Raw genomic sequence first — 112790 nt, 5'->3', positions numbered from 1 at the left:
GGTGCCGATCTCCTTGAGCGTCGAGATAGCGAGATCGACGTCCTGGCCGAGCGCAATCGACACGCGCACCGCCGCGTTGCCGATGCCGCGATTCGTGTTGTTCACCGTCGTCACCGAGCTGAACGGCACCGTGTAGAGCGAACCGTCGCCGCCGCGCAGCCGCACCGTGCGAATCGACAGATACTCGACCGTGCCCGACACGCCCGCGACTGTCACCCAGTCACCGACCTGCATCGCGTTTTCCATCAACAAAAAGATGCCGGTGATGAAGTCCTGCACGAGCTTTTGCGAGCCGAAGCCGAGCGCGACGCCGAAGATGCTCGCGCTGGCGAGCAGCGGCGCCGTATTCACGCCGATCTCCGACAAGCCCGTCAGCACGACCACCATCCCGATGACGACGAGCAGCGCGGTACGCATCATCGGCAAGAGCGTGCGCAGGCGCGCGGCGCGCACGCGGTCGCCCGTGGTGTTCCATTCTTCCAGACGGCGCTCGACCATCACGTTGGCCGTCTCCCAGACGAGCACCGCGAACACCGCGGCGACGGCGATCGTGAGGAGTGCGGACGCGAGCCGGTTGCCCACGCCGCCCGACGTAAAAAAGCGCACGACATGCACGCCCCACACTTCGAGCAGCGCGATGAGCGTCGCCACGCCGATGACCGTCTGCGCGATGCGCCGCAGCAGCGGGTAATAGCGATACGCATGGCGATGCGCGATCGATCGGCTCGCGAAGTCCTCGTCCTCGTTGTCGCGGAAAAGCCTGCCGAGCGCGCCGAACGCGACGATCGCCGCGACGCGCGAGCCGACCAGCACCAGCAGCGACACGCCGCCGAGATGGAACAGTGTTGCGTATCCGTTCTGCACGCCGAGCGCCCACACGAACCACAGCGCCATCACGAAGAAAATCGCGACGCCGGCCCAGACATCGGCCACCCAGCCGCCGACGAGCGCGACCGAGCGATACCCCGTCATGCGCTGGCGAATGCTCTCGCCGACGCTTCGCCGCGATTCGAAGATCACCCACGCGATCATCAGATGCACGACGAGCGTGACGATCTTGAGAATCGCGATGTGCGCCGCGTCCGAAAGGCCGAGCGGCTCGCATGCATTGGCGAGCGCGATGCCCGCCCCGCCGACGATCACGATGCGCCGCAGCCAGCGATGCGTGTAAGCCGTGTACTGATCGCGCATCTGGATGAGCCGAAGCCCGCGCGCATGCGGCGCGAAGAAGAAGCCGAACGCGATCATCACGAGGCGGCACACGAGATACACGTCGATCAGCGCGCCGGCGACGTGCGCTTCGGTCGTGTTGTCGTCGATGAGCACGGACATCAGAACCGTCGCCGCGCCGATGAACACGCCAAGTGGAATCAGATTCAACACGAGATGCAGCAGCGCGTTCGGAAGACGGCGCAGCAAGGTCCAGTGCCGCGCCGCGTGGCGCTTGCCGCGCGCGGCGTCGGCCTTGCGTTCGGCAACGTGCTTCTGCGCGTCGTCGCCATAGCGTTGCGCCGTGTCCTCCGCATGTTCCGCCGCGCGTTCTTCCTGCACGAGTTGCGGATCGCTCACTTCGGCATCCGCGACGCCGCGTGCCGCGATCTTCTCGCAGGGCTTCCGGAGCAGCCGCGCCGCGAAGTATTCGATCACGAGCGCCGGCAACAGCGACAACAGCACCGCCCACGCGACATGCGCGATCATCGCGCGCTCCTGCTCGCTGTCGAGCCGGTCGCGCCACCAGTAGACCACCGAGCGGATGTTCAGCAGCGCGGCCACGGAATGCCGCAGACCCGAGCCGAAATGGACGAGCCAGTTGCCTGCCTGACGCGATATCTGCGAGGCGAGGCCGTTGGCCTTCAGCGAGTTGGCAAGCACGCCGGATGCGCCGGAGGCCGGCGCCGCCGCCGATGCGCCTTGCGCGCCGCTCGCGGGCGCCGCGAGCGCACCGGCAGCGGCAACCGCGCGCAGCGTATCGGAGAGTTGCGCGCGGCGCTGCGGGTCGTTCAGGACCGAGAGCGCATCGCGCGCCTGCTGCGGCGTAAGGGCGACCGCCGGTTGCGAAGCGGACTGCGCGGGCGCGGCGGCATCGGCGGATTGGGAAACGATCGAGAGCAGGCTCGATACGGCGAGGAAATAGACGACGATGAGTAGTTTGCGCATGGGTCGGATGAAGATCGCGAAATTTCGGGGACTCGATGCGGACGACGCGCACGACTTGCGTCAACGCGATGCCCTTCGTGCGATGCGGCCTTATTTGGCATGATCCTGCCCGCATCGCGTACGAAGTCTGCTAACGCGCTGAAATTGGAACGGCTTTCAAGAACCAATGATCGATCATTCGCACTGCCGGAGTAAGCAACGGTGATTGAGAGCAGGTTTGTCGGTGTAGCACTTGGCGCTCCCGCTCCGCGTTTTGCGGCACGAGGCGCGATGCGGGCAATGCGGATGATGCGGGGAAATGGCCGCGATTCAGGCCGCCGCAGCCGGCTCGCGCGCTTTACGTGCGACGTCCGGCTCGAAGAACACCCAGCGCACTTGAGGAAAGGCGCGCTGCAAATCGTCTTCGATCACGTTGATTGCGTCGATCATGGCGCGGCCGCTCGCGTAATCGATCATCTCGGCCTGCACTGCGACCACGATGTGCTTGCCCCATTGCAGCGTGATGAGACTCATGATGCGCGTGACTTCGGGCCTGCCGCGCAGATATGCGTCGATGGCCTTGCGCACTTCGGGACTTGCGGATTCGCCGACGATCATCGACTTCACTTCGCGCGCGACCAGAAACGCGATCACCATGAGCAGCACGCCCACGCCGATGGATCCGGCTGCGTCGAACGCGGGATTGCCGGTGATCATCGTGAGCAGCACCGCCGAGAACGCGATGGCCAGGCCCGCGAGCGCCGCCACGTCCTCGCCCGCGACGACGAGCAATTCCGATTCGCGCGTCTCGCGGAACCATCGCCACAAGGATTTGTTCGGCGTGGTCTTGCGAATCTCGCGCATGGCGCCCGCCAGCGAGAACGCTTCGAGCACGACGGATACGCCCAGAATCACGAGCGCGACGATGGGATTGGTCAACGGTTCACGCTGCATGAGCCGATGCGCGCCCTCGTACACGGAGAACGCCCCACCCACGAAAAACAGCAGCAGCGCGACGACGAGCGCATAAAAATAGACTTCGCGCCCCGAGCCGAGCGGATGCAGCGCATTGGCCGGCGCCTGCGAGCGCTTGAGGCCGAGAAGCAGCAGCAGTTGATTGCCGCAGTCGGCGGTGGAATGAATGGCTTCGGCGAACATCGCGCCCGAGCCGGTGAACGCAGCCGCGCCGAACTTGCAGACGGCGATGCCCAGGTTCGCGGCGAGCGCGTAGAAGATAGCTTTCGGCGATTCTTCCTTCATGTCCACCTGCTGATCGTTGTGAATGGAAGCGGCGTTATCGCACCTCGACGCGGCCCGCGCCATTCGTCATCTCGCCGATGACCGCTGCCTCGCCGAAGCCGTCGGCGCGGAAGATCGCGAGCACGTCGTCGACCGCTTGCGGCGCGCACGACACGAGCAGGCCGCCCGATGTCTGCGGATCGGTGAGCAAGGCGCGGGCCGCTTCGATTGAAACGTCGAGCGAGTCACTGAGCGAATCGCTGAGGAAAACATCCGCGCCGTAGGCCGCCCAGTTGCGCCCCGATGCGCCCGTGAAAGTGCCCGCGCGCACGAAGTCCTGAACCTGCGGCAGCCACGGCAGGTCCGCATAGCGGATGCGCGCCGTGAGGCCCGCGCCGCGCGCGAGTTCGAGCGTGTGACCGAGCAGGCCGAAGCCGGTGACATCGGTCAGCGCATGCACGCCGTCGAGTTGCGCGAGGTCCGCGCCGGGGCGGTTCAGCTTGGTCGTCGCGGCGATCATCGCGGCATAGCCGGCGGCGTCGAGCTTGTCTTTCTTGAGTGCCGCCGACAGCACGCCAACGCCGAGCGGCTTGCCGAGAATCAGCACGTCGCCCGCGCGCGCGGCGGCGTTACGCTTCACGCGCGAAGGATGCACGATGCCGAGCGCCGCGAGCCCGTAAATCGGCTCGACGGAGTCGATGGAATGCCCGCCCGCGACCGGAATGCCCGCCTCCGCGCACACCGATTCGCCGCCCTTCAGCACCTCTGCGATCACTTCGTGCGGCAGCACGTTGATCGGCATGCCGACGAGCGCGAGCGCGAGGATCGGCTTGCCGCCCATCGCATAGACATCGGAGAGCGCGTTGGTCGCGGCGATGCGGCCGAAATCGAAGGGATCGTCGACGATCGGCATGAAAAAGTCCGTCGTCGCGACGATGGCCTGCTCATCGTTGAGCTTGTAGACGGCAGCATCGTCGGCGGTGTCGTTGCCGACGAGAAGATTCGGGAACGCCGGCAGCGGCGCGCTGCGCTTAAGCAGGTCGGCGAGCAGGCCAGGCGCGATCTTGCAGCCGCAGCCGCCGCCGTGCGAGAGGCTCGTGAGGCGCGGCGCGTGTGCCGGGTCGTTCTTGAATGCGGAGTCGGTCATCGTTGGAACCATGCGAAAAAAGTCGGTCGATGAACGGCATTATCGCCGCTTCGCGCCGCGCGCGCCTTTACGCGATCCGCTTGAAGAGGCCGGGATAATCGACGACGAGGCCGTCCTGATCGACCGTTATCTCCGCGCTGAAACCCGTGTCGAGGCCTTCGAAACGGTAGCGGCCATCCGCATCGAGACACGTATAGGCCTGCTCGACGGCGCGCACGTTCATCGCCGGAACGTGTACATAGACGACGCGGATCACGCGGCGTTCGCCCGGCTGCAATTGCAGGCGGCGTATGGGCAGCGTGTTGGTGAAAGGCGTCGCGCTGATGTCCACGTCGATGCAGCCGCGCAAGCCTTCCTGCGGCGCGCCGCTCGCGTCGGTCCATGCGTGCGCCGCGCCGTTGTCGCCGTCCTTGCGCGTCAGGTCGATGGCCGCGCCGCCCGCGAGTTTCACGGCAAGGCGCGTGACCTGCCAGCGCGCATCGCATTCGATGCGATACATCGCGCCGAACGCGTCGGCTTCGCTCTCGCCGACGATCGTGCTCTCGATCACGACGGCATCGGGCCGCGCATCGAGCGCGACATATTCGAGCCCCGCCCCGTCTCTCTGCGACCATCGCACTCGCTTCATGATGACCTCGGCCAAAGGCTGCCGGCATCTCCGCCGATCGGCATAAAGAATACAACGCGCGGCAAGTGCTTTCGATCTGCATTCAAAATGCAATGCGCTGGACGCGAAAAAATCTCGCACGGTATACTTCGCGCCTATCTCGAAAAGAGGCGCGCGCTCTTCACGGTTCGGTCAAGCACTCGCCTTCGTCCCGCGCCTGGCGATGCGCGCCCTTCGTTCTTCTCGTTCCTGCCGCCATCGACACCGCATGAAATTCCTGTTCGCTCCTGCGCTTGCCGCGCTTTTACTCTCGGCGTCGCTCTTTCAGTTTGCCGAGGCTCAAGAGACGCCCGATCCCGCCGAAGACTATTCGTATCTCACGCGCCTCCATGTTCCCGACACCGTCGTGCAATGCGTCGCCGCATTCGATCGCTGGGTCGAGGACGCGCCCAAGTACGACACGCTGATCGTCCCGGACCGCCGCGTGCTCTCCGCGAAGATCGACGACGACGCGCCGGTGCTCAGCGCGACGAACCCGATTCCGGTCGACAAGGTCATCGTGATGCGTGCCTTCGCGAAGGCGCGCGGCAAGGCGCAATGGACGCGCGTCGATAGCCGGTGCGGCGTGCGCGACGGACAAGTGGTCGGCGTATCGCTCACGCCGAATCTGAAGCCGAAGATCGTGCGCTGAGCATGGTCGACGCCTTTCGCGTTGCGGATTGTTTCGTAAGCCGGTGTTGTGAATATTTCAGGCAACACTTTTGCTTACAAAGGAACACGGCTTGTCATTTTGCTAACGGCTAAATTGGTTTCCACGGATTCACTCGGAGAAACCCATGAAGAAGTTAGCGATTCTCGCGGTACTGAGCGTGTTGCTGGGTAGCACGCTTTCGGGCTGCATCATCGTGCCCGGTGATGGCGGTTATCACCATCATCACGACTATTACCGCTAGAACGGTCACGCCGAAGAAACGCCGCACGAACGCGCGGGCATCCACAAAAACTCGAAGGAGCAAAACCATGCTGAACATTACGAAGAAGAGCGTCCTGATCGCTTCTATCGCCGCATCGCTGGGCTTAGGTCTCGCGAACGTGGCATCCGCCGAAGTCCATCACATGTCCCATCATGCGGTGAAGGTGGGCTGGCACGGCGACCGTTACTGGGACGGCCATCGCTACTGGCAGCGTGCCGAATGGGAGCGTCACCACTCGCACGCGGGCGCGCATCGTTATTGATCGCCTGTCGACCCATGAAAAAGCCGCAGCGCGTTTCGTCGCTGCGGCTTTTTCCGTTCTGGCGCGGTGAATCACCAGTTCTTCGGATCGCCGCCGAGTTCCTTGCAGGTGTCGTAGGCAATCGCCTGCAGCTTCGCCTCGCCGATCTGTCCCGAGAGCGCATAGCCCACGCTGTTGTATGCCCAGTAGTAAGTCGTGCGCGGGCCGTCGCGCAGCATTCTGATTTTCGCGTCGTTGCGCGCGACTGTCGTCATGTAGAGCGTGAGGCGCTCGCCCGCGGCGTTTTGATACATGAACTGCGCGGCCGGTCCTTCCTCGCCGGGCAGCAAGCGCCCGCCCACGAGCTGAAAACCGTATTCGCTAAGCGACGGAATCGTGAGCGTGCGGTTCAGCCGCTTCGATAGCCAGTTCACCAGATGATCCTGCTGCGATGCCGCGACCTCCACCGCATGCCGCTCTTCCGGCGCATAGACGGCATAGGCGATGTCGGCGCGTTCGGCGAAGCGCGCGCGCGGCTCGCCTAACGTCGGCAAGAGCATGTGGAGCAGAAACCCGCACGCGAGCCCGACGGCGAGCCAGCACGCCGCAAGCAGATACCGCTGCCGCGCGCGTGGCCGCATGACGATGACCTGAGGCTCCGCCTGACCTTGCGCGAAGAGCGCGCGCAATGCGTTGTCCTGCGCCCGATATGCGTCGACGGTAGCCTGCGACGCGGGATCGCTCTCGATGCGCTGTCCAATCGCCTCGCGCTCGTCGCGCGGGAGTTCGTCGTCGATATAGGCGGACAGCGCCTGCATATCGCGCGCGTGATCGTGGTCGTGGTCGTGATCGTTGTCGGCGCGGGGCGGGTCTTCACGCGTCATGACCGCCTCACCACTTTCAGCGACGACGCGCGGCGCCCGTCTTCTTCTCCCAGCAGCACGCGCATATGCTCGCGCGCCCGCGACAGCCGCGACATGACCGTTCCGGCCGGCACGTTCAACACCTGCGACGCCTCCTGATAGCTCATCTCTTCCACGCAAACGAGCAGCATCACTTCGCGTTGCTCGATCGGCAGACAGTACAGCGCACGCTGGACGTCGCGCAGCACGAGGCCGTCCACTTCGCCGCGCGGCGCGGCCATCTGTCGCCAGGGCGCGGTTTCGTCGTCCACGGCGATGTCGCGCCGTCCGCGCAGTTGATCGATATAGAGATTGCGCATGATCGTGAAAAGCCACGCGCGCAGGTTCGTGCCCGCGCGAAAGCCGCTCGCGCGATTGAGCGCGCGCTCGGTCGCGTCCTGCACGAGATCGTCGGCCCATGCACGATCGCCCGTCAGTGCGCGCGCGTAACGGCGCAACTGCGGCAAATGCGCGAGAAGATCCGTTTCGAAGCTCAAGGGCGTGAATGCGCAAAAAGCCGGCGATCCCGCGCGGGGCGGAACACGCTCAGGGTTTGACGACGTGCCAGACGTTGCGGAAGTTGTCGCCATTCTTGTCGCCGGGCTTCGTGTCCTTCGAGAAGCGGTAGACGCGCTTGCCGTCGTAGGCCCACTGCTTGCCGTTATCGGCGGATTCGGTCGTCCACTTGCCGCCCGGCTGGTCGGAGTCGGTCGCCATCGCGGCGGGCCACGCCTGCGCGCAGCCGCCCGTGCAGGCGCTCGGGCTGCCCTTGGTGTCCTTGTCGAAGGTGTAGAGCGTCATGCCGTTTTCGTCGACGAACATGCCGTTCGATTCCTTCGGCGCGGCGGCGTTGGCCGACGAAGCGAGGCACGCGAGCGCGCCGGCAGCGGTGAGGCCCATCAGGATGTGCTTCTTCATTTCATCTTCCCTTTCGTTGAGTCGCGTTGAGTCGCGTGAACCAAGTCGCGTAAAGATACGCAGAAGTATCCGAGGAACGGCCCGCAGCGCGGCGCTATTCCACGGACGATGAAATAAATCGATGCAGCAATGCCCTTCTCATGGCCTGTTCGTATTCGTGATGCGCCGATGCCCCGCGCTTCAGGCGCCCGCAGCCGCCGCGTCGCGCCAGCGCCGCGTGTCGCGCAGCGGCGGCGCGCCGAAGAGCCGGCTGTACTCGCGGCTGAACTGCGACGCGCTCTCATAACCCACGCGATGGGCGGCGGTCGCGGCATCGGCGATATCGAGCAGCATCAGCCGCCGCGCTTCCTGCAGACGCAGTTGCTTCTGATATTGCAGCGGACTCATGGCCGTCACCGCCTTGAAGTGATGATGCAGCGACGACACGCTCATGTGTACGTCCTTCGCGATGTCCTCCACGCGCAGCGGCTGATCGAAGTTCTGGCGCAGGAGCTTGATGGCTTTCGCGATGCGCTGCGTCTGACTGTCGTGCAGCGCGATCTGGCGCAGGCGCGCGCCGGAGCCGTTCGTCAGCAGCCGATAAAGGATTTCGCGCTTGACGAGCGGCGCGACGATCGGCACGTCTTCCGGCGTGTCGATGAGGCGCAAAAGGCGCAGCACCGCGTCGAGCATCGAGGTGCCGAGCCGGTTGACGAAAAGCCCGCGCGAGGCGTCGGTCTGCGTCGCGGGCGGAAGGTTCTCGTCCTGAATCAGCGACGTGATTTCCTCGACGTCGAGTTCCAGCCGCATGCCGAGATACGGCTCGGTTTCGCTCGCGACCGTCACCTGGCCGATCACCGGCAGATCGACGGACGAAACGAGATAGTGCATCGGGTCGTAGACATAGACGTCCTCCCCGACGATCACGCGCTTCGAGCCTTGCGCGATGAGCGCGAGCGCGGGCGTCTGAATGCCGGGTTTCGGACCGCCGGGATTCATGACGCGATGCAGAAAGACGCCCGGCACCGGCGTTTCCACCGAGCCTTCGGCGCCTGCGGTGAAACGGTCGAGCAGCGCGACGAGATCGAGCCGCGCCTGATCGAGCGCGGGATCGAGCGCACGCGGGAAGTGATCGTGTACCTCTTTGCCGGCGATGCCGGGCGTGTCGTTCAGCGCCATGATTTCCGTAAGGGATTCGAGCGTGGAAGGAGTCGGCATAGCTTACTCGCGCGAGCGCGATCGTGCGCGCGCCGCGTCACCGCGTTTGCAGGAAAAGGCAAGGATTCGGCAGGATCAGGCTATGAACGGCGCGCGTTGCCGGACGATACTGCATTGCACAGCGCGTGGCGCCGCCGCGTTTCTCCCGCAGCCGCGTCACGTCCATCCGTTCACTTTGGAGCCAAGCATGCGCTACAAGAAATTCGGCAACACCGGCCTTTTCGTCTCGGAACTGTGCCTCGGCACGATGACCTTCGGAGGCGGTGGCGGCGGCATCTGGGACAACATCGGGCAGCTTCAGCAAGCCGATGCGGACAAGCTCGTCGGCCGCGCGCTCGACGCGGGCATCAATTTCATCGATACCGCCGATGTCTACGCCGATGGCCAGTCGGAAATCATCACCGGGCAAGCGCTCAAGAATCTCAAGGTGCCGCGCGAGAACGTCGTCGTGGCGACGAAGATTCTCGGGGAAGCGGGCACGAAGAGCGTCAATTCGCGCGGCGCGTCGCGGTTTCACATCATCGACGGCGTGAAGGCGAGTTTGTCGCGCCTGCAGCTCGATCACGTCGATCTGTACCAGATTCACGGCTTCGATCCAGCCACGCCGATCGAGGAAACGCTGCGCGCGCTGGATACGCTCGTGCAGCACGGACACGTGCGCTATATCGGCGTGTCGAACTGGGCGGCGTGGCAGATCATGAAGGCGCTCGGCATCTCGGAACGGCTCGGCCTCGCGCGCTTCGAATCGCTGCAGGCGTATTACACGATCGCCGGCCGCGACCTGGAACGCGAACTCGTGCCGCTATTGCAGAGCGAGAACGTCGGGCTGATGGTCTGGAGTCCGCTCGCGGGCGGCCTGCTGTCGGGCAAGTTCACGCGCGAAGGCGGCAAGGAAGAAGGCAGCCGCCGCACGAAGTTCGATTTCCCGCCCGTGAACGTGGAGCGCGCCTACGATTGCATCGACGCGATGCGCCGCATGGCCGATGCCAAGGGCGTGTCGGTTGCGCAGATCGCGCTCGCGTGGCTGCTGCACCAGAAAGCCGTGACGAGCGTGATCGTCGGGGCGAAGCGCATTGAGCAACTCGACGACAACATCGCGGCGACCAACGTGAAGCTCAATGCCGACGAACTTGCCGCGCTCGACGAAGTGAGCCAGTTGCCGTCGGAATATCCCGGCTGGATGCTCACGCGCCAAGGCGAATACCGCCGCAACCAGTTAAAGGAAGCGGCGGGCGAGTAAGCGGCTCGTGAGTTTGCGGCGGGCCGGTCAGATGATCGGCTTGCCGCCCGTCACCGCGATGGTCGCGCCCGAGATGTAGCTGCCTTCGTCGGAAGCCAGCAGCACGTACGCGGGCGCGAGTTCGGCGGGCTGGCCGGGGCGCTTCATCGGCACTTGCGTACCGAAGTTCTTCACCTTTTCAGCGGGCATCGTCGACGGGATCAGCGGCGTCCAGATCGGCCCCGGCGCGACGCAGTTCACGCGGATGCCGCGCTCGGCGACGAGTTGCGCGAGACCGCCCGTGAAGTTCTGGATCGCGCCCTTCGTGCTCGCGTAGGCGATCAGGCCGGGATTCGGCGAGTCCGCGTTCACGGATGTCGTGTTCACGATCGCGCCGCCTGCCTTCATGTGTTCAAGCGCTGCCTTCGTGATGCGGAACATCGCGCCGATGTTGGTCGAATAGGTCTTGTCCCATTCGTCGTCGCTGATTTCCTCGAGGCTGTCGTAGGTCATCTGATACGCGGCATTGTTCACGAGCACGTCGAGGCGCCCGAACGCGTCCACCGTCTTCGCGACGAGATCGCGGCAATGCTGGCGATCCGTGATGTCGCCCGGCAAAAGCAGCGCCTTACGGCCCGCCTCTTCCACCCAGCGCGCGGTTTCCTTCGCGTCGTCGTGTTCGTCCAGATACGCGATGGCGACGTCCGCCCCTTCGCGCGCATAAGCGATCGCCACCGCACGCCCGATGCCGCTGTCCGCGCCCGTAATCAGCGCCGCCTTTCCAGCGAGTCTGCCGCTGCCCTTGTAAGTCTGCTCGCCGTGATCGGGCTTCGGGTTCATCGGCTCGGTGAGCCCCGGCGTGCGGTCCTGCTGCTGGTCGGCGAAAGGGGGCCGGGGATAAGCGCTTGCGTTCATGTCGTTGTCCTCGCGGTTGAGTCGGGATAACCCCTCATTCAGCAAGCACCGGACCCGATTTTGGCGGTTTTTCGGGCCTTTATCTCGAAAAGCGATAGGCCTTATCCGCCGTATCGCGTTGCGGCATATCGCCGCGATGCCGACACTGTACGCACAACATCACGACGCAACGGAGACAAGCATGCGTACTCAAGTCGGCATCATCGGCGCGGGCCCGGCGGGGCTTCTTCTTTCCCATCTGCTGCATCGGCGCGGCATCGAATCGGTCGTGCTCGAAGTGCGCAGCCAGCACGACATCGAATCGACGATTCGCGCGGGCGTGCTCGAACAAGGCACGATGGACCTCCTCAACGAAGCGGGCCTCGGCGCGCGCATGCAGGCCGAAGGCGCGCTGCATCACGGCTTCGAACTGGCATTCGAAGGACAGCGCAGGCGCATTGCGCTCACCGAACTGACCGGCCATTCGATCACGGTCTACGCGCAGCACGAAGTCATCAAGGACCTCGTGGCGGCGCGCGTCGCGGCGAACGGCGCGCTCAAGTTCAACGTGTCCGATGTTTCGCTGCACGACTACGCGGAGACGAGCGACCGCAAGCCGCGCATCAAGTATCGCCACGAAGGCCGCGACGAGGAACTGGAGTGCGATTACATCGTCGGCTGCGACGGCTCGCAGGGCGTCTCGCGCCAGTGCATCCCCGAGGCCGTGCGGCAGGATTATCAGCGCGTCTATCCGTTCGGCTGGTTCGGCATTCTGGTGGAAGCGCCGCCCTCTTCCGACGAACTCATCTACGCGCGGCACGATCGCGGCTTCGCGCTCATCAGCACGCGATCGCCCGGCGTGCAGCGCATGTACTTCCAGTGCGATCCGAAAGATTCCGCCGATGCCTGGTCCGACGACCGCATCTGGGCGGAACTGCACGCGCGCGTCGATACCGCCGACGGCTGGCAGATCACCGAGGGCCGTATCTTCCAGAAGAATATCGTCGGCATGCGCAGCTTCGTGTCCACGCCGATGCAGTCGGGCAAGCTCTTCCTCGCCGGCGACGCCGCTCACATCGTGCCGCCGACCGGCGCGAAGGGGCTCAATCTCGCGGTATCGGACGTGCGCGTGCTGACGGCGGCGCTCGTCGACTTCTACAAGGAAGGCGCCGTCGACAGGCTCGCGCGCTACACCGAGACGGCGCTCAAACGCGTGTGGCGCGCCGAGCATTTCTCATGGTGGATGACGCGCATGCTGCACAAGCTCGACGATACGTCGCCATTCGAGCAGCGCTTGCAAGTGGCGGAACTGGAGCACGTCACGACCTCGCGTGCCGCAGCCACGGCGCTCGCCGAGAACTACGTCGGCAGCGTCGCCGTCTGACGCGCCCGGCAGGTTCGCGGCGCTTCGTTGCCAGAGCGCCGCGCACCTTCAGAGCACGGCGACGACTCGCGCATCGCCCTCCACCGACGGCACCACTTGCCCGCCCACGCGCCGGAACGTGATGGTGACGTTTCTGTCGCCCATGCGCAGATCGCCGATCTCCAGCCAGTCGATGCCTTCGGGCAACTGCGGCCGGTCGACGCGGATTTCGTCGTTCGCGGCGTCGATGGACACGCCGAGACACGCTTCGAGAATCATGAAAGGCGCGCCCGCAGCCCAGGCCTGCGGCAAGCACGCGACCGGATACGCAATGGGCCGCTCACCGCGCTGGCGCGTGAATCCGCAAAAAAGCTCCGGCAGGCGCATGTCGAACGTGACGGCTGCTTCGAAGAGCGACTGCAACAGGCCGACCGCCGCGCTGCGCTCGCCGTAGCGCGCCAGTCCCCGCGCGCAGATGGCCGTATCGTGCGGCCACACGGACCCGTTGTGATAGGACATCGGATTGAAGCGCGGCTGGCCCGCCGCGAGCGTCCGGACGCCCCAGCCAGTATGAAAGAGCGCCGATTCCAGTTGCCGCGCGACGGCCTCGCCGCGCCTGCGTTCGACGAGATCGAACGCAAGCAGATGCCCCGCGTTCGACGAAAGCACGCGGCACAGTTCGCTGCGCCCGTCGAGCGCGATGCCATAGAAGTCCATTTCCGGCATCCAGAATAGCGCTTCGACGCGTTCCCGTATGTGCTCCGCGCGCCGCTCGAATTCGACGGCGCGCTCGTTCTCGCCGCGCTCGCGGGCAAGCCGCGCCATCGTGGAGAACGCCTTCGACGCATATCCCTGCACTTCCACGAGCGAAATCGGCCCGATGGGAAACTGGCCGTCCGCGTGAAACACCGAATCGTGGCTGTCCTTCCAGCCCTGATTGGCGAGGCCGTATTCCGTGGCCCGTTGATACTGCAACAGGCCGTGCGGATTCTTGTCGCAATGGCGCGCGACCCAGTCCGCCGCGAGTTGCAGCGCGGGCCAGATTTCGTCGATGAGCGCGCGGTCGCCGGTGCGTTCCGCATACGCGCCCGCCAGCACGATGAAAAGCGGCGTGCTGTCCACTCCACCATAGTAGAGGGCGAACGGCACTTCGCCTGTGGCGGCCATTTCGCTCTTGCGCGTCTCGTGCATGATCTTGCCGATTTCGGCGTCGCGGAAGGCCGAGTCCTCGCGCGCCTGATGCGCCGCGAGAAAGCGCAGCACGCCGCGCGCGAGCGTCGGATGCAGCCACAGCATCTGCAGCGACGTGATGATCGCGTCGCGTCCGAACGGCGTCGAGAACCACGGGATGCCGGCATACGGATACGGACCGGTTTCGAGATCGGTCGTGAGCAGGCCGAGATCCGCGAGCGACCGGTCGATCCACTCGCTGAAAAGCGGATTGCTCGACCTGACGCGAGCGCTCGCACGACGCTTGTCGCGCATGCGGCGGTGCGCGTCGACGAGCGCCTCGCGGATGGCCGGCCGCCCGGATTCCGGCGCGCATTCCGCGGCTTCCGCGGCGTTGCGCTTGCTTTCCTCGCTCGCGTCGTTGAGCGCGCGCGTGACCGCCGTCACCGACAGATAGATGGAGATGGCCGTTTCCGACTGGATGTGCAGCGCATAGTCGGCGCGCGTGGGCGAGAGCGCGTCGGGAGCGGGCGTGAACTGGATGCGCGCGGTGCGCTCCACTTCGTCCAGACCGATATAGCGCAGCACGACTTCGCCGTCCTCCACGGCGGGCGGGCGCAGCGTGCCGCGCTTCGGGCGGATGGTGCCGCGCACCTCGAACATGTCGAGGAAATCGGCAGCGAACGAGATCGAGAGTGGCACCGTGGACGGCTCGGTGCCGTAGTTCGTCAGCACGATGCTTTCGTGCAGCACGTGCCCGGACAGCACACGCTTGCGCTCGACGTGAATGACGCCCTCCGGCGTGCGCGCCCCGCCGATGGGCGGCAGCGGCTTGTTCGTCAGATGCGCGGTGAACACCGCGTTGTCGCTGGAAACGCTGCCCGACAGCAAGGAAGGCGCGCGGCCGCCGAAAGACAGCACGAGTTCGGACAGCACGCGGGTATCGTTGACGAAGAGGCCGTCGTCGCCGCCGCGTATGTCGCCGTTGGCGTCATAGACGGCGAAGGTATTGCCGGACTTCAGGACGAACTGGCGTTCGCTCGGCGTGCTGGCGTGCTCGGTCGGAATGAACGCCTCGTCCGCCGCCGGGAACTGCTGCTGTTGTTGTTGCTGCGTCGGGTCCTGCGTCTGTTGCTTCGTATCCATTGCACCTTCCTGAAAGTAACGTGAAAGGGCGCCGACTGGCGCTCGATCGCAAACGTTGCACTTCGCGTCCTGCCTCTCGCCCACGCCGATGGCCGGCTGGCCACGGCTCCTCGTGCAGCAGGTGGATCACTTACCGGCTATCATCGACGGTTTTTCGACTCGACCACGCCCGACCGGTTCTCACCCGCGCATGTCATTTCCGCACATCGACCTACTTTATTCCGCCTCCGGGCTCGGGGTCGGCTTCCTCGTCGGCCTGACGGGGGTGGGCGGCGGCTCGCTCATGACCCCGCTTCTCGTGCTGCTGTTCGGCATCCATCCGGCGACGGCCGTCGGCACCGACCTCCTTTATGCCGCCGCAACGAAAAGCGCGGGAACGCTGGTGCACGGCCTGAAAGGATCGGTCGACTGGCGCGTCACAGGCCGACTCGCGGCAGGCAGCGTGCCCGCCGCCGCCATCACGCTCTACTTTCTGCATCAGAACGGCGTCACGTCCGCCGGCACGGCGCGGCTCATTCAGTCGATACTCGGCACGGCGCTGCTCATCACCGCCGTTTCGCTCGTCTTCCGCCCGCAGCTCGCGCGATTTGCCTACAGCAAGGGACGCAGCCGGCCCGAAAACCCCGCGCGCACGGCCGCCTGGACGGTTCTGACCGGCGCCGTTCTCGGCGTGCTGGTTTCGATCACCTCCGTGGGTGCGGGCGCAATCGGCGTGACCGTACTTCTGCTGCTTTATCCGCGCCTCGCGACGGTGCGCATCGTCGGCTCCGACGTGGCGCACGCGGTGCCCCTCACGCTGATTGCCGGCGCCGGACACTGGATGATCGGCTCCGTCGACTGGGGCCTGCTGCTTTCGCTGCTAGTGGGGTCCATTCCGGGCATCGTCATCGGCAGCGCGCTTTCGTCGAAGGCGCCCGAAGCGCTGCTGCGCCATGTGCTCGCCGCGACGCTCGTTCTCGTCGGAATAAAGCTCGTGTTGAGTTGATGTTAGTCACGCCGCCCGGCGGTTTCCAGTCGGCCAAATCGCATAGGCAAATTCGCATGCTGATGTAAATTTCGCCTATGCCGTTCGGCCAGGTTTTCGCGGGCGGGCCGATACGGCATCATGCGCTGTCAGTTCACCGGGACGCAGCGTATAGCGGGCGTCATCTTCCGGCGCCGATAGCCTTAGCTCGTCGGCGCATGCGCTTCACTTCGGAGTCACGCGATGAAAGAGAACGAAGAACTGCATCACGAGCTTCCCGCCAGCAGTGACGCGCCCGCCGATCCCGCGCGGCGCCGGCTGCTCGCGGCGGGCGTCGGACTTGCCGGTCTGTCGTTCGGCGGCTGCAATCTGTTCGACCACAAGCCCGCGACGCCGAAGACCGCAGCCGACATCGCGCTCGACCGCACGCTCGCGGCGAAGGTGCGGCAGATCGTCGTGATTTATGCGGAGAACCGCAGCTTCACCAATCTCTACGGCAACTATCCGGGCGTGCAGTATCCGCTTTCGGCGGCGCCGGCCTCGCAGTACACACAGCTCGATCGCGATGGCGTCACGCCGATGCCTACCTTGCCCAAAATCTGGGGCGGCCTCGTGCCGCAGGCGCAGGACGTGGACGGCAAGCGCTACGCGATTGCGGAGCAACAGATCGAACGACTTGCGAACGGGCCATTTCGCCTCATGGACGCGCACGGCGAACCGCTGCCGAACAGCGTCATCACGCGCGATCTCGTGCATCGGTTCTACCAGAATCAGATGCAGATCAACGCGGGGCGCAACAACCAGTTCGCAGCGTGGGGCGACTCGGGCGGTCTGGTAATGGGCCATTACCGGAATTCGGCGGATACGCTCAAACTATGGGGCCTCGCGCAGCAATACACGCTGTGCGACAACTTTTTCATGTCCGCATTCGGCGGTTCCTGGCTGAACCACATCTTTCTGATCTCGGCTCAGGCGCCCTACTATCCCGACGCTCATAACGGGCCGGCCGCAAAGCTGCTGGCCGTCGTCGAGGGCGACGATCCCGCCGGCTCGCGCCTGAAGCTCGCGCCGGATTCGCCGCGATCCGCTCTGGACGGCCCACCGAAGTTCGTCCGCGACGGCGCGCTGACCGCCGACGGCTATGCCGTCAACACCATGTTCCCGCCGTATCAGCCGAGCAACGTGAAGGCCGCGCCCGGCGGCGACCCGCGTCTCGCCGATACGTCGAACGCGCTCGTGCTGCCCCCGCAGTCCTACGCGACCATCGGCGACCGCCTGTCGGAAAAAAGCGTCGACTGGGCGTGGTACAGCGGCGCGTGGCAATACGCGCTGGATCATCGCGATACGGGCGCGGTGCCCGACTTCCAGTATCACCACCAGCCGTTCAACTACTTCCGCAATTTCGCGCCGGGCACGGCCGCGCGCGAGCGGCATCTGCGCGATGCGGGCCTCGGCGACGATCCTTCCACGAACAGGCTGCTCGCGGACATCGACGCCGGCCGTCTGCCGCCCGTCACGTTCTACAAGCCGCAGGGCAATCTCAACATGCACGCGGGCTACGCGGACGTCGCCTCGGGCGACCGCCACATCGCGAACGTCATCGACCATATCCGGCGCGGACCGCAGTGGGAGAACACGGTCGTGATCGTCACCGTCGACGAAAACGGCGGCTGGTGGGACCACGTCGCGCCTCCGAAGGGCGACCGCTGGGGCCCCGGCTCGCGCATTCCGGCGCTCGTCGTTTCGCCGTTGGCGAAGAAGGGCCACGTCGATCACACGGTGTACGACACCAATTCGATCCTGCGCTTCATCTCGCGCGTGCACGGCCTCGCACCGCTCGACGGCGTCGCCGCGCGGGACCGGGCGTTCGCGGCGAACGGCGAAGCGCCGCTCGGCGATCTGACGAGCTCGCTGGATCTGGCCTAACCGCGCTGCGCCGGCTCTCGTTCAACCCACGCGCGCGCCGATATTTCGAGCAGATAGCCGTAGTGCAGCGCGCCGACGGGCACGACGGCGCGCGCCGGCTTCCACGCGCCGAAGTGCCGCGCGTAGATGTCGTTGAACGCCTTCCAGTGCTCGACGCCAGCGAGATAAACCGTCACTTCGATGCAGTCGGCGAAGCTCGCGCCCGCCGCTTCGAGCACGGTGCGCAAGTTGGTCAGCGTCTGTTCGGCCTGCTCTTCGAACGGGAGGTCGCCGGTGTGCGTGCCGTCCGCGCGTATCGGCAACTGCCCCGACACGCAGACGAGATTGCCCGCGCGCGTCGCGTGACTGTAATGGCCGGCCGGGATCGGCAGGCCGGGAGCGTTGATGGCTTCGATGGATGGCATCGTCGGGTCCGTTTGGGTGGAAAGATGCGGGCGCGGTCCGCGTCAAAGCGCGAGCCTGCTCGCGAGAAAGTCGAGGAATGCGCGGGTGCGCGCGGCCATCGATTCGCTCTGGTAGAACACCGCGCTGATCGGCTGGCGCACGTCTTCCAGCGCGTCGTCGAGAATCGGGCGCAGGCGTCCTGCTTCGATGTCGGCGGCGGTCATGAATTCCGCGAGACACGCAATGCCGCCGCCGTCGAGCGCGAGCTGCCGGATCGTCTCGCCGCTCGATGCGCGGACAGCCGGCTCGATCGTGACGAACGGCGAGCGGCCGCGACGCAGCGGCCAGTCATTGAGACTCTCCGGCGCCGTGAAGCCGATCAGCCGTGCGCGCATCAGTTCGTCGGTATCGCGCGGCTCGCCGTGTTCCGCAAGGTAAGCCGGGCTCGCGAGCACGCGCAAGCGGCTGCTGCCGAGCGTACGCGCGTGCAGCGTGGAATCCTGCAGCGCGCCGATGCGTATGGCGATATCGACGCGCTGCTCCAGCAAGTCGACGATGCGCTCGTTGCTCGTCAGTTCGAGCGAGATGTCAGGATAAAGCGACGCGAACGCCCTCACCTGCGGCACGACGCAATGGAGCATGAACGGCGAAGCCGCATCCACGCGCAGCCGCCCGGCCGGGCGCTCGCGGCGGCGCGAGATGGCTTCTTCGGCGTCGTCCATCGCGGCGAGAATCGCACGGGCGCGCGCGAGAAAAAGTTCGCCCTCGTCGGTCAGTTGCAGGCGGCGCGTCGTGCGGCGAACGAGCGTCGCGTCGAGTTTCTTTTCGAGGCGCGTGAGCGTCCGGCTCACGCCCGAGACGGTCTGCTGGAGCGCTTCGGCCGCCGCCGTCATCGAACCGCTGTCGATTACGGTGACAAAAACAAGCAGTTCGTCGGTATTTGTCTTCATGGCCGCGCGGCGATTGTTGATTTGGAGTCAAGGCTTATTTGAGACTACCACCGTTTATGCGAAAGTCTAAGCGAGCCATACTCTGCCCACCTCATTCTCTTGGAGCAGGACGATGAATGTTTTCGTGACAGGCGCGGGCGGTTTTATCGGCGGCTCGATTGCGGCGGGGCTCGTGCGCGACGGACATCGCGTGCGCGGACTCATCCGCCGCGCGGAGCAGGAAGAAGCGCTGAAGCGTGCGGGCATCGAACCGGTCGTCGGCAGCCTGGACGACGCCGCGCTTCTCGCCACCGAAGCGCGCGCCGCGGACGCGGTCATCAACGCGGCGAGCAGCGATCATCGCGGCGCGGTCGAAGCGTTGATTGCCGCGCTCGAGGGCTCGAACAAGCCCTTCCTGCATACGAGCGGGTCGAGCATCGTCGGCGATGCGTCGGGCGGCGAAGCGTCGGACTCCGTCTATACCGAGGACAATCTCCCCGAACCGACCGCCGACAAGGCGCCGCGCGTCGCCATCGACAATCTCGTGCTCGAAGCCGCGAAACGCGGCGTGCGCTCCGCCGTGCTCTGCAACACGCTCATCTACGGTCACGGCGCGATTCCGCAGACGGCCAGCGTGCAGTTGCCGCGGCTCGAGCGTCAGGCGAAGAAAAGCGGCGTCGTGCGGCATGTGGGGCGCGGGATGAACATTTGGTCGAACGTGCATATCGACGACGTCGTCGATGCCTACCGCCGCGCGCTCGAGAAGACGCCGGCGGGCACGTTCTATTTCATCGAGAGCGGCGAGGCGCAGTTCCGCGACATGACCACCGCGATGGCGCAGGCGCTCGGCCTGCGTGGGCCGGAAGACTGGCCGCTGGACGAAGCGATCAAGGAATGGGGCTACGAAATGGCGTCCTACGGTCTCGGCTCGAACAGCCGCGTGCGCGGCGAGCGCGCCCGCACGCTGCTCGGCTGGCAGCCGAAGCGCGATTCGGTCATCGAATGGATCGAAAAAGAGATGGTTCGGTGACGTGGACGCGGCTCGGCGCGGCGAGATTGGCTTGACCAATTCGCCGCCCCCGCCGCGCCCGACGCGCTTACTTCAGCGCGTCGGCGAAAGGCACGATCTCGGCCTCCGTCATGCCCGACTTCTGCGCGGATTCGCGAATCTGCTTCCACGTGGTCGGGTCGATCGGCACGCCGTTCGCGCCGCGTTCCGCGCGTCGCGCTTCTTCCGGCTCGCCGGGCGCGTGGATCGCATCGACGCCTTCCGCGCGCGGCGAAGCCTTCATCCATTCGAGGAATGCTTCCGCTTCGGCTTGCGCGGCGGGCGCATCGAACGCGTTGGGATCGAGGATCACCGAAGTCATGCAGTTGAAGATCGCGCTCGACTTCTCGAGCGTGCTTTCGTGCGTCGTGTAGCCGCCCGAGAGCGCACCGCCGAAAATCTCGCACAGCGCGGCGAGACCCGAGCCTTTGTGCAGCCCGAACGCCGTGAGCGATCCGAACGGCTCCTCGTGCATCACCTTCGGCTCGACGGTCGGGCGGCCTTCGTGGTCGAGCAGCATGCCCGGCGCGACCTGCACGCCCTTGTTGTACGCAACGCGCGTCTTGCCGTAAGCGATGCCCGCCGTCGCGAAATCGAGTACCAGCGGGCGCTTGCCGTCGCGCGGATACGCGGCGCAGAACGGGTTCGTGCCAAAACGCCGGTCGATGCCGCCGAACGGCGCGACGAGCGGATCGCCCGCGACGTTCACGAAGTGGAACGACACGAGGCCCGCGTCCGCGCACTGCTCCGCCCAATGGCCGATGCGCCCGATGTGATGCGCATTGCGCAGGCCGACCGCCGCGACGCCGAATTTCTTCGCGCGCTCGATGCCGAATTCCATCGCCTCGTAAGCGACGACCTGCCCGAAGCCCTTGCGTCCATCGACGGTCAGCACCGCGCCCGCGTCGCGGACGATTTCGGCGTGCGTGTTGAGCGTGAGCTGGCCGTCCGCCAGCGACGCCACGTAGCGCGGAATCATGCCGACGCCGTGCGAATCGTGGCCCGACAGATTCGCCATCACGAGGTGATTCGCGACCAGTTCGGCTTCGCGCGGGGTGCTGCCGGCATGTTCCCAGATCGCGCGGACATAGGCGTTCAGCGTGTCGGCGTTGATGCGCAGCTCGGGTTTGCTGATTTGGTTCATTGCGACTCTCGTCTCCTAGGTCGATGGCTGGCGCGTTCCCTTATTCGAGAAGCATGAAAAACGTGAGAAACGCGCGCGGGCTTAACACTTTACAGACGATCAACTGGCCTTACCAGTTGGTTTTCGAGAAAAGGCTGCGGACGGGCAAAGAAAACGCCCGCGAGAGCGGGCGTAAGCAGGAACTTCGACGAAGCCAGAAACCGCTCAGGGCGCCGCCGCGATGACCTCCGCCACCGCCGCCGTCAGCTTGCGCGCATACGGCACATGCAGGAATTCATTCGGTCCGTGCGCGTTCGACTTGGGGCCGAGCACGCCGCACACCATGAACTGCGAGCGCGGAAAGCCTTCTTTCAGCGTGTTCATGAGTGGAATCGTGCCGCCCTGCCCGATGTATGCGACGTCGGCGCCGAAATGACGGCGCGACGCGTCGTTGAGCGAAGAGCCGAGCCAGGGCGCAAGCTCCGGCGCGCTCCATCCGGTCGCCGCGCCCGCTTCGGGCTTGAACGTCACCTTCGCGTTGTAAGGCGGATCGAATTCGAGCAGCGACTTGAGCTGCGCGACCGCCTCCGTCGCTTCGACGAGCGGCGGCAGACGCAGCGACAGCTTGAACGCGGTGCGCGGCGCGAGCACGTTGCCGGCATCCGCGAGCGCCGGCAGGCCCGACGCGCCCGTCACCGTCAGCGAAGGGCGCCACGTCGAATTGAGCAGCGCTTCCTTGGGATCGGTCGTGGTCGGCAGGACGCTGCCGCCGTCCTGACCGCAGCTCCACGGCAGCTTTTTCCAGACATCGTCGCCGAGAATGTGCGCCGTTGCTTCGGCTTCGCGCAGGCGTTGCGCGGGAATCGTGCAATGGAAGTCCTTCGGCAGCAGATTGCCGGTCGCGGCGTCTTCGAGGCGCTCGAACAGTTGCCGCATGATGCGAAACGTGGACGGCGCGATGCCGCCGTAGCCGCCCGAATGCAGCCCTTCTTCGAGCACCTGCACTTCGAGGTCGCCCGCGACGAGGCCGCGCAGCGACGTGGTGAGCCACAGTTGATCGTAGTTGCCCGCGCCCGAATCGAGGCAGATGACGAGGCCGACATCGCCCAGGCGCTCGCGCAGCGCGTCGATGTACGGCAGCAAGTCGTAGCTGCCCGACTCCTCGCAGGTCTCGATGATGCCGACGCAGCGGGGCCGCTCGACGCCCTGCGCATCCAGTGCCGCGAGCGCGGTGATGCTGGCGTAGGTGGCGTAGCCGTCGTCGGCGCCGCCGCGTCCGTAGAGCTTGCCGTCTTCGAGCTTGGGCGTCCACGGGCCGAGGTCGCTGCGCCAGCCTTCGAACTCCGGCTGCTTGTCCAGATGGCCGTACAGCACGACGGTTTCGGCGCTGCCCGAGCGCGTCGCGGGCGCTTCGAAGAAGATCACCGGCGTGCGGCCCGTGAGCCGCACGATTTCAACCTTCAGGCCCTTGACCGGCTGCGCCTTGACCCAGTCGACGGCGTCCGTCACCACGCGCTCGATGAAGCCGTGCCGTGCCCAGTCCGCGTCGAACATGGGGCTTTTCGCGGGCACCGCGATGTAGTCGGTGAGCGCGGGAACGATTTCGTCGTTCCATTTGCGGTCGACGAATTCCTGCAGCGCGGCGGAATCGAGCCGTACCGCTTCTTCGTGTTGAGTGCTGTCGCCAGTAGTCATGAGAGGGTTCCGTGCGGGCAAACCTCCATCATAGACGGCTTTTTTTACTTCGCCCGACGCTGCGCCGCCTTCAGACTTTTTTTGCGCGCACGCGGATTTTCGTCAGCGCGCGCCGGTGACGACGACGCGCGTCATGGCCGGATCGGCGTCGATTGCTTCGTCGGTGAACGGAAAGCGCTGCCAGCGCTTGGCGGCGAAGAGACGCGTCGCGTCGCCGGAATGCGGCGAGGCGGGATCGTCGGATTCGGACGGCGCGAGCATCGTGTCCGCCTCCACGCCCTGAGCGCCCTGAGCGCCCTCTGCGTTCCCCGCGAACGTGACGACCTGCATGTAACTGTCGCCCTCGCCGCTCGCGTCCATCGGGTAGCCCTTCGCGTCGAGCGGCCGTCCCGCGCAGACGACCGTGAAATAACCCGCCTCGTCGCAGCCGCCGAAAAGCGGCACGCGCGCGCCGTTGCGCGTCGTGTAAAGCAGGTCGCCGCGCCGCGAATCGAGCGCGAAGCCGTTCAATCGCAGCGAAAGCGCCGCGCCGCTCAGCGCCTGCCGCATGTCCTGCACGACGGCTGGATCGGACACCTTCAGGCCGCTCGGCGTCGCCAGCGGGCGCGACGGATCGAACGGTGTCGCAAAAAGACGCTGCGGCGGGATGCGCGCGAGGCGCCGCCACAGCTCGTCCCATAGATTCGCGCCGCGCGCGTCGATCTCGGCGGTGCCGTGCCATTTGCGCAGCACGTCGCAGGCATCGTTGAGCGTGCTCGCCATATCGCCCGGTGTGCAAACCGCGTCGAGGAGCGGCTGGCGGTACAACTCTTCCGACATGGAACGCGATTCCAGCACCGCCGATTCCACCGCCTCGCGCGTGATGCCGCCGCGCTCGCGCTGCAGCCGCGCGGCGAGCAGATGCCCGTAACGCGTGCGCAAGGACTGCTCTTCGCGCGTCGCGCCGAGAATGCGCGGGTAACCCGCGAGCGGCACGTTCGCGTTCGTGAGCCAAAAGCTGTCGTTGAAATTGCCGACGTAATCGCCGCGCAGCAGGCTCGGCAACCGGTCGACGGGCAGCGTGCCCGGCGTCACGCTTCCCGCCGACGTGCGCCAGACGCACGCGCTCTTCGAGCCGTCGAGGAACGGCACGCCCGGCATGCGGCCCGCGACCGCGCGTCCCGTCTGCGTCGTGCAGGCATCGGCGAGCGCGTCGGGCACGCCCGGAATCGGGCCGATGTCCGCGAACCACACGCGCGCGTCGCCACGGCCTATCGCGAAGGTGTTCGCCCACGGAATCGCCGCGTAGCGCTTCTGAATCGCGATGAAATCGTCCAGCGAGCGCGCCTGATTCCACGCGAAGAAGTTCTCGAAGCTGCGCACGTTGTCCGCGTTCACGTCGGCGAGCGCGTAGGCACGCTGCGCGTTCCAGCCGAGCGTGCGGTTCATCGCGGACAAGTCGACGACCGGCCCGAAGCGCGTGCGGTACAGCGTGCGCGACACGGAGTCGAGCGCGCCGTCCGCGCGGCGCACGCGCACGGTGAGCGGCACGGGCGTCATCGGCTGGCTTGCGCCGTCGAACATATAGCGCGTCGGGTCAGCGGGATCGAGTGTTATCTCGTAGATGCCGAAACGCCGCCCGGTGGACACCGTATGCGTCCACGCAATGTTCTCGTTGAAGCCGAGCACGACGAGCGGCACGCCGAGAAACGACACGCCCGCCACGTCGAGCCGGCCGGGAATCGTGAGTTGCGCCTGATAGAAGCGGTCCGGGCCGCGCCAGAACCAGTGCGGATTGCCGAACAGGATGCTGCGCTTGTCGCGCGTGATGGGCGCGCCGAACGCGAGCGCGTTGCTGCCGATGCCCGCGACATCGCCGACGCCGTGCCGGAGGTCATTCGAATCGAGCGATGCGGCGCTCGCCGCCTTCGGTGGATGCGCCGCCGCGATTGCCTGCACGAAGCGCGCCGAACCGCCCGCGAGATTCGCCGCGATCAGCCGGCGATAGATGTCGTCCGGGCCGATGTCGCCGATCCACGGCGCGCCGCGGCATGACGCGTGCGCGCCGGGAGAGCCGCCGGCCTTGAGGTCCGCGACGTAGCGGTTATAGCCGCTCGCGAAACCGTCGATGAGTTCGCGCAAGTCCGGTGGCTGCGCGGCGCGGTAGCGGGCGACGGCGGCATCGTCGTCGACGAGGCGGAAGAAAAAGTCGGCATCGAGATTGCGCGGCTCACCGAAAATCGACGGACTCGACGCGCGCGCGTCCGCGCCGAAATACGCTGAGCGCTCGCCGCGATAGGTGACGAAGCCATCGGCGAGCGTGCAGAGATTGTCCTCCGCCTGCGCGTAGCCGTATCCGAAGCCGAGACTGCCCCAGTCGGCTGCGCGGACGTGCGGAATGCCCGATTGCGTGCGGCGGATTTCCGCGCTGTACGGCGTCTGGTTGCCCGGCGCGTTCGCTTCGGGGCGTGAGGCGCAGCCAGCGAGGATGGCGGCGAAGAGCCCGCCGAGAATCGCGAGCCTGACGGTGTGGTTCATCGAGCAAGTTCCTCAAGTCCGGGCGGGTTTGATGGCTTCTTGATGCCTTGAAGCACCGGCGGCTTCTCGCGCAGTATCGCATCGCGCGTTTTGCGCGCCCCGCCAAAACTTAGTCGCATGCAGGTGGCCGAGCGCGCGTGACGGCCAGACGGTTCGTCCAGTCTCAGGCTACGCTTGTCTCATGACCCATCCCGACGACAGCGCGGACGATCCGCGCCCCACTCCGCCCGAGCGTCCATCGCCGGACGATTGCTGCCGATCCGGCTGCGATCCCTGCGTGTTCGATCTCTATCACGAAGCGCTGGAACGCTACGAGCGCGCATTGCGCGAATGGCAAGCGCGGCATGCGCGCGACCGTGACTAACGCTCGCCGGCTGCCATTCGAGCGCACCCTTCTGCGCGGCGCTATGCTTGTCGGCCCTGTCGCTGAGACCGCGCTTTCGCACAGGCTTCCGGCGGCGGCAGTCCATACAATCTCAAGGAGCGCAAGACCATGTCCATCTCGATGTATCGCGCGTCGATTCCCGTGTTTATCCGCGGGCTGGAAGTCTGTTCGTCACTGCTGGAGAAAGGCGCCGCCTTCGCCGATGAAAAAGGCATCGCTCACGCCGATGTCATCGCCGCGCGCCTTGCGCCCGACATGCTGCCGCTCGCCGCGCAGATTCAGCGCGCAAGCGACACGGCGAAGCTCTCCGCGCAGCGTCTTTCAGACGTGGAAGCGCCGCGTTTCGAGGACAACGAAGACACGTTCGACGCGTTGCAGACGCGGATCGCGAACACGATCGCGTATTTGAAGAGCATTCCAGAAGCGACGCTTGCGGGCAGCGAAACGCGCACCGTCACGCTCAAGTTTCCGGAATTTTCGCCGTCGTTCTCGGGCGCGGATTATCTGTTCGGATTCGGGCTGCCGAACTTCTACTTCCATGTGGCGACGACGCACGACATCCTGCGTCACTTGGGCGCGCCGATCGGCAAGCGCGATTATCTCGGGCCGCTCAAGTGAGAGCGGGATCGGCGCTGACTGTCGCAGCCGCTCACGCGCCCTGCCGCGCCGCGATCTGCCTGCGCCAGCCCGCCAGAATGCGGCGCGCGAGCGCGTCGTAATCGCCGCCGAAGTGGTGATCGCCCGGCAGCTTCACCACTTCGATGCCCGTTTTCGTGAGCGCCGGGCAGAGCGTGTCTTCCTCGTTTTCGCCGTAGATGCACTGAACCATCGCGGGCGGCAGTTTCGCGAGTTCGGGCTTGACGTTGAGCGCCTTTTCGCTCGCCTTCATGCCGAGCCAGCCCGTCACGCGAATCTGGAAATCCGCGTCGGGCGCGAAGCCCATCAGCGAGACATACGACACCTGCGCGCGCACCGCGTCGGGCAGGCGGTTGTAGGCGAACGGCATCACGTCCGCGCCGAACGAGTAGCCGACGAGCGCGACGTGGCTCGTATGCCAGCGCGCGTTATACGTGCGGATCACGCGCGCGATGTCCGATGCCGTCTGCTGCGGCGACTTCTCGCTCCAGAAATAGCGCAGCGAGTCGATGCCGACGACCGATACGCCGTCGCGTTGGAGCGCGAGCGCCATCGTCTTGTCGAGATCGCGCCAGCCGCCGTCGCCGGAAATGACGATGGCGAGCAGATCCGTCGGCTGCGCCGCGCGCAATTCGATGAGCGGCAGATCGGACACATCGCCTTCGAGGGCAGACGCGCTCTTCTTCGGTTGCGATGCCGCCGTCGCCGTGGCCGCCGTTTCCGGCTTCTTCAGATGCGGCGCGGTCATCCCGACGATCGCATCGGCCTTCGTGCGGCCCGCTTCGAGCACGGCGGTGTATTCGAAGAAACCCGGCAGGCCCTTCGCGTGGATGATGGTCGTATCCGGTGCGCACGGATTGAAACGCGCGTCGAGCATCGGGTCCGCGCCGAGCGACACCGCACCCGCGACGGTATTGTCGGGCGCCTGCTTGAGCGAGCTTTCCGCGACGATCGCACCCTGCCCCGTGCCGATCAAAATCGGCGCGAAGTAGTGATCGGACTGCACGGTGCGCTCGAGTTGATGGCTCATGTTCTCCGCGTCGCCAACCAGGTTGTGACATTCCTTCTCGGACTTGTCGGCCTTGAGACGCTTCGCGTACTGCATCGTGTCGACGCCGATCACCATCGCACCTTTGGCGGCGAGCGCGTCGGCGGCCTGCTGATCGGCTGCGTTCCAGCCGCTCTTCTCCGAAAACAGCACGACGAAGCCGGTCATGTCGCCCGAGGGCTTCACGAGCGTGACTTGTCCGTAGCGGCCGCCGGGAATGGTGCTGGCGTGCGCCGCGCCAAAGAAGGAGACGCCGCAGACGGCGGCCGCCGCGAGTTTCTTGCCGAAAGAGATCATGAACGCCAGCCTCCCGCCAGCAGCGAGAGATCCGCCAAAGTGAAAAACACGCCGACCGAACCGGACGCCGCCAGATAACGCGGCTCCCAATGCGGCTGGAACTTGCTCTTGAATCCGCGCAGGCCGCGGAAGTTGTAGAAGCGCCCGCCGAAGCGCCAGATAAGACCGGCGAACCGATGCCAGTGCGACGCAAGCGGCGTCGGCTCCATCCCCGACAGCGGCGCGATGCCGAGCGAGAGCGACCTGAAACCCGCGTCCTTCAGATGCAGCGCGAGTTTCGTGAAGAGGTATTCCATCGCATACGACGACGCACTCGCGACATGGCGCATCACGCCGACGGTCGCTTCGGTGTTGAGATCCGTCGTCATGAAGGTGACAAACGCGACGGGCGCGCCCGCCTGACGCACGAGCAGCACCGACTGCGCCGCCAGATATTCCTCGTTGAAGGCCGCGACCGAGAAGCTCTTCTCCCGCGCGGAGCGGCTATCGAGCCAGTCGTCCGAGATTTCGCGCAGCATCGGCATGCTTTCGGCGATGCGCTCCGGCCCGATCAGTTCCGTGTCGAAACCGTCGCGTTCGCCGCGCTTCAACGCATAGCGCAGATGCGCGCGATGCGAGCCCTTGAGATCGAAGTCCGACAGCGCGACGTGCGCCTCTTCGCCGAGCTTTCTCAGCGTGAGACCGGCGTCGAGATAGAGCGGCAGCGCGTCGGCGCGGACCTGATAGAACGCGGCGCGGCCGTTGTGCGAATGCGCGAGTTCGACGAAGCGGCGAATCAGCCCCGGCCACTCGCTGCGCGGGCCGACCGGATCGTGCAGCGCGGCCCACGTCCGGCCGTGCTTGGCATACATCAGGAACGCCTCGCGCGACTCGGAGAAGAGGAAGCTCTTGTCGCCCATCATCGCGAGGCCGGCGTCGCTGCGCTCCTGCGCGCGGAAGATGCGCGCGGCATCGGCGAGATCCTGCGGCGCGGGCTTCTCGAAGCGGCCCGCAGCGGGACGCAGCAGTTGCCAGACGGCGAACGCACACGCGAACACGCCCGCTGCGAGCGTCGCGCGCAGCGCACGCGGGGCGCGCTCGTCGAACGCGAACTGCCACCAGAGATCCGTGTTGTACGGAACGTCGCGAAACGCGAAGAACATGATCCAAACGGCGACGGCCATCACCATGCCGACCGAAAACAGCCACGTCGCCGTGAAGCGCTCGGCAAAGAGCGACGCGCGGCGGCTGAAGCGATCGCGCGTCAGCACGAGCAGCCCGATGAGAAACGCGAGCACGCCCGCTTCGACGAACGCGAGACCCTTCGCGAGCGACAGCGCGAAGTTCGCCACCGCGAGCACCAGCGCAACCCACCACGCGGCATCGAGCCGGCGCATCAGGCCGCGCGCGACGAAAAGCAGCATCACGCCGAGCACGCTGCCGAGCAGTTGCGAGCTTTCGAGCACCCAAAGCGGGATGACCGTCTGCAACAGCGCGATACGCATCTTGAACGCGGGTGTCGCGCCGGAAATGACGAGCATCGAGCCGGCCGCGAACGCGACGATCGCGAGAAAGAGCGGCGCGAGCTGCGAGACGCGCTGCGGGCTCAGAAACGCGAACCGGCCCTTGAGCGCGCGGCCTTCGAACGCGGCCATCACGGCGGCGGAAAGAATCAGCGGCAGGCCGAAGTAGATCGCGCGATACGCGAGCAGCGCGGCGAGCACGTCGGGCGTCGCGACGTTGCCGCCGAGCGCGAAGACCATCGCCGCTTCGAACACGCCGACGCCGCCCGGCGTGTGGCCGATCATGCCGAGCAGCATCGCCGTCGAGAAGACCGTCATGAATTCGCCGAAGCCGACGTGCGCGCCGGGCAGCATCGCCCAGAGCGCGAGGCCCGCGCCGAATACGTCGACCACCGCGAGCGCCGTCTGCGCGATGAAGTCGCGGCGCGACGGCACGGTGAACGCGAGCCATGTCACGCGTGCGCGCAACGTGCGCTGCTCGCGTCCGCAAAAGAGGAGCATCGCGGCGAACGCGATGAGCAGCGCCGCGCCGATCGCGCGCAGTGCCACCGGCGAAAGATGCAGCATGCCGGCGAGCGTGCCCGCCGAGGCGACCGTGCCGAGCGCGGCCATGAATGCGAGCGACAGCGCGAGCGTCACGCCTGTGAAAATGGACAGGCGGCCGACCTGCGTCGGCGTGACGTCGGCGGCGCCGTAGACGCGGCAGCGCACGGCGCCGCCCGTCAGCGCGCCGAAGCCCGTCACGTTGCCGAGCGCCGAGCCGACCGTCGCGCCGACCCACAGCAGCGAGCGCGGCACGCTCGCGCCGATATGCCGCAGCCCGACGGCATCGCGCCCGACGAGCGCCGCGAAGGAGAGCGCCGTCGCGAAGAGCGCCGCGCCCCACGCGCCGGGCGTGAGCATCCGCAGCGAGCGGACGACCGACTTGTAGTCGACCGCATGCGACAAATGCTGGAACACCACGAGCAGCAGCGCGCCCACGATGACCGTGAGCACGGGCGCGGCGAACCGCTGGAAATCGAAGGAAGCGCCAGACGAACGTCCGGGCAATGGAATGGCGCGAAGCCAGGCGAACAACTTTCTGCGAGACATGCGTTTTCTGAACTTGCTCGCGCTGCCGCTGGCGGTGAGACTGCCGGTTGCAGCGCTAATCGTTGTTATCGGGGGCCGCGCATGATGCACAGTGGGCGCGCGGCTTCGGCTTTCGCTGGCTGCGCTCGCGCCGTAGGAGACTTCTCAGTGCAAGAAACGCCTGTATAACGGCGGCGGTTGACCCGACTTGACTGTTAATCGGCGATAACCTCGGGCGATAACCCTCGGGCGCAATGGCCGCGCGGGCCGGGCGCGATCGCTGCTGTCAGTCAATGGAATCCACGCAACAGCGCGTGCAAGACTAAGCGGATACCTGGACCAAGGGCATCGGAAAGATGAGAAAAATCGTTGCAACCCTGATGGCGGCGTGTTTTACCGTGGCGCTCACCGGCTGCGTCTCGACCGACGACGCACTTCTCAAGACCGTGCCGATCGGCTCGGGCACATCCACGCTCGCGACCTTCGAGTTCATCAAGTGCGTGAAAGCGAAGTGGATGCCGCTCGGCGCGCGCGTGCGGGAATATGGCCTCGGCGCGGATTCGGAAGCGGTGTCGGTGCCGGGACGCGGCGGCGCATCGACGGTACTGACCGTCGCGCAACCGTCCGCGCAGGGCACGGGCTACACGATCTACGGCGACATCGCGGCGGCGAGCCGCTACGTGACGGCCACGCACGCCTGCGACTGAGCGCTTACGACGGCTTGCCGCTGCGCATGTCGACGCCCGCGAGATGCGTGCCGACGACGCGCCCGATCAAATAGCCGTCCGAGGCGCACGCGTTCGCGCGCTCCTTGCCGTTCCACTCGATCTTGTATTGGTCGTCCTGCGAGTGGATCGCGGAGGGATCGAACTTGGCGAGCTTCGTTTTGGCGGGCTTGCCGCCGCTCGCCCGCGCCTCTTCGCCGACGAGCCGGTTCCACGTCAGCGCATAGCCGTAGCGCACGCCATCGGCGAAAGCGGTGTTGTCGCAGACTTGCGCGGGCGGCGTAGTCGTCACGGTGACGCGAAATCCGCTCGCCCCGCCGACAACGATGCGCTGCTCCGTCGGCCCCGGTGCGGGCGCGGCGGCCTTCGCTGCGGCTGCGGCAGACGCGGCCTGCGCCGCCGATGCAGCGGACGCGGCGGCGGCGGCATCGGCCGCGCTTTGTTGCTGGGGAAGCGGCGCGCATGCCGCGAGTACGAACGCCGTTGCGGACGCGATCAACGTCCCGGCGCCTTTCATTCTGATTAACATCGACCTGCTGTTCACCTGCGCGTTTCCCGTCTCGAAATAAACGGGCTCTACCTTACCATCTCGGCGGAAATCGTCAGAATTTTGAGAATTTCGTGAGAAACGAGGAAAGTGTCGAACGGCCGCTTAGGACGCCGACGACGCATTCCCCATCGGCATCTCGATTCCTCGCCGCGCCATTTCGACGATCAGAAACGTCCGGCGCGTGACGTGAAAGCGCGCAAGCAGATCGCTCGAATATTCCTTGGCGGTGTTTTCGCTGATGTTCATCTTGCGCGCGATGGCCTTGTTCGACAGCCCTTGCAGCAGATAGCGCAGCGTCTCGGTGAGACGCGGCGGCAAATCGAGCGACTCGACGGTGACGCCCGCGTGCGTCGAAACCGGCTTCGGACTGTGGCCGCCCTTGCCGAGCACGGTGTTGGGCAGATAGACGCGCCCGTTGAGAATGGTCTTCAGCGCTTCGCGGAACACGCTCGCGCCCTGCTCGCTGCCCTTCGAGATGAAACCGCACGCGCCATTTCTGATGCATTCGAGCACGGTGTCCGCGGTCGTCCTGCGCGGACAGCATGATGGTCTGCACCTCGCGCTCTTCCTCGCGTATCCAGTTGAGCAGGTCCATGCCGGTGGCCTGTCCGCGCAGGTGATAGTCGAGGAACATCAGATCGTATGATCCGGCGGCGAGCTTCGCTTTCGCCTGTTCGACGCCGTCGGCTTCGTCGATCTCGAGCAACGGCTCGTTCGCGAGGATCAGGCTTTTCATCGCGCTCCGCGTGAGCCCTTCGTCCTCTACCAGCAATACTGTTTTGAAGTAGCCGTTTTCCATTGCAAGCCCCCGAGAACGCCTTCGATGTTACGCGCGGCGCGCATGCCATCCATCCCTCCATTGGCAGGGATAGGTTCAGCGGTCCCCGAAAATTCCCCCGCGTCCCCACGCGCGCCGGGTTCAGGACACGGCACGAAGCGCCGACACTGGCCGCATTCGAATCGACACGCGATCCGCTCACGACGAGGAGGACGACATGGCGAGCCGTCTCACGGACAACGAGCGCGAGTTCGCGCTGTGGCGCATCAAGCGGGCGCGCGCGGGCGATTGCGCGCGCCGCGTGTTGATCGCGCACAAGGACAAGTCCATCGGCGATACGCTCGCCATGCAGCTTCGTCTGAAGGGCTTGCAGGTCATCCATTCGCAGGACCTGAAGTCGGTGCGCGCGCTCGTGCTTGCGTGGCAGCCGCAGGCGCTCGTCCTCGATACGTGTCTCGACAGCGAATCGGGTTATGTCTTTCTGCGCACGCTGCGCATGGATGCGGACGCGACGGGCCGCCTGCTCGTCGCGATGAGCAACGTATGGCCCGCCGATCCGGTGCAGACGCTCAAGGATGCCGGCTTCGACGCGCACTGCAGGCGTCCCTGCTCGACGTGGCGCATCGTCGATCTGATCGATGCGTTCTTCTTCGCGCCCGTCGCCCGCTGATACGCCGGGCGCGTCACGCGCCTCAGACGCCGGCCGTCACCGTCATCGCGAGCGACGCCGCGATTTCGCCACCCGCCGGCACGACGACGACGCCCGTTCCCCGGATGCCTTGCGCATCGAGATTGAAGCCGTCGCTCACATGCGAGACCGGCTCGACGCAGAGATACGCGCCACCCGCGGGGCAATGCACGATCGCATGGCCGAGCGCGGCATCGGCGGTCAGCGCGAGCGTGCGGCCGTTCGCGTAGGAAAGCGTCGCACGCCCGACCCAGCCGCTCAGATAACGCGTATAGCCGCCCGATTCCTTGACATGGCGGCGCGGCGGCGCATCGTCGGACGGTCCGAGCGCGATTTCCGCTTCGTGCCGCCAGAGCGTGGACGCGTCGAGTTCGGCGCGCTCCGCCGCGAAGTACGGATGAAAGCCGAAGCCCGCGGGCATCGGCTGCGACGACCGGTTGACGACGCGCATCGACATGTGCGCGCCTTCGGCGGTCGCGCGAATCGTCTGGATGGCGTCGAACGCCCACGGCCAGCCATGCTCGCTCGCGCGATGGACATAGCGCATCTCGATGCAATCCGCGTCGTGACGCTCGACGCTCCACGGCGCGTACTGGCCGAAGCCGTGCAGCGCGTGCGCCATGCCGGGAAACGTCGCCAGTTCGATGCGCGCGCCGTCGGGCGCGGGAAACCGCGCGTCGCGCACGCGGTTGGAGAACGGCACCAGCGGATAGCTGCCGCCCTTCGGCCACGCATCGCACGGCCAGTTCGAGGCCGTGATCGGCACGAGCCAGTCATGCACGCCACGATCGTCTCGCGTCGAGAAGCGCGTGATGCGCCCGCCAGCCGCCGGCGCGAGTTCCAGCACATGCGCGCCGCTCGCGATGCGCAACAGCGGCTCGGCCTTCAGATCGATCACCGCGCGCATCACTGACGCTGCTCCTTCACGCGCGAAACGAGCTGCGTCGGACTCACGAACTGCAGCGCGATCAGCACCCAGACGAGCGTGATGGCCATGTAGATCATCGCCATGGCGTCGATCGATTGCGGCGCGCGCACGCCCGTCGAAAACACGGCGTAGTACAGCGCGACGACGAGCGTCTGCGTGGTCGGCCCGGCGGTGAAGAACGTCAGCTCGAACATGCCGATGGTCCGCACCAGCACGAGCAGCCCCGCCGCGAGCATGCCCGGCACGAGCAGCGGCAGCAGCACGTAGCGGAAATAGCGCGCCGTGTTCGCCCCGAAAATCCGCGCGGCGGATTCGAGATTCGGATCGATCTGCTCGATGAACGGCGTCATCACCAGAATCACGAACGGCAGCGCCGGCACGAGGTTCGCGAGGATCACGCCGGTCAGCGTGCCGGCCAGATGGAACTTGTACATGACGGTGGCCATCGGGATGCCGTAGGTCACGGGCGGCACCATCAAGGGCAGCAGAAAGACGAGCATCGCGAAACGCTTGCCCGGAAACTGCACGCGCGCGAGCGCATACGCGGCCGGCACGCCGAGCAGAATGGACAGCAGCACCACCGCGCCCACCACTTCGAGCGTGACGAGCAGCACGCTCGACAACTGGAAGTCGCTCCACGCCTGCGCGTACCAGTGCAGCGTGAAGCCTTGCGGCAACAGCGTGCCGAACCAGCGCGTCGCGACGGAGTTGACCGCGACCGTCGCGATGAGCAGCAGCACGTTGACGAGGAAAAAGCCCATCGTGATCCAGACGAACGTCTTCCACAGCCTGTCGCGCAGGCTCGCTTGCTGTTTCATTTTCTTGCCGGAGCGTTGAGTCGGCGCTTCTGCCTGCCAGCTCGACGCGGCTCGGTTGTCGGTAGTCATCAGCCTTTGCCTCCCGTCACCGGGCCGGTGTAGAAGAAGCGGCGCGCGCCCAGCATGCCGCCCACGACCAGCAGTTGCACGAAGCCCATCACGATGGCGATCGTCGAGGCGAGCGAGTAATCGTAGCTCTCGAACGCGGCCTCCGATGCGGCGATCGAAATGACGCGCGTGGGGCCGGCCGGCGCGCCGAGCAGCACCGCCGACGGAAACACCGAGAACGCCTGCACGAACGAAAGGCACGCGGTCATCGTGAGGCCGGGCAGAAGCAGCGGCAGATAGATCTGGCGGAACTGCTGCCACGGACTCGCGCCGAGCGTCGCGGCGGCGCGGGCGAGCGTCGGATCGATGCCCGTCACATACGAGAGCGTGAGCAGGAACGCGAACGGAAAGCCCGACACGATCAGCGAGATCAGCACGCCCCAGTAGTTATGCGTGAGCCGCACTTCGTCGCCGTACAGATGCAGCGCCTGAATCGCCTGCGGAAACCAGCCGTTCGGACTGAAGTACGTGAGCATGCCGTCGGCGATCAGCACGGTGCCGAGCGTCACCGGAATGACGAGCAGCGTCGTCGCGAACTTCTGATACGGCGACGAGCGCCGGAGCGCGAACGCGACCGGCACCGACACGCCGACGTTGATGATCGTCGCGGGCACGGCGAGCTTCAGCGTGACGATGATCGTCGGCCACATCGACGTGTCGGTGAAGAACGTTACGTAGTTCGCCCATGCGCCGCCGCCGTTCATCGGATTGAACGAGAGCATGAGCCCGTAGGCAAACGGATAAATGAAGAGCGCGATGATGAAAACGAGCGCCGGCGCGACGAGCCAGCCCTTCGCGTCGCGCTGCGCGGGAAGCGCGATCATTTCTCTTCTCCGCGTTCTTGTCCATAGACGAGCGCCTTCGACGGCGCGACGCGCAACGCGATGCGCTCGCCTTCCGTGCATTCGCCCAGGATGCGCGCCCACAGCTTGCCGAACGCGGTGTCCACGCGAATCAGCGAATCGCGGCCGCCGTATTCGACGGTTTCGACGCGCGCATCGAATGCATTCTGATCGCCCGGCGAGGCGCGCTCCAGGTCTTCCGGACGCAGCGCGACACTGACGCTCTTGCTGTCGAAGCCTTCCATCGGCGTGCCGAGAAGACGCACGCCGTTCGCACTCACGGCCACCGTTTCGCCCTGCGTGCCTTCGAGCGTGAACGGCGCGACGTTGCGAAAGCCCATGAAACGCGCGACGTGCAGGTTCTTCGGCCGCGAATAGACTTCCCTCGGCGACGCGACTTGCTGCACGACGCCCTCCTTCATCACGACGATGCGGTCGGCCATCGAGAGCGCCTCGTCCTGATCGTGCGTCACGTAGATGGTCGCGCGCTCCAGCTTGCCGTGGATGCGGCGGATTTCGGCGCGCATTTCGATGCGCAGCTTCGTGTCGAGATTGGATAGCGGTTCGTCCATCAACACGAGCGGCGGCTCGATGACGATCGCGCGCGCAATCGCCACGCGCTGCTGCTGGCCGCCGGAAAGCTGGCCGGGCAGCTTCGCGTCGTGTCCGATCAACTGCACCAGATTCAGCGCGGCCTTCGCGCGCTTCGTCGCTTCCGCCTTCGACACGCCGCGCATCTTGAGTCCGAAGCCGACGTTGTCCAGCACGGACATGTGCGGAAACAGCGCGTAGTTCTGAAACACCATGCCGAAGCCGCGTTTTTCGGGCGGCAGGATGTCGATGCGTTTGTCGTCGAGCCAGATGCCGCCGCCCGTCAACGGCTGCAAGCCGGCGATGCAGTTGAGCGCGGTCGACTTGCCGCAGCCCGACGGCCCGAGCAGCGCGATGAACTCGCCGCGCTGGATGTTGAGATCGAGGCCCTTCAGCGCGGCGAGCTGATGCCCTTCCGCGTTGGTGAAGCTGCGCGAGACCGAGTCGAGGCGCAACTGCTCAAAAGTGTGCTTCATGACGATTCCCTGTTGCGCGAGCGGCGGCGTTCCGCGAGGAACGCCGCCGCCAATTGCCAAACCCGAGCGATGTACCGACTTCGCTTACTTCGTCTTCGCCGCGCCGATTTCGCGGTCCCATTTCTGGAACGCGGCGACCATCGCCTGCGCATTGAGCGGCACGACGTGCGGCCGGTCGGCCAGCAGCTTCGCGTATTCGGGGCGACCGAACTTCTGGATCACTTCCTGGCTCTTGGCGGGCGCGGCGGACAGCGGCACGTCCTTGACCGCGGGGCCCGGATAGAAGTAACCGTCGTCATAGGTCATGGCCTGCTGCGCCGGCTCGAGCATGAAGTTCATCAGCTTGTAGAGCACGTCGAGCTTTTCCTTCGGCACGCCCTTCGGGATCACCATGTAGTGCGCGTCGTTCACCCACGTCATGTTGTCGAACGCCTGAACCTTGAAGTCCGCCGGCACGATGCCGAGGGCGCGCGGATTGATGTCCCAGCCCGTCACGGTGACGGTCATGTCACGCGTGCCTTCGCCCAGTTCCTTCATGACCGCCGAGGTGCCACCCGGATAGTAAGGAATGCAGTCGTTCAACTGCTTGAGGAACGCCCAGGTCTTGTCCCAGCCGTTGACCGGGTCCATCGGATTCTTGTCGCCGAGGACGTAAGGCAGGCCCATCAGGAACGTGCGGCCGGGGCCGGAGTTGGCCGGGCGCGCGTAAATCAGCTTGTTCGGATGCGCCTTGCACCACGCGAGGAGCTGATCCGGCGTCTTCGGCGGATCGCCGACTTTCGCCGGGTTGTATTCGAGCAGCGGGCCGGCGGGCATGTACGTCACTTCGAGGCCGTAGCCCTGCGCGATGTCCTGCATCTTGCGCGGACCGGGCGCGTATTTGTCGAGCACGCCGGGGAACACGGCGGCGTGATCCGGCAGCAGCTTCTCCCACAGACCTTGCTGGATGCCGGCAGCGAGCGCATCGGTGCCCGTCACGACGAGGTCGATGTCCGAGCGGCCCGCCGCCTGCATCGCCTTGATCTTGCCGGGCAACTGCGGCGCCGGCGCGTTCGTGAACGTGATGCTGGAAACCAGGTCCGGGTACTTGGCCTTGAACGCCTCGAAACCCTTTTGCGTCAACTGGAGATTGCCCGCGACGTCGACGATGTTGATCGACACCGGGTCCGCCGCCTGAGCGCTCGTCGCGAACGCCGCGCTCACGGCGACGCACAGCGCCGCCAGTTTCACTGACAGTCCTGCCTTGAAAGCCATTTTGTCTCCTCACTTCTCGCAACCACTATTGGGACGAGGTCCGGTCGCTTGTCGATTCGTCTCGCTATGTCGATCGCCGGCCTGTTCTTGCTTCGTGCTTCGTTTTGGTTTGCTCGGTGCGCGGTGTTTTCGTCTTTCGGTCTGCGTCCCTCGCGTCCGTTATTAGCTCACGAAGCTGAAAAATATCCAAGCCAATCATCGTATGTCAAGCAAATCGGAAGGTGCTCCGCCTGTTACCTAAACAGGCGGAACAGCCCTTTTCCGCTGCACGATATGGGCTTGCGCCCGATGCTCGGGATATACCCGAAGCGCTTGTTACCCGACTTGTTTTACTTCTTTTAACCCGGGTTTCCTCGGCGAAGCGCGTCTTTCTCAGGCGAGCGAGCGGTCGAATTCCAGAAGCGCGCGCGCCTCTTTCTCGACGGCGGGCAGCGCGTCGGCGGGCGTTCCGGAGAGAAGCGGCAGAATCGGGCCCATGTCGGCGATGCCGGACAGCGTGACGGCGTCGTGCAGCACGCGAATCAGCGAGATCTCGTCGCGCAGTGTTTCCAGCGGAAGGAAGCGGTCGTAGAGGCGCTGCGCCTCGTCGATGTTGCCCGACTTCGCGGCGCGCAGCAGCGCCATGACCGCCTTCGACGCGATGCAGCCCGAGCCGGTCGTCCACGCCGCCAGCCCGAAGTCGCGCGTGTGGACCAGCGCGGGGCGCTCGCCCATGCCCGACACGACTTGCGCCGCCGGAACGCTCTCCAGCAGCCGACGCAGATACGGGTCGTCGGCGGGATCGGCGCGCGGAATCGCGTATTTGACGGCGAACAGCGTCCCATCGCCGACGAGCGCGGCGAGCGTGTCCACGTCGACGTAGTTTTCGCTCTTGATGTAGAGCGTGAACGGCATCCCGGCGATGTCGACAAGCCGTCTAAGACCAGTGGCGACGCCTTGCGGCGTCGTGAAGCCGGCGAGCGGCAGGACCATCGCGGTGCGGTAGTTCGTCTGCGCAAGAATGCGAGCCTGATCGAACATCTTGCCGTAGTCGGGCCCGATCGCCGGGATCACGCGCGTCTGCGGCGCGGCGCTTCCGGCCAACATGTCAAGCAACTCGCGATATTCGCTGACCGCGACGTGATACAGGTTCGCGTTGCCGCCGTACAGGACGGTGCGGACGCCGCCCGCCTCGATATGGCCGATCAGCGTGCGGTTCTGATCGGCGTCGAGCGTGAAATCGGCGCGTCGCGCGAGCGGCGGCACCGCCATGACACTTCCCGACAATTCGTTGATGGATAGGGGTTCGACCTTCATGACGCCTCGCCTGGCTGACTGGATGTATGGCGAAAGTAGCAAGGCGCGCCGATGTTGTCAAACAACTTGGCACCACAAGATGCCTGTCGCCGCTTACGGTCCGAAGTCGTATGACAACTAGTTGCCGAACATCCGGTCGAGCGCGCTTTCGAGGTGCGTCTTCATCGCATGCGCTGCGCGGGCTGCATCGCGGTCGCGGATGGCTTCGAGTACGTCGAGATGTTCGCGCTGGACGAGGCGTTGACGCTCGAGCGTCTTCACGAGCGAGAGATTGCGCGACAGGTTCATGCTGAACACGACCTGCTCTTCGATGAACGACATCACGGTGATGAAGAACTGGTTCTTCGACGCGCGCGCCACCGCGAGATGGAACGCGAAGTCGTCTTTGGCACCGATGCCCTGCTGCGCTTCGACGACGCGCTCCAACTGGTCCCAGGCGTCCTGAATGGCGCGCAAGTCGTCGGCATCGGCCTTCTGTGCCGCAAGCGCGGCCGCGCCCGCCTCGGTGACGATGCGAAATTCATAGCAGCGCCGGATGTCGGACAGCGTTTCGAGCGGCGCGAAGCGGCGCACATCCGGATCGGGCCGGCGTCCGACCGTGGTTCCCGAACCGCGCCGCGTAACGATGATGCCGTCGGCGCGCAGACGAGCGAGCGCTTCGCGCACGGTCGGGCGCGAAGTGGCGAAGCGATCCGCGAGCGCATGCTCCGTCATGAGCCGGTCGCCCTCCTTGAAGTCGCCCTCCATGATGCTGTTGAGGATCTCGCTGTAGATGCGGTCGGCGAGACCGGGCGTTTTACGCTCGTTCATGTGCGCTGCGCGTGCTTGTCAGGGTGGAGACCGATTGTAAGGCAGATTCTGGGGCGAACGCCGCCGGTGCTGGCCCCGACACGCGGACGGTGGTCATGTCGGCGACGCGCCGTTAACCCCTGATGCCCCGCTCCGACCGTAAAGTCGACGTTTGCTGAACTGCTCGGCGCGCCCACGGATACCGTGCTCGAACGATCGGCGATGAAACCCGAACCGATCGCGACGGATTCGGCGCCTGTCGCGGACGAGTCAAGCGTCGCGTTGGCGTGGAAATATCTGATTCCGCCGCCCGTCTCGATGTTGCTCAGCGTCGAGTTGATGTTCGTGATGTCGGCCGTGTTCCGCACGACGCGACCGTCGAGGTTCGAGAGCGCGTCGCCGACGGACGGGTACTGGGAACCGTCCTGGAAGCGATACGTCGGTCCGGCGGTCGTTCCATGCCGCCTCCCAACGCAGCCGCCGCGCTGCTTGCTGCGGCGTCAGATCGCGCACCGTTTACTGCGTGGGGACTATTGGGATCGACGGCTCCGGGCGCGACATTCGTGAGCGTGACGGCCGGCGCATTCTTGCCGCCGAGCGTGATGCGGCTCGGGCTCGCGTCGTCGTACTCGACTGTGCTTTCGCGCGCGCGGACAGTGAGTCGATTCCCGTTGACCTGGAGACCGCGCCGCACGTTTCGTGCACCGTTCGTGATCCGTAGTATCAACTGCTTGCCCGCAGGCAAATAGCCCGAAGACGTGAGAGATGCGAAAACGCCGTCTGACGCACGGCGAAAAAATAAGGCCGGCGGTGGACGCCGGCCCGTACATGAAACACGACGAGCGATGAAGTCGAACCAGACGCGGCACGTCGACTTCATAACGACAGCAGCCTGCGCGCCTCCTGCGCGCTCGCGACAGGACGTCCAAATTCCTCGCACAGCGAAGCCACACGGCCCACGAGCTGCGCATTGCTCGTCGCGAGCGTGTCCTTGTCCCAGCGCACATTGTCTTCGAGACCGGTGCGGCAGTGCCCGCCCAATTCGAGACACCAGCGATTCACTTCGAGCTGATGCCGACCGATGCCCGCGGCCACCCACGTCGCATCCGGCAGATGTTTCCTCAACTGCTCGACTTCGAATTCCAGTATCTCGCGACGCGCCGGCAACGCGTTCTTCACGCCCAGCACGAACTGAACGTGCACGGGACGCTTGAGCAGCCCCTGATTCACGAGATCGACGGTGCTGTAGAGCATCGCCAGGTCGAAGACTTCGATTTCCGGCTTCACGTCGTGATCGAGCATGAGCTGCGCGAGCGAGCGCACGAAGTCCGGCGGATTCTCGTACACGATGGTCGGAAAATTCACCGATCCCGTCGCGAGCGACGCCATATCAGGCTTCAGATCGAGCATCGCGCCGCGCTGCTCGAACGACCGTCCGCGCCCGCCCGTCGAGAACTGGATGATGATGTCCGGACAATGCTTGCGGATTCCCTCCTGAAGCTCCTCGAAGCGATGCCGGTCCGAACTGGACCGTTCGTCTTCGTCGCGCACATGGAGATGGACGAGCGTCGCGCCGGCCTCGTAGGACGCGTGCGTGCTCTCGATCTGCTCCGAGATCGTGATCGGCACCGCCGGATTGTCCTTCTTGCGCGGCACGGAGCCGGTGATGGCGACGGAAATGATGCAGGGTTCGGTGGATTGGGCTTGCGTCACGCTCGTCTCCTATTCGGGTTCGCCCCGATGCTCGATGCAGAAAAGGTCTAACGCCGCTCTGCCGCCTGCGCGAGCAGCTTGCCGGCCTGTTCGTCCGTCATCGCGGGCACGATGTCGAGCGTGAAGAGGTCGGCCCATTCGTGCGCCCATAGCGCCATCGGCTCGATGTCGCTCGCTTCGCAGACGGCGAAGCCGCGTATCGACCCGATGCCATGCCAGCGTCCCGTCAAGCGGACGCCTTCGGGCGGCGCACCGCCGCTTTGCAGGAAGCGTTCGGCTGCCCGGTTTCGAACCTCGGGCAGCGCGGTCCAACTGACGATGAACAACATGGCTCGCCCCTCCTTCCGAAAGTCGCCACGCGATCCGGCATGCGCCGGAGGTGGTTCATCCAGTATAGAAGCCGGGGATGCCGCCATTGCAAGCTCCCCGCAAAGCGCGGTCCCGGTTTGCGCGCGACGCCGGTGGGCGTGCGCTGCCGACGAAATGCACTATGCTCGATTCAGCGCGATCAGTGCATCACGACGACCGGTGCGGCCAGCACCGGCTGCGCATACGTGATGCGCACGGCAGGCGGCGCCGCGTAGACACGCACCGGCGCCGGAACGACGACGACCGGCGCGCGTGGCGGCGGAGGCGGCGGCACCGGTGCGGCGACGGGCACCATGACCACGGTCCGCGCGGCCGCGAAGGCGTAAGGCGGCGCGTAGTAGACGGGACGCGGCGGCGGCGCATAGACCACGGCGGGCGCGGCGTAGGAGACCTGAACGGTCGTTCCCGCCGACGCAGTCTGCGCGCAGGTCAGGGCGATGGCGGCGATGGCGGAAGCACTGAGCAGATGGATCTTCATCGTATGTCCTCACTGGGTTCGATCGAGCGCCGACGATTCGGCGGCCAGCGCAACGATAGCGAGACACGGCCCTGAGGCGTTAGCGCAAACCTGTGTCGCCGGATGTCGCAAGGCCGTTCGCGAACCGGCCATGAAATACGCCGACATGTTTCGTAGCACGCGGGAAATTGTCTTCGGCGCGCGGCCCACTAGAATCAGTCCGCCGAAAGACTGCGCCGCGCCATTGCGCCGCCTATCAAAGAAGGAAGAACGTCATGCAAAAGATCGCCGCCCTGCTCGCCTCGCTTGTCCTTTCCGCCGCGCTCGTTTCCGGCACGGCGAACGCGCAGACCGCCACGCAGCCGATGGGCGCAAGCCCGCGCGTCGAACAGGGCATGCAGAAGCTGCAGACGCGCTTCGCGCATGCCAACACCACGCACGACGGCAAGCTCACGCGCGATCAGGCGGTAACGGGCCTGCCGGTGGTCGCGAAGCATTTCGACGAGATCGACACGCTCGGCAACGGCTATGTGACGCTCTCGCAGATCGAAGCCTTCCTGCGCGGACACACGGCCCAACGCTGAAACGGAGCGCCGCATGGACGCTTTGCCGAAGATCATCGTGCTCGACGACGAAGCCGAGCTGCGCAACATGCTTCAGCGCTTCCTGAGCTCGCAGGGGTTTGCCGTGCGCGTCGTCGAGAATGGCAAGCGGCTCGACCGCTATCTTCAGCGGGAACCGTATGACGTGCTCGTGCTCGACTGGATGATGGAGCCGGAAGACGGTCTTTCGGTATGCCGCCGCCTGCGCGCCGAAGGCCACACGCTGCCGATCCTCATGCTCACCGCGAAGGGCGATCCGGTCGACAAGGTCGTCGGCCTCGAAACCGGCGCGGACGATTACCTCGCCAAGCCCTTTCTGCCGCAAGAACTCGTCGCGCGCGTGCGGGCGTTGCTGCGCCGACAGAAGATCGCCGCCGGCGACCCCACGCTCACGTCGCAAGTAATCCGCTTCGGCGACTTCCGGCTCGATCTCGGCAAGCAGCAGCTTTTTCGGGGCGGCGAGCCGTTCGAGATGCATTCGGCGCAGATGCAGTTGCTGAACGCGCTCGGCTCGTCGCCGAATCGCGCGGTGAGCCGCGACAACCTGATCGCGCGCACGCGTGGCCGCGATCATGACGCGCTCGATCGCAGCATCGACGTGCAGGTGTTGCGGCTGCGCCAGCTGATCGAGGACGATCCCGGCAAGCCGCGCTTCATCAAGACCGTGTGGGGCGTCGGCTATATGCTGCTCGCGGACATCGAGCCGTGAGCCTCGCGCCGCGCTCGCTCTTCGCTCGCAGCGTGCTGCTGCTCGTGGCGCTCGTCGCGCTCAGTCAGGTCTGCGCGCTCGCGGTGTTGCTGCACTTCATCCAGACGCCGCGCATCGAGCGGGCCGCCGCGACCTTCGCAAGCTATATCCGGACGCTCGACGCCGTCCTCGGCGCGACGCCGGACGATCGCGCCCGCGCCGTCACCGCGCACCTGGACGTGCGCGCGGCATTGCCCGCAGGCGCAAGCAGCGCATCGCCGCAATCGTGGCTGCGCTTTTATCGGACATATCAGCGCGATACGTTCACCGAGCGTCTTCGCCGCGATCTGCCTGACGACATGCCGGTGCGCTGGCAAGGCAGCGAAACGTCCGGCGACGGCCAGCAGCGCCTCTGGATTCGCGTGCATCTGTCGGGCGAGCCGCGCTGGATCGCGCTGCCGGTGCCGGAAGCCGCGCACGACGACGGCGTCGCCACGGCGCTGCTGCTCTCGCTCGGTCTCGGCGCGCTTGCCACCGCGACGGCCTATGCGATCCAGCGCCATCTCAACCGCCCGCTCGCGCGTCTCGCCGATGCCGCGCGCCGTCTCTCCGCGGGCGGCGAGCCGCGCGTGCTGCCGACCGACGGCCCGACCGAGATCGCGCAAGTCAGCGACGCGTTCAATCACATGACGGCTGCACTCGCCGAATCCGAGGCGACGCGCGCGCTGATGCTCGCCGGCATCTCGCACGACATTCGCACGCCGATGACCAAAATGCGGCTCGCGCTGGCGATGTCCGCCGTGCCATCGACGGACGCGGCGTTCGCGGCATCGGCCGAGGGCTATCTCGACCAGATCGACAGCATTCTTCAGCAGTTCATGGACTACGCGGGCAGCGGCGCGAAAGAGACGCCCGTCGTCGGCGATTTGAATGCGCTCGTCGCCAATCTCGCCGCGGATTTCGCGGGCCTCGGGCACGAGTTTGCGCTGTCGCTGGGCGACATCGAGCCGTTCGCGTTTCGTCCGATCAGCGTCATGCGCATGCTCATGAACGTGATGCAGAACGCGGTGCTGTATGGCGTGAGCGGCCTCGAAGCGCGCACATGGACCGATGCGGGCGCGAACGCCGCCTGCATCGTGATCGCGGATCGCGGGCCGGGGCTTCGCGGACAGGACCCGGAAGCGCTCAAGCAACCGTTCAGGCGCGGCGGCGAAGGCCAGCCCGAAGGCCACCCGAAAGGCACGGGACTCGGACTCGCGATCGTCGAGCGGATAGCGAAGCTGCACGGCGGCACCCTCGAACTGCGCGCGCGAGACGGCGGCGGCGCGGAAGCACGCATCGTCCTTCCGATGGTTCGCCGTCCGCTCGACTGACTTGCACGACTGACATGCACGTTTGGCCGCGCGTGAACCATACTGTCAGAGTAGAAGTCCTGGAGACGCGGCCATGCACCCCGCAAGCGATCCCGGCGTGCCAAGGCCGGATCTCGCGCTACACGTCCATTTCGCCGATACCGACGCCATCCCCTTCCCGACGCGCTCCATCGTCCGGGGCGACGCGCTCTATTGCGCGCACGAGCCGCTACGAAGCCTGTACACGGTGCAAAGCGGCTGCTTCAAGAGCGTGGCGGGCTATCCCTGCGCCGATGACGATAGCGCCCCGCACACGCAGATCACGGCGTTTCATCTGCTGGATGAAACGCTCGGGCTGGATGGCATCTGCACCGGACGTCACGAAAGCGATGCCGTCGCGCTCGAGGACAGCGTCGTGCGAATCATGCCGGTGGGCATTCTGGAGCCGCTGTGCCGCGAATATGCGCCGATGCAGCATGCGCTGCTCGCGATCATGAGCGCGGAAATCGTGCGCGCGGCGCGCCTTGCGCTGATCCTCGGCACCATGCCGGCCCGCGAGCGCGTCGCGGCGTTTCTGCTCGACTTGTCGAGCCGGCTCGAAGCGAGCGCCGCGCGCGCCGGCGAAAAAAGCGAGCTTACGCTGCCGATGACGCGCGCCGACATCGCCAGTTATCTCGGCCTCGAACTCGAAACGGTGAGCCGAACATTGTCGAAGCTGCAGCGCGAAGGCGCGATCGGATTGAACGGACGGCACTTGCGCATCGTGGACCGCGCGCGCCTCGCGCACGCATGACGATCGTTCGTTCTGCGAGGTTTCGGCTGCATCGCGCGTAATGCGTGCACGGTGCACCGCTCGCGACGAAAATTGCCCCAGCGCGGCGAGCGGCCCATTCAACACAATTTCCATTGGACGATGACGGTTGTCGCCAAAGCGTCAACGTAGAAGGACTAAGCTGGACTTTCGCGCGCGTGTTCACCGCTCGTCGGCACCGGATTTGCTTTGTCGATCGACCATCGCCGATGCGGTGCAACACGCGTTTTCACCGCTATCCGAGAACCCGGAACAAGCCACATAGTCGAACCATTTTCGCGTGTGGCGTTCGTCATGCGAGCCGAACGCCGGGCGTAATGTTCCTCAAAACCGTTGCAATGGAGGAGGATGTCATGCGTATCACCGTCAAGCTGGATGGATTCGAAGGCATGCAAGCCGCCGCCTACGCCATCCTGTGGCTCGACAAGGAATCGCGCCGCTGGTCCCGCGAGGGCCATCAGTCGATCGACGTGCCGGACTGGGGCGGGCTGCGCGCCGCGTCGAACGGAACGATGATCTACGATCCGCGCGCGCAGCAGCCCGTTTGCATGCTGGAACAACTGGATGTCGACGCGCCCGGCGGCCCGAGCGAAGGGCTTGCGGGCCGCGTCCTGTGGTACGCGGACGGCGCCGCGCAAAGCGTGGGCCGGTGGCATGTGCAGTGCATCGACCGCGCGCAGATCAAGGCCGAACACAGCGTGTTCGCGGGCGAGGAAGACAGCTGGCGCGTCTGAAGCGCCTCGAAGCGGGAATTCAGGCGCTGTCGCTCGGCATGGGAATCAGCAGCACCGCGAACGACGCGACCCCGAGCAGCGTCGCGAAGGCGCCCCAGTCGAGCACGGCGGCCTTGTCGAACACGAGGCCGTGCAGCGCCACGACGATGCCCGCGAGCGCAACGAACACGGCAACCGCCGCCGCGACGATTCGCGTTTCGCCCCTGATCATGATGTCCTCCTGCGGCGCATTGCACAGCGCCCTTCACTTTCATCGTCGTACCTCTCGCGCGCCGCGCCTTGACCTGCGTCAAATCGGCAGCGCCGCGTTCATTGCGGACTCTGGTGTTTTCCCTTGCCCCATTTCGGACACCAATATTGGTAGTATCAGGGGCCGGCTGCAGCGGTTGCGGCTGCGGCGAACGGCGCACACTGCCGCGCGAAGACGTGGTCATCGAACACACGCTCGCGCTTGGTCCGAATGAACCTGGGAGGCAAGATGAATCAATCAAAATTCAGCGATCCGTTCAGCCAGTTTGCCGCCATGTTCCAGCAGTATCAGCTACCCGGATTCGACGTCACCTCGATCATGGAATCGCGGCGCAAGGACGTCGAAGCGCTCGCCGCGACCAATCGCGTGGCGTTCGGCGGAATCGAGGCGTTGCGCGACAAGCAGCTCGAAATCCTGCGCCGCACGCTGGGCGAACTGGAAGGCATCGCGAGGCAGTTCGCATCGTCGCAGGCGACGCCGCCATTCAATGCGAACGAAGTCGTGCAGCGTGCGCTGCACAATGCGCTCGCCGACATGCAGGACATCGCGCGCACCACGCAGCAGACGCAGGCCGAAGCGTATGCGCTCGTCAGCAAGCGCATGGAAGAGGCGCTGCAGGAACTGAAGGCCGCCGTCGAGAGGCCGCAGGGCTAACGGGCGGCTCGCTCAACGTTTCGGCTGCGTCGTGATCTGAGACAGATCGACGGCGACGTGCTCGCGTCCATAACGGGCCGTGAGCGCGGCGAGCCGCTTGTCGAGCGCGCGCAGATACTGCGGCTTCGGTTCGCTGTCGGGGCGCGTAGCGTCGAAGAGCGGCGCGGGCGCGACGATCAGCGCGATCATCTCCGAGCCGAACGGCTTGCCGACCACCCAGTCGCCCATCGTGCCGATCGTTGCGGTGTAGCCCGGCGGCGCCTGATTGTCGCGGGAACGCTCGTTCGGCAGCAGATGCACCGCGCTGCCATCTAGCATGAAGTAATCGACGTTCACGTATGAATCGAACGCGGGTGTCATCAGTTCGACGATCAGCGGATCGCCTTCGGTGAGCCGCGTCTGGTTCGAACGCGTGTGCACGGACGCGGGCCGGCCCGACTGCCGGTTCGCGCTCCAGTATGGGCCGAGGACCTTGAGCAGATCGCACTTGTCATCGGCGACCTGCTGCACGCCGAAGTTCGTCGTCTTCACGCCCGGCACGCGGCCGAGCGCGCTTTTCAGGCGGGCCAGCCCGTACTTCTCCGACACGAAGCCCTGCACGTCCACGGTCTGATCGTGCACCGAGGCGACGAGCGCCGAACACGGCACGCTCGCGAGCACGGGCGTGACGGCGGCCATCGTGAGCGTCGGCGCGGGCGCGGCGGGAAGGGCGGGCGTGATCGCGGGCCTTTCCGGTGTGGGAGCGGGCGTCGGCGCGACCGCAACCGGTGCGCTTTCGCGATTCCCCGCCGTCCGATGCTTCGCGACGTAGTAAGCGCCGCCCGCCAGCGCCACCGCCGCGACGGCGACGGCGAGCGCGCCCAACCCGCCCTTCCGCGCACGCGCGTTCGTCGTTTTGGTTTTATCGGCGGCGGCCGGCCGCTCCTCGCTGATCTCGTCGAGAAGCTGCGCGACGCTCGGCGTTCTCGCTTCGCGTTCGAACGCGAGCGCGGCCCTGATCGCCTTCCATTGCTTGTTGCCGAGACCTTCGGGGCGCTGCGGCTTCATGCCGGCGCTCCTCGCCTGCGTCGCCGGAACGCGGTCGAACGGATGCTTGCCCGTCAATAGCTCATACGTGATGCAGCCGAGCGCGTAGATGTCGTCGCGCGGGTCCGGCTCGCGATGTTCGAGCATCTCCGGACTCGCGTAAGCGGGCGTCAGCGCGCCGAGACTGCCGGGATCGAAGACGGTGGCTTCGGTCTCTTCCTCGGGGCGCTGAATCACGCGCGCAATGCCGAAGTCGATGACTTTCACCTCCGACGCATCCGTCATGAACACGTTCGCCGGCTTGAAATCGCAATGCACGAAACCTCGTTCGTGCGCGTAGGCGAGCGCGGTCGCCATGCCCCTGAAGATCGGAAAGACTTCGCTGAACGGCATGCCCTTGAAGTTCGGCGTCCGAAGTATTCGGGAGAGCGGCTGTCCTGACAGATACTCCATCGTGAGATAGACGACGGCACCGTCGCGGTCGAAGTCGTACACGGTCACGATGTTGCGATGCGCGAGCTGCTGCGCCTTGCGCGCCTCGCGCTGCAGCGCGATCAGCGATTTCGGATTGCCGCGGAACTGCAGATTCAGGACCTTGATCGCCACATACGGACGCCGGTCCGACGCTTCGAGCTTGCGCAGGTCGAGCGCCTTGTACACGGTGCCCATTCCGCCGATGCCGAGACATTCCTCGAGCACGAAGCGATTGTTGAGCGTATCGCCCACGCCCTTCATCTGATCGACGTCCGTGAGCACTTGCGTCGCGTGGCCCGACGTAGGGCCGCTCGCATCGCCGCCCGCCCCGACGGTGCTGGCCGTGCTCGCGGTGCTTGCCTTGTTGGTCATGCGCGGCGGCAAGGGCGGCGGAAAGTCCGGTGCGGCATGCAGGCGCGTTTCATCGCGGCGCGGCTCGAACGCGGTGCCCGGCTCCGCATCGAAACGGGTGCGCGCCGTATGTTCGATACGGCGGCGAATGGCGGAATAGATATCGGGCGGGAACGGCTTTTCCGCGTTTGCCTCGTCGAGCATGTGCATGAGACGCGCGGGCGGCGTGCGTTCGGCGGCCAATGCGCCGTCCACCTTTGCAAAGAACGCGTCGCGCGACCCGCCTTCGCCCCGATATGCACGAAGCGCTTCCTGAAAGCTAGTCATCTCGGCGACTCGATGCGGCTTCAAATCGACGTAGGCAACGTGGATCGCGCCATGAACGTCGCTGGCCGGCGGTTCACTTGTCGTAACAAAATCCGGTGCTCGTTCGATACTAGCCTTCGTGTGCAGCTTAGGCAAATGGCGTTTTCGCCGATGCGCGGCATCGCGCACATGTCTTTCGGATACCGACACATCCGCGCCCGATGTTGGCCGCGACGCGGCATTGCGCGAGCGGCATCGCACGCCTTCATGCGTGCCGATTTCCATGCGATCGGCACGAAAAGCCCATGAATAAAGGCCTCTCGCGCAGTTTTCACGAAGTTCGACGCGATTGGCATGGCTCGTGCGTTTAACTGGCCCGAGCAGACAAGTTGCTCGATCCATCATCCGAACGCCCCTGCCATCCAAGGAGAACTGCCATGAAGACGCTGACCATCAAAGACCTGTCCCTCACCGAAGAACTCGATCGCCGCGCCATGTCCGCCGTGCGAGGCGGCATGAACACCTTCCTGCCGAGCTTCGATTTCTCGAAGACCTCGCTCTCGTTCAACACGCAGCAAATGGCGCAGCAGGAACAGAACACGTACAACCAGAACGGCATGAACGTGGCTTTCGCGGGCGACATCGACTCTTATGTCGACCCGAAGCAGACGGCGCGCAACACGAGCAACATCAACATCGGCGGCGGGCTCGGCCCGCTGCGCGCCTGATCCACCATTCGGCACGCGAGGAGCACCAACATGTCGTCCATCATCGTCCGGGACCTGTCCCACAGCAAGGAACTCGACCGCCGCGCGATGTCCGCCGTCTCCGGCGGCCAGAGCTACGGATACGGGCCGTATGCCAATGTCAACGTGAACGTCGGCATCGTGCAGAACATCGCGCAGTTGCAGAACGTGGAAGTGAACACGCTCGATAACGTCGGAAGCATCGGCGCGAATTTCGTGGCGCCGCATACCGATGTGAAACCCAAGCAGATCGGGCATCTGAACGCATCCGTGTTCTGACGCCTCGCAAGCAGCAAGCAGCAAGCAGTGCGGGCGGCGAAGGCTTCGGCCTTTCGCCGCTCATTGCGTTCGGCGGCTTGGCCTAAACTGGATGCGTCCCGCGCGGACGCGACCTCATCACGCAGGAGGAAACGATCATGGCTGTCATCAAGATCAGGGATTTGGCCGACAGCGTCGAACTGGACCGGCAAGCGATGGCGAGCGTCTCAGGCGGCGCACGCGATGCGGCGCGGCCGTGGTTTCGCGTTCGGCCGAAGGACGCGGCGCGCGTCGTCGATTACCCCGGCGTGCCGGTGAACGACGTGCCGGTGCAGCAGCCGGGGCCGTTCAAAAACAAGCTGGTCGCGAAATAAGCGAAATAAGCATCATTGAGAAACGGCGGCATCGCGCGAGTGCGATGCCGTGAGCGAGCGCGCCGTGCGCTTGACGAGCGCAAGACGCAGGCGCTCGCGCGCTTCGCCGTCCACATCGCCGAAATAGCGCGTCTTGCCCGCGATGACCGCGCCGGCCGGCACGCCGTCCAGATACAGCACGCGATTGCCCGCAAGCGCCGGCACCTTCTCGCCGGGCAACAACGTGCCGACGAGATTGAGCGGGTCCACCGCGCTCAGCGCAATGAGCGCGCCCTCTTTCGGCCGCCTGCGCATCTCGCGCAGAAGCGGCACCGCGTCGGGCAGCGCGAACTGTTCGCCCGCGAGTCCGGCGACGAAACGTCCGCCGCGAATCTCGCCGCGCGCCTCGAGCCGGTGATAGACGCGCAGCAGATCGCGCCACGGCGGAAGCCATTGCGCCTCGCGCTCCAGCAGCCGCCAGAACACGACGCCATACCGCCGCAGAAGTGTCGAGGCGACATGCTCGATGTCGCCGTCCTCGTTGCCCGGACTCGCGCGATGCAGCAGCGCCCAGCGCCCGGCATCGTCCATTCCGCCGATGAAAAGCCCGCCGCCCGGCCTGCGCGTTCGCCGCGACCATGCGTTGCGTTTGGCGGCGGGCGTAAGCAGCGCGCGCAAGCCGGCGAAGCTGTCCGCGTTCACGAGACCGAGCGCGACGAGTTCGCCGAGCGCGTCTTCGAGTTCCGTGCGCAGAAGGCGCGTGTCGGCGAGGAGTTCGTCGAAGAACATGGCGCCGTGCGTCGTCAGCGCTTCGTGGACGCGTCCCGCGCGCGACGAAAGTTCGGGCGTGCCGTCGGGCGGCATCAGCGCGTTCCAGGCGGCGAGGCGGCGGCGCGGCAGAAGCACGATCGGCGTGCCGCGCACCGGGCCGCCCGCCGCGCGCGATCTCCCTGCCGGCCGAGACCACACGATCTTTCCGGCGCGGCAGATTTCGTCGAGCCAGATGCCCGAATAATCGGCGATGCGCGCGGGCAGGATGTCGTCTTCCCACGCGACGGCGGGCGCTTCGAAGCCTTCGAGCTGCTCGAGCACCGCGAAAAGCGCGTCGCGGCCCTCGCCGCGCGTGTCGGGCGCAACGCGCTGCCAGTCCAGCAGAAAGCGCATGAAGTCCTGCCGCTCGACCGGCTCGATTTCGCGTTGCAGCCGCCGCACCGTGTAGCGATGAATCCGCGCGAGCAGATGGCGCTCGCACCATTGCTCGTCCGTGGCCGGCGTGCCGGGCGTGAACCGGCCGCGCATCACATAGCCCTGCGCTTCGAGCCGCGTCAGGGCAAGCGCCACCGCCGACGCCGGCAGCGCGAGCGGCCGCGCGATCTGCGCGACCGTCACCGGCCCGAAACCCGAAAGCCGCGCGCGCACGATCTCGAGGAGCGCGTCGTCCGCATCCCAGGCGTCGTCGAAACCGGGCGGCGGCGTGAGGCGCGGGTGCATCGGCGCGCCCGCGTAGACGGCGCGCACGCACGCGAGACGCTCGAGTGGAATCCACAGCGCGTCGGACCCGGCGACTTGCAGCCGCGTCGCGCGGCCCGCGTGCGCGAGCGCGTCGAGCCAGGCGGACCAGCCTTCGTTCGCGTCGGCCTCCGCATCGGCGATGCACGCGAGGCCCATGAGCGCCTCGTGCATTTCGTCGGCGCTCGTGACGGCAGGCCACGCTTCAGAGCGCACGCTCGCAATGGCGTCGGGATCGAGCGCGCCCATATCGTCCGCCGATTGCGGGTCGGACCAGCGGCGCGCGAGCACGGCCTGCGTGCGGCGTTCTTCGAGCGGGGCGTCGTCGAGGAAGGCATAAGGCCGCGCCGACAGAATCTCGGCGGCGAGCGGCGAAGGCGCCGGCAGATCGCGCGCGACGAGCCGCACCGCGCCTGTCTCGATGCGGCGCAGAAGCGCGAGCCACGCGGTGCTGTCCATCGCGTCGTGCAGGCAATCGTCGATCGTCTGCTCGACGAGCGGATGCGCCGGCACCTCGCGCTCCCCGACGACGTTTTCCGCGCACGCCACCTGATCGGGAAACACGGCGGCGAGCAAATCCTCGCTTCGCATGCGCTGCAACTGCGGCGCGACCTTGCGCCCGCCGGCGTAGCGCGGCAGCGCGAGCGCGTTGGTCGCGTTCCAGCGCCAGCGCACGCCGAAAAGCGGCGCGTCGAGCAGCGCCTGAATCAGCAGATGCTCGGCCGTCGCGGACTTCAGATAGCGCCAGACTTCGTCGAGCGCAAAGCTGTGACTGCCCGTGAGCGACAGCACGATCGCGTCTTCTGTCGCGGCCGCCTGAATCTCGAAGTTGAAGGTGCGGCAAAAACGCTTGCGCAGCGCGAGGAACCACGCGCGGTTCACGCGGCTGCCGAACGGCGCGTGAACGACGAGCTGCATGCCGCCCGCTTCGTCGAAGAAGCGCTCCATGACGAGCGTGTCCTGCGTCGGCAGCACGCCGAGCGCGGCGCGCGCGCGGGCGAGATAGTCGACGATCTGACGCGCGGAATCGATGCCGATGCCGGTTTCGTCGGCGAGGCGCGCGGCGGCGGTATCGACGGATTGCGCGAGATTCGGCCGCGCGCCGTCCGCGTCCGCTGCGAGCGATGCATCGATTCCCGCCCGCAGCCGCGAAATGGCGAACGACAGTTCCGCGCTGCGCCCCGGCGCTTCGCCGAGCCAGAACGGGATGTTCGGCGGCTGCCCGTTGGCGTTCTCCACGCGCACGCGCCCGCCTTCGACGCGCAAAATTCGGTACGACGTATTGCCGAGCTGGAAGATATCGCCGGCAAGACTTTCGACCGCGAAGTCCTCGTTGACGGTGCCGATCTGCAAGCCTTGCGGCTCCAGAAGCACGGCGAAATCCGCGTTGTCCGGAATCGCCCCGCCCGATGTCACCGCCGTGAGCCTGCCGCCGCGCCGCGCGCGCAGCGTGCCGCTGACCGCATCGCGATGCACGTAGGCCGCGCGCACGCCCTGCCTGCCCGTATAGCCTTCCGCGAGCGTGCGCAACACGGCGTCGTAGCGCGCGCGTTCGAGCGTCGCATACGGGAACGCGCGCCGGATGCGCTCGAAAAGCGCGTCTTCGCGCCATTCGCGGCACGCGACTTCGGCGGTGATCTGCTGCGCGAGCACGTCGAGCGGCGCGCGCGGAATCGTCAGGGCGTCGAGTTCGCCGCGCCGCACGCAGTCGATGAGCGCCGCGCATTCGATGAGATCGTCGCGCGAAGTCGGAAAGAGCCGTCCTTTCGGCATGCCGCCGACGTGATGCCCCGAGCGCCCCACGCGCTGCAAGAACGCGCCGATCGATCCGGGCGATCCGATCTGGCAGACGAGCTCGACATCGCCGATATCGATGCCCAGCTCCAGCGACGCCGTCGCAATCAGCACGCGCAGTTCGCCGCGCTTCAGCCGCTGCTCCGCGTCGAGCCGCTGCTCGCGCGCGAGACTGCCGTGATGCGCCGCGACCGATTCCTTGCCGAGCCGCTCGGTCAGATGCCGCGCCGCGCGCTCCGCCATGCGGCGCGTGTTCACGAAGACGAGCGTCGTGCGATGCAGCGACGACAGTTCCGCGAGACGGTCGTAGACGCGCTCCCACATGTCGTTCGACATGATCGCTTCGAGCGGCATCGGCGGAATTTCGAGCGCGAGGTCGCGCGCGCGGACATGGCCGACATCGACGATTTCGCACGGCCGCCCTTCGCCCACGAGAAAGTTCGCGACGAGCGCGATCGGCTTTTGCGTCGCCGACAGCCCGACGCGCACGGGACGCGCCGCGCTGCGTTCCTCGCATAGCGCGTCGAGCCGTTCGAGACTCAGGCTCAGGTGCGAGCCGCGCTTGCTGCCGGCCACCGCGTGAATTTCGTCGACGATGACCGTGCGTGTCGTGGACAGCATCGCGCGTCCCGAATCGGACGACAGCAGCACGTACAGCGATTCGGGCGTCGTCACGAGGATGTGCGGCGGACGCTTGCGCACGGCGTTGCGCTCCTGCTGCGTCGTGTCGCCGGTGCGAACGGCGGCGCGGATTTCCGGCGCGGCGGCGCCGCTCTCACGCAATGCGCGCGCGATTCCGGCGAGCGGCTCTTCCAGATTCACGCGGATGTCGTTCGACAGCGCCTTCAGCGGCGATACATAGACCACGCGCGTCTCGTCCGGCAGCGCGCCCCCGCCCGCGATGCCGTCGCGCACGAGTTCGTCGAGCGCGGCGAGGAACGCGGTGAGCGTCTTGCCCGATCCGGTGGGCGCGGCGACCAGTGTGGACCGGCGCGCATGGATGAGCGGCCACGCGCGCGACTGCGCGGCGGTGGGCGCGGGAAAGTGCGCGCGAAACCATCCGGCGACGGCGGGATGAAAGCCCGCGAGCGCGTCGGCGGGCGAGGAAGGATGCGGGGTCATCGAAACATTCTAGGGGCGGTTGGAAAACCGTGTTTTGTATGTTGCATGCAGATTTCGGATACGTCCCATGCGAAGTCGTCCTGCTTGCGGCGATGCTTGCCGGCTTGTCGCTTTGCCGCCGCGTAACCTTCATCTGCATATTGCATTCAATGATCGTCATCAGCCTCCTCTTCGACCACGCGCCGGGTGCGCTCGCCAATCACCGCCGCTATGCACGCACGCACGGTTACCGCCACGTCGAGATCGACATGCGGGAACTGTCGGGCAGCAACCCGAACGTGCAGTGGATGTACAAGTACGAAACGCTGCTGCACTGGCTAGACCGCCTTCAGCCCGGCGAGATGGCGATGATGCTGAGCGAGAACGTCGCGATTCTCGGTTCCTTGTCGCTGCCGCAATTGCTCGAAGACCGCGACTGGCTGCTGGCGTGCGTCGAATCGAATCGTCCTCAAACCGACATGCAAGTGTGGCGCAATACCGAAGACGTTCGTCGCAGGCTGCACGAAGTAGTCTCGCGCTGCCGCTTCGACGTGAAGCTGCCAGCCGAAGAAGCGCTGCTGCTGCGCGACTTCGAGATGCTCGCGTGGCCTCACCAAATCCGCGACACGTATGTCGTCGTGCCGGCTGCAGCGGCTCTCGAATCGGTGTGGACGACATGGCGCGCGTTCGCCGTGTGCATCCGCGACGAGAAGCATCATCGGCGCTTTCGCGCGGCCCTCTTCGCGCACGTCAACGAACGCACGGCGCGCAACCTGCCGCTCTCGCCGATCTCCAATGCGCCCGCTTTGGATACTTCGGCAAGGGTCGTCTATCACCCAGGCCACGCGATCGCCGTGGTGACGCTCTATACGCCGAATATCGCGTGTTATGGACGCTTGGCTGAAGCCAATTTCAGGCGTTATTGCGAACGCCACGGCTATACGCTTTACGTTCACCGCGAGATTCCCGCGCATCTGAACGACGGCAACATCGCGGGAAACTGGCTCAAGCCCGCGCTCTTGCGCGAATGCATGGCGAATCACGAATGGGTCTTCTGGATCGACGCCGATGTCCTCATCAACGACATGAATCGCAAGCTCGAATCGATCATGCATGCAGGCGACACCGTCTTTGCGCGCGACGTGGGCACGTGGGCGTTCAACTCCGGCATCATGGGATTCAGACGCACGCAGGCCAACTACGACGGGCTGAATCGCATCCTCGATGCATGCGCGCAACTCGACGACCGATCGAGCGTCTATGCGAACAAGGGCGACCAGTACTACTTCACGCGCGAATTCGGCGAGCGTGCGGAATACGACCCGACGCGCGTGGCGTCTCTCGTCGACTGGAACACTGCGTGGATCTATCGGCGGCCCGACAGCTTCACGGTGCATTACATCGGCATCTGGAACGAGCACAAGGCCTTGCTGATGGATTACGACCTCGCGCGGTCCGCACGCGAATAAACGCATTGCGTCTGCATTTTTGTCAAAAACGCGTCGCGTGATCCAAAGTATGATGGGCGCGACGTTCATATCCTTTCGCCTCTTCCAGTGACGCGCCCGAACGCGCGGCGCACGTTCACATCGAAGCCGCATCAAGCCGCAAGACCGACGCTCGACCCAAGACTTTCACCGCAAGGAGAAGCAATTGAACGACGACGTCCAGCGCAAGACCGCGACGCAGGCTCCGCTCTCCCCCGACCTTCTGCGTAAGATCGACGCCTACTGGCGCGCCTGCAATTACCTTTCGGCCGGCATGATTTACCTGCGCGCCAATCCGCTATTGCGCGAGCCGCTCGAACCCGAACACATCAAGCGGCGCCTGCTCGGGCATTGGGGCTCGGACCCCGGTCAATCGTTCGTGTGGGTGCATCTGAACCGGCTCATCAAGCGCGACGATCTCAATGTGATGTTCGTCTCCGGCCCCGGCCACGGTGCGCCCGCCACGCTCGCCAATTCATATCTGGAAGGCCATTACTCCGACATCTATCCCGATCGAAGCGCCGACGAGCGCGGCATGCTCAGGCTCTTTCGCGCGTTCTCGTCGCCGGGGGGAATCGGCTCGCACTGCACGCCGGAAACGCCCGGCTCCATTCACGAAGGCGGCGAACTCGGCTATAGCCTTTCGCATTCGTTCGGCGCGGCGTTCGACAATCCCGATCTGATCGTCGTCACGATGGTGGGCGATGGCGAAGCCGAAACGGGGCCGCTCGCGACATCCTGGCATTCGAACAAGTTTCTGAATCCCGCGATGGATGGCGCGGTGCTGCCCGTGCTTCATCTCAACGGCTACAAGATCGCGAATCCCACGATACTCGCGCGCATCCCGCATGACGAACTCGAAGCGCTGTTCAAGGGCTACGGCTACGAACCGCATTTCGTCGAAGGCGATGAACCCGAAGCGATGCATCAACGGATGGCCGCGACTCTCGAACGCTGCATCGCGGATATTCGCGCGATCCAGCAACGCGCCCGCGCGAATCCCTCCGATGCAAAGCGCCCGCGCTGGCCGATGATCGTGTTGCGCTCGCCGAAAGGCTGGACCGGCCCGAAGGAAGTGGACGGTCACAAGGTCGAGAACTTCTGGCGCTCGCATCAGGTGCCGGTGGTCGATCCCGCGACGAACCGAAAGAATCTCGCCGTGCTCGAAGACTGGATGCGCAGTTATAAGCCCGAAGAACTCTTCGATGAAAACGGAAGGCTCGTCGAGAGCCTGCGCGAACTCGCGCCAACCGGCGCACGGCGCATCAGCGCGAATCCGCATGCGAACGGCGGCGTGCTGCGGCAATCCCTCGATCTTCCCGATATCCGCGAGTACGCGGTGGACGTCAAGCGCGCGGCAAGCGCGTATCAATCGCCCACTGCTGTTCTCGCGACGTTTCTGCGCGACGTGATACGTCGCAACACGACGACGTTCCGTCTCTTCGGCCCCGACGAGACCGCGAGCAATAAACTCGATGGCGTGTACGAAGCGTCGGGCAAGCGCTGGCTCGCCGAAACCAGGCCCGAAGACGCGGACGGCGGCGCGCTGTCGCCGGATGGCCGCGTAATGGAAATGCTTTCCGAACATACGCTCGAAGGCTGGTTCGAAGGCTATGTGCTGACCGGACGCCACGGCCTCTTCGCCACTTACGAAGCCTTCGTGCATGTCATCGATTCGATGTTCAACCAGCATGCGAAGTGGCTCGAAAAAGCGAAGAACGAACTCGACTGGCGCGCGCCCGTGCCGTCGATCAATCTGCTCATTACGTCGCTCGTCTGGCGTCAGGACCATAACGGCTTCACGCATCAGGACCCCGGCTTTCTCGATGTCGTCACGAACAAGAGTCCGGGCGTCGTGCGTATCTACTTGCCGCCCGATGCGAATTGTCTCCTGAGCGTGGCGGACCATTGCCTGCGCACGCATGACTACGTGAACGTGATCGTCGCGGACAAGCAGCCGCATCTGCAATACCTGAACATGCAGGACGCGATGGTGCATTGCGCGAAAGGCATCGGCATATGGGATTGGGCATCGACGGATCAGGGCCACGAGCCGGATGTGGTGATCGCGTGCGCCGGCGACATCGCCACAATGGAAGCGCTCGCCGCCGTCGAGATACTGAAGATGCAGTGCCCCGATCTCAAGATGCGCTTCGTCAACGTGGTCGATCTATTCAGGTTAATGCCCGATACCGACCATCCGCACGGTCTTTCCAATCGGGACTTCGATTCCATTTTCACGCGCGCCAAGCCGGTGATCTTCAACTTCCACTCGTATGCGTCGCTCGTGCACAAGCTCACGTATAACCGCACGAATCACGACAACATGCACGTACATGGCTATCGCGAGCGCGGCAACATCAATACGCCGTTCGAGCTTGCGATCATCAACGGCGTAGACCGTTTCAGCCTTGCCATCGATGTCATCGACCGCGTGCCGGGCTTGTCGAGCACCGCCGCGCATACGAAGGAAGCGCTCAAGAACCGCATCATCGAAAGCGTGCGATACGCGCATGAAGAAGGCATCGATCATGACGAGATCCGCGAGTGGACGTGGAAGGGTTGACGCCATGAAAGAAGGCATTCTGGTGTTGAACAGCGGGTCGTCGTCGCTCAAGTTCGGCGTGTTCGTTCCGCGCGACGGCGACGAACAGGCGTGGCTATCGGGAAGTGCAAAAGGCATCGGATGCGAGGACGGTTCCCTGTCGATGCGCGCCTCGGACGGCAGCATCGACATCGCGCAAGATCACTTGATGGAGTCGCAGCACGACGCATTGCAGCGCGTCGCCGATGCACTCAACGAGCATTTGCACGAACCGCTTGCGGCGGTGGGGCATCGCGTGGTGCATGGCGGACCGCATGTGAGCGCGCATTGTGAACTCACGCCGGATGTGAAAGACGCATTGCGCGAGGCCGTTGCCTTCGCGCCGCTGCATTTGCCGCAATCGCTGGCGTTGATTGAAGAAGCGCAGCGCATATTCAACGGCGTGCCGCATTTTGCATGCTTCGACACGGTGTTTCATCGCACGATGCCCGAGTGCGCCACGACGTTCGCGTTGCCGCGCGAATATGCGCGGCGCGGCATCGTGCGTTATGGCTTTCACGGACTATCGTATGAGTCGATCGTCAACGCGCTCGGGGATGCGCTTGCGTCGCGGACGGTCATCGCGCATCTCGGCTCGGGCGCGAGCCTGTGCGCCGTGAAGGATGGGCGCTCGGTCGATACCTCGATGGGTATGACGCCCGCAGGCGGCATACCCATGGCCACGCGCAGCGGCGACCTCGATCCCGGCGTGCTGATTCATCTGATGCGTCATGAACCGCTCGACGCCGATGCGCTCGAAACGTTGGTCAACCGCGCGAGCGGCATGAAGGCGCTGTCCGCATCCGACGACGACATGCAAGCGCTGCTCGCGCGCCGCGATCAGGGCGACGCCGACGCGACGCTTGCCATCGATGAGTTCTGCAACGCGGTCCGCAAGACCATCGGCGCGTATGCGGCGGTGCTGGGCGGCGTCGATCTGATCGTGTTTAGCGGGGGCATCGGCGAACATAGCGAGGCGATACGCGCGCAAGTGCTCGATGGACTGAGCTTTCTGAATGCGCGGCATCGCGTCGTGGCCACCGAGGAGGAAAGGCAGATCGCGCGGCATTGCCGGGAGCTCGTTGTGGGCTAAGCGCATGTTGCATGTTGCACGTTGCATGCCGCATTTTGCATGCAGCATGCAACACACCAAACGCGCTCAGACTTGCGCCTCCGCATGATCCCGTTGCCGCAGCGCTTGCGGCAGCCCAAAGAGCAGGAGCAGCGCGCACAGCAGGCTCATGGCGGCGATCGCATACAGCGCCGGCGTCGTGCTGCCCGTAAGATCGCGGATGCGCCCGACCATCACCGGACTGACGATGCCGCCCAACTGCCCGAGCGTATTGATCAACGCGATGCCGCCCGCCGCGCCCGCGCCTGTCAGCAGCTTCGGCGGAAGCGCCCAGAATGCCGGAATGGATGCAATCACGCCCGCGCCCATCACGCCGAGCGCGACGATCAACAGCGAAGTCTGTTTGTCGAACACGCCTGCGGCCAGAAATCCCGCCGCCGCCATCACCAGCAATACGCAGACGAACTTGCGGCGCTCGCCCGAACGGTCGGACAAACGACCGACCACGACCATGCACACTGCTCCGCACACGTAAGGCACGGCGGTCAGCAAGCCGATGATCGTCGGATTGTGCGTGCCGGCCGCGCGAATCAGATGCGGCGCCCAGAAGTTGAGCCCGTATGACGCAATCTGAATCAGGAAGTAGATCAGGCCGAGCATCAGAAAGCCGGGCGTCCTGATAGCACCCGCGAGTGAATGACCTGTCGACGTGTGCTGTACTTGCGTCGCAATCTGACTCTTCAGATACGTTTTCTCCGCGCCCGAGAGCCATGCGGCATCGTCGATGCGATCCTTCAGCACCTTCAGTACGAGCACGCCCAGCAGCACACACGGCAAGCCGCCAAGCAGAAAAAGCCAGTGCCATCCCGCGATGCCGAACGCGCCGTTGAGATGACCCAGCACGAGACCGGAGAGCGGCGCGCCAACGAGTCCCGAGAACGCCGATGCGAGAAACAGCAGCGACGTGATACGCCCGCGATAGCTCGCCGGGAACCACAGCGTCAGGAAATACAGCACGCCCGGCGCAAAGCCCGCTTCCATCGCGCCGATGATGAAGCGCAGCCCGTAGAACTGCCACTCCGTCTGCACGAAGACCATGAGCGCAGTCGCGATGCCCCATGAAATCATGATGCGCGCGATCCATCGGCGCGCTCCGACCTTGAATAGCAGAAGGTTGCTCGGCACTTCGAACAGCACATAGCCGATCACGAAGAGGCTCGCGCCGAGGCCGTACGCCGTATCGGTGAAGCCCAGCGAACTTTGCAACTGGAACTTCGCGAAGCTGATATTGATGCGGTCGAAGAACGCGAACAGATAGCACAGCATGATGAGCGGCATGAGCCGCCACGCCACCTTGCGGATGATTTCGCTCGTGTTCTGAAGTGCCTGCGGCTTGTCCGCGGCGGATACGCTTAGATCGCTCATGCTTGTCTCCTTACATCGCCGTCCGGCTTTGATTGTTATCGGATCGGCTGGCTTAGATGGTTCGAACGTAGTCGGGAACGGGATGCAGATCGCAATTACGGCCTGCCTTGGCGACTTGTCCCGGCACTTCATGGCCGACGAGTGCTGGCAGCGTGCGCGACAGCGCAATGAGCCTTTGCAGGTCGATGCCTGTCGGAATGCCCATTTCATCGCACATATTCACGACATCTTCGGTGCAGATGTTGCCCGACGCGCCCGGCGCAAACGGACAGCCGCCGAGCCCGCCTAGTGCCGCATCGAAGCGGCGTGCGCCCGCACCGTAGGCGGCAAGCACGTTGGCGAGTCCCAGGCCGCGTGTATCGTGAAAGTGCAGCGTCAACGATGCAGCGGGAACGTGTTCGAGCACGCGCGATACGAGGCGCTCGACCTGACGCGGATTCGCCATGCCGGTGGTGTCCGCAAGCGTGACGCCTTCGACGCCCATCTCGCGATACGTCCGCGCAATCGATACGACGCGCTCCTCGTCGATGCGGCCTTCGAACGGGCACCCGAACGCGGTGGCAACCGTAGCGTTCAGCTTGACGCCTCTTGATTCATTCGTTATCCGTATTATTTCTGCGAACCCCGCAAGCGACGATTCGCAACTCATACGCATGTTCGCGCGGTTATGCGTCTCACTCGCGGACATCACGAGATTGAGTTCGTCCGCGCAAGCCGCGAGTGCGCGCTGCGCGCCCTTCACGTTCGGCACGAGCGCGACGTAAATCACGCCCGGCGCGCGTGCGATGCCCTGAAATACGGCCTCGCCGTCACGCAGCGCGGGAATGGCCTTGGGCGATACGAACGAGCCCGCCTCGATACGCGTGAAGCCGCACGCCGAAAGACCGTCGATCAACGCGATCTTGTCCTGCGTCTCGACCCATTTCGCCTCGATTTGCAGGCCATCGCGCGGGGCGACTTCCTGCACGATCAATTGCTCGCTGTCATCGCGCGTCATTGCACGGCTCCTTCGGTACGCAGCCGTTGAACATCGCTTTCGCCGAAGCCCAGCGACTCGAGCACGCTTTGCGTATGCTCGCCGAGCGCCGGCCCTTGCCATTGCACTCCGCCGGGCGTGTCCGAGAGCTTCGGCACGATGCCCGGCATCTTCACCGATGCGCCGCCCGGCAACTCCGCCGTCAACAACATGTCGCGCGCCTGGTAGTGTGCGTCGTCGATGATGTCGGCCACGGAATAGATGCGGCCCGATGGCACTTGCGCGTGCTCGAGCGCGGTGAGCACTTCGTCCATCGTGCGGTGCGTCGTCCATTCGGCAATCGCTTCGTCGAGCATCGCGCTCTGCTTCACGCGGCCATCGTTGTGCGCGAGCGCGGGATCATCGGCGAGATCGGGACGGCAGATCACGTTCATCAGCCGCCTGTAGATGGGATCGCTATTGCCCGCGATCACGACGAAGCCGCCGTCTTCCGTGCGATACGTGTTCGACGGCGCAATGCCCGGCAGCGCGCCTCCGCTTCGCTCGCGCACATGGCCGAGCAAATCGTATTCGGGGACGAGACTCTCCATCAGATTGAAGACGCTCTCGACCAGCGACACATCGACCACTTGGCCGTCGCCCTGACCGGTCTTCACGCGCAACAGCGACATCAGCGCGCCAATGACGCCGTGCAGCGAGGCGAGCGAATCGCCGAGGCTCACGCCGACGCGCGCAGGCAGACCATCGGCGTCGCCGGTTGTATACCGAATGCCACCCATCGCTTCGCCGATCGCGCCAAAACCCGGACGGTCGCGATACGGGCCTGTCTGCCCGTAGCCGGAAATGCGAACCATCGTCAGTTTCGGGTTTATTGCATGCAAGACGTCCCAGCCGAGGCCCAGCTTTTCGAGTGCGCCCGGCCGCATGTTTTCGATGACGATGTCCGCGTCCGCAGCGAGACGCTTGATGAGGTCCGCGCCTTCGGGCGACTTGAGATTCACGCAAACGGATTTCTTGTTGCGCGACTGGAGGTACCACCAGAGCGACGTGCCCTCATGGAGTTTTCGCCATTTGCGAAGAGGATCGCCGCCGTCGGGCGCTTCGATCTTGATGACTTCCGCGCCGAACTCGCCCAGCATGCGCGCGGCGAACGGCGCGGCGATAAGGGTGCCGATCTCGATCACGCGAATGCCCTGAAGGGGTCCGCTCATGGTGCTCGTCTCCGTAGGTGTTTCGTTGGAGAGGAGCATATGAGCGGCACGCGCGCCGCGTCCAACCGCATTTCGGCAAGCACCGTTCGCGAAACGCGAACGCTCGCGCATCGTTCAGGGCTGCGCCGCTTCTATCGACCGAAGATGATCGAACAGCAGCCTGCTCACCGGCGACAAGGCCGCCACTTCGCGCGCCACGATGATGAGACTGCGCGCGGCCCATTCTTCGTCGAGCGTGACGGCCGCAAGGCCGAGTTGCCGGCCCATCGCTTCGAACACCGCGAGCGGCAGCACGCCGACGCCCATGCCCGCCTGCACCATGCGGCAGACGGCATCGAAACCCGGTACGTGAATGCGCAGCCGCAGCGGCTTGCTGGCCTGTCGCGCGGCGAGATGCGTGCGCGCGTTGATCGAACTCGCCGAATGCAGGCCGACGTGATCGAAGTCGAGAGTTTGCGCGAACGCGACGCTTTCCCGCGTAGCGAGCGGATGATCGCCGGGCGTCACGATAACGAGCCGGTCATGCCGATAATGCGTGCTTTCGAGGCCGCGCGTGTCCGCGTCGCCCGAGCAAATGCCGAGATCGACGAGGCTGTCGAGCACGCCCTGCACGATGCCGCCGCTCGGCCGCTCTTCGAGGTCGATCTTGATCTGCGCGTGCATCGAGAGAAACGCGCGCAAGTCTTCCGGCAGGAATTCGACGATGGCCGAAAGGTTCGCCATCATCCGCACGTAGCCGCGCACGCCGCTCGCATGTTCCGCCAGTTCGATGCCGATGTTTTCGACATCGCGCAGGACACGGCGCGCGTGATGCAGAAGCGTTTCGCCCGCAGGCGTGAGTTCCATGCCGCGCGCCTTGCGCTCGAAGAGCGCCGCGCCCACCGCCTGCTCCAGTTCGAGCAGCCGCTTGCTCGCGGCTGACACCGCGATAGCTTCGCGCTCCGACGCGCGCGTGAGCGTGCCTTCCTCGAAAACCGCGAGAAAGAGTTGGAGCGTCGTGAGATCGAGCCGTCGCAGCAGGTTCCTCGGCGCCATGTCGAATCAGCGCGCGTACTTGAACGTGCCCTGCGCGCTCGCGATCATCACGCGACCATCGACCCACGCCTCGCCGCGCGCGAAATACACGGAGCGTCCTTTGCGTTCGAGGAAGCCTTTGGCGACGACCTTGTCGCCGATGCCACGATCCAGATAGTTCACCGTGAGCGAGAGCGTGAAGCCGTGGATGGGCGTCGCGTCGGTCGCGAAGAGACCTGTATAGCCGCACGCCGCGTCGAGCAGCGTCGCGATGGCGCCGCCCTGAAGAATGCGCTGGCGGTTCAGATGTCCCGCATGGATCGGCATCGTGAATTCAGCGTAACCGGAACGCCATTCCGTGAGCGTCGCGCCGAGCGCTTCGAGGAAAGGATTGTCGAGAGCCAGGTTCGGCAACTTTGCATGCTCCATGCGTCGAAGGTTCATGTCGCGATGAAGCGCGCCGCGATGCGGCGCGATACGGATCGCGATTCGGTGCATGGAATTGTGCCATCGCAACGTGAGACTTGCCCGCGCCTCACGCTTTATCTCAATTGGAACGCGGTTTCAGTTGCAGCGCAATGAGCACCAGCGTCACCAGCTTCGTCAGGCATTCGACGCTCGATAGCACCGCGAGCCACCACGCATGCGCGAATTCTCCGGGCAACTCGGGGGCGACGGCAAGCATGCTCGTGAGGCACACGAAGAGCAGAAGATAGCGTGCGGTACGCCGTCCTCGCAACGAAAGCGCCGCAATGAGCGTCAACATTGCCTTCGCCGTTACGACAGCGGCGACTTCTTCGCGTGTGCTGCTCGTGTCGAGTTCCCATGGGACTTCGAAGAGGGACCACGCGACCATGACGCATGTGGAGGCGGCGAGCGCGCGCCGCAGCCGGGCGGCATCGGCGCGCAGGTCGCCGAAAGCCCGCGCGGGCCTTTGCATGGTCGCGCGGTTCAGGCGATCGTCGCCTTCGGATAACACCGTCGAAAGCGATGCCGGCAAGCCTTGTTCCAGCGCCGCGCGTTCATTGAAGCGCATCATGCGGCGCTCCCTGTCGACAGGCACGCGCAAATCCGCGCACCACGCAAGCCAAAGAATTTCATGGCGCTTTCTCCCAACGGCCAATCGCATGCAAAATACATTCGAGCGCAATTCAGGACACGGCGTTGCGCGCCTCGCGTCGGCAGAATTCACTGCGATGGAATGAGAGAGTTGAAGCCCGACGCGACGAATTGCAGCCGCGGATTCGCGACGTTGAGACACGATACGCAAATCCGCTTTTTCGTGCGAATTGACTTTTACTATCGGCGATGCTTAGCTGCGCCCGCTTCAAACGTCAATCGCGCGCGCAACGAATCGCCGTGTAAAACGCCTAGTTATATCCGCGAACCACACACGACTTTTGTTCCTCTTCGGTTTTCTCGCCTGCGAAACGGCCGCAGATTTCGGCAATATATTCCGGTTCGGCGCATACCTGACTGGAACGATGCGATGCGGGAGCCGGCGTAACGCTGTTTGCCTCGTGATCGTCCATCCATTCGGCGAAATGCGCGTTCGGGGTATCGAATCGAGCGTCCATCCCTGTTCTCCTGTCGACGTGAACGGCTTCGTGAGCCATTTCAGTCCAATGCAAGTTGATCTGTTTAGCCTGGATTGCCAGACACATTTCCAGAATGCACTTACTCGGGCCAACTGGCCCTAGTGGATTTCATCGATGGACGAATGCAAAAGCGATGACGAATATAAAAAGAATGCCCTGAGATTAATGCGCGATTGGCGCGCGGGCTTCATACGACGTTTTTCTCGACGATCGGTTGTCCCTCTATTACGCGCGCCCATCCGAGCGGTGAAAGATCGAGCGTCGTGTATCGTCCTTGCAGAATAAGTTCGCTCACGCCGCGCCCCGTCGCCGGACCGTGCTGAAGGCCGTGTCCGCTAAAGCCGCTTGCGAAGATGCAATTGTCGATATCCGGATGCGCGCCGATGATCGCGTTCTGATCCAGCACGTTGTATTCATAATACCCAGACCAGCACTGCTCCACGCGTAAGGCCTCGAATTGCGGCACGCGATGCGCGAGCGTCGGCCAGATGACTTCGTCGAAAAGCGCGTGATCCACTTCGTCGAGCTGGAGATCGTCCGGATCGTTATCGGCGGTCGGCGACGTGCCGCAGATGTACGTGCGCCCTTCGGGGCGGAAATAGACGCCGGTCGGATCGATGAGAAGCGGACAGCCATCGAGCTTCGCTGGCGACGACACGTTGAAAATGCTGCGGCGCCGCGCATGCACGGGAAGGTCGATGCCGAGCATGGCCGCGACGGAGCGCGACCACGCGCCCGCCGCATTGACGACGATGTCGCATGAATACGCCTCGCCGTTCGACGCACGCACGCGCGTCGCGCGCCTTCCTTCGCGATCGATGCCCACGACGTCCGCGGCGACATAGCGCGCACCGAGTGCCTGCGCCTTGCGACGCAATGCCTGCACGAGCCCGTATCCGTCGAACCAGCCTTCGCCGCTTTCTCCGAATGCGCCGGCCGCGAGATCATCGGCATTGAGCCAGGTGAAGCGTGCTTGCAGCGCCGTGCGGTCGAGCAGCGCGATGTGGGCGCCGAGTTCGCGCTGCATCGCGTGGTTCTCGCGCAACGTCGCCTCGCCCGGAGCCGTCGCGAGAAAGAGATAGCCGCCCTCGTGAAGATCGATGGACGGCCGCTCACCGTTCACTTCCAGTCGCTCGCCGATAGAACGCAGGAACTCGATTCCGAAAAGCGACATCCGCACGGAAAGCGGAGTGGAAAACTGTTGCCGAATGGAAGCCGCCGACAAGGCCGACGACGAGCGCGCGTAAGTCGGATCGCGCTCGATCACCGTTACCTGCACGCTCGGGTCCGACGCCCGCAAAAAGTACGCGACCGAACTGCCGATCACCCCGCCACCCACGATCACCACTTGTGAAGCCACGCCGCCCCCGTCGTAGTCCGATGCGTTAGAAGTGTCAGCCGAGATTGAAGTCGATGCCCTGCGCGAGCGGCAATTCCGACGAATAGTTGATCGTGTTGGTTGCGCGCCGCATGTAAGCCTTCCAGGCATCGGAACCGGATTCACGCCCGCCACCCGTTTCCTTTTCGCCGCCGAATGCGCCGCCGATTTCCGCGCCGCTCGGTCCGATGTTGACGTTCGCGATTCCGCAATCGCTTCCCGATGCCGACAGGAATCGCTCGGCCTCGGAAAGGTCGGTCGTAAACGCGCACGACGACAGGCCATGCACGGCGGCGTTGTTCGCGGCGATGGCTTCGTCGAAGTCGGCGTAGCGCATCACGTAGAGAATTGGCGCGAAGGTTTCCTTCAAGACGACTTCCGTTTGCGCCGGCATTTCGACGAGCGCGGGGCGCACGTAATAGCCGTTTTCGAAACCTTCCACAGTCACGCGCTCGCCGCCGAACACCTTGCCGCCCTCGCCCTTCGCCTGCTCCAGCGCGTCCTGCATGCGCGCGAACGCTTGAACGTCGATGAGCGGTCCCATCAGGACGCCTTCGTGCAATGGATTGCCGACCGGGACCTTCGCGTACAGATCCTTGAGGCGCGCGACGGTTTCGTCGTAGATGCTTTCGTGGATGAACAGACGCCGTAGCGACGTACAGCGCTGCCCCGCCGTGCCAACTGCCGAGAACAGGATGCCGCGCAGCGCGAGATCGCGATTGGCCGCTTGGGACACGATGCCCGCGTTGTTGCCGCCCAGTTCGAGAATCGAGCGCCCGAAGCGGCGCGCCACTTCCACGCCGACCGCGCGGCCCATCTCCGTGCTGCCGGTCGCGCTGACGATGTCCGAGCGCTTGTCCGCCACGAGCTGCGCGCCGACTTCGCGTTCGCCGATCACGATGGAGGCGAGGCCCGGCGGCGCCGAGCCGAATTCGTCGATGGCTTCCTGAAGGATGCGATCGACGGCCAGCGCGGTGAGCGGCGTCTTCTCCGACGGCTTCCACACCACCGCATTCCCACACACGAGCGCGAGCGCCGCGTTCCACGACCACACCGCGACTGGAAAATTGAATGCGGAAATAATCGTGCAGACGCCCATCGGATGCCACGTCTCGGCCATCCGATGCCCCGGACGCTCCGAGGCGATCGTAAGCCCGTATAACTGCCGCGATAGGCCCACTGCGAAGTCGCAGATGTCGATCATTTCCTGCACTTCGCCGAGCCCTTCCTGAAGGATCTTGCCCGCTTCGAGAGAAACGAGCCGTCCGAGCGCGGCCTTCTTCTGACGCAGCCGATTCCCGAGCAGACGGACGAGTTCGCCACGGCGCGGCGCGGGCACGGTGCGCCAGACGGCGAATGCGGTGCGCGCCTGCGCGAGCGTTTGGTCGACCTGAGCCGCGCTGTGGCGCTTCACGCGCCCGATGACCTGCCCCGTAATCGGCGACGTGACGGCGAATTCGCCATCGTCGACGAGGCTTGCGATGCCGAGGTCGGAAAGAATCGATTGAGCGTCCACAGTGGAATCCTTTTCGATGCTGCTACATTGGAAGGCGTTTCTGATCAGAAACTTTTGTCCTGCCGGAGACTATACGCGCCGATGCCGTCGCTCACAACGCTCGTCAAAATAAGCGTTTTCACCGATGCGGGTGCGCGCAAAGCAACCGCTGATCGCGATGTTATTATCGGAAACATGATTCCAGCCCGCATCCCTGACGCGTCCGAACCGTCGAGCGTCGATCTCGGCCGCCGCGTAAAACAGGCGCGCATCGCGCATGATCTGACGCTCGAAACGGCAAGCCGCCTTTGCGGCGTGTCGCGCTCCGCGTTGTCGAAGATAGAAAACGGCTTGATGTCCCCCACCTTCGACGTGCTTCAGAAAATCGTGCGCGGTTTGCAGATCGATCTGGGTGCCCTCTTCGGCAGCACGAGCGTGCCGAGCGCAAGCGGACGACGAGCGCTCACGCGCCGCGATCAGGGACAGCGGCACGCCTATCGCGGGTATCAGATGGAACTGCTCGCAACGGAACTCGCACACAAGGCGATGCTGCCGTTTCGCATCCGCATCTCCGCTCACACGCTCGATGCCTTCGACGACTGGGGCCGTCACGAAGGCGAGGAATTCCTTTATGTGATCAGCGGCAGCGTGTGCCTCTATTCCGAACTCTACGCGCCGACGCATCTCAATGCAGGCGACAGCATCTACTTCGACAGCCGCACCGGGCACGCCGCCATTTCGACGAGCACGGAAGACGCGGAAGTGCTATGGATGGCGACCGGCGGCGGCGAAGAGCGTCAGTAACGCTTTGCGTTCGTGCGTCCCTCGGCGTTCGTCGCCGCTTCGATCGCTTCGAGATTTTGCGGATACGGATAGTGCAGCCCGAGCAATTGCCGCATTGTCGTGCTGGCGCGCTTGACAAATGCGTCGCCGACCATCGCGCGCAGGTCTTCCATCGGCTTCACGAACTTGGGCAAGTATTGGATGAGCACGGCGCTGCGGTCGTGCGCGCTGTGGTTAGGCATCGCGCAGTGCCATGTTGCGCCGAAGAAGACGATGGCATCTCCCGGCTCCGCTTCCATGCGCTCTGCGCGCTCGTAGAAGCCGTCATTTTGATTCGGATACCGAAGCATATGCTGCGTATTCGGCACGAACGCTGTCGCGCCGGTTTCAGCCGTGAACGGGTCGAGCGGAATGGTCACTTGCGCGTTGAGCGGAAAGCTCGCGTTGATGCCCACGGGAAATGTGCCGGGCATGTGATAGTCCCAATACGGATAGTCGATGTGCGGCTCCTGCCCTGGCCCGCCCGGCAGAATGCGATTGGCCGCGATCGATCCCATGATGAAGTCTTCGCCCAGGAAGCGGCGCATGACGGCGACGATGCGTTCCTCTTCGGCCATCTGCGAGAAGACTTCGCCTTTTGCAAGAAGATTCCACACGCGCCTCTGCAAATGCAGCTTCGCATCCTGCGCGGCCTGCCCCTGAAAATGCGTGACCGTTTCGGCGCGATCGTCGGAATGCGCCATGACGATGCGGCGCGCCTCATCGATTTGCGCCGCGCTGAAGACTCCGCGCACGCAGATGGCGCCCGGCCCGCGCAAGAGCGCATCGACGGCGAGTTCGGGCGTGAAAGAAGCGGGATCGACTCGTTGCACGGCTGTCTCCTCATGGTCCTTTTGATGGACAGCATATGAGACGCGGCGCTCGTATGCAATTGCGTGAATCGCGGATTTCGCGCCGCCTGCTAACTCACGGCCACCGCGCGCTTGCGCTTCTTCGGCGCGCGCATGTCGGCAGGTTCGCTGGAAAGTCCCTCGCGCGCCGGCCGCCTGAATCAAACCGAGGAATAGGAACAGCGCATAGTTATTACTTCGATATGCGTAGAAAACGTTACCTATCAACTGGAGCCGCTCGTGTCCGGCGATGAGCGCCGCCTCCGATTCGAAACTTCATTGTCAACAGCGCTCGGCTCCGCGTCGACAGGAATACCGTTAGCGTTCGGAACGCTATTCCAGCGCAAAGTGAGATTCCAGATGCAGCCTCAATATTCCGGCGCAACGGAATGTCTTTCCAGCGCCGACCGATGCACAGCGAGCGTCACCGCAAGCGTCCGCGCGCCGTCGTCGCCGGAACAGAGCGGCGCTTCCTTGCCATCGATCACGGCCGCAAAGTGACGCAGTTGCTCGTGATACGGATCGCCGAAGTGCGGCGCGGTGCGCTCGACGGTCAGCGGATCGTGCCAGCCCTTCCCGCCGCGATAGTCCCAGATTTCGAGGAGCGGCAAGCTCAGCGATGCGTCCGTGCCCGAGAGAAAATGTGTATTGACGTTCTGTCGCGGGTAATGCGCCGCCTCGCCAGCGGCGAGGTCCCAGTTCCACGGCGAGACCGCGCAATCGGACACGGTGAGCGTGCCGAGTGCGCCGTTCTCGAAACGCAGCAAAACGGCGGCGGTGTCTTCGACGTCGAAGCCGCGCACCTTGTTCGACGTCAGCGCCTGCACTTCGACGATCTCGCCGAGCAGAAACCGCATCATGTCGATGTCGTGGATGAGGTTGATGAGCACCGGACCGCCGCCGGGCTTCCTGCGCCAGTCGACATCGAAATAGGCAGCGGGCTTGTAGAAGGTCGCGAGTGCGCTCGCCGAAACGGGCTGGCCGAGTCGCCCGCTTCGAACGATGTCTCTGGCGCGCTTGAGAATCGGGCTATGCCGCCGTTGATGACCGACCATCAGCGGCACGTTCGCATCCCGCGCGGCATCGACGAGCTCGCGAGCCTGCACGACGCAATCCGTAATCGGCTTCTCGACGAGCAGCGTAATTCCGTGCGCGATGCAAGTGCGCCCCGCTTCGAGATGCGTCGCGTTGGGCGTGGCGACGATAACGCCATCCGGTTGCGCGGCGTCGAGCATTGCTTCAACGGTCGCGAACCAGCGCACGCCCTGCGCTTCGACCCACGCCCGCGCCTCCGACGACGGGTCCGCCACCGCGACGACTTCGCAGTCGGGATGAAGCCGCGCGCGTTCGACGTGCATGCGTCCGATGGCGCCTGCCCCGGCAACTGCCAAGCGTTTCTTGCTCATTCGTTTGCTCCTTGTCTGTTCGGGTGTATGAAAAAAACAAGACCGTTAGTTGCTTGCGGAAAGAGGCATTTGTTGAATGCTATTCCAACCTCAACTACAGTTCACGGACCTTATCGACAACGCGCTCGCGCCATCCCGCGAGCGTCCAGGGAGGCGATCGACGCATGACGCAGGACACTTCCTTATCCGCATCGCTCGATGCGGGCTTGAGCGGCGCAACGCGCGTCTATTTCATCGTCGGCGACCCTATTGCGCAGGTGCGCTCTCCGTCGGGCGTGACTGCGGCGATGCGCGCCGCCGGGCGCGACGCGATCGTCGTTCCGGCGCACGTCGCGCCCGCCGATCTCGATGCGTTCTTCGCGGGCATTTCGGCGATGCGCAATGTCGATGGCGTCATCATCACCGTGCCGCACAAGTTCAGCGCGACGCAGTATTGCCGCACGCTAGCCGCCGAATCGGCGTTCCTCGGCGCGACCAACATGCTCAGGCGAAACGCGGACGGCACATGGCACGGCGGCATGTCGGATGGCGTCGGCATGGTTGCCGCACTGCGCGACGCGGGCTGCGAGCCATCGGGGAAGCGCGCGTTGCTTATCGGTGCGGGCGGAGCGGGGTCGGCCATCGGTCATGCGCTGATCGGCGCGGGCGTGGCCTCGCTCGCAATCCGCGACGTCGATGCCGCGCGCACCGACGCCCTCGCCTCTCGCCTTGCGTCGCTGGGACGCGGGACCGTTGCCGTCGCGGACGATGCCGGCGCGCAGACCTACGACATCGTCGTGAATGCGTCTCCAGCGGGAATGCGGCCGGACGATGCGTTGCCGATCGACGTATCGCGGCTTGCGCCTGCCACGTTCGTCGGCGATGTCGTCACCAAGCCGCCGGTCACGCCTTTCATCGAAGCCGCGCGTGCGCGTGGTTGTCCAACCGTCACCGGAACGCAGATGTTCGGCCGCGTCCGTGACGCGATGGTCGCCTATCTGCTCGAAGCGTGAGCTCCTCGCCGCGCGTCGAATAGGACCCGTCTGGTTCAAAGGCCCGCCGCGTTGCTGCACCATACCGCCGCGCTTCGCTCCCCTCCGCAGCGCACGCCGGCCGCGGGCCGCGGCTTCGTCGCAAATGCAAGTGTGCACGACGCGAGCTTGCAGCCGGCAACATAGCGAGCGCCTCTTTAGCTCGCCATCCGATCGAGGGCCTAAATAAAGGCTTCAAATGGCTGCAATCAACGCGGGTCAACACTCTCTCAAACGCATTCTTCTTCACGCCGCGCGCGCAAGCGCCACGCTCGCCGCAGTTACGTTTGTCGCGGCGTGCGCCGCTGGCGGTGGCACATCGGCTTCCATTCCGGCCGATGCCCGCATCGCCAGCGGACGCATCGCGAGCAAGCAATATCTGACCACGGTCACGACCGATGCGGCGTCATCTTCTGCGCCGGGAGTCGGCGTAGGCGTGGGCGGCATCGGCGGCAGTGGATGGAGCGGCGTCGGGGCGGGCGCCGGACTGAGCCTCGATCTGACGAGCCTCTTCGAAAAACGTCCCGAGCAAACCGTCAAGGTTTATCGCTACGGCGTGCAAACGCGCGATGCCGGCCAGCGCGCCATCGACAGCGCGCTGAACGTCGAGCCTGGCGCGTGCGTGACGATCATCGATTCCAGCGGACCAGGCTATCCGCGGTTGATGGCATCGAACGATTGCTGAATCACGTAACGTCGCGGAACAGCATTTCACTCGGGAACGCGGGTTCCCGGAGGCTAACGCGCGATCGCGCGCGCGCATCGTCATAATCCGGCCAAGTCGAAATGCAGTGCTTCCAAATGCAGGTTGAGACGGACGACGAGGGCGGCGATACTGAGTTCCGTGCAGTTGTCTCCTCACGCGTCCGTTCCCCCGAAAGGGATTGTCTCGCAACGGACGCGCTCTCGCCGCCTACCCCGGGCGGCTTTTTTTTGAGCGCGCATAGAACCGGTATCACCCGGCGGCCCTCGTCGTCGCAAAACAAAACGGGCGGCGTTCTTCGAACGCCGCCCGTCTCGTCAACGCGCCCTGCTAGCGCTTACTGCGGCTCATACCACGAATACGTCGGCAGCGCGGTGATCGGCGCGCCGATCTGGAACGTGATGTCGCGATGCGACGTCAGCACGATATCGCGCGGATCGCCCATATAGCGGCGCACGTCGCCATTGTCGTTGATATAGACGACGATGTTGCCGGTATTGCCCGCGACGTTCGTCGTCGAAAGCGGCTGCCCCCAGATATCGAAGAACTCGCCGAGCGTGAACGTCTTCACGTTCGGCGTTTCGATGTGGATGATCCCGGTCTCGTCATGCGTATGCATCTCGTAGTTGCAACTTCCCGGAATGCCGACCTGCTGCGGCAGCGCGAGCCATTGACCATCCTTGAAGATCGCCACATGCGAATGCACATGGAACGTCTCGCTCATGCCCGCGCCGCAGATGATGCCGTCGATGGTCGAACCGGTCGCCGTGCCGCCATTCGGCCAAGCGGGCGTGCCGACGACGCCGCCATAAACCAGCGTCACGGGCGTGGTGTTGAACGCGGGCGGATCAGTCCATGTGTAAGTCGCGACCTGCGCGGGCGGCGTGCCGATCGCAAGCGTCACTTCGCCGTGCGCCGGGAGCACGAGGCTCGCGAGATCGCCGGTGTATTGCGTGAGCGTGCCGCCCGTGTTCACCCATGCCGTGACCGGCCCGCTGATGCCCGCGACGTTCGTCGTCGAGAGCGGCTCGCCCCAGACGGCGAAGAACTGGCCGAGCGTGTACGGCGTGTTGTTCGTCGCGTCGATGCGGATCTTGCCGGTCGAATCGACGGTATGCACCGGATAGACGCAGCCGCGTTGCATGGCCATCGTCGGCGCGACCGTGCCGATGTTCGTGGGCAGCGCGAGCTGCTTGCCGTTCTGATAGATGGAAAGGTGCGAATAGGTATAGGTGTTGCCGACGTCCGTGCAGCTGAGTCCGCTCACCGGCTGGCCGGTGCCTCCGCTCGATGTCGAGCCGCTCGGCCATTGCGACGCGCCGAGCGCGGTGCCGTCGAGGACCGGCGTCGCTGCGGCGAGCGTCGGCGTGACGGTCGACGAACTGCCGCTCGAACCCGACGATGTCGTGCCGGTGCCGCCGGCCGATCCGCTTCCGCTGCTGCTTCCGCCACCGCCGCCGCCGCCGCAACTCGCGAGCATGACGACTGCGGCAGCCGTTGCCAGTGCGCCCATCCAATAAGTATGCTTTCCTTGAACCATGTCTCAACTCCGCTGCATCGTTAAAAGAATTCGTTTCGAGTGCGATTTAAAGCGCACAACGCTACGCGACGGCATGTCCGTGCATGCCTGTCTCTTGCGTGAATCGAGCATCGACAAAACGTACTGACGACATGAGACAGGGCGAAACCGAGTGGTTTCGTCCGGGCGCTGGTCTCATGCGCAAGTTTTGCCTTGTGTGGCTTCGCATGCGGTCGATATGGCCGAATGTATGCGAATCGCCACTGACTACGCCGCGACGGGCGCAGTTCTTTTTATTGCTCACTTATTCGTGAGCGAGGGAAAAGCGTGATCCGGCGCGTTAATCGCCGGTGACACGAAGCGTAACGTTCAAGCCACGTCGTCGCAAGCGGAAAGTCACTCGTTTTTAGCGCGCGCGTTAATTCGGCGTCAATCTAATAATCCGATACTCAGACAAAAGCATTCCGGACGACAAAACAAAGCATTTATCCGCAATCCCGCGCTCAATGCCAATTGACATTAACGAGGGCGGCATGAAAGCATCGCGAGCGCATCCTCACGTTCATCGGAGCGCTCCATGATCTTTCATGCGTCCATCCCCGCCCGCGATCCGCGGCATGTCGCCCATGTGCTCGCCGAACTGTGGGACGGCTTCGCCGCGCCGTTCTCGCCGTTCCCCGATGCGTGGATGGCCGTCGCCGGCGACGATCGTGGCAGCATCATCGAAGTCTATCCGGGCGACCGCGTCATCACGCCGGGTGGCGGCCACGAAACGAGCGTGAGCTACGGCGCGGGCACCGTCGAACGTCCGCCCTACAGCGCATTTCATATGGCCATTGCGACGAAGCGCTCGGCCGAACAGGTGCTCGCGATTGGCGAGCGCGAAGGCTGGCGCGCGGTGCGCTGCACGCGCGGCAACGATTTATTCGACGTGATCGAGTTGTGGATCGAGAACTCGACGATGCTCGAATTTCTGACGCCGGAGATGCAGGCCGACTACCTCGCGTTCGCGACGCCCGCGAACTTCAGGGCGATGGCGGCTGCCGCGCAACAGAGCGCCTGACCGTTTCAGCGCGCCTTCACCGGTTCGGTGCCCATCACGCGGATGGCCGGAAAGCGGTCGGTCGGCTTCGCGATCTCGTCCTGCGAAGCGACGATCTCCAGCTCGTAGCGGCCGGCATCGTAAGTGGTCTTGACGACCGCGTTCACGGCCGCGAGCGTATGTTCTAGCGCGGTGCGCAGAGAGTCGCCGAGCAGCGTGCGCGCGACGAAGACCGCGCTCGTCAGGTCGCCGACGCCCACCGGCTGACGCGCGAACGGATAAAGCGGCCGCTGCGCGAACCACGCTTCGCCGGCGCTCACGGCGAGCATGTTGAACGTATCGGCGCGGCTGTTGCGATCCAGCAGATGTTTGACGAGCACCGTGCGCGGCCCGCGCGCGATCACTTCGCGGCATGCATCGACGGCTTCTTCGACGGTCTCGATCGTGCGGCCAACGAGCCTCTCAAGCTCGGTGTGATTCGGCATGATCGCGTCGGCGATTTCGGGCATCGTCGTAACGAGGAAGTCTTCGATGCCGGGCGCGACGATGCATCCGCCGGCTGCGCCCATCACCGGATCGCAGAAATAAAGTGCGCGCGGGTTGACCGCCTTCACCATCTTCACGATTTCGACGACGGCGCGCCCCTGCTCCGTCGCGCCGAGATAGCCGGAGAGCACGGCGTTGCAACGCGCGAGCACGCCGATGGCGCCGATGCCTTCGATGACGTTCTGCAATTCCTCTGCATCGACCACGCTGCCGGTCCAGCGGCCGTATTGCGTATGGTTCGAGAACTGCACCGTATTGAGCGGCCAGACGTTGACGCCGAGCCGCCGCATGGGAAAGACCGCCGCGCTGTTGCCCGCATGTCCGAATACGACATGCGACTGGATACTCAGGACATTGTTCATGTTGTGATTCCCGGGTGATGCGAATGCGGACGGAGAGGAAGACGCTTGCGGCGCGCGGCAGCCGAAGCGTGTCTTGTATTGTGCCGCGCTTCGACGCACTGCGGCATGGAGCGCTCGTTATAAATTGCGCCCGCCCGTGTTGTCCAGTCGCGCGCGTGCAACAGCGCCGCTGCGTCGCATATGCGTTCGGCACGTTGTTTGCTGATCGGCTCGACGACAGCGCTCGGCAGACCGAATCGACAGGGGAATAACGCCGCCGGACGAGAATGCATCGCGATGAAAAAATCAAACCGCGCGAGTACACGAATGGCGACGCGCGCCGGATAATGCTTCGACGATCAACGACCGGACGACCGACCGACCAACCGACTCACGAACGGACATTCCGACGAACGCGCACCGTCCGGGCCGCGCACGGCCATCAGCACGAGGACCCCGCACCACACGACATCAACAAACGCAGGTCAAACAGGAGCCGACATGGAGACGCCGTCCAAGAATCGCACCGATTTGCAGAAGTCGACCCTCGCAATCGTCCTCGCCGGCGGGCGCGGCACGCGTCTCGGGCCGCTCACGGACAAGCGGGTCAAACCCGCCGTCCACTTCGGCGGCAAGTACCGCATCATCGATTTCGCGCTGTCCAATTGCCTCAATTCCGGCATCCGCCGCATCGCCGTCGTCACGCAATACAAGGCGCACTCGCTGATTCGCCATCTCCAGCGCGGCTGGGGTTTTCTGCGCGGCGAGTTCAACGAGTTCATCGATATCTGGCCGGCGCAGCAGCGCGTCGATTCGAGCTGGTATCGCGGCACGGCGGACGCCGTGTATCAAAACCTCGATATCGTGCGCTCCATCGGGCCGGAGTTCGTCATCGTGCTGGCGGGCGATCACGTCTACAAGATGGACTACACGCGCATGGTGCTCGACCACGTCGAGAGCGGCGCGGACTGCACGGTCGGCTGCATCGAAGTGCCGCGCATGGACGCGGTCGCGTTCGGCGTGATGCACGTCGACGAGAATCGCCGCGTCACTGCGTTTCTCGAGAAGCCCGCCGATCCGCCACCGATGCCCGGCAAGCCCGATGTCGCGCTCGCGAGCATGGGCATTTACGTGTTCAGCGCGAAGTATCTGTACGAGATGCTTCAGGAGAACATCGAGACGTCGAACACGGACCACGATTTCGGCAAGGACATCATTCCGCGCGTAGTGATGAGCGGAAAGGCGATCGCGCATCCGTTCGGCATGTCGTGCGTCACCTCCGACGCCGATCCGAACGCGCCCGCTTACTGGCGCGACGTCGGCACGGTGGACGCGTATTGGGCCGCGAACCTCGATCTCGCCTCGACGATTCCGCAACTCGATCTTTACGACCGCCAGTGGCCGATCTGGACCAACCAGGAGCAATTGCCGCCCGGCAAGTTCGTGCGCGACCTCAACGGTCAGCAAGGCGCGATCACCAATCTGCTCGTCTGCGGCGGCTGCGTGATTTCCGGCTCGCAAGTGTCGAAGTCGGTGTTTTCGTCGGCCGTGCGCGTGCACTCGTTCTGTAACATCAATGAGGCAGTCTTGTTGCCTCAGGTGACGGTCGGGCCGAGTTGCCGCCTGCAGCGCGTCGTCGTGGACCGCGGCTGCACGGTGCCGGAAGGTCTCGTGATCGGCGAGGATCCCGACGACGACGCCGCGCGGTTCTTCCGCACCGAGTCGGGCGTCACGCTCGTCACGCGCGAAGCGCTCGCGCGGCTCGCCGAACGTTAGCCGGCGCGAGCGGGCGCCGAACCGCACCCGCGCGCCGCCTTCGCGCGGCGCCTGAAAACGAAGTCAACCCTCGATCGACGGGAGCGCCGATGACCGTATGCGTGCTGCATGTCGCAGCAGAGATGTTTCCGCTTCTCAAAACCGGCGGCCTCGCGGATGTCGCCGGCGCGCTGCCGCCCGCGCAATCGCGCGTGGGCACCGATGTGCGCGTCGTGCTGCCGGGTTTTCCTTCTGTGCTCGCCGGGCTTTCCGATCTCCAACCGGCCGCCGATCTGGGCGCGGCCTTCGGCGCGGGCGAGGTGCGGCTCGAACGCGGCGTGCTCAAGCCGCACGGCGTCGTGGTGTATGTCGTGCGCGCCGATTCCTTCTACGACCGCCCCGGCAATCCGTATCTCGATGCCGCGCATCGCCCCTACGCGGACAACGATCGCCGCTTCGCGCTGCTCGGCCTGTGCGCGGCGCGCATCGCGACGGGCGCGGACCCGGCGTGGCGGCCGCACATCGTGCACGCGCACGACTGGCACGCGGGTCTCGCGCCCGCTTATCTGCGCGCATTCGAGCGCTCGGGCGCGCCGCGCGTGCCGAGCGTGATGACGGTGCACAACCTCGCGTATCAGGGCGTGTTTCCGGCGTCGCATTTCGGCGCGCTGCATCTGCCGCCCGACTTCTTCTCGGTGGAGGGCGTCGAGTTCTACGGCCAGATCTCGTTCCTCAAGGCCGGCCTGTTCTACGCGGATCGCATCACGACCGTCAGCCCGACCTACGCGCGCGAGATTCAGACCGAAGCGCAGGGCGCGGGGCTTCACGGACTGCTGCAAACGCGCACGCACGACATCAGCGGCATTCTGAACGGCGTCGATTATTCGATCTGGAGTCCCGCCGCCGATGACGTCATCGCCTCGCGATACACCGCCGCGAAGCCGTCCGCGAAGAGCAAGTGCAAAACGGCGCTGCAGGAACGCATGGGCCTCGCCCGCGACGACGACGCCCTGCTCTTCGGCGTCGTCAGCCGGCTCACCGAGCAGAAAGGGCTCGATCTGCTGCTCTCGGCGGTGCCGGACATCGTGCAGCGCGGCGGACAGCTCGTCGTGCTCGGCACCGGCGACCCGGCGCTCGAAACCGGCCTCAAGAACGCGGCGGCGGCGCATCCGGGCGCGGTCGCGGTGGAACTCGGGTTCGACGAAACGCTGTCGCATTCGATCATCGCGGGCAGCGACATCGTCATGGTGCCGTCGCGCTTCGAGCCGTGCGGCCTCACGCAGCTCTATGCCCTCGCGTATGGCTCGCTTCCGCTCGTGCATCGCGTGGGCGGGCTCGCGGATACGGTCGTCGACTGCTCGCTCGAAAATCTCGCGGACGAAACGGCAACGGGCTTCGTCTTCGAGCGATTCGAGCGCGCGGGCATCGTCGCGGCCATCCGCCGGGCGTTCGCGCTCAAGTCGCGCCGCACGGAGTGGAAAACGGTCGTCAAGCGCGCGATGTCGCAGAACTTCGGATGGGAAGCGGCGGCGCAGCGTTACGCCGACGTCTACGACGAACTGCTCGCATAACTGCGTGAAGCCCGCGCTCGCGGGCGCGCACCTTGCTCCGATCGAACCGTTCATTCGAATCGGGAAAGCTCAATGCAAAAAGTTCTCGCAGGGCAGATCGCGCTCGTGACGGGCGCGAGTTCGGGCATCGGTGCGGGCGTGGCGAAGGCGCTCGCGGAAGCCGGCGCGCACGTCGCCATCAACTATCACTCACACGCGGAGCCGGCTGAAAAACTCGCCGGCGAAATCTCCGCGCTCGGCGGCGAAGCCTTTCCAGTCGGCGCCGACGTGTCCGACGAGAACGCCATCGACGCCATGTTCGACGCCGTCGTGAAACGCTACGGCACCGTGGATATCGTCGTCGCGAACTCGGGGCTGCAGCAGGACGCGCGCTTTGCCGACATGACGCTCGCGCAGTGGCGTAAAGTGATCGACACCAATCTGACCGGCCAATTCCTCACGGCGCAACGTGCCGTGCGCGAATTCGTGCGGCGCGGACCGCGGCCGGTGTCGAAGGCGCTCGGGAAAATCATCGCGATGAGTTCGGTGCACGAAGTGATTCCGTGGGCGGGACATGTGAACTACGCGGCGTCCAAAGGCGGCATCCAGATGCTGATGAAGTCGCTCGCGCAGGAAGTCGCGCCCCAGCGCATCCGCGTCAATTCGATTGCGCCGGGCGCGATCCGCACGCCGATCAACAAGGACGCGTGGGACACGCAGGAAGCGCTCGACCGGCTTCTGACGCTCGTGCCGTATGGACGCATCGGCGAAGTCGAGGACATCGGCCGCGCGGCGGTGTGGCTCGCCTCCGACGAGAGCGATTACGTCGTCGGCACGACGCTTTTCGTCGATGGCGGCATGACGCTCTATCCGGGGTTCGCGGACAACGGCTGATACGACATGAAAACGATCGAAGTGGACGTTGCGGTGATCGGCGCGGGCACGGCGGGCATGGCCGCCTTCCGCGCGGCACGCGAGGCCGGTGCGAACGCCGTGCTGATCGAAGGCGGCGAATTCGGCACGACGTGCGCGCGCGTCGGCTGCATGCCGTCGAAGCTGCTGCTCGCGGCGGCGAACGGCCTGCACGACGGCCGCGCACTCGCGCCGCGCGGCATCGAAGGCACGCATGCGCTCGCAGCGGATTCGGCCCGCGTGCTCGATTACGTGCGCCGTGAGCGCGACTATTTCGTGAGCGGCATCATCAAGGAAACCGAAGCATTTCCGCAAGACGCGATTCTGCGCGGACAAGCGCGCTTCGAGGCGCCGGGGCAACTCGTCGTCGGGAACGAGACGCGCGTCGCGGCAAAGCGCGTCGTCATCGCGACGGGCGCGGCGCCGCATATTCCCGACGAACTCAAGGTATTCGGCGACAGGCTCATCACGAGCGACGATCTCTTCGAGCTTCGCGCGCTGCCGAAGCGCATCGCGGTGTTCGGCACCGGGCCGCTCGCGCTCGAATTGGGTCAGGCGCTGTCGCGGCTGTCGGTCGAGGTCTCCATGTTCGGCAAGGGCGGAAGCGTCGCGGCGCTCAAGGACACGCCCGTGCGCGAGGCGCTCGCCGCCTCGCTCGCCGACGAGTTCCATCTTGATCCCGATGCCAGAATGGAACACCTTTCCCTTGAGGACGGCAAGCCCACGCTGCGCTTCGTTTCGCGCGATGGCGAACCGCGCACCGAACAGTTCGACCTCGTGCTGGCCGCGACCGGCCGCGCGCCGAATCTCAAGCCGCTCGCGCTGGAGAACGCGGGCATCGAACTGAACGACAAGGGTGTGCCGCTCTTCGACGAATCGACTATGCAGTGCGGCGACAGCGCGATTTTCATTGCGGGCGATTGCGACGGCACGCGTCCGTGGCTTCACGACGCCGCCGACGAAGGCAAGCTCGCCGGCGACAGCGCCGCGCGCTTCCCCAACGTGCAGCCGGTCAAACGCAAGGTTCCTTTCTCGATTGTGTTTTGCGAGCCGCAAGTGGCGATCGTCGGCGCATCGTATGACGCGCTCGACAGGCAGATGACCGTCACCGGAGAAGTGTCGTTCGAAACGCAGGGACGCAGCCGCGTGATGCGCGAGAACCGCGGCCTGCTTCATGTGTATGCCGATGCAAAGACCGGCAAGCTGCGCGGCGCGGAAGGCTGCGGTCCGGCGATGGAACATCTCGGCCATCTGCTCGCGTGGGCGCTGCAACTCGACCTGACGCTCGACGACATGCTCGAGCTGCCGTTCTATCACCCGGTCGTCGAAGAAGGCTTGCGCACGGCGCTGAAGGATGCCAACAGCAAATGCTACGCGGAGCGCGCCGCCACGCCGCCCGCCTTGCCAAGCGCCGCCGGCTGTTGAAGGCTGAAGGCGCTCATCTAACGACAAAGGCCGGCTCACGAAGCCGGCCTTTGCGTTTTGAACCTTCTGTTGCGATCAGCTTCCGCTCAGGCCATATTGCAGCGCAAGGTCGAAACCGAGCACGACCATCGAGCAGAAAATGCCGAGCAGCAGATTCGCCAGCCGATGGCCGACATCCTTATGCCGCGTCAGCACGGCGCCCGCGAGAAACGCGATTTCCACGATGACCTGCATGGCGAACACGGCGATCATCAACGCGAACTCATACCCCATCGAGTTGAAGTTCATGAAGTTGAAGCCGTTCACCGCGACCCAAGATCCTACTCGCCAGGCTTCGTATGCCAAAAGAAGCAACGGGAAGAAATAGCTGGCTACATAAGTCGGCACCGTGGCGTGCCGCAATTCCATATTGAAATGACGTGTAACTTGCATCGCGTGCTCCTCGTCTGATCGCCCGAAAGACCGGGCTAGTCGCCTGCATCGGAGGCGCGCGCGACACCGTTTTAACTGAACTAGTTTCAACGGCACACGCGCGTCGTGCTTTCAGAATAGGACATTTTTTTGGAAAGCGAATCATCGTAATCCCGATGACTCCGCCGCATAAGCGAATGCGCGATGCATTGTGCAGTGCAGCTTAATAAAGCTGTTATTTTCCGCGCTCCGAATCGCACGAATGTGCGTGCGGAGCGCAGCGCTTCATTCCTTGCCGTACAGCTTGATAATGCCTGAAAAATCCAGTCCACCTAGACCTTGCTGGCTCATCGATTGATACAACTGCTGCGCGAGCGCGCCCATGAAAACCGGCTGTTTTGCACCACGCGCAGCATCGACGGCGAGGCCGAGGTCCTTGAGCATGAGGTCCGCGCCGAATCCGCCGCTATATCCGCGCGACGCCGGCGCGGTTTCCACGATGCCCGGATACGGATTGCAGGTTTCCGAACTCCAGCAGCGCCCCGTCGACGTGTTGAGAATCCTCGCGAGCTTCGTCGGATCGATGCCGAGCGTTTCGCCGAGCTTCATCGCTTCCGCCACGCCGATCATCGACACGGCGAGCAGCAGGTTATTGCAGATCTTCGCGATCTGTCCGGTGCCCGTTTCGCCGCATCGCACCATATTCTTGCCCATGCCCGAGAGTACCGGGCGCAGCGTTTCGAACAACGCTTCGTCGGCGCCGACCATGAACGTGAGCGTGCCGGCCTGCGCGCCAACGACGCCGCCCGACACGGGCGCATCCGCGAACGGATTGCCATGCTTCGCGGCCGCCTCGCCGATGAGCTTCGCGGTGGCCGGGTCGATCGTGCTGCTATCGACGAGCGGCACGCCCGCGCGCACGCCGGCAAGCACGCCGTCGTCGTTCAGATAGACCGCTTTGACGTGCTGCGCGGCGGGCAGCATCGTGATGACGACATCGGCGCCCTGGGCTGCCGCGCGCGGCGAAGCGGCGAGCGTCGCGCCCGCGGCTTTCGCGGCATCGAGCGCGGGCGCCGAAAGGTCGAACGCCGTGACCGCGTGGCCGGCTTTGAGCAGATTCGCCGCCATCGGGCCACCCATGTGACCCAGTCCGATGAAACCGATTTGCATGGGCGCTTTCTCCTTTGTGTGCCTAGCGAAGCGCGATGGTCGTGTTGACGCCGTCGTTCACGGTGGCGTCGTCGAACCAGCGCGAGGTGACGGTCTTCGTCTGCGTGTAGAACTGCACGACCTGCTTGCCATACGGCCCGAGGTCGCCGAGCTTCGAGCCGCGCGAGCCGGTGAAGCTGAACGACGGCACCGGCACTGGAATCGGAATGTTGATGCCCACCTGACCGATATCGATCTCGCTCTGGAACTTGCGCGCCGCCGCGCCGCTTTGCGTGAAGAGCCCGACGCCGTTGCCCATCGGATTGCGGTTCACGAGCGCGATGGCTTCGTCGAGCGTCGCCGCTTCCAGCACGCACAGAACCGGCCCGAAAATCTCCGTCTTGTAGATGGTCATGTCGGTGGTGACGTCCGAGAAAATCGTCGGGCCGATGAAGTTGCCGTTCTCGTAACCGCTCACGGCGATGTCCCGCCCGTCGAGCGCGAGCGTCGCGCCCTCGTCCACGCCCTGTCCGATCAGCCCGAGAATGCGCTCCTTCGCCGCGCGCGAGACGACCGGTCCCAGGTCCGCGCCCGGCTCCGTCCCGGCGCTCACCTTCAGCCCGCGCGCCCGCTCGACCAGATCGGGCAGCCATTCCCGCGCTGCGCCCACAAGCACCACGGCGGAAGTCGCCATGCAGCGCTGTCCCGCCGCGCCGAAGCCCGCGCCCGCGAGCGCGTTGAGCGTCTGCTCCTTGTTCGCGTCGGGCAGCACGACGGCATGATTCTTCGCGCCCATCATCGATTGCACGCGCTTGCCGTGCTGACTGCCAAGCGTATAGACGTGCGTGCCGACGGCGGTCGAGCCGACGAACGAAATCGCCTTGATGTCGGCATGCGTGCAGAGGGCATCGACCACGTCCTTGCCGCCGTGCACGACGTTGAGCACGCCGCGCGGCACGCCCGCTTCGACCGCCAGTTCGACGAGTTCCATCGTCGAAAGCGGGTCCTGCTCGGACGGCTTCAGCACGAACGTGTTGCCGCAGACGATCGCCATCGGGAACATCCAGAGCGGGATCATCGCGGGGAAGTTGAACGGCGTGATGCCCGCGCAGACGCCGATCGGCTGGCGCAGCGTGTAGGTATCGACGCCGCCCGCGACGTTCTCCGCGAACTCACCCTGTTGCAGCGTGCCGATGGAGCACGCGTGCTCCACGACTTCGAGGCCGCGGAAGATGTCGCCCTCGGCATCCGCAAGCGTTTTGCCTTGTTCGGCCGTCAGCGTCTGCGCGATGCGCTTCATGTTCTGCCGGATCAGGTCCTGATAGCGCAGCATGAGCCGCATGCGCGTGCCGAGCGGTGTCGTGCGCCACGTCACGAACGCTCTTTGCGCGGCGGCGACGGCGGCGTTCACTTCGTCCATTGTCGCGAACGGCACGCGGCCGACGACTTCCTGCGTCGCCGGATTGACGATGTCGCGCCATTCGCCGCTCGTCGAATCGACGAATTCGCCGTCGATCAGCAGTTTGGCCGTGCGCACGGACGCGTCCGCGCGAGCGTCCCGCGCCGGATGTTCATGAGCGATGTTCACGGATGACTCCTCGTTGGTCGATGCGGAATAAAAGGAGCGAAGACGCGCGAACAGCGTCGGCTGGAACCGGCATGTCGTCTCCGTTTGATAGTTATCGCCGGCGCTGAGGCAGGCTTGTGTCTCTGAGTATAGTTATGCAAAAGTCCATCGCGGCACTAGAAAAACACCCGATCGATATGCAAAAAGACACGCACAAACGCACCCCGTTCGACGCGGCAAAGCTCAACTGGGACGACCTGCGCTATTTCCTCGAAGTGGCGCGCACGCAGCGCGCGAGTGGCGCGGCGAAGCGTCTCGGCGTCGATTACACGACCGTCGCGCGGCGCGTGCGCGCGCTCGAAGACGCGCTCGGCACGCTGCTCTTCGACAAGTCGCGCAGCGGCGGCTTCGTCCTGACCGCCGAGGGCCAGCGCCTGCTCGCTTTCGTCGATGCAATGGAAACGACGGTGCAATCCGCGACCGAGCAGATCGCGAACACGGGACACGCGCTGTCGGGACACGTCCGCGTCGGCTCGACCGAAGGCTTCGGCTGCTTCTTTCTCGCGCCGCAACTCGCGCGATTTCAGGACGCGCATCCGAACATCTCCATCGATTTGCTGCCGGTGCCGCACTTCGTGAGCCTGTCCAAGCGCGAGGCGGACATCGCGGTGACGCTCGAGCGGCCCGAACACGGCCAGTACGTCTACACGAAGCTCTGCGATTACCGCCTGAAGCTCTACGCGACGCCCGGCTATCTCGACGCGCACGCTCCGATCCGCACGAAGGACGATCTGCGCGGCCAGCGCTTTGCGAGCTATATCGACGATCTCGCGTTCAGTCACGAACTGCTGTATCTGGAACGCGCGGTGCCGGGCGCGGTGTCGCACTGGCGCAGCACGAGCGCGATCGCGCAGTATCACGCGGCGCTGCAAGGCCGCGCGCTCGCGATTCTGCCGTGCTTCATGGCGTCGCCCGACGCGCGGCTCGTGCCGGTGCTGCCCGATGAAATCGTGGTCACGCGCGCGTTCTACCTTTCCTGCCGCGAAGACCTGCGGCGCCTGAAGCGCATCACCGTCGTCTGGGACCATCTGCGCGCGGCGGCGGAATGCAACCACGCGTTTCTGATGGGCGACGCCGCCGACATGCGCTGGGTCGATGTCCGCGCTCCCGACGGCCAACGCTGATGCCCGAGCGCCGGCGTTTCGACGGGTTACGACGCTTTTTGACGTTGTTAGCGCGCACAGGTGTTTAAATTGCCGTTTCGGGCGATGCGGCTCGACATGGCGCGAGCCGTCCGCATCGGACAAGTACTAATTTGATTGGCTATCCCGACGAATCGCCGGCGCGCCGCGCATCGTGCGGCATAATCGCCGGCCCGTTTGATCGCGTCGCCGCTCGGCACGCTTCTATCTCCGTGGATCGATTGCGTTTTCTCCTGAACCTGCCCCGTCCGGCCGCCCGCGACGGCTCACCGCTCGCTGCTCGCTGATGTCGTTCGTCATCTGGTCAAGGCGGTCGATGTCGAGCCAGCGCATCCGCTTCGTCGAGGCGCGCACGGCGCGCACCATCGCCGTCATCGCACTGATCGCGCTCCTGATCGCGGCGCTCGCGCTCGGCATGGCCATCGGAACGACGTTCGGGCGCAGCGATCTCGGGGAAGAACAGGCGCTCGCGTCCCGCCGTTCATATGAGATCGACCAGCTCGGGCGCATCGACGCCGATCTCGCCGCGCTTACGCCCCGCGTCGCGGCGCTGTCGGCGCAGGTCGGCGAACTGCGCGACTTCGACAACCGGCTGAAGGGCGTTTCGGGCGCGACCAGCGCGCAAGGCGTCCACGATGTCCCGCCGCTGCCGGACGGCGAGGAATCGGCCACCTCGCTCGATGGCGCAGGCGGCCCCGAACTGCCGCCGCGCCTGTGCGATACCGCACGCACGCATCAAGGCGCACCGACGCAGCGCCTCAAGAGCGTTTCCAGGTCGATCGAATGCCTGAGCGATACGGTCTCGCAACTGCAGACGCAGACGATCGCGCATTACACCGCTTATATGTCGTTTCCCGGCCGCGATCCCGCGCCCGGTTCGCGCTTCGGCTCGCCTTACGGCAACCGCGTCGATCCTTTCACCGGCCACGTGAGCTTCCATCCGGGACTGGATCTCGTCGCGCCGACCGGCACGCCGATTCTCGCGAGCGCGGGCGGCCGCGTCGTTCAGGCGGGCGAGCGCAACGGCTACGGCAACGCCGTGGACATCCGTCATGCGAACGGCACGGTCACGCGCTACGGACACGCCTCGCGCCTCCTCGTGACCGAAGGCCAGTACGTGATGCCGGGCGACGAGATCGCGGAAGTCGGCTCGACGGGCCGCTCCACCGGGCCGCATCTGCACTTCGAGGTGATTACCGGCGGCGCGCAGGTCAATCCCAAGCCCTATCTCATGCTCTTCAGGCAGAAGCCCAATGCGCAAAGCTGATTCGAAACGGATCTCGCTGCGGCTCACCCAGCACACGTATTCGCTGACGCCCAAGCGCAGCGCCGCGTACCTTCCGGGCGTGATCGCCGCCATCTGCGCGATCGGCGCGCTGGTCGCAGCCGGCTTCGCGCTCAAGAACTCGCACGATCAGGCGCGCAAGCTCGACGTGCTGTGCGCGCCGCCCATCTCCGAGCAGCAGCTGCGCGAAGAACTGGCGCATGCGCAATTCGCGCTGCAGCAGGAGGCGGCGACGCGCACCGCGCTCGAACAGCGCGCGGTCCAAAGCGCCGCGCAGATGCAGCGTTTGCAGACCGACCTCGCATTTCTCAAGAAACAACGCTGAACTTCCTTTCTTTTTCCGACAGACGGATCGCGCCATCGCGCGTGACCGCTGCACGTAACCTTTCATCGCATCGCAAGGATTCGCCATGTTTTCATCGAAGAAAGACTCGCAAGGCGTCAAGCCGGCCAAGCTCTCCACCCTCATCTCGCAAAGCGTCCACATTTCGGGCGATCTCGAATTCAGCGAAGGACTGCGCATGGACGGCCAGGTGACGGGCAACGTCACGGGACGCCCCGGCGACGAATCGCTGCTCGTCGTGAGCGACCAGGGCGCGATCCACGGCAACGTGAGCGCGTACGACGTCATCATCAACGGGCGCGTGATCGGCGACGTGATGGTCGCGCACTTCGTCGAACTGCAAGCCAACGCGCATGTGGTCGGCAATATCTATTATCAGAAGCTGCGCATGGATGTCGGCGCGACCGTCGAGGGCAAGCTGACCAAGCTCGAATCGATGCAGTCGAACGTCGTCGGCCTGCCCGCGCCCGAGCCGGTCCCGCAACTCGACTACACGGCGAACTGACGGCGCGGGTGCGTGCGAAGAGCCGACCGCAGCGGCAGGCAATCCGCTAAGATTTCGACGATGAGAAGCCACGCATTCGCGCCTGCAAGCATCGAAGTGAAAGTGAAAGGCGCGTGGTCCACGACATCGACATAACAAGGGCGCCCCATGCTGGTCAATTGCGCGGCTTACCAGAACGGCCGAAAGCTCGCGGACGTGGAAATCGACGATATCAACGCCTATCGCGATCTGCCCGACTCTTTCATTTGGGTTGCACTGAAGGAACCCGGCCCCGGCGAACTCGCGCACATGGCGCATCAGTTCGGCCTGCATGAGCTTGCCATCGAAGACGCGCAGCATGGTCATCAGCGGCCGAAGATCGAGGAATACGGCGATTCGCTTTTCGCGGTCTTTCACACGGTCGAATTCGACGAAGAAGGCGAACTGCTGGTCGGCGAGATGAACGTGTTCGTCGGCCGCAACTACGTGATCTCCGTTCGCAACCGCACGACGCAAGGGTTTCAGGAAGTGCGCAAGCGCTGCGAGCGCGAACCGCAGTTGCTCAAGCACGGTCCGGCCTTCGTGATGTACGCGCTCGTCGATGCCGTCGTCGATCGTTATTTTCCCGTGCTCGAAACGCTCGGCGCGGACCTCGATGAAGTCGAAGAGCGCATCTTCGAGCACAACGGCTCGGCGGCGTCGCGGGAGATCATCGAGGATCTGTATTCGCTCAAGCGCCGCATGACGCTTTTGCAGCATCACACCGCCCCGCTGCTCGAGGCGGTGAGCAAGCTCTACGGCGGCCGGCCGCCCGGCGTCTGCGCGGGCATGCAGGAATATTTCCGCGACGTCTACGATCATCTGCTGCGCATCGTGAAGACGATCGAAGGACGGCGGGAAATGATCGTCACCGCCATCCAGGTGAATCTCGGTCTCATCGCGCTTGCGGAAAGCGAAGTGACCAAGCGCCTCGGGTCGTTCGCCGCGCTCTTCGCCGTGCCGACGATGATCGCCGGCATCTACGGCATGAATTTCCACCGCATCCCGGAACTGGACTGGGTGTATGGGTATCCCGCGTGCATCGGCGTGATGCTGATCGTCGATCTCATGCTCTTCTGGCGCTTCAAGAAGGCTGGTTGGTTATAATGGCGGCTTCGGTGCAAAACTTCGCATCGATGCACGCACCGTCCATCGGAGACGCGCGCAGGAACTTTTGCGCGGTTTCCTCTGTCTAATCCGGTATATGTTGCGAAGTGCAGCCTGCGTTCGGGGCCAATTGCTTGTATTCTGGTCATCTGAGCGCACTTGCAAGTCACGGCACATCCATCACCGCATCAACCCGCACGTCGGTCGTGTCGTCCTCGCCCCGGATTTCGTCCGGAGCGCCGCATACACCGATGTCGCCGTCCCGGTCACGCCGGCCAGGGTTCGCCGCTGAAATGCGAGTCCAGTCGTTCCGGCCTATGCCGTCAAGCTCGCACGAGCCTGAAGAGAGACGTGGCGCGCTCACCCATCGAGCGCGCCGGACCACGCTTTGTATCGCTTCTGACGCATCGCGGCGACGACGCCTTCGGGGTTCGGCGCCCAGGCATTCATTGGCGAGCGCTTGCGTGCATGAGGCGACGCGGCACCCCTATTACCTAAACAGGAGCTTAAATGGCGAAAGAAGAACTGATCGAACTCGACGGCATCGTTGACGAAGTGCTTCCCGACAGCCGCTATCGCGTGACGCTGGACAACGGTGTGGTCGTGGGCGCTTACGCCTCGGGCCGCATGCGCAAGAACCACATCCGCATTCTGGCCGGCGATCGCGTGACGCTGGAATTGTCGGTCTATGACCTGACCAAAGGCCGCATCAACTTCCGTCACAAGGACGAACGCGCGAGCGGCGGCGCGGCGCGTGCGCCGATGCGCCGGCGCTAAAGCCTCGCCGTTCAAGCGCGTTTGGCCGGCGGCGTCCGGCCTTCCCGCTCATGCACGCGCCGACAAGAGCGCGTTGATTCCCACCGCAAATCCATCCTCGTCGTTCGTCGACGACACCAGGCTCGCGCGGCGCTGCACGCCCTCCGACGCCTGTCCCATCGCGATCGAAACGCCGGCGATGTCGAACATCGCGATATCGTTGGTCATGTCGCCGAGCACGGCCACGCGCTCGAGCGGCACGTTCCTGCGCCGCGCCAGTTCGCGCACCGCGTCGCCCTTGTTCGCGAGCAGGTGCGTGATGTCGAGGTAGTAGCTCTGCGAGCGCGCCGCGTTCGCGCGCCCTTCGAGCTGCGTCTGCAACTGCTGTTCGACGCGTTCGAGCAGCGGCGCATCGGCGGTCGAACCGACGATCTTGTCGACCGCATCCAGATCCACGTCGTCGAAACGCTGCACGAGCACGCCGTCGTACCCGACCGTGCGACGCTCGCGCGGCACGTAGGCGCCATCCGGATTCGTCAGATACCACACGTCGCCGACGAACACCCACGCATCCACGCCCGCCGCCGCGAGCGCTTCCAGCGAAGTCTGCACGGCATCGCGCGGCAGCTTGTGCGCGGCGAGCACTTCCCATGTGCGCGGCGCGACGAGATTGCCGCCGTTGTACGACGCATAGGGCATGTCCACCGCGAGCGTCTCGACGATGTAACGCATGCCCGCGCTTGGCCGGCTGCTCGCGACCGTGAACGCGACACCCGCTTCGTGCAGGCGGCGCACGGCGTCCTTCGCGGGCTCGCTGATCGACTTGTCCGTATGCAGCAGCGTGCCGTCGCAATCGGAGACGACGAGCTCCACGTTCGCGAGCGCATCGAAGGCGGCGGCGCCGTCGCCGTTCAGGCTGTGCAAACCAAACTGGCCATTGGCATTCATGAGAGCGCTCCTTCGCGCTGATTGAAGTGAGGCAGTTGACGAGTCTCGCGCACCGAGCGCGGATGCCACAGCTTCGCGCCGCCCTCGATTCCTGCTTCATTCGAGACGACCGCCACGTTCGGCGGCAAGTCGAACTTGAGATGCGCGGCATTGCCCCCGCCGATCCACAGCTTGTCGTAGTTCATGAGCGTGTCGAGTATGCCGATGATTTTCTGCACGCGCCGGTTCCAGCGCTTCGCACCCGCCTTCTCGCGCGCCGCATTGCCAATGTATTCGTCATACGTGCGGCCCTTGTTCGATACCGGATGGTGCGCCAGCTCCAGATGCGGCATCAGTTCGCCGTCGCGGAAAAGCGCCGTGCCCGCGCCGGTGCCGAGCGTCAGCACGAGTTCGATGCCGCTTCCCTCGATCGCCGCGAGTCCCTGCATTTCCGCATCGTTGATCATGCGCGCGGGCATCCCGCCGAGACGCGCCGAGATCATGTCCGCGAGCGGCACGCCGCGCCAGTATTCGTTGCCGAGGTTGGGCGCGGTCAGCACGACGTTCTGGCGCACGACGCCCGGAAAGCCGATGGAGATGTGCGTCGGCGGCGTTTCGACGATCGGCTGCACGAGCGCGATCAGCGCCTCGACGAGCGCGTCGGGCATCGCGGGCTTGGGCGTCGGCACGCGCACGCGGTCGCTTTTCATCTCGCCGTCTTCCGACAGCATCGCGGCCTTGAGGCCCGTGCCGCCGATGTCGATGGCGAGAATGCGCTCGGCCTTCGCCGCGCCTTTGTCGATTGTCACGTGCGTTTTGCGCTTCGTTCTTGCTTCCGTGCTCACGTTTGTTTTCCTTATGTTCGAAGAAATTCAGGGCTTGTTCTTCGCATCGGTCAGCGGACGCCACGCGCGTCCGTCCTCGGCCAGCAGGCGGTCCGCTTCCTCGGGGCCGGCGCTGCCCGCCGCATAGCCATGCACCGGCAATTCGGCTTCCGGATGCAGCACGCGATCCACCGCCGCCCATGCCGTTTCGATGCTGTCCGCGCGCTGGAAGAGCGTCGGGTCGCCGAGCATGCAGTCGTAAAGCAGCGTCTCGTAGCCGACGTTCGCGCGCTCCGCGAAGAAGTCGCCGTAGTCGAACGTGGAACGCACCGCGCCGACCTGCATCACCGGGCCTGGCACCTTCACGTTGAAGTCGAAGGTCGTGCCATGCGCAGGATCGATGCGCAGCGTGTAGACGTTGGGCGTGAGCGCATCCACGGGCGTATCGCGAAAAAGCCGGAACGGGACCGCCTTCAGTTGGACCGAGATTTCGGTGCGCCGCTCGGTCAGGCGCTTGCCGGTACGCAGATAGAACGGCACGCCCGCCCAGCGCCAGTTCTCCACGTACACGCGCGCCGCCGCATAGGTTTCGATGCGGCTGTCCTTCGCGACGCCCGGCTCGTCGCGGTAGCCCGGGCCCGCCGGACCGGTTTCATACTGGCCGAACACCACGTCGTTCGGGCCGAGCGGCTGGATCGCGTCGAAGACTTCGGCTTTCTTGTCGCGCACGCTTTCGGCGTCGAACGAATTGGGCGGCTCCATCGCGACCATGCCGAGCAACTGGAAGAGATGGTTCGGCAGCATGTCGCGAAACGCGCCGGTCTGCTCGTAGAAACTGCCGCGCCCTTCCACGCCGATGGTCTCGGCCGCCGTGATCTGCACGCTATCGATGAATTCGCGCCGCCAGACGGGTTCGAACATCGCGTTCGCGAAGCGCACCGCGAGAATGCTCTGCACCGTGTCCTTGCCGAGAAAATGGTCGATGCGATACACCTGCGATTCGTCCGCATACGCAAGGATGCTGCGGTTCAGCGCCTGCGCCGATGCGAGGTCGTTTCCGAACGGCTTTTCGATGACGAGCCGCCTGAAGCCGCCATTCTCTTCCTTCAGCAGCCCCGCGCGCCCGAGATGCTCGGCGATCGGCGCGAAAAAGCGCGCGCTCACGGCGAGATAGAACACGACGTTGCGGCTCTTCAGCTCGGCGAGACGCTTTCCGAGCCTCGCGAAGGTTTCGTCTTCGGCGAACTCGCCCGCGAAATACTCGAGCTTCTGCGCGATGCGGTTCCACGCGTCCTCGTTCAGCTTCGACGTGTGGAACGTGCTGGCCTTGTCCGCGGCGAACTTGCGCAGCGACGCGGTCAGTTCATCGCGCCATTCGGATGTCTCGCGCTCGCCGTGGTTCACGCCGATGATCGGCATGTCGTCGTCGAGCAGGCCGTCGGCGGACAGGTTGTAGAGCGCGGGCATCAGGAGCCGTCGCGTCAGGTCGCCGCCCGCGCCGAAAATCACAAGCGTGCAGGGCGGCGCGGGGCGCTTGCCCGCCGGCGGCGCGGCTGTGTCCTTCGAGTTCTTTGCATCGTTTGCATCCTTTGCATCGTTCGGCATGACGTCGCTGTCCTTTTGCGTTGAACTGAAGCTGGAAAGACTTCGGGCGATGCGGCACAGTTCCATCGCGCGCGTTCCTCGCAGGCGCTTCGTAACCATGAGCCGTTCGTGCCGTAAACTAGCTGCAACTTCGCTGCACTGGCCGACCCGAACATGACCGCACACGACACTTCCCTCGATCTTCCCGCGTACTTCGCGCGCATCGGCTTCGACGGCGGCGCACATCCGCCGCCCACGCTCGACACGCTTCGCGCGCTGCATCTGCTGCATCCTCAGGCGATACCCTTCGAAAATCTCGACGTGCTGCTCGGCCGTCCGGTGCGGCTCGATCTCGCCTCCATCGAGCGCAAGCTCGTCCACAACCGGCGCGGCGGGTATTGCTACGAGCACAATCTGCTTTTTCGCAGCGTACTCGAAGCGCTGGGTTTTCGCGTGAAAAGCTACGCGGGGCGCGTGCTGTGGGGCCGCGACGCGTCCGCGACGCCGCCGCGAACGCACATGCTGCTCGTCGTGGAGACGGACGAAGGCGCGTTCGTCGCGGATGTCGGCTTCGGCGGCATGACCCTTTCCGCGCCGCTCGCGCTCGAAGCCGGACTGGAGCAGATCACGCCGCACGGCGCGTTCCGGCTCGAAAGCATCGGCGACGACGCCCGCGTGCCGCACTTCCGGCTCGACGCGCTCATCGGCGGCACTTGGACGGCCGTGTACCGCTTCGACTTCGATCCGCAATACGACGTCGACTACGAGATGTCGAACCATTTCGTCGCCACTTATCCGCAGTCGATCTTCATCCACAACCTGCTCGCCGCGCGTCTCGCGCCCGGGCGCCGCTACGGGCTTTTCAACCAGCGTTTTTCCGTGCACGACGACCGCGAAGGCACCGCGCAGCGCGAACTCGCGGATGTCGGGCAGATGCGGCGCGTGCTGAGCGACGAGATCGGCATTCGCCTGCCCGATACGGACGGCTCGGTCACTTCCGCCGAACTCGACGCCGTACTCGCGCGACTCACGCAGCCGAACCTCGCGTGACTCGCGTGACTCGCGCGGCGAACGCGGGCGCGCACGTTGCTGGCTTCCAAGCGAGAGCGGCCGTCGGCGAGCGCGCGGAACTGTAAGCGCGCTGTGCTCTAATGACGCGCTGCGCCGGACAACACGATCATCGGGAACATTATGAAGAAACTCGCCGCGGCCTTAGCGCTGCCTTTGCTCATCGCCGCCTGCGGGCGCTTTCATAACGAAGACGCGGGTCAGCCGGAAGTCGATACCGCATCGACGCAAAACCGCGTCGCAAGCATCGTGCAATGCATCACCGACGAAGCGAAGAAACACGACGCCACGTACAAGGCAACGTCGATTCCCCAGGGCACGATGCTCGAATTCGGCGATTCGAACGTCGTCAAGGTCCGCTACGACAACGGCGAAACCACGTACCGCTTCTATCCCGGCCAGCGCCACGTTTCGAACATGTGGATCGAAGGCGCGGGCAAGAAGTGCGCGCCGTGACGCGGCGAATCTGACGCCATGCGCTCGACCAAGGCCATCGGCGCCGTCGAACGGCTCAAGACGCGCAGCGGCAATCCGCACTACGCCGCCGTCAGCATGCCGGGCGGCTTCTTCTATCTGATCGAGCGCTCGCCCGACGGCTCGACGAAGCTCTGCGATCCCTTGCCGATGGACGACTTCGTCGCGTTCGTGAACGCCCGCGAGCCGGCAAAGCCGCGCAAGGCGAGCAAGCTCGACGAGGCGCTCGAAGCGCAGATCGGGCGCAGCGGCAGACGCGCCGCGAAGCCTCCGACGGACGACGCCGAGTAAGTGCATCCCTCGCCGCGCCTTTCCCGCGTGGCGCGCCGCAGCATCGAAAGACGCTCGCGCGCACAGACAATGTGCGTTGACAGACTGAGCCTGACGCTCCCCGTTGCGTACATTTTGGTCAACGGTCTTACCGTTGGCTGGCAAAAACGTCCGCCCGCGGTCAATCATCGAAGAAAACAGAAAACGAGCAAGGGCCACCTGTGACGTTTCATCAGAAAACGCGCGGGTGAACGGGGTGCCCGGGCGCGGCGAGCCGGATCGGACGTTGCTGCGCGCGGCTGAGAGGAAGACCACAGATGAAGAAGAAGAAAGGCGAGACCAAGGGCAGTCTCATGCCCTCGGCATTGGCTGACGTCGAACTTCAGCATATCGAACGCGCGCTCGCACAGCTTCGTGCGATGAAAAACCAGTCGTCGGGCACGCTCAACGTCGAGTACTGGCGCGAGCGGCTCGCGGCCGTGGTCAGCGGCTACGCACTCGTGCCCGCGCAGAAGCAGCGCATCGAAGCGCTGCGCATCGCGCTCGATGCCGTTCAGGATCATCCACGAGACGGCGGCAGCCGCAAAAGGACGACCAACAGGCTTTGGGCGAAAGCGGCCTGACCGCCAGACCGCTTTCGCCATGCGCGCGATGCGCGCGATCTCTCACCGCCCGCACGCATCGCCGTTGCGGGCAACGAAAAGCAGGACGCCAGTCGCAGCCGCATTTTCGGGCGGATAACGAGACGCGGGGCTGCCAGGCATCGTTCATGCTCGATGTGCTTCTCCCGGAACCGACTGGAGAAGCCATGTCCGCATCACAACGACGAATCGCCGCCGCGCTGCTCGCCGGTCTCGCGGCCGCTTTCAGCACGTGCGCGAGCGCGCAGATCACGAAACCCGAAGGCTCGGATCAACAGGAGAACCGCACGTCGGACTCGACGGCGCGGGCCAATCCATCGGGTGTCACGATGGTCGAATCGCAAAAGCCGCAATCCAAGGACGCCGCGGGCAAGGCGCGCGGCCCGACCGTCGGCAAGGAGCATAAGACCGACGGCGCCGGCGGCTTCAACAACGGGCTGTACGGCACGGGCGCCGGCAACAACAAGTAGCCGGCGCGGGCTATAACGCGAAGGCGCGAGGCCCGGCATCAGTCCGCGCTTTGCGCCGCCCCCGACCCGTTGATTTCCGGCGCGATGGCCGCGTGATTGACGATCGCGACGAGCGACACGCCGCCGAGGATATTGCCGATGAGCGTCGGCACGAGGAACACGGCGAAATAGTCGGATACGCTCGCCGCGCCGGACATCACGCCGTAAGCCGCTTCCACCGATCCCGCGATGACGTGCGAGAGCTTGCTCACCGCGACGGTGTAAGTGACGAGCAGGATCGTGAGCAGCCGCGCCGAGCGCGCGCTCGGCAAGAGCCAGACCATCAGCGCAATCAGCCATCCGGCGAAGAGCGCCCGCGCGACCGTCACCCCGAACGTCCCTGAATACGGCACCTTCGCCACCTTCCCGAGCGCTTCGGTCACTTCGGGCGAGAACACGCCGGGAATTTGCAGCAGCGCGGCGAAGATCGTCGTGCCGATCAGATTGAAGATGAGCACGATCACCCAGAGCCGCAAGGTCTTTCCGACCGTCTCCATGTCGCGCCGCGTGAGCACGGGCAGCACCGCCGTCAACGTGCTTTCGGTGAAGAGCTGCTGGCGTCCGAGGATCACGAAGACGAAGCCAATCGTATAGCCGAGACTCGCGACGAGATGGCTCCAGTCGGTCTCGGGCAGCGCGCTTTCGAGAATCGCCTGGACGAGGAAAGAAAAGCCCATCGAAAGGCCGGCGGCGAGCCCGGACCACATCAGCGCGGCGAAGGTGCGCTCCATGGCCGCCTCGCCCTCTTCGCGCACGATCTCGTGAATGACGAGCGCGTGCGGCGTCGAGTGCGCGGCGGCCTGTTCCTGCTGTGCGTCGTCGAGGTGAGGCGAGTCTGCGCCCGCCGATTTGTTGTCGCCGGACGCCCCGTTTTGCGGTTCTGCCATGATCGTTCTCCTGAAGGCCGCTCGATGCCGGAATCGCTGAGCGGCGGGCGCAGGTTCACAGCACGAACGATGCCCGCATCAGGCAAACGAAAGCTAGCGCGCCGTGCGGGCGCGGCTCGCGCCGGGCGTGACGGGCGCCGCGTCGCAGGCATCGCAAGCGTCGTAGTTGCGCCACTTATAGACGAGCGCGGACACGAGCCAGCATACGGCGAAGACGCCGACGATCGCGAAGCCGAGCGCGCCGAAGTGCTCGGACAGCATGCCCGCGAAGTCCCAGACGCCGCCCTTTAGCCGCAGGCGATCGGCGAGCAGTCCAAGCGCCTCCACGCCGCCGACGAAAAGCGCGATCAGCACCGAAACGAGCGTCACGGTCAGGTTGTAGTAGAGCTTGCGGATTGGCTTCATGAACGCCCATCCGTAGGCGCCGACCATGAGCAGGCTGTCGGCGGTATCGATCAGCGACATGCCCGCCGCGAACAGAACGGGAAACACGAGGACCGACCAGACCGGCATGCCGCGCGCGGCTTCCGACGCCGCGATGCCCATCAAGCCGATCTCCGTCGCGGTATCGAAACCGAGTCCGAAGAGAAAGCCGAGCGGAAACATGTGCCAGCTTTTGCCGATGAGCGCGAAGAGCGGCCGCGCGACGCGCGCGAGCGGCCCGCCCGCGACGACGAGCATGTCGGCATCGCCTTCGTGCAACGCTTCGCCGCGCCGCACGCGCGCGAACGCGCGCCACACGCCGCGCAGCACGAAGAGATTCATCGCGCCGATGGCGAACAGAAAGAGCGCGGAAACCGACGTGCCGATCAATCCGCCGATGTCGCGAAACGCGCGGAAACGGCTCTCCACGGCAAGCGCGGTCGCCGCGATCGACGCCGTCGCGAGCATCACGACGGTCGAATGTCCGAGCGAAAAAAAGACGCCGGCCGCGAGCGGGCGCTTGCCCTGCTGCATCAGCTTGCGCGTGACGTTGTCGATGGCGGCGATATGGTCGGCATCGACGGCATGGCGCAAGCCGAGCGAATACGCGAGCAGCGACGTGCCGATGAGCAGGGGAAAGTGACGAAACGCGATCAACGCCCACAACCAGGCGAGCACGTTGAACGCGATGAGTCCGGCAAACAGACGCGCGGACGCGGGAGACAGCTTTCGGGGCACTTCGGTGACTGACGCGGTGACGGCTTCGGAAGGTCGGGTCATGGGCGCGCCTGAAGGCAAGGGACGAATGGCTCGAGTTGCGGATGGCCGCAAAGCGCCAAAGGATACCGCGCTTCGTGGCGTCGCCAATATTCGCGCCTGCGTAGGCTCGCATGGACACCGCGCCCTGCCACGACTCTCATTTCGGATATCTAATGTTTCGTTCCAGACCAGAATCGGATTCCGCTATAGAACGCCCGTACAAAACGACCGCAGCCGTGAATGCTTTGCGCTGTGCTAGAAAAAGATAGGCGGATTCGTTGTTTGGGCGCGGCAAGGCGCACGGCTACCATGTCCCCTCGCCTATTCCGAATCCGCCATGCCACGCTATCTCGACGACGCCCAGCGCGATGCCATCCGAAATCTGCGCGCGTCGTGGCGCTGGCGCACCGAATGGCCGACATGGATCGTGATCGTCGCGGTGCACGGCGGCTGGTTCGGCGTCGCGCTCAACGCGCGTGCCATCGGGCTGCCGCTCGCGCTCGCTTTGCTCGCCGTCTTGTCCTGCTGGTATATGTCCCTTCAGCATGAACTGCTGCATGGCCATCCGACGCGCTGGCCGCGCGTCAACATGCTCTTCGGAATCGCGCCGCTTGCCGTGTGGTTCCCGTATGCGGTGTATCGCGAGTCGCACTTGCGTCATCACGATGACGCGCACCTCACCGTGCCCGGCCGCGATCCCGAAAGCTACTACGTGACGCCCGAACAGTGGGCGAACGCGGGCGTCGTGCTGCGGGCAGCCATCGCCGCGCGCAATACCTTTGTCGGCCGGATGCTCGTCGGTCCGTGGTTCTCGATCGCGGCATCGTGGCGGGAAGCCGTGCAAGCGTTGATAAAGGGCGAATGGCGCATCGTCGCGAGCTGGATCGCGCACATCGCGTCGCTCGCCGCGCTCGCGTGGTGGCTCGACGCGCGGTGCGGCATTCCGTGGCGCGCGTTCATCTTCGGCGTCGGCTATGCGGCGCTCGCGCTCGCTTCGGTGCGCTCGTTCCACGAACACCGCGCGATGGACGACGAACGCGAGCGCACGGTCATCAACGAGGCGGCGTGGCCGTGGCGCCTGCTCTTTCTCAACAACAACTATCACGCGGTGCATCACGACCTGGCCGGCGTGCCGTGGTTCGCGCTCGGCGACATTTACCGGCAATGGCGCGATGCGTATCGGGCGGGCAACGGCAATTTCGTCGTGCGCGGATACGGCGAATGGCTGCGCCGGCATGCAATCGCGCGCGTGACATCGCCGGTGCATCCGTTCTCGCAGCCCGATTTCGAACGCGCGCCTTCCGGCGTCACGCATTCGAAGGAATCGGAGCGGCTCGTTCGGATCGTCCACTAGAAGCCCGGTACGATGCATGCATCTTCCTTCCGGACGCCCTCGATGCACTGGACCGCCGCCCTGCCGATGTACGACGTCACGCCCGCGCTCGCCGCCGACTGGCGCGCCTTGCTCGACGGCGTGCGCGCGCGCATCGCGGATCGCCTGAATGAGCGCGGCGATACGCTGGATATCGTCGATGCCGGCGCGGATCTCACCGCGTTCTGGCTGCGCGACGACCTGCTGCTTTCGCAGACGTGCGGTTATCCGCTGGTGAACGCGCTCGATGGCCGCGTGCAGTTGATCGCGACGCCTCTCTTCGACGTACCCGGTTGCGAGAACGGCGGCTATCGCAGCGTGCTCGTCGCTGGGGCGCATGTGAATGCGGCATCGCTCGAAGCGTGCCGGGGACTGCGCGCCGTCTACAACAGCGACGACTCCAACAGCGGCATGAACCTGTTTCGCCACGCCGTCGCCCCGCATGCGCGCGGCGGCCGGTTCTTCGGTTCGGTGACGAAAAGCGGCGGGCATCTCGCGTCGCTGCGGGCCATCGCCATCGAGCGCAGCGCAGACATCGCCGCAATCGACTGCGTGACGCTCGCGTTCGTGCAGGCGCATCGGCCCGAACTCGCGGCGGGCGTGCGTGAAATCGGCGTGACGGCGAGCGCGCCGGCGCTACCGTTCATCTCGTCCAAGCACACGCCTGCAGCGCTCACCGATGCGCTCGCCGTCGCGCTGTCCGATGTGATACGGACCGACGAACCGCTCGCCGCCCGGCTGAAGCTGAAGGGCTTCGTCCGGCTCGCGCAAGCCGGCTACGCGCCGATTGCGCGATATGAGCGCGAAGCCGTCGATCGGGGGTATGCGGTGTTGGCGTAGGGCGCGGACGGACGCATCGTGGCTGTGTCTGCTGCGGTCATTCATCACTTCGGATTCCGAATCCTGTGACATTCGATGTGAACGACGCAGAAACGCGCATCACCGTGACGACGCGCGACGCCCCCGCCCGCTTCGGCAAACTTCGCCGACTTTCGGCACAATCGAATCTTTCCGTGCGCAGGCGCGCCGACGCCGCCACGTCATCCGAAAGCCAAGAATCCGTAATGATCCCCTTCTCGCTGCTCGACCTTTCGCCCATTCCGCTCGGCTCGACCGCCGCCGATGCCTTCGCCCACTCGCTCGATCTCGCGCAGCACGCCGAACGCTGGGGCTATCTGCGCTACTGGCTCGCGGAACATCACAACATGACGGGCATCGCCAGTGCGGCGACCTCGGTGGTGATCGGGCATATCGCGGGCGGCACCAAGACGATTCGCGTCGGCTCGGGCGGCATCATGCTGCCGAATCACGCGCCGCTCGTGATCGCGGAGCAGTTCGGCACGCTCGCGTCGCTGTTTCCGGGCCGCATCGACCTCGGCCTCGGCCGCGCGCCCGGCACCGATCAGACCACCGCCCGCGCGCTGCGCCGCGACCTGCAAGGCAGCGCGGATTCGTTCCCGGACGACGTCGTCGAATTGCAGCGCTATTTCGCCGATCCCGTCGAAGGCCAGCGCGTGCGCGCGGTGCCCGGCGCGGGGCTTCAGGTGCCGATCTGGCTGCTCGGCTCGTCGCTCTTCTCGGCGCAGCTCGCCGCGGCGCTCGGCTTGCCGTTCGCGTTCGCGTCCCATTTCGCGCCCGACTATCTGCTGACGGCGCTGCATGTGTACCGCTCGCAGTTTCGCCCGTCCGCGACGCTCGACAAGCCCTACGCGATGGTGGGCGTCAACGTCTTCGCCGCCGACACCGCCGACGAAGCGCGCTTTCTCTTCACATCGCTGCAACAGCAATTCATCAATCTTCGACGCGGGACGCCCGGACAACTGCCGCCGCCCGTCGAATCGATCGCCTGGACGCCGGCCGAGCGCGCGGGCGTCGAGCATTCGCTGTCGTGCTCGGTCGTCGGCGACCGCGCGGACGTCGAAGCGGGGCTGCGGTCGGTCATCGACCAGACGCGCGCGGACGAACTCATCGTGACCGCGCAGGTTTTCGACCACGCGGCGCGCCTGCGCTCGTTCGAAATCACCGCCCAGGTGCGCGACGCGATCGGCGCGAGCGCGTAGGCTGCGGGGCGCGCGGCGGAATTTCGCCCGCTGGACGCGCGCGCTTCCCACAGGCAATAATGAGACACCGGAGCGGCGGCGCGAGGACGCCGCGCTTCGCGTCCGTTTCATCCGCCATGCATCGCATTCTTGAGCGCGCGCGAGCTTTCGGGCGCGCGGGCCGCCGATGCGGCGGAACAACAACAAAATACGTCGCAAGACCGGAGGAAGGATGTCGATGCCGAGAAGCGCTGCCACCGGAGCCATGACGCTCCTGACCGAATACGACGACGCCACCGGACAGGAAGTGCGCTCGCTCAAGCTGGAACCCGCCGCCGACGGCAAAGCCGTTTTGCTGATCGAGATCGACGAGCGCAAACCCGGCATTCACCGTGAAGTCCGTTACGAAATCACGCCAGCGGAGTTGATTGCCGCGATTCGCGCGCACGGTGCGGAATTGCCGGGAGAACAACATAGCCGTTAAAACTTTTTAATAGCCGCTGCAAAGCATACAATGGAGTTCAAGCGAGCTTTTAGCCGTCGCACCCTGTTTGGCGGCGCGGCTCGCCCATCTGCGGATCGTGGCTCTCGGCGTGACTTCCCGCGCGCACTCTTGTCGTGCGTCCGTCGCGATGATGCCCAAACCGGTGAATCTTCCCCGACAGTTCAAATCCGGCTATTCGATCAACGAGTCTGGCGGATTTAACCAGTTTCAAGGTGAATTCACTAATTGACGGGCGGCAATTGCTGCGCCACCCTTTGCGATAAACACATATTCAAGTCTTCGAACCGCCCCGGTCCGCGCGGGGCATCGGTTCGTCTTCTGCAAATCAAAAAGCTGAATCAGGAAAGCCGTGGACGAAAGAAAGCGAGACAGCATCATTGCGTATTTGCGCAGCCGCATGGCCGAATTCGGCATTACCGAAAGCGCGCTGGCCGAGGCATTGGCTGAAGCGCCGCCGGTGGCTTCCCCGCCGCCCGCATTCACCAAAACCAGCGCAGCGAACGGCGCGCAAAAACCCAGGCGGCCGATGCCGCAACTGCCCTCCATGCCGCAAGGCAATGGTGCCGAACCCATTTTCCGCAACGCGAGCGGCGACACGTGGGACGGCGTCGGCGACATGCCCGAATGGCTCAAGCGCGCCGTGCATGCAGGCCAGGACATCGAGTTTTACCGCGTCTGACGCGGCGCCGGCACCCTTATTCGAATCGGTTCCCATTTATCGACGTCAAGAATTTTTCGGCGATGCATCGCCATCGCGCCGAAAAGCGTTTATTGGTATTTCCCTGTAGCCGGCTCCTGTAAGCAAGCCGCGTATCCGCATTGCGCCGATTTGCGCCTGCGTGAGCCGGCCGTTGCCGATGCGATGGCTGCGCCCGACGCGCCCGCTCCGCTCCACGGGATTCACCGATGAACCGACACGGACGCCTTCACGCCGCGACCACGCCGGACCCTCGCTCGTCCGCGCCCGCGCGCGTGCCGGCGATCCCGCGCGCTCCGCGAAGCGACTGAGCGACGAACGCGATGCCATCCCGCTCCGCCACCCTCCCGAGCGTCGAGCGGCGCATGAGCGCCGGCCGCAGGCTGCTCGACGGCGCGTCGGTCGAAACGGTGGCGGACGAGCTGCATCTGTCGGTGCAGACGGTGCGCCGCTACAAGGCGATCGTTTCGGAAGGCGGAATCGACGCGCTCGCGGCGATGAGCGTCGGCGGACGCGCATCGGTGCTGGACCGCGCGGCGCTCGACTGGATCGCCGACGCGCTCAAAGGCTCGCCGCGCATGCACGGCTTCGAGAGCGACGCGTGGACCAATGCGCGTCTGCGCGAACTCATCGAACGGCGCTACGGCGTGCGCTATTCGCGCGTTTATATCTGGCAGATCGCGACGAATCTCGGCCTCGGGCATGTGCTTTCGAAGTCGCGACGGTGACTCCACGTCGCGTCGATCGTTTGTCATCCTAACTATATCTGCGCGCATAAAAAAAGACGGAGCGACTGCCGCTCCGTCAATCTCTCAGGCTCTCTTTGTTAGAAATTGAAGCGGTCGATGTTGCTTGCGTCGAACGTGGTCGGCGGTCCGAGAATCACTTCTCCGCTCTTGCCTACTGTCCGCTTGCCGAGCTTGCCGGCATCGAACGAATCGCCTTCCTTGCCCGTGATCGTCCCCGAAGCGAGATTGGCCGCCGCGAACGCCGCGAGATAGCCCAACTGACCCGGGTCCCACAACTGGAACGCCTGCACCGTGCCATTTTTCACGAACGCGCGCATTTGGTTCGGCGTGCCGAGACCCGTGACCGCGACCTTGCCCTTGGCAGGCGAACTCGAGATATAACGCGCCGCCGCTGCGATGCCGACCGACGTCGGCGCCACGATGCCCTTCAGGTTCGGATACGCCTGCAACAAACCCTGCGTCTCGACGAACGACTTCTGATCGTCGTCGTTGCCGTAGGCGATCTTCACGAGCTTCATCTTCGAGTACTCGGGCTTCTTCAACTCCTCCTGCATCCACTTGATCCACGTGTTCTGATTGGTCGCGTTGGGCGTGGCGGACAGCACCGCGAACTCGCCTTCGCCGCCGATCAGCTTCGACAAGAGTTGAATCTGTCCGCGCCCGATCGCCTCCGATTCGGCCTGATTGACGAAGATCTGCCGGCCGTCCGGCGCGGTATCGGAATCGAACGTCACGACCTTGATGCCTTGCGACATCGCCTTCTTGAGATACGGCACGACGGCATTAGCGTCATTTGCCGCGATCACGATGGCGTTCTGTCGCTGCGTAATGAGCGTGTTGATATAACTCACCTGCGACGACGCGCCCGCATCCGACGGACCCACGACCTTGCCGTCGCCCTTCATCTCCTTGATCGCGGCCATGCCGCCATCGTCCGCGATGACTTCATACGGATTGTTGATCTGCTTCGGCACGAAGGCGATCTTGAGGCCGCTCTTCACCTCCGCCGCGCTCGCTGTCAGCGCGACGGTCACGGCGAGCAAAGCCGCCGCGAGCATGGGCCCGCGCATGAGTCGATAAGGTTGTTTCATGTCGGAAAGTCTCCTGTCATTGCGCAGGACTGCGCTGGTTATCTACGGGCACGACACAGGCTTGAAGCACGCGCCATCAGGCGCTCATCAGTCTTTTCTCTCGCGCGGCGCGCCAGCGCGCGACGAGATTCGGTATCAGCACCGACGACAGCAACAGCGCGCCGGTGACGATCGTAAGTGTTTCGCTCGATACGTCCGCGAGCGTCAGCGCGTTACGCAACACGCCGATGATGAGAAGCGAGAGCAGCACGCCGATCATCGAGCCGCGCCCGCCGAAAATGCTCACGCCGCCGAAGAGCACCGCCGCGATGACGGACAACTCGAAGCCTTCGCCGTTATCGCCGCGCGCGCTCGTGAAGCGCAGCGTGTAGACGACGCCCGCGAGCGCGGACATCGCGCCCGACATCATGAAGAGCTTAGGTTTCGTTCTTGCGACATCGATGCCGGAGAACTGCGCGGCTGTCGGATTCGCGCCGATGGCATAGAGGCTGCGGCCGAAGGGCGTCGCTTGCAGCAGCACCGTGAAGATGATCGCGCCGACGATGACGAGAATGAACGGCATCGGCAGGAACGTCCCCGCGACGGTGTCGATGCCGAAGGCCGTATAGGACGTGGGGAAATCCGCAATCGCCTGATCGCCGAGCAGCACGTAAGCCAGGCCGCGAAAAAGCGCGAGCGTGCCGATGGTGACGGCGAGCGAAGGCAGACCGAAGCGCACGATCACGAAGCCGTTCAGCAGCCCGGCAAGCGTGCCAGCGCCGAGCACGATCGCGATGACGAGCGGCATCGGCAAGCCCATGTGCCACAGCACGCCCATCAACGCGCTCGATGCGCCGAGCACCGAAGCGACCGACAAGTCGATTTCCGCCGCGACGATCACGAGCGTCATCGGCAGCGCGATCAACGCGATCTCGGTGAAGTCCGCGAGCATGTTGGACAGATTCGCGGACGACAGGAACATCGGCGAGAGAACGCGCCCCGCCACGAGCGATACGGCAAGAACGACGACGAGCATCGTTTCCCATTGCACATGACGTTTCTTCGTCGAAAGCGTGTTCAAAGTGGAATCTGGTTTAGCCATGATCGCGTTTCCTCATCATGCGCCGCGCGACGGAACGCGCGAGCAAGGTATCGAGCGTGATCGCGGCGACGATCAGCGCGCCCTGAATCGCCTGTTGCCAGAACGGCGAGACCCGCAGCACGACCAGTGCGATGTTGATGACGCCGAGCACGAGCGCGCCGAGCGTCGCGCCCGCGACGGTGCCGACGCCGCCTGTGATCGCGACACTGCCGACCACCGCCGCCGCGACCACTTGGAGTTCGATGCCTTTCGCCGTGCTTGCATCGACGGTGCCGAAGCGCGCGAGCCACAACACGCCCGCAAGCCCCGCGATAGCGCCCGACAACAGAAAGCCGATCATCACGCGACGATCCACGCGAATGCCCGCGAGACGCGCGGCTTCTGGGTTCGAGCCGATTGCATAGTGCTCTCGCCCGCCGCGATAGTGCCTGAGATACACCGACAACACGATCAGCACGGCGAGCGCGATCAACACGAGATTCGGCACGCCGAGCAACGAGCCGGTCGCGATGCCCGCGAATGCGTCCGGCAGGCTCGTCGCGTTGATCTGTCCGCCGTGGACCCACGCGTAGTCCGCGCCGCGCACGATATAGAGCGTCGAGAGCGTGGCAACGAGCGAAGGCACGCGACCAAACGTGACGAGCGCTCCATTTAGGAACCCGATTAGTAATCCGATGCCTATTCCGGCGATCATCGCGGCCAGCACCGGCATATGCGGGAACGTCACGAAGAGACTGCCGACGGCATACGCGCTTACGCCGACGATCGACGCCACCGACAAGTCGATGTGCCGCATCAACATTACGATCGTCATGCCGGCGGTCAGCAAGCCGATGATCGACACATTGAGCAGTACGTCCCGCAGGTTCTGCAGGTTCAGGAAGTCGGGCTTGACCGCCGCCGTCGCGCCGACGAGCGCGAGCAGCACGATGAAAAGCGTCAGCTCGCGGCTTTTCGCGATGGATGCGGCAATGCCGTCGCGTCTCGCGCGGTCCGCGTGCATCGCGGGCAAAGTGGGAGAATGTCTCGTCATCATGCTGCGCGCCCCAATGTATGCGGCGATGCGCCCAACGCCGCGCTCATCACCCGTTCCTCGTTCGCATCGGCGCGAGGAATATCCGCGCTGATACGGCCCTCGTGCATCACCAGCACGCGGTCTGCCATGCCGAGCACTTCGGGAAGCTCACTCGATATCATCAGCACGGCCATGCCTTCTTTGACGAGTTCCGCGAGCGTGCGATACACCTCCGCTTTCGCGCCGACGTCGATCCCGCGCGTCGGCTCGTCGATGATGAGCACTTTCGGATGCGTCGCGAGCCATTTGCCGAGCACGACCTTTTGCTGGTTTCCGCCCGATAGCGTGCCGACGGGCGCATCGAGATCGCTCGCCTTGAGGCGCAGCCGCTTGCCCCAATCGGCGGCGAGCGTCGATTCGCTGCGCGACGAAATGAGGCCGTGCCGCATCAGCCGTCCGAGTACCGTCAGCGATGTATTGCGCGCAATCGACAGTTCCATCGCAAGCCCTTGCGCGCGGCGGTCTTCCGGAACGAGCGCCAGCCCCGCGCGCACCGCGGCCGCCGGCTTGCCCAGTCGCAGCGTCTTGCCGGCGACGCGCACTTCGCCCGCATCGACTGGATCGATGCCGAAGATCGCGCGGGCGACTTCGCTTCTTCCCGCACCGACGAGGCCCGCCAGCGCGACGATCTCGCCCGCGCGCACATCGAACGAAACGCCCTTGAACACGCCTTCGCGCGTCAGGTTGCGCACGGAGAGACGCACGTCGCCGGGCGTCACATCGGCCTTGGGATAGAACGTATCGAGATCGCGCCCGACCATCTTGCTCACGATCGCATCGATGCTCATCTCGGCAGTGAGCGCGTCGTGCACTTTCGCGCCGTCGCGCATGATCGTCATGCGCTGCGTGAGCGCGAAGACTTCGTCGAGACGATGCGTGATGAAAAGAATCGCGGCATTGCGCTCTTTCAGCGCGCGCACGATTGCAAAGAGACGCTCGACTTCGGGAAGTGACAGAGCGGCGGTCGGCTCGTCCATGATGAGCACGTTGGCATCGAGCGAGAGCGCTATTGCAATCTCGACGACTTGTTGATCCGCGATCGAAAGTCCGCGAACGAGCCGCTGTGCACGCAGATTGACGCCGAGCGACGCAAGCAGTGCATCGACTTCGCGATGCATCTCGTCGTAGCGAATGCGCCCGAATCTGTCGCGCGGCTGTCTTCCCATGTAGATGTTCTCCGCGATGGAAAGGTCCGCGAAGAGCGTCGGCTCCTGATAAATCACGGCGATGCCCGCATCGCGCGCTTCAGCAGGATTTGCAAAACGCCGCGCGATGCCATCGACGAGCAGTTCGCCGGCGTCGGGCTGATAGACGCCTGCGAGCAGCTTGACGAGCGTGGATTTGCCCGCGCCGTTTTCGCCGAGCAAAGCATGCACTTCGCCGGGAAAGAGTTGCAGGCTGCCGTCGCCGAGCGCGCGCACGCGCCCGAATGCCTTACTCGCGTGACGCAGTTCGAGCCTTGGTGTCATGAAACGCCCTCCAGCCTATATGCGATAGATACGTTCTGCATTCCGAACGAAAAGCGCCTGCTTCTCGCTTTCGCTTGCATCCGCGACGATGCCTGCATACGCGCGCCAGATAGCCGTGTAGGAACCGAACAGGCGGTCCACCGGAAAGTTCGACGCAAACATTGCGCGCTCGCAGCCGAACGTGTCGATGGTTTCGAGCACATAAGGGCGAAAGCTGTCGACGGTCCATTGATGATCGAACATCGCAAGCCCGCTGATCTTCACGGCGACGTTAGGGCACGCGGCCAGCTCACGCATGCCCTCGCGCCATGCGCGATAACCGGCAGGCGATGCGCGATCCACGAACATGCCCGCGTGATTCACGATGAACTGCGTGTCGGCGTGTTCGCGCGCAAGGCGCGCGGCATCGTGCATCTGCGACGGATAAAGCTGCAAATCGAACGACAGGCCAAAGCGCTTGAGCAACGCGAAATGCGTGCGCCATTGCGATTCATGCATGTAGTGGCGCCCCACATAGTCGTAGAGCGGATTGTCATGCACATTGAGAATCTGGCGAATGCCGCGCGTGTTTGCAAAGGCGGCATGTTCTTCGAGCACGCGCGGCGCATCGTCGGCCGACAAATCCGCGCCCGCCACGATGCCATTCGGCATGGCACGACCTTCTCCATCGGCGATGCCTTGCAGCCAGCGCGTTTCCTCGACAGGATCGGCGGGATCGTGATTCGCGTCGACATGCACGATCTTGAGCACTTCGATGTCTTCTGCATCGCGCAGCAAGTCGCGAAGAAGATAGTCATGCTGCAAGTCACGCGCATCGCCGACGAACGATGTCTGCGGATTCGCAAGCCAGGGATAGTGATGCGTTGAGAGGTCCCACAAGTGAATATGCGGATCGACGACCTGCATGCTGTTCTCCTCGCGGCTGGAACGCGCGTTCACGCAAGATGAAAGACCGGTGCAAGCGGCACGGCGACGGGCGCGTTGTCCGCATGCGTATCCATGAGTTCGGCCATGTAGTCCCACCATTTGCGCATGATGGGCAGCGCCGGCAGCGTGTCGGTGCTGTGCGTGTCCGTGCGCTTGTAGCTGGCGAAGAGATGCCCGGTGCTTTCGTCGAGGAAGATCCAGTAATCGCGAATGCCGGCCGCGCGCAATGCGTCGGCCAGTTCGGGCCATAGCTCGCGATGGCGCCGTTCGTATTCCTCGCGCATGCCCGGCTTGAGGGTCATGCGAAATGCCACTGTCTCCATGGCGGCCCGCCTTTTTATGTTCGATGCGCCTCTTTCGATGCCGCGAAGCGCGTTGTGCTGCGACTATAATTCGCCACCGATAGCAGGACAATCCGAAAGCAGGATTGGCCGATCGCAAAACCGTATCGCGCGAACATCGTTGCGTTGCATCACGCGGATTGCCGAATGAACCAGAACGTCTCACAGGTGGCGCTCGTCAACCGCCTGAAATTCAAGCATCTCGCGTTGCTCGTCGCGCTCGACGACACGCGCAATCTCCATCACGCAGCCGACAGCATCAACGTCGCGCAGCCGAGTGCCAGCCGCATGCTGGCGGACATCGAAGAGGCCTTCGGCTTTCTGCTCTTCGAGCGCAACGCACGAGGCATGCACCCGACGCCGCTCGGCACCGCCGCGCTCGCTTACGCGCGCCGCTCGCTCGCGGACCTCACGCGCTTCGCCGACGATCTCGACAACAAGCGGCGCGGCGGACACGGCCAGCTCACGGTCGGCGCGATCATGGGCGCCGCGCCCGACGTGCTCGCGATGGCCGTGACCGAACTGAAATCCGAGCGTCCGCTGC

General features: G+C 64.8%; 108 protein-coding genes and 1 pseudogene (2 of these 109 running past the window's edge). 49 read left to right on the top strand and 60 right to left on the bottom strand.

The features are described from left to right. From LDZ27_RS17380 to LDZ27_RS17365, 4 genes are all read right to left on the bottom strand, one after another. Positions 1 to 2157 carry the 5' portion of a mechanosensitive ion channel domain-containing protein gene (locus LDZ27_RS17380; RefSeq protein WP_244817215.1) on the bottom strand. The gene continues 396 nt to the left of window position 1, outside the view, so only the first 2157 of its 2553 coding nucleotides appear in the window; the start codon lies at positions 2155 to 2157; its stop codon lies off the left edge, out of view. Positions 2158 to 2466: 309 nt separating this feature from the next. Next, positions 2467 to 3396: a cation diffusion facilitator family transporter gene (locus tag LDZ27_RS17375; protein ID WP_244817214.1), complete on the bottom strand. Its 930-nt coding sequence runs from the start codon at positions 3394 to 3396 to the stop codon at positions 2467 to 2469. A 34-nt stretch (positions 3397 to 3430) separates the two neighbouring features. Beyond that, positions 3431 to 4522, bottom strand: coding sequence for a selenide, water dikinase SelD (selD, locus tag LDZ27_RS17370; protein WP_244817213.1), 1092 nt, complete (start codon positions 4520 to 4522; stop codon positions 3431 to 3433). 67 nt (positions 4523 to 4589) lie between these two features. Further along, a complete protein-coding gene (locus LDZ27_RS17365) occupies positions 4590 to 5150 on the bottom strand; it encodes a putative glycolipid-binding domain-containing protein (RefSeq protein ID WP_244817212.1) in 561 nt (186 codons plus the stop codon). 247 nt (positions 5151 to 5397) lie between these two features. Here LDZ27_RS17365 and LDZ27_RS17360 point away from each other — a divergent pair, with 247 nt between their 5' ends. Both LDZ27_RS17360 and LDZ27_RS17355 read left to right on the top strand, forming a co-directional pair. Continuing rightward, a complete protein-coding gene (locus LDZ27_RS17360; protein ID WP_244817211.1) occupies positions 5398 to 5820 on the top strand; it encodes a BspC domain-containing protein in 423 nt (140 codons plus the stop codon). 332 nt (positions 5821 to 6152) lie between these two features. Next, positions 6153 to 6365: a hypothetical protein gene (locus tag LDZ27_RS17355; RefSeq protein ID WP_244817312.1), complete on the top strand. Its 213-nt coding sequence runs from the start codon at positions 6153 to 6155 to the stop codon at positions 6363 to 6365. Positions 6366 to 6436: 71 nt separating this feature from the next. On the opposite strand, the gene LDZ27_RS17350 is transcribed toward LDZ27_RS17355, so the two are convergent. The 4 genes from LDZ27_RS17350 to LDZ27_RS17335 all read right to left on the bottom strand — a co-directional run bounded on the left by LDZ27_RS17350 (position 6437) and on the right by LDZ27_RS17335 (position 9322). After that, positions 6437 to 7228 (bottom strand): anti-sigma factor, encoded by a 792-nt coding sequence (locus LDZ27_RS17350; RefSeq protein ID WP_244817210.1) that lies wholly within the window; start codon positions 7226 to 7228, stop codon positions 6437 to 6439. Further along, the gene (locus LDZ27_RS17345; RefSeq protein WP_244817209.1) at positions 7225 to 7743 is read right to left on the bottom strand and encodes an RNA polymerase sigma factor; all 519 of its coding nucleotides are present in this window, start codon (positions 7741 to 7743) and stop codon (positions 7225 to 7227) included. Before LDZ27_RS17345 ends, LDZ27_RS17350 begins: the two co-directional genes overlap by 4 nt. A 49-nt stretch (positions 7744 to 7792) precedes the next feature. After that, positions 7793 to 8164, bottom strand: a complete 372-nt coding sequence (locus tag LDZ27_RS17340; protein ID WP_244817208.1) for a hypothetical protein — start codon at positions 8162 to 8164, stop codon at positions 7793 to 7795. Between the two features lie 180 nt (positions 8165 to 8344). Further along, positions 8345 to 9322 carry an AraC family transcriptional regulator gene (locus LDZ27_RS17335; protein ID WP_244817311.1) on the bottom strand — a complete coding sequence of 326 codons (978 nt, stop codon included), beginning with the start codon at positions 9320 to 9322 and terminating at the stop codon, positions 8345 to 8347. A 226-nt stretch (positions 9323 to 9548) separates the two neighbouring features. On the opposite strand from LDZ27_RS17335, the gene LDZ27_RS17330 reads away from it, so the two are divergent. After that, a complete protein-coding gene (locus LDZ27_RS17330) occupies positions 9549 to 10601 on the top strand; it encodes an aldo/keto reductase (RefSeq protein ID WP_244817207.1) in 1053 nt (350 codons plus the stop codon). Positions 10602 to 10628: 27 nt separating this feature from the next. On the opposite strand, the gene LDZ27_RS17325 is transcribed toward LDZ27_RS17330, so the two are convergent. Further along, positions 10629 to 11495: a glucose 1-dehydrogenase gene (locus LDZ27_RS17325; protein WP_244817206.1), complete on the bottom strand. Its 867-nt coding sequence runs from the start codon at positions 11493 to 11495 to the stop codon at positions 10629 to 10631. Positions 11496 to 11676: 181 nt separating this feature from the next. Here LDZ27_RS17325 and LDZ27_RS17320 point away from each other — a divergent pair, with 181 nt between their 5' ends. Then, positions 11677 to 12858, top strand: a complete 1182-nt coding sequence (locus tag LDZ27_RS17320; protein WP_244817205.1) for a 4-hydroxybenzoate 3-monooxygenase — start codon at positions 11677 to 11679, stop codon at positions 12856 to 12858. A 48-nt stretch (positions 12859 to 12906) separates the two neighbouring features. Here LDZ27_RS17320 and LDZ27_RS17315 read toward each other — a convergent pair whose 3' ends face one another. Continuing rightward, entirely contained in the window at positions 12907 to 15153 is a 2247-nt protein-coding gene (locus LDZ27_RS17315; RefSeq protein ID WP_244817204.1) for an amylo-alpha-1,6-glucosidase, read from the bottom strand. A gap of 190 nt (positions 15154 to 15343) precedes the next feature. Between LDZ27_RS17315 and LDZ27_RS17310 the strand changes: the two genes are divergently transcribed. Both LDZ27_RS17310 and LDZ27_RS17305 read left to right on the top strand, forming a co-directional pair. Then, a complete protein-coding gene (locus tag LDZ27_RS17310) occupies positions 15344 to 16138 on the top strand; it encodes a sulfite exporter TauE/SafE family protein (RefSeq protein WP_244817203.1) in 795 nt (264 codons plus the stop codon). 222 nt (positions 16139 to 16360) lie between these two features. Further along, positions 16361 to 18043, top strand: a complete 1683-nt coding sequence (locus LDZ27_RS17305) for an acid phosphatase (RefSeq protein ID WP_244817202.1) — start codon at positions 16361 to 16363, stop codon at positions 18041 to 18043. On the opposite strand, the gene LDZ27_RS17300 is transcribed toward LDZ27_RS17305, so the two are convergent. Together LDZ27_RS17300 and LDZ27_RS17295 are read right to left on the bottom strand one after the other, a co-directional pair. Further along, a complete protein-coding gene (locus tag LDZ27_RS17300; RefSeq protein ID WP_244817201.1) occupies positions 18040 to 18447 on the bottom strand; it encodes a RidA family protein in 408 nt (135 codons plus the stop codon). The genes LDZ27_RS17305 and LDZ27_RS17300 overlap by 4 nt on opposite strands. 42 nt (positions 18448 to 18489) lie before the next feature. Then, positions 18490 to 19377 (bottom strand): LysR family transcriptional regulator, encoded by an 888-nt coding sequence (locus LDZ27_RS17295; protein ID WP_244817200.1) that lies wholly within the window; start codon positions 19375 to 19377, stop codon positions 18490 to 18492. A gap of 112 nt (positions 19378 to 19489) precedes the next feature. Here LDZ27_RS17295 and LDZ27_RS17290 point away from each other — a divergent pair, with 112 nt between their 5' ends. After that, a complete protein-coding gene (locus tag LDZ27_RS17290; RefSeq protein WP_244817199.1) occupies positions 19490 to 20386 on the top strand; it encodes an NAD-dependent epimerase/dehydratase family protein in 897 nt (298 codons plus the stop codon). Between the two features lie 67 nt (positions 20387 to 20453). On the opposite strand, the gene LDZ27_RS17285 is transcribed toward LDZ27_RS17290, so the two are convergent. The 3 genes from LDZ27_RS17285 to LDZ27_RS17275 all read right to left on the bottom strand — a co-directional run bounded on the left by LDZ27_RS17285 (position 20454) and on the right by LDZ27_RS17275 (position 25739). Then, the gene (locus LDZ27_RS17285; protein WP_244817198.1) at positions 20454 to 21548 is read right to left on the bottom strand and encodes a malate/lactate/ureidoglycolate dehydrogenase; all 1095 of its coding nucleotides are present in this window, start codon (positions 21546 to 21548) and stop codon (positions 20454 to 20456) included. 204 nt (positions 21549 to 21752) lie between these two features. Further along, positions 21753 to 23222 (bottom strand): M20 family metallopeptidase, encoded by a 1470-nt coding sequence (locus LDZ27_RS17280; protein ID WP_244817197.1) that lies wholly within the window; start codon positions 23220 to 23222, stop codon positions 21753 to 21755. A gap of 102 nt (positions 23223 to 23324) precedes the next feature. Next, positions 23325 to 25739 carry a penicillin acylase family protein gene (locus LDZ27_RS17275; protein WP_244817196.1) on the bottom strand — a complete coding sequence of 805 codons (2415 nt, stop codon included), beginning with the start codon at positions 25737 to 25739 and terminating at the stop codon, positions 23325 to 23327. A 181-nt stretch (positions 25740 to 25920) separates the two neighbouring features. Here LDZ27_RS17275 and LDZ27_RS17270 point away from each other — a divergent pair, with 181 nt between their 5' ends. Next, positions 25921 to 26103 (top strand): oxidoreductase-like domain-containing protein, encoded by a 183-nt coding sequence (locus tag LDZ27_RS17270; protein WP_244817195.1) that lies wholly within the window; start codon positions 25921 to 25923, stop codon positions 26101 to 26103. A 129-nt stretch (positions 26104 to 26232) separates the two neighbouring features. Continuing rightward, positions 26233 to 26742 carry a DUF1993 family protein gene (locus LDZ27_RS17265; RefSeq protein ID WP_244817194.1) on the top strand — a complete coding sequence of 170 codons (510 nt, stop codon included), beginning with the start codon at positions 26233 to 26235 and terminating at the stop codon, positions 26740 to 26742. Between the two features lie 31 nt (positions 26743 to 26773). Here LDZ27_RS17265 and LDZ27_RS17260 read toward each other — a convergent pair whose 3' ends face one another. After that, a complete protein-coding gene (locus tag LDZ27_RS17260) occupies positions 26774 to 28105 on the bottom strand; it encodes a virulence factor family protein (RefSeq protein WP_244817193.1) in 1332 nt (443 codons plus the stop codon). Beyond that, the gene (gene mprF, locus LDZ27_RS17255) at positions 28102 to 30699 is read right to left on the bottom strand and encodes a bifunctional lysylphosphatidylglycerol flippase/synthetase MprF (RefSeq protein WP_244817192.1); all 2598 of its coding nucleotides are present in this window, start codon (positions 30697 to 30699) and stop codon (positions 28102 to 28104) included. Before mprF ends, LDZ27_RS17260 begins: the two co-directional genes overlap by 4 nt. A gap of 335 nt (positions 30700 to 31034) precedes the next feature. Here mprF and LDZ27_RS17250 point away from each other — a divergent pair, with 335 nt between their 5' ends. Then, positions 31035 to 31385: a hypothetical protein gene (locus LDZ27_RS17250; protein WP_244817191.1), complete on the top strand. Its 351-nt coding sequence runs from the start codon at positions 31035 to 31037 to the stop codon at positions 31383 to 31385. Between the two features lie 4 nt (positions 31386 to 31389). Here the strand turns inward: LDZ27_RS17250 and LDZ27_RS17245 are convergent, their stop codons facing one another. From LDZ27_RS17245 to LDZ27_RS17235, 3 genes and pseudogenes are all read right to left on the bottom strand, one after another. Further along, positions 31390 to 31902: a hypothetical protein gene (locus LDZ27_RS17245; protein ID WP_244817190.1), complete on the bottom strand. Its 513-nt coding sequence runs from the start codon at positions 31900 to 31902 to the stop codon at positions 31390 to 31392. A gap of 153 nt (positions 31903 to 32055) precedes the next feature. Further along, complete coding sequence (locus LDZ27_RS17240; protein ID WP_244817189.1) at positions 32056 to 32466, bottom strand: response regulator transcription factor; 411 nt, start codon at positions 32464 to 32466, stop codon at positions 32056 to 32058. 52 nt (positions 32467 to 32518) lie between these two features. Next, a pseudogene (locus tag LDZ27_RS17235) lies at positions 32519 to 32689 on the bottom strand (DNA-binding response regulator); the annotation flags it as partial. Between the two features lie 259 nt (positions 32690 to 32948). On the opposite strand from LDZ27_RS17235, the gene LDZ27_RS17230 reads away from it, so the two are divergent. Next, positions 32949 to 33401, top strand: coding sequence for a histidine kinase (locus LDZ27_RS17230; RefSeq protein ID WP_244817188.1), 453 nt, complete (start codon positions 32949 to 32951; stop codon positions 33399 to 33401). A 22-nt stretch (positions 33402 to 33423) separates the two neighbouring features. Here the strand turns inward: LDZ27_RS17230 and LDZ27_RS17225 are convergent, their stop codons facing one another. The 10 genes from LDZ27_RS17225 to LDZ27_RS17180 all read right to left on the bottom strand — a co-directional run bounded on the left by LDZ27_RS17225 (position 33424) and on the right by LDZ27_RS17180 (position 43081). Beyond that, positions 33424 to 34326, bottom strand: coding sequence for an aldose epimerase (locus LDZ27_RS17225; protein WP_244817310.1), 903 nt, complete (start codon positions 34324 to 34326; stop codon positions 33424 to 33426). Continuing rightward, the gene (locus LDZ27_RS17220; protein ID WP_370653457.1) at positions 34326 to 35165 is read right to left on the bottom strand and encodes an ABC transporter permease; all 840 of its coding nucleotides are present in this window, start codon (positions 35163 to 35165) and stop codon (positions 34326 to 34328) included. Before LDZ27_RS17220 ends, LDZ27_RS17225 begins: the two co-directional genes overlap by 1 nt. A gap of 68 nt (positions 35166 to 35233) precedes the next feature. Continuing rightward, positions 35234 to 36097 carry an ABC transporter permease gene (locus tag LDZ27_RS17215; protein ID WP_244817186.1) on the bottom strand — a complete coding sequence of 288 codons (864 nt, stop codon included), beginning with the start codon at positions 36095 to 36097 and terminating at the stop codon, positions 35234 to 35236. Beyond that, positions 36094 to 37182 (bottom strand): ABC transporter ATP-binding protein, encoded by a 1089-nt coding sequence (locus LDZ27_RS17210; RefSeq protein ID WP_244817185.1) that lies wholly within the window; start codon positions 37180 to 37182, stop codon positions 36094 to 36096. The genes LDZ27_RS17215 and LDZ27_RS17210 overlap by 4 nt, the downstream gene beginning before the upstream one ends. A gap of 84 nt (positions 37183 to 37266) precedes the next feature. Further along, positions 37267 to 38436: an ABC transporter substrate-binding protein gene (locus tag LDZ27_RS17205; RefSeq protein ID WP_244817184.1), complete on the bottom strand. Its 1170-nt coding sequence runs from the start codon at positions 38434 to 38436 to the stop codon at positions 37267 to 37269. 372 nt (positions 38437 to 38808) lie between these two features. Then, positions 38809 to 39732 (bottom strand): dihydrodipicolinate synthase family protein, encoded by a 924-nt coding sequence (locus tag LDZ27_RS17200; RefSeq protein WP_244817183.1) that lies wholly within the window; start codon positions 39730 to 39732, stop codon positions 38809 to 38811. 117 nt (positions 39733 to 39849) lie between these two features. Next, on the bottom strand, positions 39850 to 40542 hold the full coding sequence (locus tag LDZ27_RS17195; RefSeq protein WP_244817182.1) for a FadR/GntR family transcriptional regulator: 693 nt from the start codon (positions 40540 to 40542) through the stop codon (positions 39850 to 39852). 855 nt (positions 40543 to 41397) lie between these two features. Further along, positions 41398 to 42234 (bottom strand): 3-keto-5-aminohexanoate cleavage protein, encoded by an 837-nt coding sequence (locus LDZ27_RS17190; RefSeq protein WP_244817181.1) that lies wholly within the window; start codon positions 42232 to 42234, stop codon positions 41398 to 41400. Between the two features lie 47 nt (positions 42235 to 42281). Next, on the bottom strand, positions 42282 to 42563 hold the full coding sequence (locus LDZ27_RS17185; RefSeq protein WP_244817180.1) for a DUF3303 domain-containing protein: 282 nt from the start codon (positions 42561 to 42563) through the stop codon (positions 42282 to 42284). A 179-nt stretch (positions 42564 to 42742) separates the two neighbouring features. Further along, positions 42743 to 43081, bottom strand: a complete 339-nt coding sequence (locus LDZ27_RS17180; protein WP_244817179.1) for a hypothetical protein — start codon at positions 43079 to 43081, stop codon at positions 42743 to 42745. Between the two features lie 254 nt (positions 43082 to 43335). On the opposite strand from LDZ27_RS17180, the gene LDZ27_RS17175 reads away from it, so the two are divergent. The 5 genes from LDZ27_RS17175 to LDZ27_RS17155 all read left to right on the top strand — a co-directional run bounded on the left by LDZ27_RS17175 (position 43336) and on the right by LDZ27_RS17155 (position 47247). Beyond that, a complete protein-coding gene (locus LDZ27_RS17175; protein WP_244817178.1) occupies positions 43336 to 43644 on the top strand; it encodes an EF-hand domain-containing protein in 309 nt (102 codons plus the stop codon). A 13-nt stretch (positions 43645 to 43657) separates the two neighbouring features. Further along, entirely contained in the window at positions 43658 to 44371 is a 714-nt protein-coding gene (locus tag LDZ27_RS17170; protein ID WP_244817177.1) for a response regulator, read from the top strand. Beyond that, entirely contained in the window at positions 44368 to 45723 is a 1356-nt protein-coding gene (locus LDZ27_RS17165; RefSeq protein ID WP_244817176.1) for an ATP-binding protein, read from the top strand. Before LDZ27_RS17170 ends, LDZ27_RS17165 begins: the two co-directional genes overlap by 4 nt. 73 nt (positions 45724 to 45796) lie before the next feature. After that, positions 45797 to 46495 carry a helix-turn-helix domain-containing protein gene (locus tag LDZ27_RS17160; protein WP_244817175.1) on the top strand — a complete coding sequence of 233 codons (699 nt, stop codon included), beginning with the start codon at positions 45797 to 45799 and terminating at the stop codon, positions 46493 to 46495. A gap of 371 nt (positions 46496 to 46866) precedes the next feature. Then, positions 46867 to 47247 (top strand): DUF3564 family protein, encoded by a 381-nt coding sequence (locus tag LDZ27_RS17155; RefSeq protein WP_244817174.1) that lies wholly within the window; start codon positions 46867 to 46869, stop codon positions 47245 to 47247. Between the two features lie 19 nt (positions 47248 to 47266). Here LDZ27_RS17155 and LDZ27_RS17150 read toward each other — a convergent pair whose 3' ends face one another. After that, positions 47267 to 47458: a DUF2964 family protein gene (locus LDZ27_RS17150; protein ID WP_244817173.1), complete on the bottom strand. Its 192-nt coding sequence runs from the start codon at positions 47456 to 47458 to the stop codon at positions 47267 to 47269. 267 nt (positions 47459 to 47725) lie between these two features. Between LDZ27_RS17150 and LDZ27_RS17145 the strand changes: the two genes are divergently transcribed. Beyond that, on the top strand, positions 47726 to 48151 hold the full coding sequence (locus tag LDZ27_RS17145) for a phasin family protein (RefSeq protein ID WP_244817172.1): 426 nt from the start codon (positions 47726 to 47728) through the stop codon (positions 48149 to 48151). Positions 48152 to 48163: 12 nt separating this feature from the next. Here the strand turns inward: LDZ27_RS17145 and LDZ27_RS17140 are convergent, their stop codons facing one another. After that, positions 48164 to 50329: a serine/threonine-protein kinase gene (locus LDZ27_RS17140; protein WP_244817171.1), complete on the bottom strand. Its 2166-nt coding sequence runs from the start codon at positions 50327 to 50329 to the stop codon at positions 48164 to 48166. Between the two features lie 416 nt (positions 50330 to 50745). Here LDZ27_RS17140 and LDZ27_RS17135 point away from each other — a divergent pair, with 416 nt between their 5' ends. From LDZ27_RS17135 to LDZ27_RS17125, 3 genes are all read left to right on the top strand, one after another. After that, positions 50746 to 51036: a hypothetical protein gene (locus tag LDZ27_RS17135; RefSeq protein ID WP_244817170.1), complete on the top strand. Its 291-nt coding sequence runs from the start codon at positions 50746 to 50748 to the stop codon at positions 51034 to 51036. 30 nt (positions 51037 to 51066) lie between these two features. Beyond that, on the top strand, positions 51067 to 51333 hold the full coding sequence (locus LDZ27_RS17130; RefSeq protein WP_244817169.1) for a hypothetical protein: 267 nt from the start codon (positions 51067 to 51069) through the stop codon (positions 51331 to 51333). A 137-nt stretch (positions 51334 to 51470) separates the two neighbouring features. Continuing rightward, the gene (locus LDZ27_RS17125) at positions 51471 to 51686 is read left to right on the top strand and encodes a hypothetical protein (protein ID WP_244817168.1); all 216 of its coding nucleotides are present in this window, start codon (positions 51471 to 51473) and stop codon (positions 51684 to 51686) included. A gap of 12 nt (positions 51687 to 51698) precedes the next feature. On the opposite strand, the gene LDZ27_RS17120 is transcribed toward LDZ27_RS17125, so the two are convergent. Beyond that, complete coding sequence (locus LDZ27_RS17120; RefSeq protein ID WP_244817167.1) at positions 51699 to 56090, bottom strand: DEAD/DEAH box helicase; 4392 nt, start codon at positions 56088 to 56090, stop codon at positions 51699 to 51701. 149 nt (positions 56091 to 56239) lie between these two features. Between LDZ27_RS17120 and LDZ27_RS17115 the strand changes: the two genes are divergently transcribed. The 3 genes from LDZ27_RS17115 (at position 56240) to LDZ27_RS17105 (ending at position 61233) form a co-directional block, all read left to right on the top strand. Then, positions 56240 to 57538, top strand: coding sequence for a hypothetical protein (locus tag LDZ27_RS17115; protein WP_244817166.1), 1299 nt, complete (start codon positions 56240 to 56242; stop codon positions 57536 to 57538). A gap of 184 nt (positions 57539 to 57722) precedes the next feature. After that, the gene (locus LDZ27_RS17110) at positions 57723 to 60122 is read left to right on the top strand and encodes a phosphoketolase (protein ID WP_244817165.1); all 2400 of its coding nucleotides are present in this window, start codon (positions 57723 to 57725) and stop codon (positions 60120 to 60122) included. Between the two features lie 4 nt (positions 60123 to 60126). Further along, positions 60127 to 61233, top strand: coding sequence for an acetate/propionate family kinase (locus LDZ27_RS17105; RefSeq protein WP_244817164.1), 1107 nt, complete (start codon positions 60127 to 60129; stop codon positions 61231 to 61233). A 66-nt stretch (positions 61234 to 61299) separates the two neighbouring features. On the opposite strand, the gene LDZ27_RS17100 is transcribed toward LDZ27_RS17105, so the two are convergent. From LDZ27_RS17100 to LDZ27_RS17060, 9 genes are all read right to left on the bottom strand, one after another. Then, a complete protein-coding gene (locus LDZ27_RS17100; protein ID WP_244817163.1) occupies positions 61300 to 62637 on the bottom strand; it encodes an MFS transporter in 1338 nt (445 codons plus the stop codon). 52 nt (positions 62638 to 62689) lie between these two features. Continuing rightward, the gene (locus LDZ27_RS17095; RefSeq protein WP_244817162.1) at positions 62690 to 63634 is read right to left on the bottom strand and encodes a hydroxymethylglutaryl-CoA lyase; all 945 of its coding nucleotides are present in this window, start codon (positions 63632 to 63634) and stop codon (positions 62690 to 62692) included. Next, entirely contained in the window at positions 63631 to 64824 is a 1194-nt protein-coding gene (locus LDZ27_RS17090; RefSeq protein WP_244817161.1) for a CaiB/BaiF CoA-transferase family protein, read from the bottom strand. The genes LDZ27_RS17095 and LDZ27_RS17090 overlap by 4 nt, the downstream gene beginning before the upstream one ends. A gap of 114 nt (positions 64825 to 64938) precedes the next feature. Beyond that, positions 64939 to 65859 carry a LysR family transcriptional regulator gene (locus LDZ27_RS17085; protein WP_244817160.1) on the bottom strand — a complete coding sequence of 307 codons (921 nt, stop codon included), beginning with the start codon at positions 65857 to 65859 and terminating at the stop codon, positions 64939 to 64941. Between the two features lie 6 nt (positions 65860 to 65865). Continuing rightward, complete coding sequence (locus LDZ27_RS17080; protein WP_370653456.1) at positions 65866 to 66267, bottom strand: PaaI family thioesterase; 402 nt, start codon at positions 66265 to 66267, stop codon at positions 65866 to 65868. Between the two features lie 118 nt (positions 66268 to 66385). Further along, entirely contained in the window at positions 66386 to 66877 is a 492-nt protein-coding gene (locus LDZ27_RS17075) for a hypothetical protein (RefSeq protein WP_244817159.1), read from the bottom strand. Positions 66878 to 67208: 331 nt separating this feature from the next. Beyond that, positions 67209 to 67415 carry a hypothetical protein gene (locus LDZ27_RS17070; RefSeq protein ID WP_244817158.1) on the bottom strand — a complete coding sequence of 69 codons (207 nt, stop codon included), beginning with the start codon at positions 67413 to 67415 and terminating at the stop codon, positions 67209 to 67211. A 208-nt stretch (positions 67416 to 67623) separates the two neighbouring features. Continuing rightward, the gene (locus tag LDZ27_RS17065) at positions 67624 to 68796 is read right to left on the bottom strand and encodes an FAD-binding oxidoreductase (protein ID WP_244817157.1); all 1173 of its coding nucleotides are present in this window, start codon (positions 68794 to 68796) and stop codon (positions 67624 to 67626) included. Positions 68797 to 68830: 34 nt separating this feature from the next. Further along, the gene (locus tag LDZ27_RS17060; RefSeq protein ID WP_244817156.1) at positions 68831 to 70330 is read right to left on the bottom strand and encodes an aldehyde dehydrogenase family protein; all 1500 of its coding nucleotides are present in this window, start codon (positions 70328 to 70330) and stop codon (positions 68831 to 68833) included. Positions 70331 to 70504: 174 nt separating this feature from the next. Between LDZ27_RS17060 and LDZ27_RS17055 the strand changes: the two genes are divergently transcribed. Beyond that, complete coding sequence (locus tag LDZ27_RS17055) at positions 70505 to 71113, top strand: helix-turn-helix domain-containing protein (protein WP_244817308.1); 609 nt, start codon at positions 70505 to 70507, stop codon at positions 71111 to 71113. Here the strand turns inward: LDZ27_RS17055 and LDZ27_RS17050 are convergent. Together LDZ27_RS17050 and LDZ27_RS17045 are read right to left on the bottom strand one after the other, a co-directional pair. Beyond that, entirely contained in the window at positions 71107 to 71964 is an 858-nt protein-coding gene (locus tag LDZ27_RS17050) for a phytanoyl-CoA dioxygenase family protein (protein ID WP_244817155.1), read from the bottom strand. The genes LDZ27_RS17055 and LDZ27_RS17050 overlap by 7 nt on opposite strands. Positions 71965 to 72350: 386 nt before the next feature. After that, positions 72351 to 73388: a Gfo/Idh/MocA family protein gene (locus LDZ27_RS17045; RefSeq protein WP_244817154.1), complete on the bottom strand. Its 1038-nt coding sequence runs from the start codon at positions 73386 to 73388 to the stop codon at positions 72351 to 72353. Between the two features lie 164 nt (positions 73389 to 73552). On the opposite strand from LDZ27_RS17045, the gene LDZ27_RS17040 reads away from it, so the two are divergent. Further along, positions 73553 to 74380 carry a shikimate dehydrogenase gene (locus LDZ27_RS17040; RefSeq protein ID WP_244817153.1) on the top strand — a complete coding sequence of 276 codons (828 nt, stop codon included), beginning with the start codon at positions 73553 to 73555 and terminating at the stop codon, positions 74378 to 74380. A 217-nt stretch (positions 74381 to 74597) separates the two neighbouring features. After that, the gene (locus LDZ27_RS17035; protein ID WP_244817152.1) at positions 74598 to 75083 is read left to right on the top strand and encodes a hypothetical protein; all 486 of its coding nucleotides are present in this window, start codon (positions 74598 to 74600) and stop codon (positions 75081 to 75083) included. Between the two features lie 355 nt (positions 75084 to 75438). Here LDZ27_RS17035 and LDZ27_RS17030 read toward each other — a convergent pair whose 3' ends face one another. Then, entirely contained in the window at positions 75439 to 76614 is a 1176-nt protein-coding gene (locus tag LDZ27_RS17030; RefSeq protein WP_244817151.1) for a hypothetical protein, read from the bottom strand. Positions 76615 to 77197: 583 nt separating this feature from the next. Between LDZ27_RS17030 and LDZ27_RS17025 the strand changes: the two genes are divergently transcribed. Then, positions 77198 to 77683, top strand: a complete 486-nt coding sequence (locus LDZ27_RS17025; protein ID WP_244817150.1) for a hypothetical protein — start codon at positions 77198 to 77200, stop codon at positions 77681 to 77683. A 5-nt stretch (positions 77684 to 77688) separates the two neighbouring features. Here LDZ27_RS17025 and pdxY read toward each other — a convergent pair whose 3' ends face one another. Beyond that, entirely contained in the window at positions 77689 to 78570 is an 882-nt protein-coding gene (pdxY, locus tag LDZ27_RS17020; RefSeq protein WP_244817149.1) for a pyridoxal kinase PdxY, read from the bottom strand. 480 nt (positions 78571 to 79050) lie between these two features. On the opposite strand from pdxY, the gene glgC reads away from it, so the two are divergent. The 4 genes from glgC (at position 79051) to LDZ27_RS17000 (ending at position 84191) form a co-directional block, all read left to right on the top strand. Then, positions 79051 to 80325: a glucose-1-phosphate adenylyltransferase gene (gene glgC, locus LDZ27_RS17015; RefSeq protein WP_244817148.1), complete on the top strand. Its 1275-nt coding sequence runs from the start codon at positions 79051 to 79053 to the stop codon at positions 80323 to 80325. Between the two features lie 89 nt (positions 80326 to 80414). After that, the gene (gene glgA / locus LDZ27_RS17010; RefSeq protein WP_244817147.1) at positions 80415 to 81875 is read left to right on the top strand and encodes a glycogen synthase GlgA; all 1461 of its coding nucleotides are present in this window, start codon (positions 80415 to 80417) and stop codon (positions 81873 to 81875) included. Positions 81876 to 81947: 72 nt separating this feature from the next. Further along, the gene (locus tag LDZ27_RS17005; RefSeq protein WP_244817146.1) at positions 81948 to 82748 is read left to right on the top strand and encodes an SDR family oxidoreductase; all 801 of its coding nucleotides are present in this window, start codon (positions 81948 to 81950) and stop codon (positions 82746 to 82748) included. A 6-nt stretch (positions 82749 to 82754) separates the two neighbouring features. Then, positions 82755 to 84191 (top strand): dihydrolipoyl dehydrogenase, encoded by a 1437-nt coding sequence (locus LDZ27_RS17000; RefSeq protein WP_244817145.1) that lies wholly within the window; start codon positions 82755 to 82757, stop codon positions 84189 to 84191. A gap of 75 nt (positions 84192 to 84266) precedes the next feature. Here the strand turns inward: LDZ27_RS17000 and LDZ27_RS16995 are convergent, their stop codons facing one another. The 3 genes from LDZ27_RS16995 to LDZ27_RS16985 all read right to left on the bottom strand — a co-directional run bounded on the left by LDZ27_RS16995 (position 84267) and on the right by LDZ27_RS16985 (position 87339). Next, positions 84267 to 84623, bottom strand: a complete 357-nt coding sequence (locus LDZ27_RS16995; RefSeq protein ID WP_244817144.1) for a hypothetical protein — start codon at positions 84621 to 84623, stop codon at positions 84267 to 84269. 264 nt (positions 84624 to 84887) lie between these two features. Further along, a complete protein-coding gene (gene mmsB, locus LDZ27_RS16990) occupies positions 84888 to 85772 on the bottom strand; it encodes a 3-hydroxyisobutyrate dehydrogenase (RefSeq protein ID WP_244817143.1) in 885 nt (294 codons plus the stop codon). Positions 85773 to 85794: 22 nt separating this feature from the next. Further along, a complete protein-coding gene (locus LDZ27_RS16985; protein ID WP_244817142.1) occupies positions 85795 to 87339 on the bottom strand; it encodes a CoA-acylating methylmalonate-semialdehyde dehydrogenase in 1545 nt (514 codons plus the stop codon). A gap of 176 nt (positions 87340 to 87515) precedes the next feature. Between LDZ27_RS16985 and LDZ27_RS16980 the strand changes: the two genes are divergently transcribed. The 6 genes from LDZ27_RS16980 to infA all read left to right on the top strand — a co-directional run bounded on the left by LDZ27_RS16980 (position 87516) and on the right by infA (position 92555). Beyond that, positions 87516 to 88502 carry a LysR family transcriptional regulator gene (locus tag LDZ27_RS16980; protein WP_244817141.1) on the top strand — a complete coding sequence of 329 codons (987 nt, stop codon included), beginning with the start codon at positions 87516 to 87518 and terminating at the stop codon, positions 88500 to 88502. A gap of 334 nt (positions 88503 to 88836) precedes the next feature. Further along, positions 88837 to 89787: a M23 family metallopeptidase gene (locus LDZ27_RS16975; protein WP_244817140.1), complete on the top strand. Its 951-nt coding sequence runs from the start codon at positions 88837 to 88839 to the stop codon at positions 89785 to 89787. After that, positions 89774 to 90130: a hypothetical protein gene (locus LDZ27_RS16970; RefSeq protein ID WP_244817139.1), complete on the top strand. Its 357-nt coding sequence runs from the start codon at positions 89774 to 89776 to the stop codon at positions 90128 to 90130. Before LDZ27_RS16975 ends, LDZ27_RS16970 begins: the two co-directional genes overlap by 14 nt. A gap of 85 nt (positions 90131 to 90215) precedes the next feature. Then, entirely contained in the window at positions 90216 to 90653 is a 438-nt protein-coding gene (locus LDZ27_RS16965; protein ID WP_244817138.1) for a polymer-forming cytoskeletal protein, read from the top strand. Between the two features lie 147 nt (positions 90654 to 90800). Beyond that, a complete protein-coding gene (gene corA / locus LDZ27_RS16960) occupies positions 90801 to 91778 on the top strand; it encodes a magnesium/cobalt transporter CorA (protein ID WP_244817137.1) in 978 nt (325 codons plus the stop codon). Between the two features lie 510 nt (positions 91779 to 92288). After that, the gene (gene infA / locus LDZ27_RS16955) at positions 92289 to 92555 is read left to right on the top strand and encodes a translation initiation factor IF-1 (RefSeq protein ID WP_035969364.1); all 267 of its coding nucleotides are present in this window, start codon (positions 92289 to 92291) and stop codon (positions 92553 to 92555) included. A 48-nt stretch (positions 92556 to 92603) separates the two neighbouring features. Here infA and LDZ27_RS16950 read toward each other — a convergent pair whose 3' ends face one another. The 3 genes from LDZ27_RS16950 to zwf all read right to left on the bottom strand — a co-directional run bounded on the left by LDZ27_RS16950 (position 92604) and on the right by zwf (position 95890). Further along, entirely contained in the window at positions 92604 to 93482 is an 879-nt protein-coding gene (locus tag LDZ27_RS16950; protein ID WP_244817136.1) for an HAD family hydrolase, read from the bottom strand. Continuing rightward, on the bottom strand, positions 93479 to 94270 hold the full coding sequence (locus tag LDZ27_RS16945; protein ID WP_244817135.1) for an ROK family protein: 792 nt from the start codon (positions 94268 to 94270) through the stop codon (positions 93479 to 93481). Before LDZ27_RS16945 ends, LDZ27_RS16950 begins: the two co-directional genes overlap by 4 nt. 63 nt (positions 94271 to 94333) lie before the next feature. Beyond that, on the bottom strand, positions 94334 to 95890 hold the full coding sequence (zwf, locus tag LDZ27_RS16940) for a glucose-6-phosphate dehydrogenase (protein ID WP_244817134.1): 1557 nt from the start codon (positions 95888 to 95890) through the stop codon (positions 94334 to 94336). 153 nt (positions 95891 to 96043) lie between these two features. Here zwf and LDZ27_RS16935 point away from each other — a divergent pair, with 153 nt between their 5' ends. From LDZ27_RS16935 to LDZ27_RS16915, 5 genes are all read left to right on the top strand, one after another. Continuing rightward, entirely contained in the window at positions 96044 to 96919 is an 876-nt protein-coding gene (locus LDZ27_RS16935; protein ID WP_244817133.1) for an arylamine N-acetyltransferase, read from the top strand. Between the two features lie 141 nt (positions 96920 to 97060). Further along, positions 97061 to 97393 (top strand): hypothetical protein, encoded by a 333-nt coding sequence (locus LDZ27_RS16930; protein ID WP_244817132.1) that lies wholly within the window; start codon positions 97061 to 97063, stop codon positions 97391 to 97393. A gap of 18 nt (positions 97394 to 97411) precedes the next feature. Next, entirely contained in the window at positions 97412 to 97702 is a 291-nt protein-coding gene (locus LDZ27_RS16925; protein WP_244817131.1) for a hypothetical protein, read from the top strand. 296 nt (positions 97703 to 97998) lie between these two features. Continuing rightward, positions 97999 to 98304, top strand: coding sequence for a hypothetical protein (locus tag LDZ27_RS16920; protein WP_244817130.1), 306 nt, complete (start codon positions 97999 to 98001; stop codon positions 98302 to 98304). Positions 98305 to 98489: 185 nt separating this feature from the next. Next, complete coding sequence (locus LDZ27_RS16915; RefSeq protein WP_244817129.1) at positions 98490 to 98792, top strand: beta-xylosidase; 303 nt, start codon at positions 98490 to 98492, stop codon at positions 98790 to 98792. A 38-nt stretch (positions 98793 to 98830) separates the two neighbouring features. Here LDZ27_RS16915 and LDZ27_RS16910 read toward each other — a convergent pair whose 3' ends face one another. Next, the gene (locus tag LDZ27_RS16910; protein WP_244817128.1) at positions 98831 to 99718 is read right to left on the bottom strand and encodes a formate/nitrite transporter family protein; all 888 of its coding nucleotides are present in this window, start codon (positions 99716 to 99718) and stop codon (positions 98831 to 98833) included. Between the two features lie 93 nt (positions 99719 to 99811). After that, positions 99812 to 100921 (bottom strand): HoxN/HupN/NixA family nickel/cobalt transporter, encoded by a 1110-nt coding sequence (locus LDZ27_RS16905; protein WP_244817127.1) that lies wholly within the window; start codon positions 100919 to 100921, stop codon positions 99812 to 99814. A gap of 316 nt (positions 100922 to 101237) precedes the next feature. On the opposite strand from LDZ27_RS16905, the gene LDZ27_RS16900 reads away from it, so the two are divergent. The 6 genes from LDZ27_RS16900 to LDZ27_RS16875 all read left to right on the top strand — a co-directional run bounded on the left by LDZ27_RS16900 (position 101238) and on the right by LDZ27_RS16875 (position 106241). Next, on the top strand, positions 101238 to 102254 hold the full coding sequence (locus LDZ27_RS16900; protein WP_244817126.1) for a fatty acid desaturase: 1017 nt from the start codon (positions 101238 to 101240) through the stop codon (positions 102252 to 102254). A gap of 42 nt (positions 102255 to 102296) precedes the next feature. Then, the gene (locus LDZ27_RS16895) at positions 102297 to 103112 is read left to right on the top strand and encodes a phosphate/phosphite/phosphonate ABC transporter substrate-binding protein (RefSeq protein ID WP_244817125.1); all 816 of its coding nucleotides are present in this window, start codon (positions 102297 to 102299) and stop codon (positions 103110 to 103112) included. 224 nt (positions 103113 to 103336) lie between these two features. Beyond that, the gene (locus LDZ27_RS16890) at positions 103337 to 104332 is read left to right on the top strand and encodes a luciferase-like monooxygenase (protein WP_244817124.1); all 996 of its coding nucleotides are present in this window, start codon (positions 103337 to 103339) and stop codon (positions 104330 to 104332) included. A 244-nt stretch (positions 104333 to 104576) separates the two neighbouring features. Further along, entirely contained in the window at positions 104577 to 104795 is a 219-nt protein-coding gene (locus LDZ27_RS16885; protein WP_370653438.1) for a hypothetical protein, read from the top strand. A 418-nt stretch (positions 104796 to 105213) separates the two neighbouring features. Continuing rightward, positions 105214 to 105495, top strand: a complete 282-nt coding sequence (locus tag LDZ27_RS16880; protein WP_244817123.1) for an H-NS family nucleoid-associated regulatory protein — start codon at positions 105214 to 105216, stop codon at positions 105493 to 105495. A gap of 341 nt (positions 105496 to 105836) precedes the next feature. Further along, on the top strand, positions 105837 to 106241 hold the full coding sequence (locus LDZ27_RS16875) for a helix-turn-helix domain-containing protein (RefSeq protein ID WP_244817122.1): 405 nt from the start codon (positions 105837 to 105839) through the stop codon (positions 106239 to 106241). Positions 106242 to 106339: 98 nt separating this feature from the next. Here the strand turns inward: LDZ27_RS16875 and rhaS are convergent, their stop codons facing one another. The 6 genes from rhaS to rhaM form a co-directional block, all read right to left on the bottom strand. Then, on the bottom strand, positions 106340 to 107353 hold the full coding sequence (gene rhaS, locus LDZ27_RS16870; protein ID WP_244817121.1) for a rhamnose ABC transporter substrate-binding protein: 1014 nt from the start codon (positions 107351 to 107353) through the stop codon (positions 106340 to 106342). 76 nt (positions 107354 to 107429) lie between these two features. Beyond that, on the bottom strand, positions 107430 to 108434 hold the full coding sequence (locus LDZ27_RS16865) for an ABC transporter permease (RefSeq protein WP_244817120.1): 1005 nt from the start codon (positions 108432 to 108434) through the stop codon (positions 107430 to 107432). Next, positions 108427 to 109467, bottom strand: coding sequence for an ABC transporter permease (locus LDZ27_RS16860; protein ID WP_244817307.1), 1041 nt, complete (start codon positions 109465 to 109467; stop codon positions 108427 to 108429). Before LDZ27_RS16860 ends, LDZ27_RS16865 begins: the two co-directional genes overlap by 8 nt. Further along, on the bottom strand, positions 109467 to 110978 hold the full coding sequence (locus tag LDZ27_RS16855) for a sugar ABC transporter ATP-binding protein (protein WP_244817119.1): 1512 nt from the start codon (positions 110976 to 110978) through the stop codon (positions 109467 to 109469). The genes LDZ27_RS16860 and LDZ27_RS16855 overlap by 1 nt, the downstream gene beginning before the upstream one ends. Before the next feature lie 15 nt (positions 110979 to 110993). Further along, entirely contained in the window at positions 110994 to 111884 is an 891-nt protein-coding gene (locus tag LDZ27_RS16850) for an amidohydrolase (RefSeq protein WP_244817118.1), read from the bottom strand. A 29-nt stretch (positions 111885 to 111913) separates the two neighbouring features. After that, positions 111914 to 112228, bottom strand: a complete 315-nt coding sequence (gene rhaM / locus LDZ27_RS16845; RefSeq protein WP_244817117.1) for an L-rhamnose mutarotase — start codon at positions 112226 to 112228, stop codon at positions 111914 to 111916. 165 nt (positions 112229 to 112393) lie between these two features. Between rhaM and LDZ27_RS16840 the strand changes: the two genes are divergently transcribed. Beyond that, positions 112394 to 112790: the 5' end (the start) of a LysR family transcriptional regulator gene (locus tag LDZ27_RS16840; protein WP_244817116.1), read on the top strand. It continues 560 nt past the right edge of the window; the window shows 397 of its 957 coding nt (coding positions 1–397); its start codon is at positions 112394 to 112396; its stop codon lies off the right edge, out of view.

The sequence above is a fragment of the Caballeronia sp. Lep1P3 genome (genome assembly GCF_022879595.1).
In the GTDB taxonomy this organism is placed as follows: domain Bacteria; phylum Pseudomonadota; class Gammaproteobacteria; order Burkholderiales; family Burkholderiaceae; genus Caballeronia.
Note: the sequence above shows the minus strand (reverse complement) of the source record. Positions and strands in the feature narration are given on the sequence as shown.

Coding starts and splice junctions, on each gene's coding strand:
- LDZ27_RS17150 (WP_244817173.1), bottom strand. CDS start 47,458: ATGATCAGGGGCGAAACGCGAATCGTCGCGGCGGCGGTTGCCGTGTTC.
- LDZ27_RS17185 (WP_244817180.1), bottom strand. CDS start 42,563: ATGTTGTTCATCGTCAGTTGGACCGCGCTGCCCGAGGTTCGAAACCGG.
- LDZ27_RS16900 (WP_244817126.1), top strand. CDS start 101,238: ATGCCACGCTATCTCGACGACGCCCAGCGCGATGCCATCCGAAATCTG.
- LDZ27_RS16850 (WP_244817118.1), bottom strand. CDS start 111,884: ATGCAGGTCGTCGATCCGCATATTCACTTGTGGGACCTCTCAACGCAT.
- LDZ27_RS16920 (WP_244817130.1), top strand. CDS start 97,999: ATGAAGAAGAAGAAAGGCGAGACCAAGGGCAGTCTCATGCCCTCGGCA.
- LDZ27_RS17260 (WP_244817193.1), bottom strand. CDS start 28,105: ATGATCTCTTTCGGCAAGAAACTCGCGGCGGCCGCCGTCTGCGGCGTC.
- LDZ27_RS17215 (WP_244817186.1), bottom strand. CDS start 36,097: ATGATCGCGCTTCCCGCGCAGCGCGACGCGAAGGGCTGGCTCGTCGCG.
- LDZ27_RS16995 (WP_244817144.1), bottom strand. CDS start 84,623: ATGCAAGTTACACGTCATTTCAATATGGAATTGCGGCACGCCACGGTG.
- LDZ27_RS17295 (WP_244817200.1), bottom strand. CDS start 19,377: ATGAAGACAAATACCGACGAACTGCTTGTTTTTGTCACCGTAATCGAC.
- LDZ27_RS17175 (WP_244817178.1), top strand. CDS start 43,336: ATGCAAAAGATCGCCGCCCTGCTCGCCTCGCTTGTCCTTTCCGCCGCG.
- selD (WP_244817213.1), bottom strand. CDS start 4,522: ATGACCGACTCCGCATTCAAGAACGACCCGGCACACGCGCCGCGCCTC.
- LDZ27_RS17140 (WP_244817171.1), bottom strand. CDS start 50,329: ATGACTAGCTTTCAGGAAGCGCTTCGTGCATATCGGGGCGAAGGCGGG.
- rhaS (WP_244817121.1), bottom strand. CDS start 107,353: ATGAAACAACCTTATCGACTCATGCGCGGGCCCATGCTCGCGGCGGCT.
- LDZ27_RS16910 (WP_244817128.1), bottom strand. CDS start 99,718: ATGGCAGAACCGCAAAACGGGGCGTCCGGCGACAACAAATCGGCGGGC.
- LDZ27_RS16880 (WP_244817123.1), top strand. CDS start 105,214: ATGGCCGAATTCGGCATTACCGAAAGCGCGCTGGCCGAGGCATTGGCT.
- LDZ27_RS17315 (WP_244817204.1), bottom strand. CDS start 15,153: ATGGATACGAAGCAACAGACGCAGGACCCGACGCAGCAACAACAACAG.
- pdxY (WP_244817149.1), bottom strand. CDS start 78,570: ATGAACAATGTCCTGAGTATCCAGTCGCATGTCGTATTCGGACATGCG.
- mprF (WP_244817192.1), bottom strand. CDS start 30,699: ATGTCTCGCAGAAAGTTGTTCGCCTGGCTTCGCGCCATTCCATTGCCC.
- LDZ27_RS17025 (WP_244817150.1), top strand. CDS start 77,198: ATGATCTTTCATGCGTCCATCCCCGCCCGCGATCCGCGGCATGTCGCC.
- LDZ27_RS16885 (WP_370653438.1), top strand. CDS start 104,577: ATGACGCTCCTGACCGAATACGACGACGCCACCGGACAGGAAGTGCGC.
- LDZ27_RS17130 (WP_244817169.1), top strand. CDS start 51,067: ATGTCGTCCATCATCGTCCGGGACCTGTCCCACAGCAAGGAACTCGAC.
- LDZ27_RS16975 (WP_244817140.1), top strand. CDS start 88,837: ATGTCGAGCCAGCGCATCCGCTTCGTCGAGGCGCGCACGGCGCGCACC.
- LDZ27_RS17100 (WP_244817163.1), bottom strand. CDS start 62,637: ATGAGCGATCTAAGCGTATCCGCCGCGGACAAGCCGCAGGCACTTCAG.
- LDZ27_RS17330 (WP_244817207.1), top strand. CDS start 9,549: ATGCGCTACAAGAAATTCGGCAACACCGGCCTTTTCGTCTCGGAACTG.
- LDZ27_RS17075 (WP_244817159.1), bottom strand. CDS start 66,877: ATGATGCGCTTCAATGAACGCGCGGCGCTGGAACAAGGCTTGCCGGCA.
- LDZ27_RS17030 (WP_244817151.1), bottom strand. CDS start 76,614: ATGGGCGCACTGGCAACGGCTGCCGCAGTCGTCATGCTCGCGAGTTGC.
- LDZ27_RS16970 (WP_244817139.1), top strand. CDS start 89,774: ATGCGCAAAGCTGATTCGAAACGGATCTCGCTGCGGCTCACCCAGCAC.
- LDZ27_RS16950 (WP_244817136.1), bottom strand. CDS start 93,482: ATGAATGCCAATGGCCAGTTTGGTTTGCACAGCCTGAACGGCGACGGC.
- LDZ27_RS17225 (WP_244817310.1), bottom strand. CDS start 34,326: ATGCGCGCGGTGATCGATCTGAAGGCCGAGCCGCTGTTGCGCATCGCG.
- rhaM (WP_244817117.1), bottom strand. CDS start 112,228: ATGGAGACAGTGGCATTTCGCATGACCCTCAAGCCGGGCATGCGCGAG.
- LDZ27_RS17305 (WP_244817202.1), top strand. CDS start 16,361: ATGAAAGAGAACGAAGAACTGCATCACGAGCTTCCCGCCAGCAGTGAC.
- LDZ27_RS17085 (WP_244817160.1), bottom strand. CDS start 65,859: ATGGCGCCGAGGAACCTGCTGCGACGGCTCGATCTCACGACGCTCCAA.
- LDZ27_RS16895 (WP_244817125.1), top strand. CDS start 102,297: ATGCACTGGACCGCCGCCCTGCCGATGTACGACGTCACGCCCGCGCTC.
- LDZ27_RS17280 (WP_244817197.1), bottom strand. CDS start 23,222: ATGACTACTGGCGACAGCACTCAACACGAAGAAGCGGTACGGCTCGAT.
- LDZ27_RS17230 (WP_244817188.1), top strand. CDS start 32,949: ATGGCGAGCCGTCTCACGGACAACGAGCGCGAGTTCGCGCTGTGGCGC.
- LDZ27_RS17265 (WP_244817194.1), top strand. CDS start 26,233: ATGTCCATCTCGATGTATCGCGCGTCGATTCCCGTGTTTATCCGCGGG.
- LDZ27_RS17125 (WP_244817168.1), top strand. CDS start 51,471: ATGGCTGTCATCAAGATCAGGGATTTGGCCGACAGCGTCGAACTGGAC.
- LDZ27_RS17375 (WP_244817214.1), bottom strand. CDS start 3,396: ATGAAGGAAGAATCGCCGAAAGCTATCTTCTACGCGCTCGCCGCGAAC.
- zwf (WP_244817134.1), bottom strand. CDS start 95,890: ATGCCGAACGATGCAAAGGATGCAAACGATGCAAAGAACTCGAAGGAC.
- LDZ27_RS17300 (WP_244817201.1), bottom strand. CDS start 18,447: ATGCCATCCATCGAAGCCATCAACGCTCCCGGCCTGCCGATCCCGGCC.
- LDZ27_RS16890 (WP_244817124.1), top strand. CDS start 103,337: ATGATCCCCTTCTCGCTGCTCGACCTTTCGCCCATTCCGCTCGGCTCG.
- LDZ27_RS17040 (WP_244817153.1), top strand. CDS start 73,553: ATGACGCAGGACACTTCCTTATCCGCATCGCTCGATGCGGGCTTGAGC.
- glgC (WP_244817148.1), top strand. CDS start 79,051: ATGGAGACGCCGTCCAAGAATCGCACCGATTTGCAGAAGTCGACCCTC.
- LDZ27_RS17120 (WP_244817167.1), bottom strand. CDS start 56,090: ATGACCCCGCATCCTTCCTCGCCCGCCGACGCGCTCGCGGGCTTTCAT.
- LDZ27_RS16855 (WP_244817119.1), bottom strand. CDS start 110,978: ATGACACCAAGGCTCGAACTGCGTCACGCGAGTAAGGCATTCGGGCGC.
- LDZ27_RS17000 (WP_244817145.1), top strand. CDS start 82,755: ATGAAAACGATCGAAGTGGACGTTGCGGTGATCGGCGCGGGCACGGCG.
- LDZ27_RS16875 (WP_244817122.1), top strand. CDS start 105,837: ATGCCATCCCGCTCCGCCACCCTCCCGAGCGTCGAGCGGCGCATGAGC.
- LDZ27_RS17055 (WP_244817308.1), top strand. CDS start 70,505: ATGATTCCAGCCCGCATCCCTGACGCGTCCGAACCGTCGAGCGTCGAT.
- LDZ27_RS17145 (WP_244817172.1), top strand. CDS start 47,726: ATGAATCAATCAAAATTCAGCGATCCGTTCAGCCAGTTTGCCGCCATG.
- LDZ27_RS17105 (WP_244817164.1), top strand. CDS start 60,127: ATGAAAGAAGGCATTCTGGTGTTGAACAGCGGGTCGTCGTCGCTCAAG.
- LDZ27_RS17220 (WP_370653457.1), bottom strand. CDS start 35,165: ATGAAACAGCAAGCGAGCCTGCGCGACAGGCTGTGGAAGACGTTCGTC.
- LDZ27_RS17340 (WP_244817208.1), bottom strand. CDS start 8,164: ATGAAGAAGCACATCCTGATGGGCCTCACCGCTGCCGGCGCGCTCGCG.
- mmsB (WP_244817143.1), bottom strand. CDS start 85,772: ATGCAAATCGGTTTCATCGGACTGGGTCACATGGGTGGCCCGATGGCG.
- LDZ27_RS17325 (WP_244817206.1), bottom strand. CDS start 11,495: ATGAACGCAAGCGCTTATCCCCGGCCCCCTTTCGCCGACCAGCAGCAG.
- LDZ27_RS17290 (WP_244817199.1), top strand. CDS start 19,490: ATGAATGTTTTCGTGACAGGCGCGGGCGGTTTTATCGGCGGCTCGATT.
- LDZ27_RS17180 (WP_244817179.1), bottom strand. CDS start 43,081: ATGAAGATCCATCTGCTCAGTGCTTCCGCCATCGCCGCCATCGCCCTG.
- LDZ27_RS17210 (WP_244817185.1), bottom strand. CDS start 37,182: ATGAAGCACACTTTTGAGCAGTTGCGCCTCGACTCGGTCTCGCGCAGC.
- LDZ27_RS17285 (WP_244817198.1), bottom strand. CDS start 21,548: ATGAACCAAATCAGCAAACCCGAGCTGCGCATCAACGCCGACACGCTG.
- LDZ27_RS17205 (WP_244817184.1), bottom strand. CDS start 38,436: ATGGCTTTCAAGGCAGGACTGTCAGTGAAACTGGCGGCGCTGTGCGTC.
- LDZ27_RS17035 (WP_244817152.1), top strand. CDS start 74,598: ATGGCTGCAATCAACGCGGGTCAACACTCTCTCAAACGCATTCTTCTT.
- LDZ27_RS17250 (WP_244817191.1), top strand. CDS start 31,035: ATGAGAAAAATCGTTGCAACCCTGATGGCGGCGTGTTTTACCGTGGCG.
- LDZ27_RS17090 (WP_244817161.1), bottom strand. CDS start 64,824: ATGAGCGGACCCCTTCAGGGCATTCGCGTGATCGAGATCGGCACCCTT.
- corA (WP_244817137.1), top strand. CDS start 90,801: ATGCTGGTCAATTGCGCGGCTTACCAGAACGGCCGAAAGCTCGCGGAC.
- LDZ27_RS17195 (WP_244817182.1), bottom strand. CDS start 40,542: ATGAACGAGCGTAAAACGCCCGGTCTCGCCGACCGCATCTACAGCGAG.
- LDZ27_RS17360 (WP_244817211.1), top strand. CDS start 5,398: ATGAAATTCCTGTTCGCTCCTGCGCTTGCCGCGCTTTTACTCTCGGCG.
- LDZ27_RS17350 (WP_244817210.1), bottom strand. CDS start 7,228: ATGACGCGTGAAGACCCGCCCCGCGCCGACAACGATCACGACCACGAC.
- LDZ27_RS16905 (WP_244817127.1), bottom strand. CDS start 100,921: ATGACCCGACCTTCCGAAGCCGTCACCGCGTCAGTCACCGAAGTGCCC.
- LDZ27_RS17080 (WP_370653456.1), bottom strand. CDS start 66,267: ATGGAGCATGCAAAGTTGCCGAACCTGGCTCTCGACAATCCTTTCCTC.
- LDZ27_RS17155 (WP_244817174.1), top strand. CDS start 46,867: ATGCGTATCACCGTCAAGCTGGATGGATTCGAAGGCATGCAAGCCGCC.
- LDZ27_RS17045 (WP_244817154.1), bottom strand. CDS start 73,388: ATGAGCAAGAAACGCTTGGCAGTTGCCGGGGCAGGCGCCATCGGACGC.
- LDZ27_RS16860 (WP_244817307.1), bottom strand. CDS start 109,467: ATGACGAGACATTCTCCCACTTTGCCCGCGATGCACGCGGACCGCGCG.
- LDZ27_RS17115 (WP_244817166.1), top strand. CDS start 56,240: ATGATCGTCATCAGCCTCCTCTTCGACCACGCGCCGGGTGCGCTCGCC.
- LDZ27_RS16965 (WP_244817138.1), top strand. CDS start 90,216: ATGTTTTCATCGAAGAAAGACTCGCAAGGCGTCAAGCCGGCCAAGCTC.
- infA (WP_035969364.1), top strand. CDS start 92,289: ATGGCGAAAGAAGAACTGATCGAACTCGACGGCATCGTTGACGAAGTG.
- LDZ27_RS16925 (WP_244817131.1), top strand. CDS start 97,412: ATGCGCTCGACCAAGGCCATCGGCGCCGTCGAACGGCTCAAGACGCGC.
- LDZ27_RS16935 (WP_244817133.1), top strand. CDS start 96,044: ATGACCGCACACGACACTTCCCTCGATCTTCCCGCGTACTTCGCGCGC.
- LDZ27_RS17095 (WP_244817162.1), bottom strand. CDS start 63,634: ATGACGCGCGATGACAGCGAGCAATTGATCGTGCAGGAAGTCGCCCCG.
- LDZ27_RS16980 (WP_244817141.1), top strand. CDS start 87,516: ATGCAAAAAGACACGCACAAACGCACCCCGTTCGACGCGGCAAAGCTC.
- LDZ27_RS16915 (WP_244817129.1), top strand. CDS start 98,490: ATGTCCGCATCACAACGACGAATCGCCGCCGCGCTGCTCGCCGGTCTC.
- LDZ27_RS17135 (WP_244817170.1), top strand. CDS start 50,746: ATGAAGACGCTGACCATCAAAGACCTGTCCCTCACCGAAGAACTCGAT.
- LDZ27_RS17365 (WP_244817212.1), bottom strand. CDS start 5,150: ATGAAGCGAGTGCGATGGTCGCAGAGAGACGGGGCGGGGCTCGAATAT.
- LDZ27_RS17200 (WP_244817183.1), bottom strand. CDS start 39,732: ATGAAGGTCGAACCCCTATCCATCAACGAATTGTCGGGAAGTGTCATG.
- LDZ27_RS17005 (WP_244817146.1), top strand. CDS start 81,948: ATGCAAAAAGTTCTCGCAGGGCAGATCGCGCTCGTGACGGGCGCGAGT.
- glgA (WP_244817147.1), top strand. CDS start 80,415: ATGACCGTATGCGTGCTGCATGTCGCAGCAGAGATGTTTCCGCTTCTC.
- LDZ27_RS16865 (WP_244817120.1), bottom strand. CDS start 108,434: ATGGCTAAACCAGATTCCACTTTGAACACGCTTTCGACGAAGAAACGT.
- LDZ27_RS16930 (WP_244817132.1), top strand. CDS start 97,061: ATGAAGAAACTCGCCGCGGCCTTAGCGCTGCCTTTGCTCATCGCCGCC.
- LDZ27_RS17275 (WP_244817196.1), bottom strand. CDS start 25,739: ATGAACCACACCGTCAGGCTCGCGATTCTCGGCGGGCTCTTCGCCGCC.
- LDZ27_RS17320 (WP_244817205.1), top strand. CDS start 11,677: ATGCGTACTCAAGTCGGCATCATCGGCGCGGGCCCGGCGGGGCTTCTT.
- LDZ27_RS17310 (WP_244817203.1), top strand. CDS start 15,344: ATGTCATTTCCGCACATCGACCTACTTTATTCCGCCTCCGGGCTCGGG.
- LDZ27_RS17170 (WP_244817177.1), top strand. CDS start 43,658: ATGGACGCTTTGCCGAAGATCATCGTGCTCGACGACGAAGCCGAGCTG.
- LDZ27_RS17160 (WP_244817175.1), top strand. CDS start 45,797: ATGCACCCCGCAAGCGATCCCGGCGTGCCAAGGCCGGATCTCGCGCTA.
- LDZ27_RS17070 (WP_244817158.1), bottom strand. CDS start 67,415: ATGGACGCTCGATTCGATACCCCGAACGCGCATTTCGCCGAATGGATG.
- LDZ27_RS17335 (WP_244817311.1), bottom strand. CDS start 9,322: ATGGCGCTGAACGACACGCCCGGCATCGCCGGCAAAGAGGTACACGAT.
- LDZ27_RS17270 (WP_244817195.1), top strand. CDS start 25,921: ATGACCCATCCCGACGACAGCGCGGACGATCCGCGCCCCACTCCGCCC.